This window comes from Methanococcus voltae (assembly GCF_017875395.1).
Classification (GTDB): domain Archaea; phylum AGJL01; class Methanococci; order Methanococcales; family Methanococcaceae; genus Methanococcus; species Methanococcus voltae_C.
This window is the reverse complement of record NZ_JAGGMO010000001.1, coordinates 57,672-173,014: the sequence shown is the minus strand read 5'-3', so window position 1 is coordinate 173,014 and position 115,343 is coordinate 57,672. Positions and strand designations below refer to the sequence as shown.

Below are 115,343 nucleotides of genomic sequence, written 5' to 3'. Positions count from 1 at the left end.
ATCCTGCAAGCATATTTGTGAAGTTAGAGCATATTGAAATCCCAAACATTAACAAAACAATATAAATAGGGCTCAAACCAAGTAACAATCCTGTAGGTATTGCAGAAAGTGCGAGAATTAAGAGCTTTTCTTTAGGCGATAATTTCGCAATATCGTCTATAATACCCAAAACACCTGCTATTAATACAGGCACCAATAGATTAGCTTCTATAAATGGTAAAAAAATTGATAACGTTAATAATATTGCCAAACCACCCATTTCAGCAACTTTTAATTTTTCTTTTTTATGCAAATCAGTTCCAAATTTACAATCTATCATCTTGTTAATCATAAATTTGGTTAAAATAACACTTGTAAAAAAACCTAATAGTATTATTATACTATATCCCCTTGAGAAAACCGTGTTTATTCCTAAAATCATACTATTGTAAACCATAAATTCACCGCTTTTAGCTATATTTTAATGTTATTCTATTATAATCCTTATTATATTGAGAAATATACTAACAATAGGAATTAATTCATAAATTATATATAGATAGCTATTAAATGAATAGATATGTATATTTCAATAAATAAAATACTAATGATTCATTAACTTAATTAATCAAATCCAAAAAGTAAATACTAATTTACAATTTGATGTCTATACATATATTAGTTTTATATTATTTCAATAAATTATATATTAAATGTAGATAAATATCTAAATAATAATTAAATTTATCTAACACAGTATATTTAATTATTAATTTAAATTGTTATATTTTATCTGCTTAATACATAATCTTACAGAATTATCAATTCATACATTAATTCATACATTAATTCATATTGCAAAATTACAAAATATACAATAAATTATTAAATTAAAATTATATACTTTATAGATATCAAAAATATTCCTAAATATCTTTACAGAGGGAATAAAATGACTGAAAACAACGAAAAAGTCAAAAATTCCGATTCTGCAAATAATCAAAGCTCTAAAAATTCGAAATTTAATTTTAATTTTGAAGATAAAAAAGTAAAATGTGCAAAAACAATATTAATTATTATATTTTTAGCATTTTTAAGCTTTCAAATGAGAGCACAAACTGCAGACATGGGTTTTACGACAAACGAACAATATTTAGATGTTTTTTCAGACGATAACGGTAGAATGTATTTAACAGCATTGGACCCTTATTATTACTTAAGAATGTCTGAAAATTATCTCGAAAATGGACATGCGGGAGATACTTTAAAAAATATAGATGGGCAACAAGTCCCATGGGATTCCTATAAATATGGACCCACGGGTGCCAGGGCAACTTTTAACTTACTTACTGTCGTAACAGTTTGGGTTTATCAAGTATGGCACGCTATGGATCCTACGGTTACTTTAATGAATGCAGCATTCTGGATTCCTGCAATATTGAGCATGTTCTTGATTATGCCTATCTTCTTCACTGTAAGAAGAATAACATCAAGTGACATAGGGGGAGCTGTTGCAGCAATTCTGGCTTCATTATCGCCTTCAATATTTGTAAAAACAGTGGCAGGATTTTCCGATACCCCGATATTGGAGATATTACCTTTATTATTCATTGTATGGTTTATTATTGAAGCAATACACTATTCAAAAGAGAAAAACTATAAATCTTTAATATACACTTTGTTAGCCACATTGATGCTTGCCTTATATCCATTCATGTGGGCAGCTTGGTGGTATGGATACTACATCGTAATTGCATTCTTAGCATTATATGCAATTTACAAGGGAATTAAATACAATAATACTGCAAAATATACCAAATCTAAAAATAATAATCATAAAGATAAAATTGAATCTGAAAAATTGGAAATGTTAAATATTTTAAAAATTTCTGGTTTATTTATTATCGGTGGAGCAATATTGATAACAGCGACATATGGTATAGACACTATGGTTAATGTTTTAAAAGCTCCGTTGACCTATATTGGATTAGATGAAGTTTCTTCACAAACTGGTTGGCCTAACGTTTTGACCACAGTTTCTGAGTTAGACACCTCATCATTCGATGAAATAATAAGCTCATCATTAGGAAGCATTCACTTATTTGCAATAGGTTTAATCGGTATTTTCTTATCATTGTTTAGGAAAGTATTAACGCCTGTAAAACAAATCTCAAATGGATTAGCTGATAAAATAGATATAAAATATGCTTTACTACTCATCATATGGTTTGCTGTTACATTCTTGGCAGCATCAAAAGGTGTAAGGTTCGTAGCATTAATGGTGCCTCCATTATCAATCGGTGTAGGTATATTTGTCGGATTCATTGAACAATTTATTAAAAATAATCTCGATAAAAAATATGAATATGTTGCATACCCAACAATTGCTATAATTGTATTGTATGCTTTATTTACAGTATATCGTGCAGATAGTACAGATTTAGTTAGGATGTTATTCCCTTCAAATTACGTACCTATCGCAGAAGGAATTATGCTTACATCATTAGCAATATTAATAATCTATAAGGTGGCAGAATTAATCGCAGAATCCAATAGAAAGTTAGTAATGAATAAAATATTTATGATATTATTAGCAATTGGATTGATTACACCTACAATAGCTACAATAGTTCCATTCTACAGCGTACCAACATATAACGACGGTTGGGGCGAAAGTTTAGAATGGATAAATACACAAACGCCAAATAATTCAGTTGTAACCTGTTGGTGGGATAATGGTCACATCTATACATGGAAAACTGACAGAATGGTAACTTTCGATGGAAGTAGCCAAAACACTCCAAGAGCTTACTGGGTAGGTAGAGCATTTTCAACCTCCAATGAGAGCCTTGCGAATGGTATATTTAGAATGTTGGCTTCTTCTGGCGATAAAGCATATAGTACCGATAGCGTACTAATTAAAAAGACAGGTTCTATTAAAAATACGGTAGACGTTTTAAATGAAATCTTACCGTTGACAAAATCAGATGCCGAAAAAGCTTTGAAAAATAGTTCCTATAAATTCACGGATTCAGAAGTGTCTGAAATTTTAGATGCAACTCACCCAAAAGTTACAAATCCAGATTATTTAATTACATACAATAGAATGACCTCGATAGCTTCAGTATGGAGTTATTTCGGTAACTGGGATTTCAGTTTACCTGCAAGTACCTCAAGAAGTGAGAGAGAAGCAGGTTCTTTCGAAGGATTGCAAACATATGCAACAAATATCAACGATACATTAATTATTAGGTCATTAATCCAACAAACCGCTGAATACAACATTTACACCTTGATTGAAGTTAGAAATGAAACTTTAACCGGTGCTATGATGGCAGTAACAAGTGATGGACAAGTTAAAACCCAACAATTAAATATGCACAAAGTTAAATTGATGGTTAAAGAAAATGGCGAATCTAAAATGTACAATTCCTTAGCAGACCCTAATGGTCAACTAAGTATATTAATAAAAGTTGATAAGAATTTAATCATTGGTACGGATAACGTAAATAATCCAGTTTACTCATCAAACTCATGGGTGGCTACTGCAAACTTAGAAGACAGCGTATATTCAAAATTACACTTCTTCGATGGTGAAGGTTTAGAGACAATAAAACTTGAAAAAGAGTCATTAGACCCAACTGCAAATGGAGTGCAGCCTGGATTTAAAGTATTTAGCGTAGATTACGGTAATTACTCAAAATAATATATAATATTATATTAATATAATATTATAATAGTATACTAATAAAATACAATAAAATAAAAAATTAATAAATAAATAATTCTTTTTTCCTTTTTTAGTTTTTTGAAGTTTATTCCTGATTCTTGAAATTAATTTTATGTATAATTCGTTATTTATATAAATTATAATGTCAAATTACATTAAGAGATTATTATATTTTTATTTTTGATAAAATTTGATCGAAAGGACGAAACACAAAATCGTATGTATTGGTGATTTTATGATAGAAGTAATGAGATTAGGGCATAGGGGCGAACGAGATAAGAGAATTTCCACACACGTGGCACTTACGTCAAGAGCATTAGGTGCAAGTAACATAATATTTACAAGTAGCGATAAACACGTAAATGAAAGTGTAGATAGAATAACAGATAGCTGGGGCGGAGATTTTCAATTTAAAGTAGCTGATTCTTGGAAATCTTATGTAAAAGAATTTAAAAAAAATAATGGCGTTGTAGCACATTTAACAATGTATGGCGAAAATATCAATGAAATAATGCCTGAAATTATAGAAAAAGTTTATCCTGCTGAAGATAATGAATCAAATGAAAATAAAAAAGTAAATAAAAAAGAAAAAGAACCTAAAAATCTCTTGGTAATCATCGGTGCTGAAAAGGTGCCTCGTGAGGCTTACGAATTAGCGGATTACAACGTTTCAGTGGGTAATCAGCCACATTCTGAAGTTGCAGCAATTGCTATATTTTTAGATAGATTAACAATGGGTAAAAATTTGTATTCTGAATATGAAGATGCTACAATAAGAGTAATACCTTGTAAAAATGGTAAAAATGTTATCATGAGCGATTTAGAAGGAGAATGTGACGATTTTGATAAAGAATGCAGTGATGATAATTAACTTTATTATTTGATTTATTATCTAACTTTTTATTTATCGATACAATGATATAGTTGACTAACCTATGTTATGTAAATAGTATTTTAGAAATTTTGATAATATTTAATTATACAACCAATTAAAAATAATACTTATTTTATCTCTTTTTTTGAAATTCGAGTGAATTTGGTGAAATTATGATGTTAAGTGATACTGATATATTAAATGAACTAAATGCGGGAAATTTAGAAATAACTCCATTTAATGAAAAATGTGTGGGTCCATGCTCTTATGATGTTACATTGGGAAGTGAATTCATAAGGTATTCAAGCCCAGTTTATGATATTAAGGAAGAATTAAAACCTATAAAGTTTAGTATCGACGATTCAATAATGATATGTCCTTTAAATTATCATCTTGATGAACCTACAATTGAGTATTTTAAAGAAAAATACAATGTCGATAAAATCGTTAGTGGTGGCCTTTTAGGCACTACAAATGAATACATAAAGCTCCCAAACAACATATGTGCACAATATCAGGGTAGAAGTAGCTTTGGAAGAGTATTCTTACAGTCTCATCAAACAGCAGGTTGGATCGATACAGGTTTCCACGGTAAAATAACGTTAGAAATCGTAGCTTATGATAAACCAGTAATATTGTACAAAAATCAGAGAGTTGGACAGTTAATATTTAGTAAAACTTTAACTCCTTCAAAAGTTGGTTATTCAGAAAGAGACTGTTCGAAATATGCAGGGCAAAATTCAGTAATGCACTCATTAATTAAAAAAGACTTTGAATAATTCAAATATTCAAAGTATAATTTATAATTGCATGTGCTAACATTTTATTTTGTTTATTATTTTATTTTTTATCTTTTATCATATTCTACTTTATTTTTTATTATTTTATTTTTTATTATTTTATTTTTTTAAATTCTTTAATTTATTAGGACCCTAATCTAGCCCTTATACATTAATCGATAAGTTAAATTGTTTTAATATTACCCATAAAATTATATACAAATTATTTCTAAAAAACATTAACTTTAAATTTAAAACACACATATGTATGAAATATCATTTTCAAACTAGATTATTTTATGATGCAAATAAAACAAGTTTAAAAAAAGTTTAAAAAATCACATAAATAAAATTAAAACTAAAAAACTAAAAGGTGTTTATATGTATATTGCCGATGAGATTATAGAAACCGTAAAAATGATTGAATATGAAAATTTGGACATAAGAACAACCACCTTAGGAGTTAACTTAAAGGATTGTGTGGACAAAGATTTGGACCTATTAACAGATAACATCTACCAAAAAGTAACTGGATTGGGTGGAAATCTTGTAGAAACAGCAGACGCTGTGGCTAATAAATACGGAATTCCAATCGTAAACAAAAGGATATCAGTAACCCCTATCGGTTTAATAATGGGGCCAACCTTAAAAGGATTAAACAAGGAAGAAGCTATTGACGCATGTGTGGAAGTAGGCGTTACACTCGATAAAATCGCAAAGGATGTTGGTGTAGATTTTATTGGTGGTTACTCAGCATTAGTTCAAAAGAAAGCAACTCCTGAAGAAAAACGATTAATTCAATCAATACCTAAATTGATGACAAAAACAGACAGAGTATGCTCATCAATAAACGTTGCTACCACAAAAGCTGGTATAAACATGTACGCAGTTAAAAAAATGGGGGAAATCATAAAAGAAACCTCATTAATAACAAAAGATGCAATTGGTTGTGCTAAAATTGTTGTATTTTGTAATGCACCAGAAGACAACCCATTCATGGCAGGAGCTTTCCACGGTGTTGGAGAAGGAGACTCAGTTATAAACGTGGGAGTTTCAGGTCCGGGTGTAGTTAGAGCAGTACTCGAAAAATTACCTGGAGAAAAAATAGATGTTGTAAGTGACCAAATCAAAAAGACTGCATTCAAAATCACAAGAATGGGTGAATTGATTGGTGGAGAAGTTGCTAAAAACTTAGATGTTGAATTTGGTATCGTTGACTTATCATTAGCTCCAACACCTGCAATCGGAGACAGTATCGCAAACATCTTGGAAGCTATGGGTTTAGAAAGATGTGGTACACACGGTACAACAGCAGCACTTGCTTTATTAAACGACGCTGTTAAAAAAGGTGGAGCTATGGCATCAAGAAACGTGGGTGGTTTAAGTGGTGCATTTATCCCAGTAAGTGAAGATGCAGGTATGATTGAAGCAGCAGAAGTCGGAGCTCTTAAAATTGAAAAATTAGAAGCTATGACCTGTGTATGTTCAGTAGGTTTAGACATGATTGCAGTACCTGGTAAAACACCAGCTTCCACAATTTCAGGAATCATTGCAGATGAAATGGCAATCGGTATGGTTAACAAAAAGACAACCGCAGTTAGATTAATACCAGTTCCAAATAAAGATGTTGGAGATCACGTAGAATATGGTGGATTGTTGGGTACAGCTCCAATCATGCCAGTAAGTGAATTTTCATCCGAAGAATTCATTGCAAGAGGCGGTAGAATACCAGCACCTATTCAATCAATGACAAATTAATTATTAAAATATAAAAAAATAATAAAATATAAATTTCTTTTTTACTTTTTTAAAATAAAATTAAACTAATAAACTAATAAACTAATAAAGTAATAGAATAAAAATAAAAATAAAAAAATAGTTTATTTAAAATTTAGAATTTTCTTCCAAACCTAAATCTTTTAAAAAGCTACATACTTTACAAATTTTTAAAGCAGATGGCTCACCACATTTTTCACATACGTTAACAGAGTCTGGAACTTCTAAATACTCCAAAAGTCTTTCATAACCTGCTACTATAGAGTACATGGCTCCAGCGTGCTTTTCTTCTAATGTATCGATAATATCTGAAACTTCCGAACGATATGATAGACACGAGTAAGGGCAAGGTTCTTTATGATAATCCATTTTAAGAACGTCTGCAAATAATTTAACTTCTTCCTCGGGAATCTTTGAAAGTGGCTTTATTCTTTTAACAAACTTGTCACTCTGAGAGGATTTGCCTAATATCGCAAGTTTTTTAATATCTCCTTCTATATAATTCATCATTACCGCTTGGGAAATATCGTCTAAATTATGTCCTATCGCTAAGTAATCGCAACCTTTTTCAATTGCAACCCTATTCAAGATTTTACGTCTAATCACACCGCAAAAAGAACACGGATTCATAGTCATATTTTTTTCTTTCGCAATAGTTACAATAGTATCAAGGTCTGAATCGATATACTCCAAAAAAGTAACAATATGATATTCGATACCATATTCTTCACAAAATTTTATTCCTTTTTCAATTCCATCATTTCTAAATCCTTCGATACCTTCATTAACCATAATACCAATGATTTTTGAGTTAGGGATTTGATTAAAGAATTCATTTAGTATATGTGCCATAACTAAACTGTCTTTACCACCGCTAATGCCCACGCCAATGGTCATATGGTTTTTAAGAATGTTTTTACCAAGGTTTTTTCTTACTTTTCTTTGTGTATCTTTTATAAAACATTCTTTACAAAATTTAGTGCCCGAATGCTTTTGAAAGTATAATTCATCATCATTAAATGCGTTTCCACATTTTCCACATTTTGATTTGGAAATTGCAGTCATAATTTCACCGTATTTATTTTATATTCATTATTTTAATTAATTTAACCGCCAGATACTGGCGGATATATACCTAATTCTCCATCTTTTTCAATAATATCTTCATTACTCATTATTTCAAAGTCATAGGAGATAATTACGTTTCCATTTTCAAAATCATTTTTAATGTCGATTTTATTTTTTTCTAATTCAGATACTAATTCTGCAACTGTTAATTTGGATTTTTCAATTTTTAAATCTAATTCATTACCAAATTTTTCCTTACAACTGGCAAAAAATTTTACTTTTAAATTTAGTGTCATAATATCACCAAAATAATAAAATTAATTTATTATAATTAAGATTTATAATAATATTTACAATAATATTTACAAATAATATATTAAAAAATAGAAATGTATGTAATTAAATTTAAAGATTTTGGTAGTATAAATATTGTATTATAGTATATTACATAATACTACATAATACTACATATGTACGCTATTCTTAATTACAAGTCGTAGACAACAATTGCTTTAGTAGGGCATATTTTAGCACAAGTTTTGCAACCAATACATTCATCAATGTCAAATGTAACTGAAAAGTCTTCTTCAAACTTAATAGCTCCAACTGGGCAATGCACAATACAAGCACCGCAATCGATACATTTTTCTTCCTTTTTTTGAATAGGTTGAGAAATATCTTCTACTTCCCCGTATTCTTTTAAATATTCCACTGAGTTCAATACGTTATCTTCATTTCCATTTAATTCTAAGGTTAAAAAACCTTCGCTTGGTTCCATTTTAGCCTTTAATATGGTAACGTCTACATCATAAGTTTTTATTATATCTGAAACGATTGGTTTTTTTACATTTCTTCCAGATATCCAATAAAATATTCTTTTTTTCAAATTAGTCACCTATAAACCTTTCGATGATTTAATTCACATTATTGATACAATACATTTTAATTTAATCATTTAATCATTTAATCAATGTTGAATCGGTTATTAAATTTTTTATTTTGAATAATATTAGATAATATTATGTAATATAGTATAATATTAGATAATATTATGTAATATAGTATAATATTAGATAATATTAGATATAATGCCCAATTAACTTTGAAATATCTTCTGCTGATATAACACCAAGTACTTTTTTGTTGTTATCTACAATAGGTAATCCTGAAATGTTATTTGCACTCATTTTCTTAGCAACCATCTCTATAGGTTCATCAGGTGAAGCCCATACCACATATTTAGTCATAATATCTGAAATGGTAGTTTTACTTTGAGCCATAGCTTTTGCAATATCCCATGATGTTATAATTCCCATTATACAGTTATTTTCATCAACTATTGGTAAATGGTTTATATTTTTCTCAATTAATATTTTTGAAGCTTCTGAAACTGAAATAGTCTCTTTTGCAACTATAGGCGGTCTTTTTATTATATCTCTAACGAGTTTTGCATCTGCTTTCATAGGTTTTGGAGCACAGGTGTTAAGTCCTGCAACTCTGTCAGATAAGAAGAATTCTTTATTGATAATCCAATCTTTCAATTCGCCTGCAATCTCGCGGGATGTTTTATAACTTGAAACTGACGTAGTTCTAATACATTTATCTACTTTTTCACCGCTTATATCCAATTCCATGGATATTTTACCAGTTCTTAAATCTTTGTAGTTTGTAACACCCAATGTTGGCTTATCTCTTCTTTGTATACCATAATCAAGAATAGGGACTTTAATATCTTCGTCTCTTATTGCACATGTTTGCGCAATCTCTGAATTTAGTACGGGAATAGGTATGCCAATACCCATAAACAAAGTTGAGCCATATTTAGGTATCGTAGCTCCTCTAATGTATTTGGTATCCATTTCTTTTAAGTTACCTTGAATGGCTAATGTACCAAATCCACCTGCGGGGCTGTGTTGTGTACCTTCTCCCGCTATGTAGCCTTGTGCACCACCTGCGAAGATTTTGGTACCTACGCCTAATGTATTGTATGTTTTTGTAGTTGTGTTGAAATCATTTTGCATAGGGTTAAGCTGTCCAGCACCTGAATAATTTAAGTTTCCAAATTCAGGTAATAATTTGCCCATATAAGTGTATAATTTTTCATCTCTACTGTTTGTAGCAGAATTGTATGATTGATAACAGTTTCTAGGGTTAAATAACATTGCTTGGTTTAAATCGTCAATTGTTATAATTGTAGAAACTCTTTTTCTTGGGTAACAATCCGTTGTATATCCTTCAGCTTCCAATTCTACTTCCTTACCTGCTACAAGGTCTTCTATAACATGAGCTCCCCCGTAATCAATGCCAATATCATCATCTGAGTTAGCTTGTGTAGCGCCCAAGTAAGCGTCAACAGCAGCAAGACCGGAATATGCCTCTACACCGTTTAAATAAGTCTTCATCATTTTGATTGGAGGGTCGGAATGTCCAAAGTTTAAAAATACTCCGCTAGAACACATTGCTCCAAAAGTACCTGTAGTTACTACATCTACTGTTTCAGATGCTTTTTCTGCACCTTCTTCTTCCACAATGGATATCATTTCTTCCGCAGTTACGATTACTGCGTCACCATTTTTGATTTTTTCGTTTATCTGCTTTATTGTTTTCATACGAACCCTCTCGAAGTTCTATCGTATTACAAATTATTAAGTTAATCGTAGTTTTTATTGTTTTTTAAAGTTTTGTAATCGTAAATAAGTTTAATCTTGTAATATATCTAGTCCATATTTATATTATTTTGGTTATGATTTTTTACATCCTCTAAGTTACATTCCTAGAATATAATTTTATTGAATTTTTTAATTAATAATTAATATATTTTACAATGCTTTAATATGTTTTTAATATTATACTACATTAAATAATTATTTTTAAAATGATAGAAAGTAATATATACTAGATATCCCTACTTTTTATGATACTATTATTTCACGATAAATTTGTATAATAATTTGTATAATATATAAAAAAATTTTATTATTTAGCAGATTTATTGAATAAAATTACTTCAATAAACTGAATACTGGCTGTAAAATTTAATAATCAAACGTGTTAATAATTATTATATAACATATAACATGGTATTGTACAAATAAATTAGGCAATTAATCGTATTACATTAACTTCTGATTGTTATTTTATATTTATTTTAAACTAAAGGAGGCCAAATTGTGAAGCTATTGTCTCATAACATGGTTCCAAAGCATGAACTTATCGAAAAAGAAGAGATACCACTTTTACTTAAGCAGTATAATATAAAAATTCAACAATTGCCTAAGTTGCTCGATATTGACCCTGTAGTCATTGAAATAGGTGCAAAAGAAGGTGACGTAGTTAAAATTACTCGTCCAAGTGAAACTGCTGGCGAAACTGTATACTTTAGATTAGTAGTACCTACAAACATCTAATTGGTGGATAATTTAGAATTACGTAATTAATTATTAAGTAATTTATAATTTACAGCTTACTAAGTAACCGGTAATAGGTCACTACGATAAGTAAATAATTTTTTAGCACAAGTCAATCATTATATATCTTGCAAATCTGCAAACTTTATGTTACGCTTTAAACGTTCTCGTAGCGATAATTACGAATTTAAATTCAATATACTATGAAATAAAAATAATACTAATAATTAAATTAAAAATAGAAATAAAATTACTAGGTTAATCTGCTATATTATTAAATTTTAGTTACCCGTTATCTATTTAATTTTTATTTGGGTATATCAGTATATTAAATTTATCCTATAAATTAAGATAAATTAAAATAAATTAAAATAAATTAAAATAAATTACCGATAAATTAGCATGTTAAATCTTAGCCATTATTAATTGTTATATTAAACAAAAATGAGGGAGATATATGAAGTCCCGAGTTATCGTTGATGCATTTTTTGAAGAAAATAATTTAGTTAAACACCACATCGACTCATTTAACAGCTTTGTTGAAAACAAAGTTCAAAGGATTATTTCCGAAGTTGGTGGAGTAAACACTGAAATTAAATCCGGATATAGGGTTGAGTTTGGACAAGTTACTGTATCTAAACCAGTTAATAAAGAAGCTGACGGTTCAGTAAAGCCAATAACCCCTATGGAAGCTAGAATTAGAAATTTAGCATATTCTGCACCAATGTATTTAGAAATTATACCATATGTTGGAGAAGGCGAAGAAGAGAAAAAATTATCTCCTTTAAGCGTTTATATGGGTGAACTACCTGTAATTTTAGGTTCTGACATATGTCACTTAAAAGGAAAATCGCCAGAAGAATTAATTGAGTACGGTGAAGATCCTGAAGACCCATTGGGATATTTTATTGTTAACGGCTCTGAAAAAGCGGTAGTAGCTCAAGAAGATTTAATCCCTAACAGGATTTTATGTGAAAAAGTAGAGAAAAACAACAAAATGGTCGATGTAGCAAAAGTATTTTCTACAAGACACGGATTTAGGGCATTATGTGCAGTAGAAAGAAACCCAGACGGTTTATTAAATGTTTCTTTCCCAGGTATGCCAAGTAACATCCCATTAGTTATATTAATGAGAGCTTTAGGTGCTCAATCCGATAGAGATATCATAGAATTAATTTCTGACGAGCCATCCGTAATTATGCAGTTAGTTGCAAACTTACAAGAGGTAAGGGAAGAACACAGCATAAATACAAGAGAAGATGCACTTGAACACATCGGAAAGAGAGTTGCACCAGGTCAACCAAGAGAATACAAGTTAAAAAGAGCTGAAACAATCTTATGCAGTTACTTATTACCTCACTTAGGTGTAGAACCTGCAGATATGAGAACAAAAGCTAAATACTTGGGTAGAATGGCTAAAAACTCAATTGAGTTATACTTAGGTTTAAGGGTTGAAGATGATAAGGACCACTATTCCAATAAAAGGTTAAAATTAGCTGGAGATTTGATGGAAGATTTATTCAGAAATTCATTCAACCAGTTAGTTAAAGATATCAAATACCAACTCGAAAGACAATCAATAAGGAACAAAGAACCTTCAATTCAAGCAGCAGTAAGAAGTGACGTTTTAACTGAAAGAATGAGACACGCAATGGCTACAGGAAACTGGGTCGGTGGAAGAACTGGTGTAAGCCAACTTTTAGATAGAACTAGTTATTTGGCTACAACCTCTCAATTAAGAAGAGTTGTGTCACCATTGTCACGTTCACAACCTCACTTCGAGGCAAGGGACTTGCACGCTACGCAATGGGGTAAAATCTGCCCTTCAGAAACACCGGAAGGTCCTAACTGTGGTTTGGTTAAAAACTTAGCAGTAATGTGTAAAGTTACAACAGACGAAACTGACGACTCGATAATTGATTTATTAAGTAGTATGGGTATTTCAAGAGAAATAATTCCTATCGCTGAGGAAATTGAACCTATTGATTCACTCGATTCTGAAATTGAAAAAGAATTAAGAGAAGAATTGGCAGGAGTATCGGAAACACAGGAAACTGAAGAGACTAAAGAAAGCGAAGAAGTAGAAAATGTAGAAAATGTAGAAGTGGATTTAGAATCTGAAGAAATTGTTGAAGCTGAAGAAAGCGAAGATGACGAAGAAAATTCAGAAGATGAATCTACTGAAGAAGATGAAGAAAGCGAAGATGACGAAGAAATTGAAAAAGAAATTCAAAAAGAATTAGAATAATTAAAAAGAATAACTAATGCAATTGAGAAGTAATAAAATTTGATAAAAATGTAATTAATTTAATAATAATTTTAATTTACTTTACTTTATTTACATTTTTTACATTTTACAAATTATAAGCTCAATTAGTTATTAAAATGATTTAAATTTAATATAATGTATTTAATGTATTATTAAAAGTTAATTTGAACTTTAAAGGTGAAAACCTTGGATAACAAAACGAATGTATATGTTAATGGAAAATTAATCGACACCGTCGAAAATCCAGAAGAACTCGTTAGAAATTTAAGGGAATCAAGACGAAATGCAAGAATTTCGCCGTATACATCCATTTCATTTAACGAAGAAAGCAACGACGTTCATATTTCTACAGATGGTGGTAGAGCTGTTAGACCTTTGTTAGTGGTTGAGAATGGTGAGCTTAAAATTACTCAAGAACACTTAGAGTTATTGAAAGAAGGAGAGCTTACATTTAGCGATTTAGTTGAAAAAGGTTTAGCAGAATATTTGGATGCGGAAGAAGAAGAAAACGCATATATTGCAATATATGAAAAAGATATCAATGAAAGTACAACACACATGGAAATCGACCCTATTTCAATTTTAGGTATCGGTGCAGGTGTAGCCCCATATCCAGAACATAACTCTGCTCCAAGGATTACAATGGCGGCAGCGATGAGTAAGCAGTCATTAGGTATCCCAATGGCAAACATAAAATGGAGAATGGACACAAGAGGTCACTTGTTACACTATCCTCAAGTACCTTTAGTAAGAACGAAACACCAGGAAATCTTAGGTTTTGATAAAAGACCTGCAGGACAAAACTTCGTTGTAGCAGTTATGAGTTATGAAGGTTACAATATGGAGGATGCGTTCATCATAAACAAAGCTTCCATCGATAGAGGTCTTGGTAGAAGTACATTCTTTAGAAGCTACGAAAGCTTTGAAAAAAGATACCCTGGGGGTCAATTAGACCGCTTTGAAGTACCTGAAAAGGGCGTTAGAGGTTACAGGGCAGAAGGTGCTTACAGAAACTTAGGGGGTGATGGTTTAATCGAATTAGAGTCTGAAGTATCATCTGGTGACGTTATCATCGGTAAAACCTCCCCTCCAAGATTCTTAGAGGAAAACGAGATTTCATTACAACAAAAATCACAAAGAAGAGACACATCAGTAACTATCAGACACGGTGAAGAAGGTACTGTTGACTTAGTGATTTTAAGTGAAACAAAAGAAGGTAACCGTTTATCAAAAGTTAGAGTAAGAGATTCCAGAATTCCAGAATTAGGGGATAAATTTGCTTCTAGACACGGTCAGAAAGGGGTTATCGGTTTAGTTGTACCTCAGGAAGATTTACCATTTACAGAAGATGGAGTAATTCCTGATTTAATCATCAACCCGCACGCTGTTCCATCAAGGATGACCATTGGTCAGGTTTTGGAAATGATTGGTGGTAAAGTAGGTTCTTTAGACTGTAGAAGAATTGACGGTACCATTTTCAGTGGTGAAGGTGAGTGGTCTTTGAGAGATGCTCTTGAAGCTCACGGATTCAAACACAACGGTAAAGAAACTGTTTACGAAGGTAAATCCGGTAAAAAACTTGAATGTGAAGTATTCGTCGGTGTTGCATACTACCAGAAATTACACCACTTGGTTGCAGGTAAAATCCACGCAAGAAGTAGGGGACCTATCCAAGTTCTTACAAGACAACCTACCGAAGGTAGAGCAAGAGAAGGCGGTCTTAGGTTCGGGGAAATGGAAAGAGACGTTTTGGTTGCACACGGTGCTGCTTTGCTCTTAAAAGAAAGACTTTTGGACGAGTCTGACCCTCACGAAGATTACGTATGTGCAAAATGTGGAGAAATCGCTATTTACGACTTTAAAAGAGGAATTAAATTCTGCCCAATCTGTGGGGAAGTTGAAGACGTACAAGACAATAGGAAAATTCCATCAGTTAAAATTGCATACGCTTTCAAATTATTGCTTGATGAGCTTAAAAGTATGGGTATAGACCCTAAATTAAAATTAAAAGATAGAGCATAATTATTCTCTATATTTATTTTAATTTAATAGTATTGTTATTGGAAAACACGTTATTTAATTTAAATAATCCAAAATAAATAAAATTTAAGTAAAATTTAAGTAAAATTTAAATTAAATCGTTGAAATTATCAAGATATGGATAATTAGATAATCGAAATAAATTGAAATAACTAAAAAATTTACCTCATAGGTGAAAATTTATGAATGGGTTCGACGTTCCAAAAGAAATTGGAAACATTACCTTTGGTTTATTGTCTCCTGAACAAACAAGGATAATGTCCGTAGCTAAAATAGTTACAGCAGACACATACGACGACGATGGTTACCCAATCGACGGTGGATTGATGGATACAAGATTGGGTGTCATTGACCCTGGTTTAGTGTGTAAAAGTTGCGGTGGTAGGGTAGGTACCTGTCCGGGTCACTTTGGTCACATTGAATTGTCAAAACCGGTTGTACACATCGGTTTCGCAAAAGATATCTACAAAATCTTAAAAGCAACATGTCCACACTGTGGTAAGGTAACATTATCAGAGTCCCGAAAAGCCGAGTATATGGAAAAAATGGAAAGATTACTCGAAGAAGGGGGCGACATGTGGATATTATGTGATGAAATCTTAAAAGAAGCTGCAAAAGGTAGTATTTGTCCAGAATGTGGTGAAGTTAAATATGATATCAAATATGATAAACCTTCAACATACCACCAAATCGATGGTAAATCTTCTAGACAATTAACTTCCTCAGAAGTTAGGGAAATCTTGGAAAAAATCCCCGATAATGATTGTAAGCTTTTAGGTATCAACCACATCGTTGCAAGACCTGAATACATGATATTAACCGTTTTACCGGTTCCACCGGTTACCGTTAGACCTTCAATCACACTTGAAAGTGGAGAAAGAAGTGAAGACGACTTGACACACAAATTGGTTGATATTATCAGAATTAACCAAAGATTAGAGGAAAATATCAACGGTGGTGCTCCTAACTTAATTATTGAAGATTTATGGGACTTATTACAGTACCACATAAACACGTACTTTGATAACGAAGCTCCAGGAATTCCTCCTGCAAGACACAGAAGCGGTAGGCCTTTAAGGACACTCGCACAAAGGCTTAAAGGTAAGGAAGGTAGATTCAGACACAACTTAGCAGGTAAAAGGGTTAACTTCTCTGCAAGGACTGTTATTTCACCAGACCCACGTTTAAGTATTAACGAAGTTGGTATTCCAGAGTTAATTGCAAAAGAATTAACCGTTCCTGAAAAAGTAACTGAGCACAATATCGACCAGATAAAAGAGTTACTTAAAAATGGTTCAGAAATACACCCTGGTGTAAATTATGTTATTAAAACCATTAAAAATAAGGAAGGAAAACAGGAAAACTTTTCAATAAGAGTAAGCGACAAAAATAAAGACCATTGGGCTGAAAATATTGAAGAAGGTATGTCTGTTGAGAGACACTTAATGGATGGAGACGTTGTATTGTATAACAGACAGCCTTCATTACACAGAATGTCTATCATGGCACACAAAGTTAAAGTTTTACCTTACAGAACATTCAGACACAACTTATGTGTTTGTCCACCTTACAACGCGGATTTCGATGGTGACGAGATGAACGTTCACGTTCCACAATCCGAGGAAGCAAGAGCGGAAGCTGAAACATTGATGTTAGTTGAGAAGCACATCGTTTCACCAAGATTCGGTGGTCCAATCATTGGAGCTATTCACGACTTTATTTCAGGTGCTTACGTTCTTACAAGTTCAAACTTTAACAAAGATCAAGCTTTATCACTTTTAAGAAGTGCAGGGTTTAAATCTGGATTAGGAGAACCTGACGTACTTGAGAATGGTGAAGAATTGTACAGCGGTAGAAGTTTGTTTGGTACTGCATTACCTGAAGGTTTAAGCCTTGAATACAAGAGTAAAACCTGTAAAAAATGTGATGACTGTAAAAAAGAAAACTGTGAACACGAAGGTTACGTTTTAATTAAAAACGGTAAGCTTTTAAAAGGTGTAATCGACAAAAACGGTTTCGGTTCAGAAGCTGGTATCGTATTAAACACCATTGTTAAGGAATTCGGTTCAGAAGCTGCAAGAAAATTCTTAGATTCTGCAACAAGAATGTCTATCAAAGCAATGATGATAAAAGGTTTCACAACAGGTATTGATGATGAAGATATCCCTGTAGAAGCAATTGAAGAAATTCAAAATATCTTAAACACCGCGGAAGATGCAGTTGACGCAGTTGTTGAAAAATACGAAACTGGTACCTTAGACCCATTACCTGGTAGGGGCATCGAAGAATCAAGAGAAGCTTACATCATGCAGATATTGGGTAGAGCAAGGGACGATACTGGTGCCGTAGCTGAAAGATACTTAAGTAAAGATAACCACGCAGCTTTAATGGCAAGGACTGGTGCGAGAGGTTCATTATTGAACATTACAATGATGGCAGCGAGTGTCGGTCAGCAATCCGTTAGGGGTGGTAGAGTATTCAGAGGTTACAGGGATAGAACGTTACCACACTTCGGAAAAGGAAGCCTTGACGCAAAATCACACGGTTTCGTAAGAAGCTGTTATAAAAAAGGTTTATCACCTTCAGAATACTTCTTCCACGCTATGGGTGGTAGAGAAGGTTTAGTGGATCAGGCGGTAAGGACTGCACAATCCGGTTACATGCAAAGAAGACTTGTAAACGCTTTACAGGATATCAGAGCAGAATACGACGGAACAGTTAGAGATTCAAGAGGATTGGTTGTTCAATTTGAATATGGTGAGGATTTAGTAGACCCTGCTAAGGCAGACCACGGTAAGGGAGTAGATTTAGATAAAGTATTCACCAAAGTTAAATCAAAATTTGATTAAATAATTGATAAATAATCATATACATTTAATTAAATTTTTAAAATTATCATAATATACGTATTATAATTTAGATTATAAATTCAAATTCATATTCTGGGTGAAAAAATGGAAAGTGCAGACTTAGAGTATAAGATAATGGATTTAAAACTCCCTCCGTTATTGAAACAAAATTTATTGAACAAGATACTCAAAGAAAATATCGAAAGCGAAGAAATGATTGAAGAAATCATTAAAGAAACACAAATTGCATATGAAAGAACATTAGTAGAACCTGGAGAGGCTGTTGGTGTCGTAGCAGCTCAATCAATCGGGGAACCTGGTACGCAGATGACAATGAGAACGTTCCACTACGCAGGGGTAGCAGAGTTAAACGTTACTTTGGGTTTGCCAAGGATGATTGAGATTGTAGACGCAAGAAAAGAGCCTTCCACACCTACAATGACAATTAATCTTTTAGAAGAATACAAATACGACAGAGAAAAAGCTCAACAGGTGGCTAAGAATATCGAAAGTACAACCGTTGAGTCAGTAGCTGACAACATAAGTGTTAACCTTGTAGAAGAATGTATTTCTATAATCTTAAACGCTGAAAAGTTAGAAAAAAGAATGTTAACCGTTGAAGATGTTATTAATTCAATTAAATCAAAAATGAAATTGAAAATTGAAGACGATGGTCATGTTTTAAATTTGAAGATTAAAACCCCTACATTAAAAGCTTTAAGAAAAAGACTTCCTAAGGTAAGAGCAATACACTTAAAAGGTGTATCTAACATTAACAGGGTTATTATTAGAAAAGAAGATGGTTCTGAAGAGTACATTTTGTACAGTGAAGGTTCCAACTTAAAAGAAGTATTCGAAATTGAGGGTGTTGACCCTTCAAATACAACAACCAACAATATCATCGAAATTCAAGATGTTTTAGGTGTTGAAGCTGCAAGAAATGCAATCATTTACGAGATGGCTGCTACTTTATCAAACCAAGGTTTGACAGTAGACCCAAGACACTTGATGATGGTTTCAGACTTGATGACCACAGATGGTGTCGTAAAACCAATCGGTAGACATGGTATCGGTGGGGAAAAAGCTTCCGTTCTTGCAAGAGCAGCATTCGAAGAAACTGTTAAACACTTATACTCTGCATCAATGAGAGGTTACTCCGATGAATTAGATGGTGTTGTAGAAAACATCATAGTTGGTAAACCTATTTCTATTGGTACAGGTTGTATAAACGTAGGAATTAAAAGAGAATACGAAGAAGGTAATATTTAATTAAATAATTCTATATTATTATTTAATATTTTTTTAATCCATTTTTAATATGTTTTATTTATTTGTAATTTCACAGTTTGTTATTTTAAAAATTTTGAACCATGCAAAAGTATAAAAATAACGTATTACTATTAAATATTTCGTATTAGTCAAAACGGTACAAATAACATTTGTGCAATAAAAATGATTAATCGATTAATAAATTAAAACTTTGTAATTTATTAATTGGAGGACTTTTTTTCTAAATTGCGAATAGCATCGGAAAGAAACACCCCTCTGGAGAAAACTGAGAAGGAGGTAAATTATGGATATCAACAGAGCAATCAGAGTAGCTGTAGATACTGGTAAAGTAGTATTAGGTACAAAACAAGCTGTTAAGAACGTAAAACACGGTGAAGGGCAATTATTAATTGTTGCAGGTAATTGTGCGAAAGACGTTATGGCAGATTTAGAATATTATACTAAATTATCAGGCGTTAAATTATACGTACACGATGCCACATCACTTGAACTCGGAGCTATTTGTGGTAAACCATTCCCTGTATCCGCATTAGTGGTAATGGAACCTGGTAACTCATCTATTTTAAACTTAAACAAAGAATAATTCAGGTGATGTTTTATGAGAATTAAACTTAATACAGAAGATATAATGAGAATCAGTTTATTTGAAAAAATGACTGGCGCAGACGTCATTGATTCAGTAGCTGATGAGGAAAAAATTACATTTGTCATCAAGGAAGGAGATATCGGTGCTGCTATTGGAAAAGGTGGAGAAAACGTAAGAAACGCAACCGAAAAATTTGGCAGAAAAATCGATTTAATCGAATATTCCGAAGATGTAAAACAATTTATTAGAAACATATTCGCACCTGTAGAATTAGAAGATGTTTGGACTAAAAAATTTGGTGACGATTTAGTAGTATACTTAAGAATCCACCCTAAATTAAGAAGGGCTATTATCGGAGACAAAGGAAAGAAAATTGATTCCGCAGTTGATTTAGTTAGTAGACTTTCTGGTGTTAAAAACATCAAAGTTATCGCAGGATTAAGAAAAGATAATAAAAAGGTTGCTAAAAAAGAGGATGCACCAGTAAAAGCTGAAGAGGTTAAACCTGAAGTTAAACCTGAAGCTGAAGCTGTAAAAGCTCCTGAAGCTACCGAAACACAAAATGCAGAATAATTTAAGAATTTAAAATCGACTGAATTTATTTATTAAAATTTATTAGTTATTACATAATTATACTATCAATAATTGATTTAATAATGCAATAATTTAATAATATAGTTGATTGGAAAATTATGAATATGCTAGTCATAGGTGATTAAATGGCAGGAAGTAAAGCTCCAAGAGGAGAATTTGCAGGTAGAAAATTATTCTTAAAAAGAAAAGAAAGCAAATGGCACCAGTACAAATTCGTTAACAGAGAATTAGGCTTAAAATTAAAAGCTGACCCATTAGAAGGTGCTCCAATGGGAAGAGGTATTGTTGTTGAGAAAGTAGGTCTCGAAGCAAAACAACCTAACTCTGCTATCAGAAAATGTGTAAAAGTTCAATTAATTAAAAACGGAAAAGTTATTACCGCATTTGCACCAGGTAACCACGCTATCAACTTCATCGACGAGCACGACGAAGTAGTTATCGAAGGAATCGGTGGTCCAACAGGTCAAGCTAAAGGGGATATTCCTGGAGTAAGATATAAAGTTGTAATGGTTGGTAAAAACTCAATCAGAGAATTAGTTAAAGGTAAACAAGAAAAAGTTAAAAGATAAGCTCTTTAAATTTTTAAAGTTTAATCTTAATTTTAATCTTAATTTTAATTTTAAAATTTATTTAACTTAATACTTAACTTAAGACTAATAATTTATAATTATCAATAAATTCGGAAAAACATTCGGAAAACAAAATCACAAATCACAAAAATAACAATGGACGGTGAAATTTTGGAAATTAAATTGTTCAATAAATGGGATTGTGAAGCTGTTACAGTTAAAGATCCAAGCTTAAGAACATACATTAGCTTAGAACCTGTTTTAGTACCTCACACCGCAGGAAGATACTCAAAGAAAATGTTCGATAAATCAAAAATGAACATTGTAGAAAGAGTTTTAAACAAATTAATGGCTGAACAAACAAATACTGGTAAAAAATACGAAGCTTTAGCAGTTATGGAAGAAGCCTTAGAAATCATCGAAAAAAGAACAAAGGAAAACCCTGTTCAAGTTTTAGTAGATGCTTTAGAAAACGCAGGACCTAGAGAAGAAACAACAAGAATTTCATACGGTGGTATCGCATTCTTACAATCAGTTGACGTTTCACCTGTAAGAAGATTAGACACTGCTATAAGAAACATCTCATTAGGTGCTTTAAATTCAGCAAGAAAAAGCAAAAAATCAATTGCAAACTGTTTAGCTGAAGAAATTGTTTCAGCTTCAAAAGCAGACATGCAAAAAAGCTTTGCTGTAAAGAAAAAAGAAGAAAAAGAAAGAGTTGCTCAATCAGCAAGATAAGCGCAATATTGAGCTATCTCTATTCTTTATCTTTACAATCTTTGTAAATATGCAATAATTATATTATAATCGTATTAAATGATGTATTATTTATGATTATAATAATTCTTTTCAATTTATTCGTAAATATTGAAATTGTAATCTTAAATAATTTATCAATAATCTTAAGGTATGAATTATCTATTAATTAACTTTTAATTAATAAATGGTTGATAAAATTGATAAATAATTCTAAAATGATTATATTACTAATTATTGTACTTGGATTAATTACATATTATAAAATTAAATATAATTCTTCAAACTTCAAAATCAATTATTCGATTCGGTGAAATAATGGGAAGAAGAGCAAAAATGGTAGAAAAGGTTACCAGTTTAATGGAAACCCACGATAAAATCAGAAACATCGGTATCTGTGCACACATCGACCACGGGAAAACAACATTATCAGACAACCTCTTAGCAGGTGCTGGTATGATATCAAAAGAATTAGCGGGAGACCAACTTGCTTTAGACTTTGATGAAGAAGAAGCAGCAAGAGGTATTACAATCTACGCTGCTAACGTGTCAATGGTTCACCAATCAGAAACCGGAGAACACTTAATTAACTTAATCGATACCCCAGGTCACGTTGACTTCGGTGGTGACGTTACAAGAGCAATGAGAGCTATTGATGGTGCTATCGTTGTATGCTGTGCAGTAGAAGGTGTAATGCCACAAACTGAGACAGTTTTAAGACAAGCTTTAAAAGAAAAAGTTAAACCTGTTTTATTCATCAACAAAGTAGACAGATTAATCAACGAATTAAAGTTAACTCCTGAAGAATTACAAGGAAGATTTATGAAAATCATCGCAGAAGTTAACATCTTAATCGAAAAAATGGCTCCTGAAGAGTTCAAAAAAGAATGGTTATGTGACGTTATGGGTGGTAAAGTAGCATTCGGTTCAGCTTACAACAACTGGGCTATTTCAGTACCATACATGCAAAAATCAGGTATTTCATTCAAAGATATCATTGATTTCTGTAACGATGAAAGACAAAAAGAATTAGCTGACAAAGCACCTTTACACGAAGTATGTTTAGACATGGTTATTAAACACTTACCAAACCCAGTTCAAGCTCAAAAGTACAGAATTCCAAATATTTGGAAAGGAGACATTGAGTCAGAAGTTGGTAAATCAATGATGACCTGTGACCCTAACGGTCCTTTAGCAGGTGTTATCACAAAAATTATCGTTGATAAACACGCAGGAGCTATCTCAGCATGCAGATTGTTCTCAGGAAGAATGAAACAAGGTGACGAATTGTTTTTAATTGGTGCACAACAAAAAGCAAGAGCTCAACAAGTTTCAGTTTTCATGGGTGCAGAAAGAGTTCAGGTACCAAGCATTTCAGCAGGTAACATCTGTGCTATCACAGGTTTAAAAGAAGCAACCGCAGGGGAAACAGTTTCAGCATTCTCAAACAAAATGGAACAAGCTTTCGAAGGTTTATCCCACGTAAGTGAACCTGTTATTACAGTTGCTATTGAAGCTAAAAACACAAAAGACTTGCCAAAATTAATCGAAGTATTAAGACAAATCGCAAGAGAAGATAACACAGTTAGAGTGGAAATTAACGAAGAAACCGGTGAACACTTGATCAGCGGTATGGGTGAACTCCACATCGAAGTTATCACAAACACAAAAATCGGCAGAGATACAGGTATCGAAGTTGATGTTGGTGAACCAATCGTTGTTTACAGAGAAACAATTAATGGTACAAGCCCTGAAATTGAAGGAAAATCACCAAACAAACACAACAAGTTGTACTTCATCGTAGAACCTTTAGAAGACAGTGTATACGAAGCATATGTTAAAGGCGACTTAAAAGATGAAGACTTCAAGAGAAAAATCTCATCAGAAGCAGAAGCTAGGTTTGAAGCAGCTGGTTTACCAAAAGACGAAGCTAAAAAAGTTATGTCAATCATGGGCGGTAACTTAATCACAAACTTAACAAGAGGTATCGTACAGTTAGACGAAGCTAGAGAGTTAATCATCGAAGGTTTCAAAGAAGCTGTAAGAAACGGTCCTTTAGCTGCTGAGAAAGTTCAAGGTGTAAAAGTTAAATTAATGGATGCAACATTCCACGAAGATGCAATCCACAGAGGTCCAGCACAAATTATCCCTGCGGTAAGATTCGGTGTTAGAGACGCTATTACACAAGCTAAACCAGTATTATTAGAACCTATGCAAAAAGTATATATCAACACCCCACAAGATTACATGGGTGACGGTATGAAAGAAATCAACAACAGAAGAGGCCAAATCGTTGATATGGAACAAGAAGGTGACATGTCAATTATTAAAGGTAGCGTTCCTGTTGCTGAAATGTTCGGATTCGCTGGTGCAATCAGAGGGGCTACCCAAGGTAGATGTCTCTGGTCTGTTGAATTCTCAGGATTCGAAAAAGTACCTGGAGAATTACAACCTAAGATTGTTCAACAAATCAGATCAAGAAAAGGTTTAAAAACAGAATAATTACATATGAATTATATATAGTGAAATTATAATAAATTGTAATAATTTGCAGTATATTTATAATATCAATTAATTCATATTTAATTATTCAATCTTGTAAACTTGAGAAATTACATTTATGGCATAAAAATCTTACACGATTAATCATGATTAATTTTGAAAAATCCAAAAGATTTTAACAATATACCATAAAATATATATACTCATTTTTACTATCATATTACAAATTATACTTATTTAGAAATCTCTTAATAAGATAAATTATACTTACAAAAATCAAATAAAACAAGAATAAATACAGGTGACAATATGGCAAAAGAAAAACCAATATTGAACGTTGCATTTATCGGACACGTTGATGCTGGTAAATCAACCACAGTAGGAAGATTATTATTAGACGGTGGAGCTATCGACCCTCAGTTAATCGCAAGATTAAGAAGAGAAGCTGAAGAAAAAGGTAAAGCTGGATTCGAATTTGCTTACGTTATGGACGGTTTAAAAGAAGAAAGAGAGAGAGGTGTTACAATTGACATCGCTCACAAAAAATTCCCTACCGACAAATACGAAGTAACAATCGTAGACTGCCCAGGCCACAGAGACTTCATTAAAAACATGATTACCGGTGCTTCACAAGCTGACGCAGCTGTTTTAGTTGTTAACGTAGATGACCACAACAACGGTATTCAGCCACAAACAAGAGAACACATTTTCTTAATCAGAACATTGGGTGTAAACCAATTAGCTGTTGCAATTAACAAAATGGACACAGTTAACTTCAACGAAGCTGACTACAACGCAATGAAAAAGATGTTAGGCGACGAATTATTAAAAATGTTAGGTTACAACCCAGACACAGTTCCTTTCATCCCAGTTGCTTCATTACACGGTGACAACGTATTCAAAAAATCAGAAAACACACCATGGTACAAAGGTCCTACAATTGCTCAAGTTATTGACTCATTCCAACCTCCTCAAAAACCAACAAACTTACCATTGAGATTACCTATCCAAGATGTTTACTCAATCACCGGTGTAGGTACAGTTCCAGTTGGTAGAGTTGAAACAGGTATCATCAGACCAGGAGACAAAGTTGTATTTGAACCTTCAGGATCAGTAGGAGAAGTTAAAACAGTGGAAATGCACCACGAACAGTTACCTTCAGCAGAACCAGGAGACAACATTGGTTTCAACGTAAGAGGTGTAGGTAAAAAAGACATCAAAAGAGGAGACGTTTTAGGTCCAGTTGACAACGCACCATCAGTTGCAGCTGAATTCGACGCTCAAATTGTTGTTTTACAACACCCTTCAGTTATCACAGCAGGATACACACCAGTATTCCACGCACACACATCACAAATTGCTTGTACCTTTGGGGAATTAAGCAAAAAATTAAACCCAGCTACTGGTGAAGTTTTAGAAGAAAATCCAGACTTCTTAAAAGCTGGTGACGCTGCAATCGTTAAATTAATACCAACAAAACCAATGGTTATTGAAAACGTTAAAGAAATTCCACAACTCGGTAGATTTGCTATCAGAGATATGGGTATGACCGTTGCTGCTGGTATGTGTATCAAAGTTGTAGCTAAAAACAAATAATTAGATTAATTCTAATTATTTAATTTTTTTAATTTAATTATAATTCTTATACTTATTATAATTCTTATAAATTCACTACATACCTTAAATGAGGCTAAATTATGCAAAAAGCAAGAATAAAATTATCAAGTACAAAACATACAGAATTAGACGGTGTATGTGACCAAATTAAAGCAATCGCTGAAAAAACAGGTGTTGATTTAGCAGGTCCAATTCCATTACCAACAAAAACATTAAAAGTTACAACAAGAAAGTCAACCGACGGTGAAGGTTCATCATCATTCGACAGATGGACAATGAAAATTCACAAAAGAGTTATCGACATCGAAGCTGACGAAAGAACCATGAAACACATCATGAAAGTAAGAATCCCTGAAACCGTTCAAATTGAAATCGAATTAAGAAACTAATTGATTATAGTTAGTACTTAAAGATGTTTGATATCAATAATTGAAGGCTTTTTTTAAAAATTATTAATATTTCATAAGCCATGAAAAATATTGTTTTCCCTATAATGGGATTTCAATAACCTTTTTCTTTTTAAATTATTTTAGTTTTTTTTATTTTATTATAATATTATATTATTGTTTTATAATTAATTTTAACTTATACATATCCGAGTATTTTCTTTAAATTTGATATTAATCTTTATATACTATGAAATCAATGATTAATTATACTGCAATTCACAGTAATTGCAGTGTATGTTGTGACCGTATTTCATAGTAAATACGGTGTATTATCTTTAAATGAGCTTTTTTAAAATAGTTTTTTGGAAATATTAAGAAATTTTAGAAATATTATTTAGAAATTTTATAAAAAATATAACGTAAAAAATAGAAATAAATGATATTTTATTTAATCAATATATTTTAATCATATATTACACGATTAATTATGGGTTAAATAGCAGGTTACTTTTTTAGCATCTGAATCCAATTCGTTTTTATCAATTCTAACAAATCCGTATCTTTCAAATTGTACACTTTCATCTTCTTTTACAACTGCAAAGTCTTTTTCCGCATAACCTTCTGTTTCAATACCATCACCATCGATAACTGAAACCTTAACGCTATCTTTAGCAGGTACCCAATGAATAATGTTTGCCCTATTCTCTTTTGCAACCATGTAATCCTCACTATCAAAGTGCGCATAAACAACGTCTTCGCTTACTTCATCAATAACTATGTTAAACAATTCCATAAGCCTATACATCTTACCTGCTTCAATGTTATCGGTACCTGATAGGTAGATTTCCCCGTCAAATGTTAACGTTCTCATACCCATATCTTTATCAGGATGCATCCTTAGCTCAACAGTTTTATTGGCTGCACCTGTAACAATAACTTTTTTAGGATTAGCTACAAAGAAGAATCTTTTTGTAATTGCATCAATCAAATCTTTGTTAACTGCGTAAAGGTTTTCCCACGCAAATCTAACATCTGCTTGTTTAATTCCGATATCGACCATTGTTTTGTAAATTGCTTCTGGTTTTATGCCTCTTTTTCTCATTGCTCCGAGTGTACCTAATCTAGGGTCATCCCAGTCAGAATATTCGCCTTCTAGTATACCCGCGTGCATTTTTGAGGTACTTAAAACAGGACCTTCTATTTTTAAGATACCGTAGTGTAAGTATTCTGGAATTTCCCAACCCATATAATCAAATATGTATTTCTGTTTTTCAGTGTTTACAATGTGGTCTTTTCCTCTTAAAACGTGTGTAAGACTCATTAAATGGTCATCAACGGTAACAGATAAGTTCATAAGTGGGTAAACAACATATTTTGTTCCATTTTTAGGGTGCGGGGTGTGCTCAATCCTGAAGATTGGGAAATCACGTACTGAAGGGTTTTTATGTTCAATATCTGTTTTTAATCTAACTGCAACGTTGTCCAATTCTCCAGAAAGCATTTTGTTCCATAAGTCAAGGTTCTTTTCTGAGCTATTATCTCTACATTTACAAGCTATTCCTTCAGCTTTTAATTCTCTAAATTCTTCCGCATCACAGTCGCAAACGTAAGCGTGACCCATTTCAATTAATTTAGTACCGTACTCGTAGTATGTTTCAAGTCTTTGAGATTGGATAACAACTTCATCAACTTTAACGCCTAACCATTTAAGGTCTTCCTGTATCATTTCATAAGCTTCAGGAAGTACCCTCTTAGCGTCGGTATCTTCTAACCTTAATATTAATTTTCCATCGTATTTTTTAGTAAAGAAATCATTCAAAACACTTGCACGAGCGTGACCTAAATGGAGAGGTCCTGACGGATTTGGTGCAAATCTCATTACAACGCCTTTTTTTGTATCCACGTTTTTAAGCTCAATTTCTTTCTTTTTTCTTTCTTTTTTCTCGCCCATCATTTCAGGAGCAATTTCTGAAAGTTTTTGTTTTTGAGCTTCTAAACCCATATCTTCAACTTCTTTTGCAATCGCACCAATATTTTGATTGATGTCTTTTGCAAGTTTTCTTAAATCTGGGTTTTCGCCTAACATTTTACCCATTATTGATTTAGGATTAGGTTTTCCTTCGTATTTTATAGCATTTTGAAGTAAATACTTTATAACTACGTTTTTCACATCTTCCGAAAGTGTACTGCTCATTATTACACCACAATTTTATTTTATTTTAATTTTAATTATAAGATTATATTATTCAAATCTCAAATTAGATTTAAACAATTAATTTAAATTAAACTTATAAAATTTAAGTTTATATCATCATACAATATTCGATATTCTCATTTATATGATTTAGCAATTTATGGTACAATATAGTACTTTATGTTTGATATATTTATAAAATAATCTTTTTTAAGTGTAATTACACTTTTCAATTACCTATATATATTTATTATAACATACAAACAATGATAATATATTGTGGAATATATATCTGTGTGTACTAAATTGAAATATTTAATTTAAATACTATTTAAATAGTAATCTAAGTATTACTTTAAATACTAATTAAATATTAAATTAGAATCGTAGAAACTTTTATATAATTTGATGTATAATTATAAAAATCTGCACATAACCTTTTTAACCACTTATATATCTTTTATTGTCGATAATATTGTAGATTTCAAGTGTTTTGCACAATATTATGATTGAGAATAGTTTAAATCATGCCAAAATGAAGACAAGTAGCTTTGTTAGAGATTTGTAGGTTATGCAATTTTATGCAATTTTTTTAATAATTAATGGTGTAAGAAATGGAAAACAAGAATAATTTAATTAATAACAGACCTAGTTCTAATAATAATAGAGCTAATGGTAATACGAAACATAATAGGAATTATAGAAATACAAACAATACCAAAGATTCGAATAATACCGAAAATAACTATCAAGTTAGGGGCAATAGAAGTTCTAGGGCTCATAGTACTCATAGCACCCATAACAGCAACAATGGTAACAATACTCAGAATGGTTATAAAAGTTATAAAAGTTATAAAACTCCGGAACCTAAAGAAGATAAAAACGTGGAAAGCAAAACGCCTTTTAAAGCTACAAACGGTAGAAAAACGTATAAAAAAACAACCGTAAACAAAGATAATGAGAATGCTACAAAAAGAGTAAATAGGCCATACCAAAATCGTCCAAATGGCAAAAATTACAACGAAAACAAAGAAAATAAGGAACATAACGAACATAAGGAAAGCATGAACCACAATTCTAAAAGATATTCCAAAGTGTTAAACTCTAACGGCGCAAATAATTCTAAGACCTTCAATAGTGAGGAAAGACCTAAAACCGCTAACAGGAGAGTTTTCCACAATAAGGGCAATAACGACGATAATGGACGTAATTCCTATAATACATATAGTAAGCCAAGATATAATAGAAACAATAGAGCCAATAATGATATAACTACTAATGATAGATACAATAACAGAAATAATAGAAATACTAATATTAATACCAATAGTAATGGCAATAATAATAATAATAATAATAATAATAATAATAATAATAATTATAAAATAAGGGATAATTTAAATAGTTCCGATGCAATGGATTCAAAAGACAATGGGAGACGTAACGGCGCTAACAGGCAAAATTCCTATAAAAGACCTAATAAAACCTATTCAAATAACCATGGTACTTATAAGAAGTATGATACTGAGGGAGCAGGTGTTCAAGAAAGACCTAAAAACTCCAAATTTGAAGGCGCTAGAGATAATTTAAAGGGTAATTCGCCTAATAGGGCAGATGAAATAGATAGAACAGATAGGACTAACAGAACAACTAGAACAAATAGCAGACCATATAATAAAGGGACCAGTAGTAGGGTAAATAATAGAGTAAATACTGGCTCAAATACGGTAAAACGCCATTACAATAAAGAAGAAAATACTAGAAAGAATTTAAAGAATAAATCAGAATCAAATTCTAAACCTTCCATTGTAAGTTCAAGAAAAAAGACATTGAACAGTCCAACAAGTATGCACACTGCTAGAAAAGCTAGACCTACCCATAAAACTAATTTAAGGGATGAAAATAAGTATTCAAGACCTAAATTTAAATCTTATGGGAATAACAACGATAATTCTAGAGTGGTAAGTAAACATTCTGAGCATACCCATCACCCAAAATATGTAGCAAGTGGTCCTAAAACCTATAAAAAAGCATTAAGGACAGATTTAAACCCAAAATCTACCAAATTCAAATTTGAAAGTAAACTTGTTATATATTCTAAAAAAGTAAATAACGAATAAAATATTATTTATTTTTTTATTTTATACTTATTCGTATTATATTATATTTTTTATTTTATATTTTTTATTTTTTTATATTTTTAAGCTTATTTTATCAATTATTTTATATTAATAATTCAATAGTCCTAATAATACATCAATTGCATGTTTATTAATAGTAGGAATGACATATTAGTATTATTAAAGAGATTTAAGGGAGGAATCCTATGCAAAGCGATTTGGGTTATATTTTGATATTCATTGGTTTATTAATCATATTAATGGAGGCTTTTACGCCAGGATTATATTTCCCTGCAGCAGGAATCGCCTTAATTATATATGGGCTACTTTTAGCAGTTGCTCCAGCTTATGCCTTACCTTTAGCAGTTGTAGCAGGGTTATTGACGGTGTATATAATGTACAGGTTTGTTTACAAGTCTGGAATGAATATAAAAATAGGTGCAGAACGTTTAATTGGGTTAGAAGGCGATTTGGTCGAAAATATTGATGAAAACAAGCCAGGTTATGTAATTGTAAACAATGAAAAATGGCAGGCAAAAACTCAGGATAGGTCAGAGTTAAAAGCAGGAATCAAAGTAATAGTAACGAAAATAGAAGGTGTTTCTTTGATAGTGGAACCCTCTGTAGGCCAAGAAGTTGAAAAAGTTGAAAAAGTTGAAAAAGCAGAAAAGAAAGACGAAGAAAATAATTAAATACCTATATAATTAAAAAATTAAAATGATAAATAATTAAAGTAATACACATTTAGGAATATTTTACAAGTATTCTTTAATTAAATTATATATTTCATTATGTAATTCTGAAATACTTTTATTTGCATCTATTTTTATGTAAATAGATGGCATAAACATATTTTTTTCAAATTCCGGTTTTTCAAATATCTCAATGTATTTTTCACGAATTATTTTTTGAAATTCTATTTTTTCAAATATCTCATTGTTTCCGGTTCTATCATTTACCCTTAGCATTGATAATTCGGGGTTTAAGTCCAACAATACTACGATATCAGGCACTCTTGCATACTTATTGATATCGCATATATATTTCATATCGATACCCTGTGTATTTTGATACACCATAGACGAATAAACATATCTATCGCATATGATGTGATTTTTTTCAAGTCTTTTTTCAAGTTCCTTGCAATGTTCGACCCTATCGCCTGCAAAAAGTAATGCGAGGGTTTCCTTTTCAAAACAACCTTCTGAAAGACCTTTTCTTATTAATTTTCCAACTTCGGAGTTTGTAGGTTCGTAATCTAATATCGCATTTATTCGGTCTGCAAGCATTTTGGCTTGCGTAGATTTTCCACTACCATCAATACCTTCAAAAACGATGAATTTTTTTGATTTACTATTTTTAATATTTTTATTATCCATTTAAACACCAAAATAACATAAATACTGCAATTTAATTATAAATTTATATTATACTCATAAGATAGTTTTAATACATTCAATACATTTTTAATAATAAATTTTAATAATAAACTTTAATAATAAATTTAAAAATAGATATGTGAAATAGATATATAAATAATACGCAATTATTCAATATCTAATTTCTTTTTAAATAGTTGTAATTCATTATTTTTAATTTGGTAATCTCTTCTTTGATACTCCAAGTCGAATATGATTCAATACCTTCTACACTGCTCATAATTTTAGGGAGTATTCTTGGTTCTTTATTTGCTAACTTTTTAAGGGTTATCAAAGTTTTTAATACAACGGTCTCACTTTGGTCATTCAACAAGTTAATGATTTCTGGAAGTGCAATAACAACCAATTCATAGTCTAAGTCTGAAAGTATACCTAAAGCAGTGGTTTTAACACGCCAATGTGGGTCTTGTAACCTACCGATTACGTCTTCAATATACGAATAATGACCTTCGGATATAAATTCACGCAACGAATTAAGGGCTTCTACCCTAACGTTCCAGTCACTATCCATTAAATAATATTCTAATCTTTTTATTCTTTCCTTAAATGAATCTTCTTCATCTTCCTGAGCGTAATATTCAAAGTGATCCACAATTCTTAGAATTGATTTACAACTATTTGCAATTACTGGAACAGGGTCTTCCATATCTTCAGTACACCAGGAAATTATTTCGTAGTAGTATTCTTCAATTTTAGATTCTGATACGAGTTTTTCAATGATTTTATACGCGTATACCCGTTCATACCACTTATTACTATGTCTATATTTCGATACTATCATCAAGATGTCTTCCATGTTTTTGACGGTATCACATCTTAAGTATAACGTATAAAGTCCTTCTACGGCTCTTATATTTTCAAATTTCAAACCGTTTATAATCATACTCGTAGATTTAAATAAGTATGCGATTGCATATCTTTTGTCAATTTTAGGGCTTCCATGACCAGTTTTATTTAATAATTTGGATGCTTTACTTCTAAGTTCAACAATATCGTCAAATAATGCTATATTTACTAATTCATCGTTGAATAAATTTCCATAATCATCATTTATCTTTAGTAATTGGGATATGTAAAGTAAACCTTTTTTACGGGTAGTCCAATTTATATCATTTAATAATTTTTTAATAATTTTTGATTTAGTTTCTAAGAATTTAGTTGATGATAATTCAACCATATTTCTTGCATATTCTAAAGTTTTTTCATCGTCCAAATCTAATAAATCCAAAATATGGAATATATTTATTATTTCGAAACAATCTTTTTTATTTTTAAAGATTTCCTGTAAAAATTCGATAGTATAATTGTGTAAAACATCTTCTTCATCATTTTTACTTTCATCTATAATTGATTCATTTTTATTTTTAATGTCGATTTCAGTTTCATCTTCATTTTCCGCTTTATTTTCATTACCTTGGTCGCTTACTTTATTTTTTAAGTAGTATCTAACCAATGAAGTAGCAGAGTAAGGGTATGTTTCCATACATTTTATGATATAATCGATATTTATTTCTTCTTTATCTATTTCAATACCGTATTCATATTTTAAAATATATTCTGAAGTTTTAGAAACGATTGAAGCACCATCATTCAATGCCCTATCTATCAATATTGAAGTAATAGCTTCTTTCCTATCTTCACAACCTTCGTATTTTGAAAGTATTTCATTGAATTTTTTCAATAATAATATGAAATTTAATCTAACTAGTAAATTATTATCGTTAATCACTACTTCAGGTTGAATGTAGTCGTTTACTTCTTCCAATATATCAAATGGGTCTTCAAAGCACTCTAACGCAACTCTAAGTACCCAAATAGCTTCTGTCCTAACAATACCAAAACTATCGTTTATACTATCTTTTAACAATTGTATGGATTCTTCGGAATATTGTTTAGGGTCGTTATGTAGCTTACAACCTAAATCAATCATCGTAATTACTTTTGAAACCCAATCTTCACTTTTCCAGGTGTTAAGGTTTTTATTAAGTGTTTTTTCTACATCTTTGGGGTTCATGTAACTATATTTTCTCTTAACGTTAATGTAACTCCAAGGGTCGTAAAGTTGATTTATGTATTTTTTCTGTATTTCTTCAGGTACGTCCTTTTTGGTCAATCTGTGCATTATTGACATACAGTTGATTATACTTGATTCGTCATATAAGTTTAATAAACTTAAGTTATTCACCGTAGCTGTTTGAGCTGCAATTGCTCTAACTAATTCATTCTGACTTTTAATATATTTTTCAGTCTCTATCTTTTCTCCAAGATATTTAAGACATGTAAGTGTTAAATAAGTGTATAAATCATTAGGTTCTTCGATCAATGACCTTTTAAGTATATTTATTATTTTTTCACGGACTGGATTACATTTATTTGCAATTACGGATAACGCCATAATTGCTTTATATTTTAAAAATATTTCGCATCTATTATTTCTAGATAATTCTAATAATTTATCAATTATCTCTGAATTAACCTTTTCAGGATTTGCATTTATTAGTGTAAGTCCTATTACAACATCTTTTGAATCATTACTATTCAATAAATAAATTACTTCATTTCTATTAAATTCCCTAATGAAGTTTTTGTATAAATTTATTATACCAATATAATCCGAAAATTGGTCGATAACTTCTTTATTTTGACTTTGTAATACTAGTAAAGATACTAATCCTTGCATAAATCTGTCGTCCCTTGAGTATGAAATGTTGTCATTGAACAGTGACGGAATAAGGGTACATAATAAGTTAGGATCCGTAGGGAATATTTTCCAAACTTTTGTAACTGCATTCATCCTTACTAATACGTCAGAAGAGTACAATTCTTTTGATAATATTGTATTATACCTATCTTTTGTATATCTCATACCAGGTTTTGTTAACATATCTCTTGCAATATTTTTTGTAGCAACTACTTTACTATCTGCCATTTTCAAAATATATGGAAATGCTAAATATGATAGTTCAGGGTATTGTTTTAATATATTATTGATGGCCCATAGGGCTCTTGTTTGAACAACGGCTTTTGAGGACGTTAATTCCATAATCAAGCTTAATAATGATATTTTAGCATCATAATGATTTTGGAAGATTAAGCCCCCAAGCGTGTTTATAGAGTTTAATTTAGAGTACCAACTATCTTTTTTTAAATTATTTAGCACTTTGGTTAAATTTTCATTCATAAAATCCCTCAGTTACTCGTTGGTGAAATTTGAATCTCCTAATCCTTTTTTAATTAAGTTTGGTATCCATATTTGGTATGTATTCTATTTTTGTACACTCCTAAATAACCATGGGGTTAAGTATTATTCGAGATAATAAATATAGATAATAGATAGTTAAAATTCAAATTAATTTATATGACGAAAATAATTAGCACAATATTAATTATATTCTAAATTGTGTTATATAATTCTATGTATTATGTTCGATAGTGAACAGTATATTTGACAAAATAATATTTTGTAGGCGTATCCTAAATTCTTTAATAAACTAGATATTACTTATAATTTTATTCTATATATATGTTACATACTTAAAGTAGGTAGCTACATATCTTAAATTAAATACAAAAATACATAAACTTTAGATACATATTTCAAACACTATTAAAAATATTTAAAATTGAGAACCATATAATAAGTAATAAATATATTTAATAATTATAAATTTAACAAGTCTACTAATTTGAGTACTGTTATTATATCAAATTGTATTAGATTATATTATAGTAGGTTATATTGTAACTCAAAAATTATAACTCAAAATTTCTAAATTAAAAAAATCAATAAAATCAATAAAATCAATAAATCAGCAAATACATAGGCAATAGGAATAAGACTAAATTTAACGATTAAAAATTAGTAATTTAAAATAACTGGTGTAATTTATGAATATCGACAAATTAAAAAATAGTATTTTACAAAAAATGTCCCAGGAAGAAATGGATTCTAAAATATCTCAAAAAATAGATGAAGCTTCGGGTTTAATTGATGAAAAAGGGGCTTTGATGTTAGTTGCTCAGGAGTTAAATATCGAAATTCCTTACGAAGATGACGAAGATTTCGATTATACCATCTCCGATATATTGGAAGGTCAAAGAGATGTGGAAGTTACTGGAAGAATAGTCGAAATTTCAAGTATCAAAGAATTTACTAAAAAAGACGGTTCAACAGGTAAATTAGCATCTTTAAGGATTGCAGATAACTCAGGGGCTATAAGATTAACTTTATGGAATGATAAAGCAGATTTAGTCGCAGATTTGAAAAAAGGAAATGTTATAAAAATTGAAAACGCCTTTGCAAGAAATTGGAATAATAAAATGGAATTAAACAGTGGTTCAGAATTATCTATTGAAAGATTGGACGAATACGATGAATCAAAATATCCTAAAATAAAAGAAAACTACAATATCTCAGAGCTCGTGGAGAATTTACCTGCAAGCATTGAAGCAACAGTTAAATTAGCATACCCATTAAAAGAATTTAACAAAAAAGATGGTTCAACTGGTTGTTTAAAATCTTTGATATTGGAAGATGAAACTGGAACAATAAGAGCTACATTGTGGAACGAGTTAGCAAACATGGATATTAATACTTCCGACAAAGTTAAGATTGACGGTTTTGTTAAACAAGGATACTCGGGGTTAGAAATTTCAATTAATACAATTGAAGTAACTGAAAAAACAGACCCTGCACAAGCTAAAAAAGTCGATAATTACATCTCAATTGAAGATTTAACACATTACGATAAAGAATTAGTTTCCGTAAAAGGTAAAATATTAAACAAAAGCATTGTAAGAGAAGTTGAATTCCCCGATAGAGTTGCAAAAGTCCAAGAAATCAAAGTTTCTGACGGAACTGGTAGCGTTAGAGTGGTATTCTGGGGTAACAACATAACTAAATTGGATGATTTAGATGAAGGCGATGAAATTAGCCTTACAAACTGCAAAACTAAAAAGTACATCAACAGAATGACTGATTCAGAAGTTGTTGATTTAACATTTACATTTACTTCAACTATTGAATTGTTAGAAAAATCTAAAGTGGAAATTAAATTAAATTCGGTAACTGATTTAATTGAGAAATTTAATAATAATGAATTAGATGCAGATGATATTTCATTTGGTGCTAAAGTCTACTCATCTTACCCAACAAAAGAATTTAATAGATATGATGGTTCAAAAGGAATGGTAAAATCCGTTGAATTAAGTGACGGAGACAATACTGTTAGAATGACTTTGTGGGATGACAATACAAACCTTGAAATAACCGAAGGGGACACTTTAAAAATATTGCACGCTAAAATAAAGGAAAATAACGGTTATTATGATATAAATACCAATAGATACACAAACATTGAAATAAATCCAAAAGATTTAAACTTAGTTTCAGTTAGGACACATATTGTAGACATCAACGAAGAATCAAAAGTTGAATTACAGGCAACCGTTGTGGATTACAGAAAACAAGATTTAATATTGAATTTATGTCCAAACTGTAAGAAAAGGTTATCAATGGTAGATAGCAACTCAGGAATCGGTATTTGCGAAGCTTGTGGGGAAGTTACGCCTAATGAAGTTTTAACAGCTACCGTAGTTTTAGATGACGGAACCGGAACCATAAACGGTAGAATTTATGAAGCAAACATTTCAAAATTAACTGGACTTTCAATTGATGAGTTAAAAGAAAAGAATATAGAAGCCTTAGATTTAGCAATCGGTAATGAATATATATTCTATGGTAACGTAACCATGAGAAATGAGGATTTAGAATTGAATATCAGAGGTATTCAAGAATTTGATATAAATAAAGAATTTTAAGTAAATTTTAATTCTTATTTTTACTTTTTTTACATGCAATATTTTTAAAATAAAGTTATATTATAAAATAATACTAAAATCGGTATTAAAATTATTGGTATCATATAAATAATATCATAAATGCTTAGTTTATAGTTTAAATCGCAAATATTTGAATTTTCGCAATAGCCCCTAGAAAGCATGGCGAAATAAGTTCTTTCACCCTGTTCATATGACTTTACAAATAATGTACCGATTAAATTTCCTATATTTTTTAATTGCAGTTTATAGCTTACTTTTTTATGGTTCTGACCACGAGATTTGTGGGATAAGATTAATTTTTGCATATTTTCAAAAATCAAATAAAGATATCTAATCATCAAACCAAGTAACATGGACATAAAAGCAGGTAATCCAAGCTTTTTAAGTGCTTCTACTACTTTAAATGTAGGTGTGGTTGATGAAAGTAGCACAATACATGTAATACTAACAAAAAACTTCGCAAATAGTAATATTCCAAAATTTAGCCCCTCTAAAAATACGGGAATTCCAAATAATGAATATATGACCGTTTCACCACGAATAAACGGTTGAAATAATACTATGAAAATTCCAAATGGTAATATCATTAATATTCTTAAAATCGTCATTTTCAAAGATAAATTTGATAATAAAAGACTTATGATTAAATAAACCTCAAAAAAGGCCATCATGGTTAAATTATTGAATAAGGAACTGCAAAGTATTATAAAAAGTATGGATATTAATTTTACGCGAGGGTCTATATTATGTATCGGGCTATTTTTCATAGATTCCAATTCAATTAAATATATGTCCCCGTGCATTTTTTCACCATAAATCCATTTATTATTGGTATTATATTTAATAATACTATTTTTTTAAAAGTATTATCTACTATATTTTTATCATTTATATACTTATATTATTTTAAAATAATCTTTAATTTAATAAAATTAACTTAAAAAAGCGAATAATTATCAAAATAAGTTAAAATGGTGTTAATATAATAATGTAATATTATATATTATATTATTAGGTCATCTACTTATTCATTATCAATATATTTTTTAAAGTAACCTCTAGGAGTTATCATTTTTCCATCGATTACTTTTGTGTTGGTATTTCCGATAATAAGAGTAGTTTTCATATCGATATATTCCATATACTCTTCTAAATTATCCATTAGTTCATTAATGGTGGTTATTCTAAATTCTTCGGTATCTCGACCTGCATTTTTTACAATACCAATAATATAGTTAACGTCTCTGTCTTGAGAGTATGACTTTACAAAGTCCATAGTTTGTAAAAATGGATCTTTACGTTTCGTACTAAGTGGGTTGTATAGCGAAATAACAAAGTCTCCTTCTAAAGCACAAAGAATTCTTTTCATAATGATTTCAAAAGGAGTTAATAAGTCACTTAAGCTAATGGTAACAAAATCGTGGTTTAAAGGAGCTCCTAAAATTGAAGAACACATATTTGCAGAAGATAACCCCGCAACTGTTTTAATTTCTACGCCGTAGTCATATTCTTTGTTTAACTCATAAGCTAATGATGCCATACCGTATATGGTAGCATCACCACTCGAAACAAGAGCTACATTTTCACTTTTGGATTTTTCCAATGCAAATTTGACTCTATCTATTTCTCTAGTCATACCTGTACTGTGTATGGGTTTATCGTACGATTCTACAAATTCTTTATAGCCTAAATAACATACTATCGAATCTACGCTTTTTAATACTTCATCAGCTTCTTTTGTGATATATTGATTGTTTCCCGGACCTGTTCCTATAACATATAACATATTTACACCATAATTATAAAATATAAATTATTTTAGGTTATTTTCAATTTACTAATTTATTAATTTACTAATTTACTATTTTTAAACTAGTATCTTTTCCTACTATATATTATTTTATTATTACTCTTCCCAATAATAAAGTGCATATAAAAAATTATACATAAAATTATATATCGTAATTCAATAAAATGAAAAAATGAAAAAAAGAGTATGAATGTAAGAATTTAGCATTTATTCTTAGTATTACTTTATTTTTTATTTTTTATTATTATTTTTTAGTATTACTTTATTATTATTTTATTATTATTTTATTTTTATTTTATTTTTATTTTTTATTTAATTAACGTAAACCGTCAATAAATATTCTAAAATTGGTTCTTCCCCCCAACTTCTTTTATATTCAAATTTAATTGTCGTAGAACCTCTTCCTACCCCTTCAAATATCCAGAATTTGGTTCCTCCGCTACCTATAAGTTGGATGTCATTTGGAACATATTTTTCTTCAGTTACTCTAACGACGTTTTCATCATCGATAAAGTAGTACCAAGTATAGCCCGTAGTTGGATTTTCAGGCAATTCCAAAATGAAGTCCTGACCTACTATAATCCCCTTGTATGACGTGGTATAGCTTGGCATAATCGTTAAGTTATAAACCATAGTTTTGAATACGTAACCACTTGCATTTGTATATTCGAAGACTATAGGCACATCTTCCGACCTAGTTGCTTTCAAAATCCATGTATTGTATCCTTTATCCTCTATCGGTATTATTCCATTTGCAGACGTTGTATCAGGTATGTAATCTTCATCTACTACCCTTACACCCATGTAGTAAGGATTTAACTTCCAGGTTTTATCTCTATCTCCATCGTATAATTTTATATCAAATGTTTTATCTTTTGGTACAATCATGTTAACCGTATTTGAACCCTCTGATTCAAGTTCTACGTCATAACTTTCCCCAATTATTTTTATTTCGTAGAATACATTTCTAACAGACGTATTTTCAAAAGATCTACCATTCATAAATTTAAGTGTAGAAATTCCTTCCCTTACAGCTTTAAATTTCCAGACATGGCTTCCACCCTGCCCTACAACTCCCAATATATTTTTATTTGGAATATATTCTTCACTTAGCAATTCTAATTTGTTATCTTTAACATATTGCCATTCATAACCTGTCGTAGGATTTTCATTGAGTGATATTTCTACCACATCGCCCAATTTAACCATTTTCTCAACGTATTCGGAATCTGGAATTATCAAACATCCATAATCATTACATTGAACAACATCCCCACTTGGAGCATATAATTTAAATTGTGCATCAACGTAACAAGGCATGGTACCACTTAATTCCCAAATTTCCATACCTGGACTTGGACCTACTATCATAGGGTCCCTATTATAGGTCATAAATCCCTTTCCGTCTATCATTAAGCCTTTCCGATATTGTGAATAATTTTGTAATCCTGTGCAATTTTGATAATTATAGTTATATTTCCAAAAAAATCCCGTTGATGGATTTTCGTTCAACATAACGTATTGCGTATATCCTTGTGGTATGTATCGATTTACAGTTTCATTCACTGAAATTATGTATTCCCTTGTCATTAAAGCCTTTGAATTGCTTTCATCCCAGTATGTAAATCTAACTTTTGATAAGCCTGGTTTAGCACCTTTTATATACCAGGTATTTACGGGACCTAAATTATAACCTTGATTATCGTCGTATTCAACATATTCTATATTTACCGCATCCCCTTCTATCTCTGCAACCCATTTATAACCCATACCACTTTTAGACATAAAACTTGGATTTATTACTTCTGAAACTCCTATTTCTTTTAAAATAGGTCTATCTTCATCTAAAATGGTAAAATGATATCCTATCATTTCAACTGGTTCTTCAATTCCTTCTTGACCCATTCTAGCTTTGTAAAACATTGCATAAGGCTCCGAAGGAACTTGACTTTTAATGTAATATTCATGATATCCTCCACTACCTACCAATCCTTCTTCAGATTTTTGATACATATGATAACCCTTATCAGTTATAAAGCCTGCCTCATTTGTATCGGTTGAATAATGCCATTGATAGCCCGTAGATGGATTTTCAGGTAATCTTACTATGTAAACTTCATCTTTTGCTAATTCCTGACGTATCATTTTCATATTGCCATATTGTGATATATTTCCATCATAAGGACAAAGTTCATTCATATTTGAATAATCATACTCTAGACAATTACAATATTGACCTTGATTCATCATAGGCCCCCACATATGGTATTCGCCCAATTCCTTTTTTACCGTACTCAAATCTTTATTTCCAAGATTATAATTTGAATTTTCGGCAAAAACAATTCCCGAACTTGCTAGTAATAGCAATAATCCTATTATATGATAAATTTTTAGATTCATTATTTCCCCTCCTTACAATATATAATTTTATTTTTTTCCATTTATGTATCTATCTTTTATTTAATTCAACATTTGAACTATTAAAAATTTTAATAACATCCGTTAAAAAAATGACAAGTAATAAAAATAATTAGACCCATATAAAGATATACTAATTTTACAATTCAAAAATATCCATAATATATAATTATATTTGCAAATAATCAAACAATTAATTAGTTAATCAATTAATCAATTAAATAATATTAATTCGGAATATTTAACTAAATTTAACTAAAGTTTTGATTTTGTAAAATTATGTCAAATATACTTTGTTCAATTTTCAATTTGAACCAATATTCTGGGGGGAATATGAGTAAAAGTATCAAAAAAGATAAAGTTAGCGTCGAAAGTGATTTGGACGTATCTAATTCCCAATATGCTACTGAGGATTTAGATGAGGAAACCGCTTTGAGAAATCAAATGTTATCCAAAGGAATTGTAGACGTCTCAAAATATGCAAAAAGAAGGGGCGTCATATTACCCGTATATCTTTCAAATAATAGTTATGCAAAATTATGTGCAAATTGTGAGGATACATCATATTTTAGTAAATTATACGGACTTTTAAAAGATTTTAGACATATAATACAAGAAGAAAAGAAACCTTTCATAATGTTTAGACATAGTATAGATAATGAAACCTTAGAATTCATGGCAATATTATATAATGAAGATAGCGAAAAGGCTTGGTATTTAGTATCGCCAGAATATTCATTCTATAATTATATGCAAGATTTAAAATTAAATTCTAGAAGCTAAAAGTTTTTTCGTTTAATTTTAAATTTTTAAATTATATTAACTTATTTCAAATCATGTTATTATTTATTTTTTTAGCTATTTTCAGAATATCGAAATATACCATTTTTAAAATACATTATTTTAATAACCAAAATTGTATTAAACCTCTATTTTAATATTAAGATATGTGAATTAATAATCCAATAACTGATTTCTGAGGTGGTACTTTGATTGAAATAATAGTGGATCAAGATAAATGCTTAGGATATAAAGAATGCGGATTGTGCGTAAATATTTGCGAAGAAAGTATATTGATACCAGATGAGGAAACTGGGAAAGTAAAAGTAGACCAAGATAAAAAAGTCAACTGCGACGGTTTAGGAAACTGTTTAGATGTATGTCCCGTAGATGCTTTAACCATAATATGTGGTGATGGAACAAATGCTTGTGAGCATGCAACATCAGAAGGGGGTCATGGTCATGGAAAAGGATGTTCTTGCCCAAGTTCGGCACCTATGAGCTTAGACAGAACAAAAAGAGCAGAATCTTTAAGTCATAGAAGAACTGATAAAACAGAAGCCGGAAGTTCTTGCGAATGTAACATAGAGCCAAAATTAGCAAATTGGCCAGTTCAATTACATTTATTGTCTGAAAATGCACCGTATTTGAAAGATGCACATCTTTTGATAGCAGCGGATTGTGTACCATTTGCATATGCAGATTTCCATAATAAATTGTTAGATGGAAAGATACTGGCTATAGGATGCCCTAAATTGGATGAAATAGATGATTATGAAAGAAAAATAAGGGCAATGGTCGAAAAGAATAATATTAAAAAAGTGACTGTGGCAATCATGGAAGTACCTTGTTGCAGTGCGATGTATTCGCTTGTTAAAAATGCTTTAAAAGGTCTAGACGTTGAAATAAATAAAATAGTCATTGCCATAAACGGCAGTATTAAGGAATAATTTTAATACAATCTAAATACATTAATTTATAATTATATTCATTTACTTTTTAAATTTTACTCTATTTTATTACTATTTTATTATTATTATTTTATTATTTTATTATTTTATCCGTGATTTATTAAAATTAATAAAATAATATATTTAAATTTATCTTCGTAATATTTATATTATATTACTTATAAACTTTAATATGTATTTACATTGAACAAAAAATATCTAAAGGAGGAAATAACGTATGTTAAAAAGCATTGCGAATTATTTTGAATTTGAGAAGTACGATACTAACTATAAAACTGAAATCATGGCTGGTTTAACCACATTTATGACAATGGGTTACATTATCGCAGTATGTCCAGGAATGTTGAGTTTAACAGGTATGGATTATGGTGCAGTATTGGTTGCTACATGTATCGCAGCAGCAATCTCAACACTTGCTATGGGTGTTGTGGCAAAATATCCGTTTGCTTTAGCTCCGGGTGTTGGTTTAGTACCTTATTTTACTTATTCCGTATGTTTAGGAATGGGCGTTGATTGGCAAGTTGCATTAGGCGCTGTTTTTATTTCTGGTTTTGTTTTTATTCTTCTTACGTTGGCAAAAGTTAGGTCTTGGATTTTTAACGCCATACCAAATTCTTTAAAGTATGGTACTGCAGTAGGTATCGGTCTTTTTATTACTGTTATCGGACTAACTGGCGCAGGAATCATCGTAGATGATCCAGCTACGTTAGTGGGTTTAGGAAATATTAAAAGTCCAAGTGTTATTCTAGCGCTATTGGGTTTGGTATCTATTGGTATATTAACCGCAAAAAGAATTAAAGGGGCAATTTTATTCGGTATTTTGATAACTGCCTTTTTAGGAATGTTATTGGGTGTATCGCCATACCCTTCAGGAATTGTTTCAATGCCTCCATCCATGATACCTACATTTTTACAAATGGACATATTAGGCGCTTTAAACATGGGCTTTGTTTCAATTATCTTTGCATTCTTATTTGTGGATTTATTCGATACAATTGGTACTTTAAACGCATTAAGCTCACAAGCTGGTTATTTGGATAAAGAAGGTAAATTACCAAGAGTAGACAGAGCTTTAATGGCAGATTCATTAGGTACTGTTTTAGGTGCTATGTTAGGTACTTCAACAGTTACTTCCTACGTGGAATCAGCTTCAGGTATTGGAGTAGGTGGTAGAACAGGATTTACCGCAGTTATAGTTGCTTTATTATTCTTATTGTCAACATTCTTCTTCCCATTAGTTTCATCAATCCCTGCATACGCTACAGCACCAGCTTTGATATTTGTTGGTTCTTTAATGATATTGGCAATTAAAAGCATAGATTTAGAAGATATAACCGAAGCATTACCTGCATTTATTACAATCGTAGGTATTCCATTCACTTACAGTATTGCAAACGGTCTTGCATTAGGTTTCATATCATACCCTATAATAAAAGTATTTTCTGGAAGATACAGGGAAGTACACCCATTAGTTTATATATTGGCATTATTATTCATCATTAAATTTGCAATATACGGACAATAATAGAAAATAAACTATAAACAATATTGAAAATAATATAATCTTAAAAATAATAAAATAAATAAATGGAAAATAAAATAATAACATTAATAAAATAACAATAAATAAATTAGTAATAAGAATAAAAAAATAAGTTATTATTTAATTTATTTACTCTTTTTAACTTTTTTCCAATTCTTTAATATCTTTACATATGCAAAATTCACATATTGATAAGTCATTATTTTGCGCTTCTTTTATAGGGCAGTAGTAGACTCCGTTTTTAGATACTATTGATTTTTTACCGGGAAATCTAGTTGTTAATGCGTGAAGAGGTTTTTTAGCAAAGAAAACTAAATATGGTATCACAATTCTAAATATCTTGTAAGATTTATTTTTTTTACTCGATAAAACTTCTAGTCTATCTATTAATCTTTCCAAGTCTTCTTCTTGTATTTCAAAAGTTTCTAACTTTTCTAAATTCAGAGCCTTAATCTCTTTAATTATTTTTGGGAAGTATGTAAAGAAATCATCGATATAACATTGCCTATATTCTTCAGGCAAGTATTTGAGTTCTTTTTCAAGCTCTATTTTAGCATTTATAAAGTCATAAATGCTTACCTCAAAACTTTTATCTTTCAAATCCTCTAATAGTATTTTAATATCCAAAATTTCACCTTATTGCCTTAAAAGGAACCTTCTACAATTTTTGAAATAATGGCAACGATAACACCACCTGCTACCATTTTTAAACCTGCTACCATAAGGTTTTCACGCGAAAGTCTGCCTATGTAAATTCCCAATATGAATAATATTATCAAGGTTAATATAATTGCCAAAATTATCGCTTCAGCAGGAGGGGCTATAAAGAATGGAACTACAGGAATTACGGAGCCTATTATCGTACTTATACCATCATAAATACCGCAATAAGCACTTTTTTCTAATTTAACTTTATATTCGCTAGTCTTTTTTAAGTAACCTTCTTCCATTAGTAAATTTTTTTCTTTATAACTTCTTTCTTCTTCTATCATTGCCCTTTCTGCAGTTAATGCACCCAATATATTTGAAATACCGTTTGCAATACCTCCACCAATACCTGCAGCTATTATAATTGAAGCAGAACCTGTGCTTGCACCGATTACTACACCCAACGTGGATAAGGAGCCGTCTATAAGTCCCCTTACGACATATCTTTTATCAAATTCCTCAATAAATGTTTTTAAAAATATTTTGATTGATTCAAAATTAAATTTCATATTAAATCCGCTCAATTATACTTGTTAGTTTTTTTAATTTCATATTAATAATAAGTGATAATTAATAATTAGAAGTTAGACTTATTTTAATATAATTATTCTTATCCCTATTTTTTAATTTTATCATTGTTCTCTTGAATTTCCTGAATTTTTTCTGCCATTTCAAAGTTTACAAAAAAATCGTCAATTATATTTTTTAAAGAACCCATGGAGTTAGTTTCAACAGAAAATACCAATTTACCAGTATTTTTATTATTTTTATTATTTTTATTAGTTTCAAATTCCTCAAAATTAGTTTTTATTACCAATCCTGCGTTAACATCATCAACTTTTAAGCTATCTACTATGATTTTTGAAGAATCAAAGCCCATTTTGTAAGTTACACTCTTTATCATAAAATCATCCTAGTTATATTTTACTACTCTTTTTCCATTTTTTCCATTTTTACGTTTAATCCTCTATTTTTAAGTTCCTTAAGCACTGCTATTGGGACTTCTGGACATTCTAATGAAGAAAGTGCTTCTTCTTTTGTCATTAAACCATAGCGTATCATTGCAGAAACCCTATCGTATTCAAAACTAATATGGCGTCTTTTATGGAATTCTTGTAATGCGTATCCCAATACCAAACAATTTGTAGTATATCCCGCCAAATTAGGTTTAGTCCATGGTAATTTGTTTAATATCTCGTATCTCTCTTTTTCAGATAACTTATAACCAACTAAGAGTCTTACTAAAGTTATGTCTTTTTTCATATTTCTTAATGCAGTAGTGCCAAAAGGCAATTCGTGACCTGTTACTATCGTAGTAATGTTAGTTTGTCTTGCAAAGTGCCATAACTCGTGCATATTCATATCGGAGCATATTCTACACGGAGATTCTCCCCTTTCTATCATTTTATTAAAAAATGTTGTATAATCCCTATTTAGTACAAGCCAATCAACTTTAAAGTGTTTTGCAATGTTTTTGCAATTTTCCATAGCTTCATCGGCCATATATCCATTATCAACAGTTACACATAAAGGTTTTAATTTTAAATCATTTACCAATAAATATAGTGCTACTACGCTATCTTTACCCCCAGAAAACCCTAAAATACAGTCATATTTATTATTCTTTTGTTTTTGGACTTTCAAATGATTAAATAATTCCTCACTCATTTTTTCAAAGTTTCGAGGAAATCTTAATGCGTTTATACATTCTATGCAGAATTTTTTACCTTTATACTCATACATAGGTCTTGTTTCACTGCTGTGAATACATAGCTCGCATTCTGCATATTTATTATATGGAATTGCCCCAAATTCTTCTAATTCTTTTGTTTTTTTGGCAAATTTTAATTCCGTAGATAGTTTATCTATTCGGCCTATTTCATCTAGTTTATCCTTTTTATATTGTGTTTCGTTATCCATATAAATCATTTAAGTTATTTTATTATTCCTTGTTAATCATATTCGTATTATACTTTTCAATAATTTTTTAATATCTTTAATATCTTTAATATATTTCAATATATTTTCAGTATTTTTACTATGCAATTATTATATAAATAATTAAACTAATTAATACAATTAGATGCAACAAACCGATAACGAAAATAAAATAGAATAATAAAATAGAATAATAAAATAGAATAATAAAATATAAAAAAATAAAAGAATAAAAAAATAAAAGAATAAAAAAATAAAATAAAAAATTACCTAAAAAATAATGGGTAAAATAACACTACATTGGACTTCACTTAAAAGGGATAATATGCAAAATTTTAACTATAATGTCGGAATAATATACCCCAATAAATTTAAAGGCGGTATAGCTTGCCTTGCCACACACGTTTTGAACGAAAATCTAAGTAAATACAAAAATATCCACGCTGGAGTGTATTTCATAGAAAATTACAGTAATATAAAAAATTCCGACGCAATTATCATAACACTTCAATACGAAAATGACTACTTCAATGTCATCAAAATGGTTAGTGAATTAAAAAAAACCAATCCAAATGCTAAATTTATAGCAGGAGGTCCTTGTGCAATTGCTAATCCATTACCGCTCATAAATTTCTTCGACTATTTTGTAATAGGGGAAATTGAAGGTAGCGATGTAATGTATGATATTATAACGGCACATGATGATGATTTAAGGGATAAATATTATTCAAAAGAACAAAAGTCGGGCATATTAATTTCATCAGATATCTTAGATATTTTTGAAACATCGGGACTTTCAAACATAGAACTTTCAAATTACGACGAAGAAACACGGGAAGAAATTTATTACAGTGAATTATTAAAAGTAATCGAGAAAATTAAGAAAGAAAATAGTATAAAAAGAATTTATCCTAAAAAATTGGGTTTGGAAGATTATCCGATAGAACAGATTACACATGAAGAAGGAGCGTACGGAAAAGCTTTTCTACTTGAAATAGGGAGGGGTTGCCCAAGAAGATGTAAATTTTGCATGGCTAAGTGTATATATTATCCTCCAAGGTATAGGAAACTTGAAGATTTAAAATATATTGTAGATGAAGGCTTAAAACACACTGATGCCGACAAAGTAGCACTTATAGCACCATCAGTGAGTGATTACAAACACGTTTTGGAATTATGCCAGTATATAAAAGAAAAAGATGTTAAAATTTCGCCATCTTCTCTTAGGGCAGATACTCTTACTGAGGAATTACTTGGGATATTGGAATTAAAAACCCTTACAATTGCCCCTGAAGCTGGAAGTCAGCGTATGCGGGATAATATTTACAAAGATGTTTCAAAAGAAAATATATTAAATGCAGTAGATATTTCAAAAGAGTTCGGCATAAACACTGTAAAATTATACTATATGGTTGGTTTTAAAGGTGAGACGCAGGAAGATATTAACGAAATAATTTCATTAACAAAGGAAATTAAGGAAAAAGTCCGTAAAGTAGATGTAAGTATTAACCCAATGATACCTAAGCCTCATACTCCATTTGAAAGTCATGCTTTTGACTTGAATAGTAAAAAGAAAATAAAGACAATTGAAAAAGAGCTTAAAAAGTATAAAGTCAGTGTCGACTATGAGAATTTTAATTCTATGATTGCTCAGACAATTTTATGTAGGGGCGATTTTGAGATTTCGGAAGTCTTAAAATCTGTAAAAAATCCAAATGAACTAATAAAAGCCGTAGATAAAGACATTTATCTTTGTGAATATGATACTGAAGAGATGCCTTGGAATTTTATCCAAATAAAATAATAAATTAAAATAATATAAAATAAATAATATAAATAAAATAAATTAAAAAGTTAAAAAAGTAAAATGTTAAGGAATTAAAAAGAGTAAATAAATTATAAATAATAACTTATTTTTTTTATTACTTTTTTTCAAATGCCGAATGTATGCAATTTTAATTCAATAATATCCTTTTAAATTACATTTTACCTGGAACTTCAATACCTAAGAGGTCTAATGAATTTTCAAGCACTGTTTTAGTCGCATTAGCAATTTTAATTCTTGGAATTTTAATATTGTCTGATTCTTTTAAGATTGGACAATTTCCGTAGAATTTGTTAAATGATTGCGCAACTTCAAGAACGTAATTAGCCAATATTTGAGGTTTTCTAACTTCTGCGGATTTTTCAATGATTTCAGGAAGTTTTGATATCATTCTTACGAGAACTTTCTCGCTGTCATTCATTTCATAGTCAAATTCAGCGTCTAACTCATTTAAATTACTTAAATTACTTAAATTACCCAATTCTGAAACATTTTCAAGTATTCTACAGCATCTAGCATGAGCGTACTGTATTACTGGGCAACCTACTTTTTCAAAGTCAAGAGCTTCGTCCCATCTGAATATCATAGGTTTTTCAGGTGAAATTCTAACAATGTTGTATCGCACTGCACCTACTGCTATTTTATTAGCTATTTCTTCGATTTCAGCTTCATCAGTAGCCACATTTCTTTTAATAATTTCATCTTTAGCTCTAACTTTTGCTTCTTCGAGTAATTCATCCATACTGATGAATGTACCTCTTCGGGTGCTCATAGAACCTTCCGGTAATGAAATAAACTCATAAAACACAATATCTGCTTCATTGTAGCCTAATAAGTGTAATGTTTTATTTACCATAATAGCAGTTAATTTGTGGTCTGCACCGAGTAAGTTAACCGCTTTATCGCAATTTTCCATTTTAGCGATGTGATACGCTATATCTCTTGTAGAATACAAACTTGTACCGTTTAATCTTGCAAGAACCATTTTTTTCTCGATTCCATAGTCTGATAAATCCAATCTGTAAACTTCGTCTTTAACTACTTTTCCAGTTTCTTTTAAACGAGCTATTAAGCTTTTTACGTCGCCATTTTTAACAAAACTACTTTCCCATACGAATTTATCGTGGTAAATGTTCAAATTTCCTAAAGTTTCTTTAAATCCGTCAAGGGTATAATTTACAGCTTTTTCAAATTTGCCCATTATTTCGGATTCTTTACCTTCTTTTTCGAAGATTTCGCAATCACTTTCGTAGTTTCTCATTAAATCAAGGATTTCTTGATTTAAATCTTCATTTTCGTTTAACAACTTGTTAGTTTCAACGTAAACCTCACCTATTCCGTGGTCTTGCTTCTTTTTTTCGTCTAATTGAAATTTATCAAGTCCATAAACTACAATAGCTTCTTGTCTACCCATATCATTTACATAATACTGAGTTTCAACTTCATAACCTGCGTTTATTAAGATTCTCTTTAAACTGTCTCCTATAACCATGTTTCGACCGTGACCAATGTGGAAAGGACCGTTAGGGTTTGCAGAGGTGTGTTCAAGGATAACTTTTTCATTTTTGTTATCTAATTTACCAAAAGACTCTTTTTTATCTTCAATGGTGGATAATATATCTTTTGAAAACTCGTTGTAGTCTACAAAGAAATTTATGTATCCGTTTAAAGCTTCTATTTTTTCTATTTTTAAAGCTTTTAAGTCATTTTCATTAATTAATTGGGTTACGATATCTTCTGCAATCATTTTAGGAGCTTTTCTAAGTGGTTTAGCCAATCTAAAACAAATATTTGTGGAATAATCGCCCATATTTATGGAAGGTGGCTCATCTAATCTTATTTCGATTTCTTCGCCAGTTAAATTTTTTACTTTTTCGTTTAAAATTTCTATAAGTTTGTTTTCAATCTCGTTTGACATAATTTCCCTCAATGAGTAATTATTTTTATTAGAATCAATTTTAATAAATTGTAATGAATTAAAATTAGTTTATCGTGAATTTTTGAGTACAAGTTTATATGTTTATATATTTATAATATATAATTATTATCGATATTATAGATTTTCATCCTATAAAAATCAAATTATCGAATATCGTAGGTGTTACAATGCAAAATAATTCAGATTTATTAAATCATTTAAAGACCGAAAAAAAAGAAATGACAAATATTGATATAAGTGTAGCCGTTAAAGAGCTTCAAAGCTTAATCAATGCCAAATTTGACAAAGCTTTTTTGGTAAATAACCAAGATGGTAGAGAATTAATTTTAAAAGTCCATAATACCGAGATGGGCACCCAAGAAATAATAATCGGTATCGGAAAATACAAATATATCACTAAAACCGAATATGACCGTCAAAAACCAAAGAATCCCCATTCTTTTGTCATGCTGTTGAGAAAAAATTTAAGAAATATAAAAATTACCAAAATCGAACAACATAATTTTGACAGAATTGTAAAAATAACTTTTGAATGGAATGAATTAAAGTATATGTTGATTATAGAGCTATTTAAAGACGGAAATGTAATTTTATTAGATAGCGACAATAAAATCGTAATGCCGTTACGTACAGAACGTTTTAGTGACCGTAAATTAATACCTAAGGAAGAATACAAGTTCCCAACTCAAAGGGATTTAGAACCTGCTAATTTAGAGTATGAAGTTACTAAGAAAATCTTTAAAGAAGAATTAAAGAAAGAAGAATTTGTAGATTTGGAAATTGTGAGAATTATTTCAAGGCTTTTTGGATTAGCAGGAGTTTATGCCGAAGAAATTTGTAAAATAGCAAATATGGATAAAAATTTGAAAAATCCAAACGAAGAGCAATCAGAGCAACTTTATGGAGGAATAAAAGAATTTTTTAATTTACTAATTGATTCTAAACCTTATACGATAATTGCCGAAGAAAAAATTGAAAAAGAAAACGGGAAAAAGGAAGAAGAAAATAAAGAAGAAAATAACGAAAAAGAAGAAGAAAAAGCAATTTCTAAAAAAATAATCGATGTTAGCCCAATAGAATTAATTAGGTATGAAGAAAGTAATTTACCTAATTTAGTCAAATTAAAAGTAGAAAATAACATAAAAGTCCATAAAAAATACTATACTAGTTATTTAACTGCATTAGATGAGTATTTTTCCCAATTTATACTTCAAAAAGATATTAAAAAAGAAGAAACAAAACTTGACAAGCTTATAAAAAAGCAAGAAAGAATTGTAAATAGCCAAATTGAAACAAAAGCTAAATACGAAAAGCAATCTGCTAAAAATCACGAAAAAGGTGATTTAATATATGCAAATTTCTCAGAAATTGATGAAATAATAAATACAATCCGTTCAGCCCGTGAAAAAATGGAATGGAAGCAAATTAAGAAAATCATTTCTGAAAATAAAGATAATCCAATACTCGGTAAAGTTGAAAGTATCAACGAAAAGAACGCTGAATTAAATTTAAAGTTAATAGCTGAATATGGTGGAGATTTGGGTACTTTAAAAGGAAATGTGGCAATAGACATAAGAAAATCTGCTTTTGAAAATGCAGACGACTATTATACAAAGGCTAAGAAGTTTAAAAATAAAGTAGCCGGTGTAATTACAGCTTTGGAAATATCTCAAAAGAAATTGGCTAAGATAAAACAACAAACCGAACTTGACGCTGAACTTTTAAAGCAAAAACAACAAAACATTAAGAAAAAAGAAAGAAGAGTATTAAAATGGTATGAAAAGTTAAAATGGACGATAATTGATAATTATTTAGTTATTGCAGGTAAGGATGCAACAACGAATGAAATAATTGTTAAGAAATACTTGGAAAAGAACGATATAGTATTCCACACGTTAATGGAGGGAGCTCCATTTACGGTTATTAAAAATACATCTGAAGAAACACCTAGTGAAGAAACTTTATTGGAAGTAGCTAAATTCGCAGTTTCTCATTCAAAAGCTTGGAAATTGGGATTGGGTAGTGCAGATGTGTACTGGGTAACTCCTGACCAAATTTCTAAGACTGCAGAAAGTGGAGAATTCCTTAAAAAAGGAGCTTTCGTAATAAGGGGTAAAAGAAACTTTGTTAGAAGTGCTCCTTTAGATTTGGGTGTAGGAATAATCGAATATGATAGTGAGAAAAGAGTAACAACGGCTCCCTCAAAAACAATTGAAAGTTCATTTGAAAAATACGAATTAATCAAACCCGGTAAACTTAAGAAGAGTAATTTAGTAAAACAATTACTAAATGATTTCAAAGATTATGACTTAATCGATGAAGATATATTTAGCATATTGCCACCAGGGGAAAGTGAATACGTGAATAGTAAAGATAGGCGATTACCGCGTAGAAAATAAAAAAATAAAAAATAAATATCAAAATAGAAAGAAATAAACTACTAAATAAAATACTAACTTAATAAAAATAAATTAATAAAAATAAATTAATAAAAATAAATTAATAAAAATAAATTAATAAAAAAAATAAAATTTTTATTTTATAATTCTTTTTTCATAATTATTCCGCTAAATTTCCCATCGTCGCAATTAAAAAACTCTTCAATTCTGTAAATTTCATTAAATCCATTACGGGCATATAGTTTTCTTGCACTAGCCCAATTTTCCGAAACTATTAAACTAACGGCTTCAATACCGTATTCTAAAATCATTTTATCGATCAATTCGTTAAATATTAAATTTCCATAACCTTTATGTTGGTAATCCTTAGAAATTGCTATTGAAGAGATATAAAGCTCTTTTCCTTCGTCCGTATGAACTTTACTTACGTCGTGATTCAAATCAAATTTTTTATAATAATCCTTGTTTTCTTTAACACTATCCCATAATTCAGAAGTTACAAAACCTATTATGTTTTTATTTTCTCCTTCAATTACTAAACAGCCATCTTCAAAGATTTTTAACCTATCTGCGTAGGTTTTTTTTACTTCCCTAATCCCGGTGTCGAAACTATTAATTTCTAAATTCATAATTTGTTCTATATCTTCAATACTTGCATTTCTGATAATTATATCGTCTTTTACCATAGTACCCCATTTTAATTTTTAAAATATTAAATATTAAATATCATATGTTAAATATAATTTGAAAATTTAATTTTTAAATATTGTTTTTGTATCAATTCATAATATATATTATATAATAGTATATATTACTAAATACTTAATTAAATAGTTAACCGCGAATAGGGTATTTTTTGGTGTAATTATGGATTTTAATTTAGAAAATAATATCGAAGTTAATGAAAATAACAACAAAAATTTGGGCAATAATATTGTATGTGCTACACCAAGTGACGATACGTATAATAGATATCAATCCTTGATATCAAAAGTATTTGAAGATGCTAAAAACGATAAATTAATGATTATGGGCGTAGGAAATGATTTAAAAGGCGATGATGGTTTTGGTGTAGAGTTAGTAAGATTTTTAAGAAGATACTATGTTAGAAAATTGCACTTACAAGATGAAATTATTAATAATAACAACGAATATGTAACTGAAAATGAAGCTGAAAATGAAACCGATTATATCGAAGTTTTTAAAATCAAAGACAATTTAGTACTTTTAGATTCTGGGGTGGTGCCTGAAAACTTCACAGATTTGATTAAAACTGAAAAACCTTCTAAAATAGTAATCGTGGACGCTGCATTAATGCACAAAGAGTTCGGAACAATTGACTTAATCGACGAAAATCAACTAGCGACAGTAGGTTTTTCTACCCACGCATTGCCATTATCCGTACTCATTAAGTATATAAAATCAAATATTGATACAGATATTTCAATAGTTGGATTTGAACCTTATTCATTAGAATTTGGTACTACCTTATCGAAAGAATCAGAATGTATATTGCAAGAATTTTCAAAACAATTTGCTTTAAAAATCGATGAATTCTTAAAATTATGAATTTGCTTTTAACGTTGAAATAAACAATAAATATTCATAAAAGTTAATATAGTATAATAAAGTAATATAGATTATTTCATAACATATTTGAAAATGGAATTAAAGTAATTTAAAACGTAAATACATGACAGAATATAATACAAAAATATTTATAATGTATCTAATTATGATTATTATGATATAAATATAGATTAAATGATAATTTATAATATACGTACTAAATTTATAATCCATACTAAGACTTATAACAATTATAAAATAATTTAATATAAAGGTGAATTAATGTTTTCAACCAAATTTACTACTACAGATGATTTACCTGAACCATCACCTAATTTAATAAATCAAGTTATCGGACAGGATGAAGCGGTAGAAATCGTATTGAACGCAGTTAAAAATAAAAGACATGCGTTACTTTTAGGAGACCCCGGTGTCGGTAAATCTATGATGGTTAAAGCATTTGGTGAGTTATTGGAAAATTCCGGACATTTTACTCCATACACCATAATTTCAAAACCAAATTTAAAGAACACTGAAAAACCAATGGTTGAACTTTTAGAAGGCAACGTTATCGAAAGAATCATGCCTGAAGAAAAACCAAAAGTTATGAGACAGCCACCTAGCATGTTAACACTCGTATTAATTATGCTCGGTTTTATTTTGGTGACTCAATTTTTATTAAAAGGAGTTCCTGAAACTCAAATGTTGGGTATAGTGGCAACTACAACCATTGTAGGCACCTTAATTGCATTTATTATATTATTCCTTGCAATATTCGGAGCTACAAAAGCATCAATGCCTAATTCAATAAGCCCTGCAGATTTAAAACCTATGGTTTTATACGAATGCCCAAAAAGACCATTAGTTAGAGCAAGTGCTTACAACACTACAAAATTACTCGGGGATATAAAACACTGTCCTTTAGGGGGTAAACCTCCAATTGGAACCCCGCCACATAAAAGGGTAATTTTAGGTGCTATTCACGAAGCACACAAAGGTATACTTTACGTAGATGAAATTAAAACAATGCCTTTGGATGTTCAGGATTACATATTGACAGCAATTCAGGATAAAAAACTCGCGATAAGTGGTAGAAATCCTAATTCAAGTGGTGCATCTGTAGAAACAAACCCTATCCCATGTGACTTTACCTTAATAATGTCAGGTAACATGGATGACGTTTCAAACTTAAGAGCTCCTTTAATGGATAGAATTGATTATAAAGTAGTTTTAAAGAATAAAATGGATAACACTACAGAAAATAGGGATAAATTATTACAATTTATAGTTCAGGAAATTAAAAATAATAATTTAAACCCTATGACTTATGAAGCTTGCTGTGAATTGGTTAAATTAGCGCAATTGTTGTCTGGTTCCAAAAATAAGCTTACATTAAGACTTAGAAGGTTATCAAATATCATAAAAATGGCAAATGATATTGCTACAGGTAAGGAATTAAGTGAAAGTTTAAAAGAGTTTACTAAAAATGGGGCTCTTGATTTAGATGATAATGTAGGCGAATCTGATTTAATAATTGAACAATTAAGCCAGGGCGATAAGGAAGCTGGAAAACTTAAGAATGTAGTTAATAAAATAACGGGCAAAGCATCTAAATCTACTAAAAAATCTAATAAAAGTGTAGATGAATTAAGAATTGAATTAAAAGCAAGAATATCTGATTTGAATGCAGCAGAAGGTAAATTAAAAGATAAAAAACCTATCGAGTTATCGGATGTTAAAAGAGTTCTTGACACGGGTATATACAGTATGCAAAAGCAAGTTGCAATGGATTACCTCGAAAACTTCAAAGAATATAAGAATATACACCCTAATGGTGAACCTACAGTTGGTGTAATTCACGGTTTAGCAGTTCTCGGCGGTGAAGGATTAGGGGATGTTACAAGAATTATAACAAAGGTATTAAATGCCAAAAACCCTAAAACAAGTCTTCTTAATATAACGGGAGATATTGCAAAGCACAGCATAACATTAGCATCAGCTTTGTCCAAGAAATTAGTTTCAGATGGTACCTTACCATTGAAAGGAAAAGACGGCGGAACAGATTTATCTGAAAAAGAAATCTACATCCAATTTAGCCAGTCTTACTCAAAAATAGATGGTGACTCTGCAACAGCTGCCGTATGTTTAAGCATTATTTCATCATTATTGAATATCCCTATAAAGCAAGACTTCTGTATAACAGGAAGTTTAGATTTAAACGGCGATATGTTAGCTATTGGTGGAGTAAACGAAAAAATAAATGCTGCAAAAGAATACCAGTTTAAAAGAGTAATTGTACCTTACTCAAATTACAAAGACGTCATTAACATTGAGGGTATCGAAGTAATCCCTGTTAAAACATTGGATGAATTAATACCTTTAGTTTTTGACATTCAATAATATAAAATAATAATAAAATAATAAAATAATAAAATAATAAAATAATAAAATAATAAAATAATAAAATAACTAAAAATACAATAAAATAAAAAATTAATTCTCTTCTTTTTTGAATTATTTTCTATTTTAATTTAAAACTACAATTTTATTTTTTAATTTAAAAACTCAAACTGAAAATAATAGTTATTGAATATAATGGCTATTAAAAATAATAGTTATTAAAAAATATAAATATTAAAATGGCATATTAATTTTGATAGTTATCATAAATGGAAGTGTAAACATGACTAATTCAAACCCTAATTCTAACTCAAACTATAAAACAGAAGGCATATCCTGGTCCTGCAGATTTTGTGGAGGATGTTGTGACAGCCCCTCTGTAACTAAGAAGGATATTGCAAATATTGCAGGTTTTTTAAAAATAACATTTGAAGAAGTAGTTTCAAAGTATTTAAAAAGTTGGAATGGAAAAAATGGAGTCTTAAAAACCTCAAAGACAAAATGTGTATTTTTAGGTGAAGATAGAAAATGTACAATTTATAAGGTAAGACCTATAATTTGTAGATTAAGACCTTATTCTATTCAACTCATCGGAAAAAACAAAGGCGGAAAAAAGAACAAAAATTCTGCTGAATTAAAATTGACCTACGACCCATGGTTCCTTGAAAATTGTAAAGGAATGTTTTTAGGCGATTTACCTCCTGAAGAAGAATACTTTAAACACGCAATAACTGTATACACATACATGGGTGAAGAAAAAGTAACTCCTGAAGAGTTGTTTGAAAAAGCTAAAAAGAGATTGGATAAAAAATAAAATACGAATAAAGATAAAAATACATTATTAAATGTATTAATTCTTACTATTTTTTAAAAATTTAAAATACTAAAAAAAGATAATTATTCATTGTTTAAACTAAATTAGGACAAAATCACTTATTTTTTTAGTTTGATAATTTAAAATTGAAATTATAATTTAAATTAATCATTTTTAATTGTTTCCAATTCACTTACGATTCCCCATATTTGGGTTCTTGTATGTGTTGGCATGTTAGGGTCTTCGCTAATATCGTCTAAATATTGTATTGCTGTAGCACTTCTTACGATAAACTCGTTTTCTTCATTGTTTAAAGCTTCTTTAGCATTATCTGCAGCAGCTCTTATATTTCTTGGTACGGTGGTATCTTCGATAATTTCTTTTAACATGTATGTGATATTTTTAATTTTATCTTCTGTGCTTACTTCTTTAGCTGTGAACATAAATAGTCACCTCAACCGTGTTTAAATTAGATAAATTTATGTATTTAAATCTATTTACGGATATAATCCAATTAAAATTTAGATATGGTTTATACGTCTTATAAAATTTATTTATAACTATATGTAGTTATTTTATATATGGTTTACTCATATTTATGCTTATTATATAATATTCTATAATCTATATTATAATTTAAAATATAATTTAAAATATAATTTTATACTATAATTTTATACTCTAATTTATATTATAAAATACAAATATTATATAAATTGACATTGTACTTTTCAAATTATTTTTATACTATTTCTTAGATAGATATGATATATCTAAATTTATGATAAAAATGAATATTTTATAACTACAACTATAATTTATACTTAAAACTAAAATTTACAATAAAAAACACAATAGACAATACATAAATATACAATACACATTTTGCGTGGGAAATTATGAGAGACAGTGATTTTAATCTTATTCTAAAATTGGGAAGCTTATTTAGTTTTATACTCATGGTTTATATTTTATTACCATTTATAGACGCAATCTCATTTGGAATAGCTTTCGCATATATAACAAAGCCAGCATATGATTTATTCAAAAAAAGATTTTCAAAATCGACATCTGCAATATTAAGTATCTTAGTGCTAACCATTCCAGTTATTGCAACAATACTAATCATATTAGAGCAGTTAATTTATTATTTATTAAATTTAGACGTAACACAATTAAGTGCTTCAATATCAAGTTTGATTACTAAAATATCAATATATGACATAAATTTAACTCAATATTGGGCGCCAATTTCTGCAGATTTATTTAAGTTTTTAGAGGGAATTTTAAATGGATTATTAAGTCAATTATCAATGATACCTTTAGTAATGATAAAAGTGCTAATAATCTTATTTATGACCTATTATTTCTTAAAAGACGGTCACAAATTACTCAGAGCTTCATTAGTTCACGTTCCAGAGTGTTATCAAGCACACGTTCGAATATTTGCCCAGAAATTAAATGATTTCTATAAAAATATGTTTACGGGCACAGCTTTGACCTCTTTAATTGCAATGGTAATTGCAATTATTGGTTATCAGCTAATGGGTGTTCCAAGTGCTTTGGCTTTAGGGGTTTTAACCGGAATATGTGTTTTATTACCTGTAATAGGTGGTTGGGGTGTTTATATGCCTTTAGCAATCTATTATTTAATACAAGGTAATATATTGTATGCACTCGCAATTTATTTATTTGGTACAATATTCCTGTCCTTTATCTTAGATTTTTACATACGTCCAAAAGTTGTAAAATCTGGCGGTAATGTACACCCCGTAATGACTTTAGCGGCTTTCTTAATAGCACCTTTAACATTGGGTATTGCAGGGTTCGCTTTAGGTCCTATAATCGTCGGTGCATTTGATTCATTATATGGTTTGAAAGATGGGGAGGTTTCACTCATAAATCTAAGACCAAATTGTGAATTATCCACCATATCTCAATTAGATACTGACGAAGACGAGGAATAATATATATTAAAATAATCAAAATTTAAAATAGATATTTTTTATTTTTATTATTTTTTTATTTTTTTATTTTATTTTTAAGTAAATTGTTTTTATTTTAACGCATTTTTAAGTTTATTTTTTCATATTGTGAATAATATAATTCATTTGTGCAAGTTCTTCTACAACTTCAGTTTTTAAATAGGCTTCAAGAATATTATCGCCTAATGTTACCAATCCGTGATTTTTTAAAACAATTGCACTTTCTTCGCTTTTAGAAACAGCGTTGGCTAATTCCATACTTCCACAAGGGTAATAATCAACATAATCAATTTTCCTAATAAAAAGTTGTCCTTCGGGTGTTATAAGGTCTATTTTTTTATCCATATTTGAGAATGCAGTACAGTACATACAATGAGTATGGACAATAGCGTTTACATCCTTTCGATTTTTGTAAATTCCAAGGTGCATATTTAATTCGGAGGTAGGTTTTCCTTTCAAAATGTCGCCATCCATATCAACAATACATATCTTTTCTTTTTCCATAAAACCTAAAATATGACCTGTAGGTGTTATAAATACCAAATTTCCAACTTTAATACTTACATTACCCCCAGAGCCTACTACATATTTTCTTTCGTATAGTTTTCTACAAATATCCACAAATTCTGCTAATATGTGATCCATTTTATTATCCAATTCATCTAATTCTATATTATCAATTTTTTCCATCTGTTCACCAAATTTGATACATATTAAATAGTTATTTTAACTGCAGGTTTATTCATAATTACGTAGATATAATTACATTTAAAAAATATATGATAAAGTACTATTTATATAATTTAGTATTCAAAAAAATAATATAATCTATAATAAATAATAAAAAATAGAAAAATAATGTAAAATAATAAAGTATACTAAATTAATATAATCTATAAAAATTAATATAATCTATAATAAAATAAATAATAGAAAATAGGTAATTTATTGACCATACGCTATACATATGCTGATTAATCTATCCTATAGCGATTTTCATTAATTTTTGCATTTTTATAAGTTTGGTATATGTGATTCATCATAAAAAATGCAATTCCCAAAAGTATTAGCCCAATTATCAAATTTGCAGGGTCATGATGTACCATAGTTTCTGCAACAGATGTGGCTTTTTCAGCCATTAAAAGGTTAGCGGAATCCTTGGTCGCTTCCCCGTAAGAAATTGCCGTAGTTCTTGCCATCATTGGTGAAACAATAGTTCCTTTTCCATATATGAATAAGCTGTAAAACCCACTTACAAAGGCAACGACAGATAATGGGAATAATACGATAGTTTTTTCAAACTGGCTATTCAATATGAGTTTACCTTTACTAGTCATTCCGTAGTATATCCACTTATGTCCATCGTCATGCTTTTCAACAAGTCCTCCGTCAAGCATAATCGATAAATGTTCGTGAACAGTTGATTTAGATAAATTAAGAGCTTTGGACAATTCTGTAACCGTATATCTTTTTTGATTTAATTTTTTCAATATTTTAACTCTTGAACGGGCAGAAAGGGCTTTTATAACTTTTTTATCGATTTCAATTTGCATAATATCCCTTATATTCAATTTTAATTTTTTTATATTTTAAAATATGATTTCCAATAATATCAATATACTATAATCTTGTAATTTAAAGTATTTTGTCTGTTACTATTTAAAATACTTTTAGAATTGTTCGGTTAAATTCAATCTATGATTAAGATATATAATTATACTACGTATTCTATATTATATCATATATATTATATGTCATATGCTGAAATCACAGAAAACAAATAAATGGGGATACAATGAGAAATATAATAATCGATGCGTCATCAAAAACCTACGAAACAGTAGTAGGCACATATTTACCATTAGATTGGGGTATGAAACTCCATGATGATTATGAAACTTACAAAGAAGACGTATATAGTGATAAAAATATATTTTGTGTTGGAAAAGGTGTATTGCCGATTATTGGGGGTCATAGGTTAATATTTTCCTTTAGATCACCGTTATGGAAAGGTTTCCATTTTTCAGCAATGGGGGGAGCAGGCTATACTCTCCAAAATACTGGATTGGACAACATCGCAATTAAAGGAAGATGTGAAAAACCAAGTCTAATAATTTTAAATGGAAACGGTAATTTTAGCTTAGAGTTTAAAGAACTTGAGGAATTTGAACAGGGAAGGTTTAAAAGTGTTTATGAATTAAACGATTATTTAATAGATCAATATAAACAGATTGATGAGAATTTTAGAGCTTTTATGGTGGGGCCAAGTGCAATAACCACAGATATGGCGGGGATATATTCTCAAACTATAAAAAATGGTATAATCGTAGAAGGTTCTGAAGACTGGGCAGCAAGGGGTGGTTGCGGTTCAGCATTATACCAATGCCACAATGTCATAGGGGTCGTATTTTTCGGAGATAACTATAAAAAAGATATTGAAAAAGAGTTAAAACTTAAAAAAATAGTAGAAACGTGCCACAATAAGCCTTATATCGAGGCAGTACTTTCAAATACTGAAAAATACCGGTACAGCAAAAAAACTGAAACAGGTGGGACTTTTGGAAATAATTACAAAACTGCAATGGATTTAACGCCAATATTTAATTGGAGAACTCCATTTATAGAAAAAGATGACCGTTTGTATTTCCATGACAAAATTTTGAAGTATTTTGTAGCTCAATTTGACGAAGAATCTATAATACCTAAAAATTGGACAAATTGTGGAGAACCTTGTCCTGTAGCCTGTAAAAAATATAGAAAAGGAATGCACGTAGATTATGAACCTTATGAAGCTAATGGTCCTTGTTTAGGTATTTTTGACATATACGCAGTTGATAAAGTGGTTCACGCCGTAGATAGTTTAGGAATGGATGCAATCGAGTTCGGAAACTTGTGCGCATGGGTTTTTGAACTTTTAAACGTGGAACTTTTAAAGCCTGAAGAAGTGGGTATCAAAATGCCTTATTTTGATGTCGAAGATTACGATACTGACGAAAATATCTTAAAATGTTCAAACCACAATGCAGAGCAGGCAATAATTCTTGCAAATTTAATTGTTTATGGTTTAAATGAAAATACCAAAGAATTAATTCAATCAAAGCAAATAAATTTAGAAAATCTAGACTATGAGAAAATTGAGCAATTAATCCCATTATTGAGAAAAGATACAAGATATGCCGGAAAAGAATTAAATGAAATTTATAAGGAAAGATTGCATGAATTAAATACTTCAGATTGCAACGCAAAAGTTGAAAAGTTCAGAAAATATAAATCAAACTGTATAGAAAGTCAAGAACCTTTAAATTTCAATGATTTTGCAGTATATGTGGCATTTGGACACAATGGGCAAATATCTCCAACTATGTATTGGGCAATAGGTAACTATATCCCTTATTTAATCCAGGGGAAATATCTTACGTATTATCAAAATGGGGTATTTTTAGAGCCTGAAGAGTTAGCTACTTTAAGTGTTAAAGGTGCAACTGAAGAGATAACTCTTGAAAACTTAGGCATTTGCCGATTCCATAGAAAATGGATATTGCCAGTTTTAGATGAATTACTAGCAGAAGTGTTCAAAGATGAAGAAAAAATAGATATGGAAAAATCAGACGAATTAAATGAATTAAATGAATTTAATGGAGTTAACTACTATTTGTCAAATAATTTGCACGAAGTTAGTTTAAAATTACTTGAAAAAATCTATAATTATGATTTAAAAGTGGGCTATCCTCATGTTATAGAAAGTCACAGGGTAAAAGAATTAATAGCTTGTGGCGCAAAAGACTTTGAAAATGAAAAATGGGCTAAAAAATTTGAAGAAGATGGCGATAAAGCTTTAGACGAATATATATCAAGAGTTTTAGATAAATATAGTGAATTACTTGGTATATCTTGGAAATTATAAGTAATTAACAAGATAATTAACAATATATCTACTTGTAATTATCTTATAATTACTCTTTTTATTACCTTTTTTTAATAAGTATTATTTAAGTATTACATATTTAAAATTATTAATACTATACTCATTAATATTAATTGCAAATCATTTTTTTGATACATTACTTTTAAATTTTGTAAAAAATATATTACGATATAGATACTTATTTTTAAAATACGACATATCAATTATTTATTTGACCATAATTTACCATATTTTTAATTCTTTTAATATCTATTAACTAATAAAATGATTTAAAGAGATATTAGTTTATTTTTAACAATCTTAGGTATTTAATTAATTAAATACCCCCATTTATATTTTTAAAGAGATATCAGTTTATATAATACCTAATAGAAACATAATTCGTTATATGTAGATTACCTCGGAGGTGACCATTGTGGCAGAACCTATAACAATTGCTCCTACAACAAGACATGAGGGGCACGCCAAACTCGTTTTAAATGTGGACGATGACGGAATTGTAACCAAAGCATTTTATCCAAATACCACTCCTGTGAGAGGATTTGAAACAATGCTTCAAGGAAAGCCTGCAGCATTTGGACCTATTGCAGTTATGAGAATATGTGGAATATGTCAGGCTACACACGGTATAGCATCATGTGAAGCTATCGAAAACGCTATCGGCGCGGAAATTCCGCAAGATGGTACAATATTAAGAGAACTCTTAGGTTTAGGCAACAGAATGCATTCACACCCATTACATCATTTGTTAATTGTGGATGATTTGTTAAAACCTGAAGAGGCAGATACCTTAAGAATAGACGGTATTAAATTGATTCAAAAAATGAGAAAAGAGGGTCAATTAATCGTAGATACCGTTGGGGGAGAAGGTATCCACCCACCTAACTTAGTAATTGGTGGTATGAGAAATAATATCTCCGAAAGAGCTAAGGCAAAATTATACTACGCTTGCAAAGAATACCAAAAAGATGCAAGACAAATGTACGACATTATCGAAATGTTGACAGAAAGATATTTGGATGAAATCGGAATCCCTGATTTAGGAAAGCACGATTTACCATACATTGCAACCGATACAACATTCGGTGACAGAACTAAATTAGATTTAGATGATATTTCTGAATTAACCGCTCAAAATTATTATGCTAATTATCCAGAAATCGCTCAAACCGCAACAAATCAAATTCCATTATACTTGGGAAGTCCTGCAGAGGGCGGACCAAGAGCAAGAATGGTTAAATTTGGTTCATTCAGAACAGACGGTGGCGTAATGGATCTTAACCTTGCAAGAGCATTAGAAAACTTAGGTGCTGTTGAAAGGTCATTACAATTACTCGATGACTTAAACATTGAAGGTGCTACTAAAATTACACCAGAATACAAAGATGGATTCGGTGTAGGTGTACACGAAGCTCCAAGAGCTACAAACACACACATGGCAGAAGTGGGCGCAGATGGTAGAATTAAAAACTACAGAATCATCGCAGCTTCAACATGGAACATGCCAGTAGTTGAAAAGGCTATTGAAGGGTACCACCACAAATATGCGGAAGTAATCATGAGAGCATACGATATATGAGCTTCATGTGCAACGCACATCATCGTGAAAGATGAACAGACAAGAAAAGTAGTAGATTTAAGAAGATTTTAAGTATTATAAGGAACCGAAAGGACTTATAATATAATAAAATTAATTAGATAAACTGTACTATGTGATTTATTCATAATAGGCTATTTAAATTTAATAAATAACATAATTAATTCAACATAATTAATATTACAAATATTACTAATATTAATTAATATAGGATGTATATTATGAGCAATGAACAAGAATTTGACTTAACCCCATCATATTTGTTAAAAGAAACTCTGATATTAGCTTGTGGAAATATCCTTTTTGCTGACGATGGATTTAGTGTTCACGTTATCGAAAAATTACAAGATTTGTTAACTGATGAGGAAAAGGAACACATAGCACTTGTAGATGCTGGGGCGGGGGCACCTCAACAGGTACTTACTTTAATTGACGAAAGTTCTAAAGTTAAGAATATAACTGTTGTAGATGTTATTGATTATGGGCTTGAACCTGGCACTATTGAGATACTTACAAAGGAAAACCTTCCTAATCCCGAACACACTAAAGTAGATAGTCATGATTGGCCATTATCCACCACATTAAACAGAATTTGCACAGAAAACAACATAAAATACAAAGTTATCGGTTGTCAAGCAAAATACGTTTCAGAACCTGACGTTGTATTGGAATTGTGTGAAGAAGTGGAAAATGCTGTTGATGATGCTGTAAACATCATATTATCTGACATAAGGGGGAATTAGATACATCCATACTATAATTAAAGTTAAGTAAAAAAATAATGGGAATTGAATTATTATGATTAATCAATAATTGATTACTATTGATTGAGATTAATAAAAATATTTATGGATTTTTAATCATTAACGTGACTAATTGATTTAAAATTTAAGAATAAGATGATATCGATATTAAATGATATTGACATTAATTATCATATTTATTCTAACAATATGTTGTATTACTATTAAATTTAGCAATTATGAATTTGCTAAATTCACCGTTTATTAAAAATTAAGGCCAAATTGTTATTTGTCTTAATAACTTATCAAAATGATGAGGGAGGAAATACAATGGTTAAAGTTGCCCACGTACAATTAAGCAGTTGCTGTGGATGCTTAGTATCCCTTGCCGACACATATGAGAAGTTATTGGATGTATTAGGTGCTATTGACTTAGTATATTCACAAACTTTAGCAGATGTTAAGGAAGTACCTGATGATGTAGATATTATCTTATTGGAAGGTAGCGTATGCTTAAGCGACCACCACGCATTAGAAACTGCACTCGCTTGTAGAGAAAAAGCTAAAATACTTGTGGCATTAGGCGCATGTGCTGCAAGTGGAAACATTACAAGATTTTCAAGAGGCGGACAAATGTCAAAACCAGTACATGACGCATTTGCTCCGTTAACTGAAGTTGTAAAATGTGACCTCGCAATACCAGGATGTCCACCATCACCTGAGTCAATAGTGGCTGTTATAACCGCTGCACTCGAAGGAGATATGGATTACTTAGAACCATATGCGGAACTCGCTAAATATGGTAGTGAAGCTTGCGGATGCGATTTAATCGTTAAAGTAATTAACAAATCATTATGTATGGGATGTGGAGCCTGTGCAGCAGCTTGTCCAACAAGAGCTGTATCAATGGAGTGCGGAAGACCTGCAATTGACAAAGAAATTTGTATAAAATGCGGTGCTTGTAGCGTACAGTGTCCAAGAATAAGATTCCCTGAATTAATTGAAAAAATAGAGTAATTAGCAAAATAATTACTAAATTTTTCCTAATTAATAATTATTTCAATTATGTAGATAGGATACAAAATTAAAAAATAAAATAAGTTGAAATACTATAAAACAGAGGTGATTGGATGGACCCATTCGGCTCATACAAGTTTGCTATATCCGCAAGAGCTACTGATAATCAAATCCGTAAAAAATCACAAGACGGTGGTATTGTATCAGCAGCTTACATACACGGTTTAGAAAGTGGATTACTTGATGGGGTAATTGTCGCAGATAAAGGTGAAGATTTCTGTGCAATACCTAAGGTGGCTACAACTGTTGACGAAGTTTTAAGTGCAGCAGGTACAAAATATACAACTTCACCAAACTTATCAGTCTTAAAAAGTGCTGTAAGAGAATACGGTTGCGATAAGGTAGGATTCGTAGGTACTCCTTGCCAAGTGCAATCAATCAGAAAAATGCTAAAGTACCCTATAGGTTACAGACACGTACCTGATAAAATTGCTTTAGTAATGGGTATCTTCTGTATGGAAAACTTCCCATACAATGGTTTAAAAACCATAATTGAAGAACACTGTGGAATCAAAATGGAAGATGTCGCAAAAACCGATATCGGAAAAGGTAAATTCTGGGTATATTCAAAATGGGGCGATGTAAAAACTATTAAGTTAAAAGACACACACCCATACGAGCAACACGCATGCCACGTATGTATGGACTATACTGCAGAACTTGCAGATATCTCAACAGGTTCAGTTGGTAGCCCAGACGGTTGGAGCACTATATTCATTAGAACCGCAAAAGGTGAAGCATTCTATAAAGCTATGGAAGAAGCTGGCGTTATAGAAATAAAGAATATTGACGATGTGAAACCAGGATTAGGATTAGTTGAAAAATTAGCTAATTCTAAAAAGGAAAACAACGGTAAGGAAAGAGCACATAGAAAAGAAATAGGATTACCATTGCCTTACTAATTCTATAGCTCCTTACTTTTATTTTTTTAATTTTATTATTACTTTTCATTACTATGCTTATTTTTTATCATTATTTTTTATTTCACCACTTTATCATTTTATTATTATCTTACAATATAGTTTATTTCAAAATTTTGAAAAAATATTTATATTATGAAATAGTTTATTATATTATGATTATTTATTAATTTTATTTATTGAGGTGATATATCAAATAATAAAAAAATTTAAAATTAAACTAAAATAATTAATTAAAATAATTAATTTGGCGATAAAGTATGAATCAAATGGCAAAAAAATCATTAAAAATTGTAAAATCTGTATCTGCATATTTTAAGGAATATATTTCAATCGAAGATTACGGTAGTTTTTTATTAATCCGTGCAAACGATGAAATTGTTAGCAAAGCAGATGCACTTAGTACTTCAAACAAAAAATAATACTAAGATAAAATAAAAAAATAATAATAAAACAATAATAAAACAATAATAAAAAATAATAAAAAGACAAAACAAGAATTAAAATGATGAATGACCCCGCATGTGATAATATGGCTTCTCAAGAAGAAATTTTGGCTTTTATATCCGATAATAATGGAGCAGTACCATATAAAACTATAAAAAATAAATTTTCCCCTAGTTACAATGGTTCAAGTTCCTTATCGAATAGATTACGACAATTACACAAAAAGAAAATGGTTTCAAAAGTAAATGGCGCACACGGAGAAATTTTATACTTTATATGTGATTTAAAATTTTTTGAATCCTAATTTCTAGACAATTTTATTTTTTTAATGGAACATTCATATAAATCTTTATTAATTTGTTTAGACATACTAATTACTAATTAAAAATCACAAATTAAAATTAAAATCATTAATTTTATTTTTTAAAATTATAAACAAGGTGTTGGTATGTCAAGAACCCCGATCGTAAAAGATATTTTTTATCCTGGAGATGTCAATGAATTAATTAATATAATAGAGTATTTTTATACAAATCCCCTAGGGATAGGTGAATTGCCTTTAAAAATTAATTCAGAAAAGAATTTAAAGAATTCAATCGGTTTAATATGTCCACACGCAGGTTATGAATATTCGGGAATTACTGCAAGCTATTCGTATTATGAACTTTCAAAGAGATTGAGTGGCGAAACAACTATTGTCATATTATCTCCTAACCATACGGGTATGGGTGCAAGGGTAGCAATTTCCAATGAAATATGGGAAACCCCATTGGGCAATATAACGCCAGATTTGGACTTCATAAGTGAGCTAATAACACACGGTTTATTTGAACTTGATGATATTGCACACCTACAAGAGCATTCGACAGAGGTTCAATTACCTTTCCTAAAACATTTGGAATTGTTGGGTATTTCGCAGTTTAAAATAGTCCCAATATGTTGCCAAGGTATGGAATATGAAGAGTATATTGAGATGGGCGACTATATACATAATGTTGCAAAAAAACTAAATAAAAATATTGTCGTGATTGCATCTACTGATTTTTCACACTACGAGCCACAAGAAACAACCATAAAAAAAGATGCAAAAGTAATCAAAAATATCTTAGAACTAGATGAAAAAGCGCTTTATGACACAGTAATGGATAATAACATAAGTATGTGCGGTTTTGGACAAGTAATTACTATGTTACACATTTTAAAATTGTCAGGTGCTAAAAACGCTGATTTATTAAATTACATGACTTCCGGAGACATATCCAAAGACTATACTTCCGTAGTTGGTTATGGTGCTTTATTAATTGAATAAATCTGATATAATACTCAACAGTAATGCTAAAAAAGATAAAAAAACATAAAAGAGAATAAAAAATTAAAAATTTAAGTAAAATATTATGCTATTTTAATTTATTTTAATTTATTTTAATTTTCTGTAGCCAAATATTCTTTAAGTAATTCAATCAATTGATTTTTATTTGGTTTTTCCTGTTCAAACATAATTTCGTCGTTTATTGAAAGAGCAGGTACGTTTAAAACGTCTTTAAATATTTCTTTTGGATCTTCAACTTTTAAAATTTCTGTTTCATACTCTTTTAATTCATTTTCTTTTAAATCTGCAATTGCGTCGTTTAAATCTTTAAATAATTTATTGCATGAAGCACATCCTAATCCATATACTTTGAAAACTAATTTTGAAGACAAAATCTCACCCTTTAAATTATTATTTTTTTATTATTTTTTTACTATATTATAATTTTATTTTTATTACATTATTTTTTTAATTTATTACGTTTATGTAAATAATATATTAAACATATATCCAGTTAAAATTATTGCAACACTCGTTATTCCGAAGAATACTGCAATTAATTTTGGTTTAATAACCTTTTTTAATAATATGGCTTCAGGCAACGAAAGTGCAGTTGTAGCCATCATAAATGCTAGAGCCGTCCCAATAGGTACGCCCTTACCAATCAAAGCTTCTGCAATTGGTATTGTACCAAGTGCATTAGAATAAATCGGTACTGCAATAATCGTGGCAATTATCAAAGCGAAAGGATTTTCCGGACCTATAAGTTGGATTAAATAGCTTTCAGGTGGCAAATAACCGTGAATAATTGCACCAATTCCAATACCTATTATCAAGTAAAGCCATACTCTTTTAATTATGTCAATAGTGTTCTGTTTAGAAAATTCTATTCTATCTTTAAATGTAAGTTCTTTTATTTTTGCAGGTCTTCTGCGTCTTATTTCATAAACATACTCTTCTACAAGGTGTTCCATTTTCAATTTGCCAATTAACAAACCACCTAGTACACCAATTACAACTCCGGAGACTGTATATAATAAAGCAACTTCCCAACCAAAGGTTGCCAAGAGTATCGCAAAAGCTGCCTCATTTACGATAGGAGATGTAATTAAGAATGAGAATGTAACTCCAAGGGGAATCCCTGCTTCAATAAATCCTATAAATATGGGGATTGAGGAACAGGAACAAAATGGGGTTACAATACCCAATAAAGAAGCAAATATGTTTCCTTTAACGCCCATATATTTTTCAAGTATTTTTTTAGTTCTTTCAGGGGGGAAATAACTTCTAACAAAAGATATTACAAATACCATCAATATTAATAGAAAAAGTATTTTTATAACGTCTGCTATGAAAAACTGAACAGAACTGCCTACGGGGGATAATAAATCCATATTTAATAAATTTATAACCACATAATTTGCAAATTCATCTATAAATTCTAACATATCTTTCACTTTTTTAGTTTATCATTTAATGCTTAAGGTCTAATACTCGTTATCAAATACTCATTACTTAATACACCTAATACCTATTTTTTAATCTTAAAACGAGTATTTGAGAGTTCAAAGGTATATTCTTCGCCACAAACTTCACATTTTGGTAGTTCTACCTCTGAAGCCATACAGGGGCAAACATCTACCTCATATCTTAGTCTTTTTTTGCATTTTGGACATATCAAATTCCAAACTATCATAATATCACACTAATCTAATCTACTCTAATGTAATTTTTTTACTTAGATATCTATAATACTGTAATTCATAATATTTAAATGTGTAGATATATCAATGAATTTAAATATATTTTTAAAATATTTAAATGTATGGATATAATAATATATTAAAAATAAAATAATAAAAAATAATATCATAAAATAAAAATACCCTAAGCTAATCATCAAAATTAAATAAGTAATGATAGTATAATAATCGAAGAATATTGAAATAAAAGAATTAAAATAGATAAATAATTTAAATGAAATTACAATAATTAGAAATATTAATTGTTTATTGCCATTTTGGATTCATCAACCACAACAACGTCTCTAACAGCTGAAACGGTTCTGTATGGTATAAATACGCTTGGTTCTTTTTTGTAGATAGCACTTTGTTCTGATACTTCTACGTTTAATGAAACTAATCTACCAGTTTTTTCATCTATTACCAAGTCATTAACAGTACCTACAATACTACCATGGTCGCCTACAATTGACCTACCACATAATGATTTGAAGGATAATTTCATTTAATCACCTAATGCCCTATATTTTTGACGATAATCTGTTATGCTATAAATTATATTTTTTAATTATTATTATATACGATATTTTTTGTAATTAATATTATTGTTATGTGTGGCAAATTTAAGATAATAATATTTATTCTTTAAATACTATATATACTTTAGTTATATTTTAGTAAATATCCTCAAAAAATGCCCAAATATTTTAAAAATGTTATGGATATTACACTATATATCAAGCATTTACATACCTAATTAAACGAAATTCTATAAATTATACCCCATAACTATTTCAAGATCTTCTATAGTATTGACGTTTAATATAGGTTCTTTTAGAACAAATAACTCTTCTTTTTGATAGTTTTCATTAGGGCTTACAATATTAATGCCTAATGGGACATACCCTTCAAAATTAATTGTTGGTGTTGCAGGGTAATCTTCAATACGAGTTACTACACATAAAGCTTCTATATCGTTATTTTTTTTGCATATATTAGAATAATACCTAATGATTGTATTAATAGTTTTCGATTTAACATTTACTAAGTCTCCGGACAATGTTAAAAACGAAGATTTAAAATAAGGGATACATTCACCCAAATCATGCACATAGTCCTTTCCAGAAGTTTCAATTATGCAAATTTTCACATCAGAAGTATTTTTAGAGTCTTCCAAGTATTTTGAATAATTTTCTAAAATGTGTTTTTTTGTTTTAGGTGTATTTGGGGAAACTGCAATGTATATGTTCTCGATTTCTGAATTTAATAAATTTTTTATCATATCATCAATTATTTTAATTCCCTCAATTTCCAAAAGTGGTTTTTCAATGTTTAAATTAAGTCTTGTACCTTTTCCGCCTGCCATTATTAAGGAGTCCATTTTATCGCCATATCATGAATAATAAAATCATATAAAAACTATTTTTCAATTTTATATTTAAGTTATATTTAAGTTATATTTTTAATTGTAATATAATTTGTAACAATTTTATATATAGATTACTAAATCAAAATAAAATAAAATAAAATAAAGAACAAAAAAATAAAGAATAACTAAAAAGTTAAAAAACTAAAATTAAAATTAAAATAAATAATAAAAATAAGAAACTATAATGGATTAATTTAGAAACCCATTAATCTACCGACTTGGTATACAATTATTCCAACAAGTGAAGCAATACCTAAGTTATAGAACACAGAAAATGCAGTCCATTTTATACTTCTAGTTTCGAGGTATATTGTAGCAATTGTAGCAAAACATGGAATGTAGAGTACAGATACTAAGGTAAGGACTAAACCAGTCAATGGAGTTAAGGCATTTTCTATACCTTGAGAATATAATATCTGAAGTGTTGAAACAACCAATTCTTTTGCAATTATACCAAATATCAATGAGATACCTGCTGTACCATCTAAACCCATTAATGAAGTGAGTGGGGATAGCATGTTACCTAACATATAAGCATAGCTCGCATCTACTGTAGGGTATGTGGTTAAAGCGTAGAATAACACAGAACCTGCAGCAATTAAAGTTCCTGCTTTTTTCAAGAATCCTTTTGATTTGGACCAGGTACTACTAAATACACTCTTCCAATCTGGTATCCTGTACGGTGGTAATTCAAATACAAAGTCTTCAGTATCTCCTTTAATAATGTACTTACTTAATATCCAAGAAGATGCTATAAGCACAAGGAATGAAACTGCAAGGATGAACATGGAGAATAACGTCTGATTAGCAGGGAAGAATGCCGCAGCTAAAAATGCTATAATCACAAATCTTGCAGAACATGGCACAAATGGAGAAACCAACAATGTTGTCAGCCTTTCTTTGTATCCTGAGATATAACGAGTGCCTACAACCGCAGGTAATGTACAACCAAATCCTGTTACTAAAGGTATGAATGATTTACCGCTTAATCCAAATTTGGACATTATGTTATGTAATAATGCAGCTACTCTGGATAAGTAACCGGTATTTTCTAACGTAGCTAAGGAGAATATCATTACAAATACCAATGGGAAGAACTCTAAAACTGCACCAACCCCTCCTACGATACCATCTACTATAATTCCCTGGTATGCTGCAGGTGTTATGGCTGCAATCCAACCACTAATGTATTCTATTATAATTCCTGCCCATTCTGCGGTTATTTCATTCACTGTGAACACAAATGTGTAAAGTAAATACATAACTGCTGCAAAAATTACAAGACCATAGACCGGGTGTACAAGAATTACATCGATATCATCGTGAACTTCACTGTCATTATATACATCAGATAATATTTCGTCACATTTGCTGTATCTTTGTTCTGTTACATAGCTTTCTACGTCGTGCTTAATTTCAAACTCGATTTTATTTTTAATTTTTTCAAATTCGTGGATAAATTCAGGATTTAATTTTGAAATTATTTCTGCATCTCCCTCTAATATGGATAATGATACCCATCTTCTAGGATACTGGTTTAATTCAGCAATATTAAATCTATCTAATAATTTATTTACTTCTAAGACTGCATTTTCCAAAATTTCGGAATATTCTATTATGATAGGCGGTTTAGTTTTGTAATCCGCAATAGCTTTTTTTAAATCATTATGGCCTATATTTAACCTACCGGATGTTCTAATAATTGGGGCTCCACCTAATTTTTTGGATAACTTATTATCATCGATGGTAATACCATATTTTTCCGCTTCATCTATTAAATTTAAACAAATTATGGGTACAACACCTAATTCAATTAATTGTAAAGTAAGGTATAAATTCCTGTTTAAATTTGGAGTATCTATAATGTTTACAAATGTTGCATCTTTGTTTTCAACAATAAACTCCCTTGCAATTTTTTGGTCTATGGAATTAGACATTAAGGAGTAAATACCTGGAAGGTCCACCAATGAAAATTCTTTGTTGTTGTAAGTATAATGACCTTCAACTTTTTCAACGGTAACCCCGGTCCAGTTACCTACTTTTTGTCTCATACCGGTTAAACTATTAAATAGGGTTGTTTTACCAACATTAGGTTGTCCTATAAATGCTATTTTTGCCATATAATCACCATATATATAAAACACTAAAAACTATTTATTATATCTTTCTAATTTTTTTTAATTAATTTTTCATATTATAATCCAAAATAAGTACTTGGATATTTTAACGTGTAAATTGTAATTATTTTTAATAACCCCTATTTCATAAAATGAAATAATGGTGTAGTTTATAAATTGAATTTGTTGTTGACTATTTATTAAGTAATAATTAATGCTTAATAATTAATAAGTAATAATAATTAATAAAGTAGTGAATTAAGTTAAATCGTTTTATTTATTTTATTTTCTATTGTTGTATTTTTATTATTTTATTATTTTATCCGTTTGTTTAAATGTGAATGTAGATTACTGTTTACCAATATTACCAATAAAGTATTGTATTATTTAGAATGTTAAATACCAATATCAAAATTTATATTACCAATATTACTCAGAATCCTCTTTTGAATTTTTTGAAGGGCAATGTTCTTTCAACTTACAGTTTCCGCAACTCCCACAGCTTGCGCTTATAACTGATTTGGAAAGTTTTACCATTAGCTTTTCAAATAAGGATTCTTTATCGTTCCGTTTTTCATTCATATTTTTTTCCTTTTTCGTATTTTTTTGCACATTATCCCTAAGGTTTATTATTTGCATTAAATGTCCCTGTTGTGACTATGTTTACCATACTTACGATATTTACATACATATTATTAATATTACTATTGAAATGTTTAACTAATTTTAATTGTGACATCTATTTCAATTTTATTTCAATTTTATTTCTATAGTTCTTCCTATTTTTTAATTAACAACTAACCTTGAATTATTTCGACTATTATTCAGAATATTTTTTCGACTATATTTTATATGATATACTAATATAACTAACCTATTGTATTTATTTCATTATTTATTTCAAATGTCTATCATATTTATTATTTATTCACTTATTTTTTTAGAATATAGGATATAATTTACTAAAACACTATTGTAATTGAATTTAATTTTAATTTGTGACTGAAATATAAGTTGTTTATTTAGTAAACCTTATTATACGATATCTTTTTCCAATATACATTGTATACACCATTATACTAATGAATTCTTTTTTTTAGTTTAGTTTAGTTTAGTTTTATTGTTTGATTAATTTACATAAATGTTATTTGCTAACTTCCTGCTAATGGCAACTTTTGTATTGCCAACTACTATTGTTAACGGACCTTTTTTATCGTTAATTACAACTTTTACCCTTTTCCCGGTAATGATCCCCATTTCCCTTAACTTCCTGCATGATGAACTTATTTCAGCGTTATTATCTACTTTTAAGATTGTGTATTTCCCCACGCTTTTATCTGCAAGTTTTTCAAGTTCGTTAGTTTCATTACTTTTTATGGGACTTCCAAAATATATCATATTTTACCCCTTTAAAATACCTCTTTGTTTTTATTTCTTATTTCTATTCTATATGGACGTTAACTCATAATGGCACAAAATTAAGTTTTTAGATTAAGTTTTAAATTAAAGTATAATTTTACTATTATTAAATTTAATAACTTCACTTAATTAATAATGCTTAATATATTTAAGTTAACTTAAATATTTTAACAATGATTAATATACACAACCTAATATATAAAGGTTACTACTCAAAAAATAAAATAAAAAAATAAGAACTAGTATAATAATTAAAATAAAAAGAAAAATAAAAAGAAAAAAATTAGCATTTATTTGTTAATAATATTGCTAATTATAAATATTTTTTAACATATAATTCCGCATTAAGAACGCTAGCACCTGCAGCACCCCTAATTGTGTTATGTTCCAAAGCAGTGTATTTAGTTGTGAAGATAGGGTCTTCTCTAACTCTTCCTACTACTATAGACATTCCATTACCGGTATTTCTATCCAATCTTGGTTGGGGTCTGTCGTTTTCGCTTCTAAGTACAATAGGTTTTGCGTAGCTTGGCAAGTTAAAGTCTTTTAACGGGTCAAATTCATCCATAGCTTTTTTGATTTCTTCAATTTCTACTTCTTCGGTAGTTTTAACAAAAATACTTTCAGTGTGTCCATCAATAACTGGTACTCTATTGCAAGATACGCCTATTTTGAAATTACCGTCTTTAAATTGACCATTTTCAACACTACCTAATATTTTTAAGTTTTCGGTCTGCATCTTTTCTTCTTCCCCACCTATGTAAGGAATCATATTGTCTAATATTGCCATGGAAGGTACTCCGTCGTAACCTGCACCACTTATGGCTTGCATTGTTGTAATATTCACTAAATCCAATCCAAATTTGTCCATGATTGGTTTTAAAGTTATTGATGAGCAAATGGTTGAACAATTAGGGTTTGTTACAATACCGCCATCATATCCTCTGTTATCTCTTTGAGTTTCTAATATTTTGAAGTGTTCATGGTTAACTTCAGTTATGATTAAAGGTACATCTGCTTCCATTCTCATTGCTGAAGCGTTTGAAAATACCAATTTACCAGCTTTTGCAAATTCTGGTTCAATGGTTTGTGCAAGATTTGCAGGTAATGCGGAGAATACAATATCTACATTTTCAAATTCAGGATGGCTAGCTTCTGTAGGTACAACTGTTTTTTTAGCAATATCTTCAGGTATTGCTTCTGTTTGATACCAATAGCAAGCATCTTCATAAGTTTTTCCCGCACTTCTGTGGGATGCACCCAAAGCAGTTAATTCAAACATAGGGTGGTTTTCTAACATTTGAATAAATCTCTGCCCTACGTTTCCAGTTGCACCTAATATTCCTACGTTTATTTTCATTTAGTTCACCAGTTGATAGTTTTTTATTATTTATTTTATTTTAATTTACTTTAATTTAATTTTTATTTTTTTATTTTTTTATTTTTTTTATTTTTTAGAACAATAATCTTAACAATGTAATTAATCTTTTAAATGTAATTATGAATTCTAATATTTAAATTTCATCATATTTTCTAGGATATTTCGTAGTATTCTATGATTTCATACTTTAGATTACTTTTTTATACAATGGAATTAAATAAAATGATAATATTTTTATTTAGATTAGTAGTTATAAATATTGAATGAATAAGTCATATATCAATTTTACGAATTTACTAGTTAAACATAAATCCTAAAATTAAACCTTAAAACTTACACGGTGTTATCATGAAAGAATGTTTCAGTAAAAAGGAAAAATTAATAAACCATATAAATGAATTGAAAAACCAAAAAAATGCAATAATTTTGGCTCATAATTACCAACCTCGTGAAATTCAAGAAATAGCTGACTTTATCGGTGATTCTTTAGAGCTTTGTGTAATCGCAGAGAAAACAGAAGCCGATATAATAGTATTTTGCGGTGTAGATTTTATGGCAGAAACTGCAAAAATCTTAAATCCTACTAAAAAAGTACTTTTACCGGAAATTGTTGACGCTGAATGCCCTATGGCTCACCAATTGCCTCCTGAAGTAATTGAACAAGCTAAAAAAGAACACCCTGATGCTAAAGTTGTAATTTACGTTAATACATTAGCTTCAGCAAAGGCAATGGCAGACGCTACCTGTACCTCTGCAAATGCCGATAAAGTGGTAAATTTATTCGAAGAAGATAAAATATTATTCGGACCGGACAATAATTTAGCTTATTTCGTGGAAAAAAGAACCAATAAAAAAATAATTCCCGTTCCAAAAGGTGGACATTGCTATGTACATAAAATGTATACTTTAGAGGATGCCAATAGGGTAAAAGCTGAATATCCAGACGCAGAATTATTAATTCACCCTGAAAGCAACCCTGAATTGCAAGATATTGCAGATTACGTTATGAGTACTGGTGGAATGGTAAAACACGTATTAAATTCTCCCGTAGAAACCTTCATAATTGGAACAGAATGCGATATGATTTCTAGATTAAACATTGAACTTGAAAAAGTCGGAAAATCTAAAAATCTTGTACCATTAAGAGCTGACGCAATTTGTAAATCTATGAAAAACATAACTCTTGAAAAAATAGAAACTTGCTTAATTGAAGAGAAATACGAAGTAAATTTGGATGAAGAAATTATCAAAAAAGCAAAAATTGCAATTGATAAAATGTTATCCTTAAATAAATAATCAAATTATTTTTTACTTTCTTTTATTTTATTTTTACTTTCTTTTATTTTTTATTTTGCATATTATTTTTACTTTTTTACTAATTAATTTCACATATATTGCTATTTATAGTTTAAAATTTATAATTTAATTTAGTAAGTAATGCAAATAATATATACAAAATTAAATAGAAAGAGGGGAAATATGCAATATATTAGCTTAAAAACCGTGGATTATGAAGACCCGCTGGTAATTGTAGGATTTCCGAGTGTAGGGCTCGTAGGAAGCATTTCATCATACCACATTATAAAAAATTTGGATTTGGAATACATAGGATATTTTGAAGACCCACTTTTTCCATTAGCAATGATTGTAGAAGATAGCGTAGCTTACCCGCCTGTTAGGGTTTATGGGCGAAAAGATTTGATAGTATTCTTTTCCGACGTTTTAATTCCTAGTGAATTGATATATCCATTTGTAGATGTAACTGTGGAACGATTAAAAGATATAAAACCTAAAATGGTTGTAACCTTGGAAGGGTTTGCATCTATGCGCCCGGAAAATGTTTACTGGGTATCTACCTCTGAAAACATCGTAAATAAATTAATGAAATTCCAAAATCACACTTTAAAAAATAAGGAAGACTCAAATAAAGCTAAAGATCCTAAAGAAGAAACTAAATCAGATGTAGAAAACAATATAAATACCATAACCAACATTAATTTTGATAATTTACCTGAAGAAACGAGTTTGGAAGAATTAGAACTTATGACTTTGGATACAAATCAAAATACTAATTATGGTAGCTTACAAGAAGAGGTAAATGCCAAAATAGAGACTGGTATGAATAAGTTGAAGTTAGGAATGGTGGGAGGCATTTCTGCACACATGATGCTAAAATGCAACTATCAAAATATCTCTGCAGCCTGTTTATTGGTGGAAACCGTAGGTTTAAGACCCGACCCTAAAGCTGCTTCGATAATAATTGGCGTATTAAATAAAGAATATGATATAAACGCTAATATAGATGAATTAATCGAAGAAGCTGAGAAAATACAAAGTAAACTGAATAATCTTGCTAAGGAACACGCAAAATTGATGACTAAATCTGAAAATCCAATGTATATGTAATTAATGAATAGTACAATAAAATAAAAAATAATAAAATAAAAATTAAATTAAAATAATAAAATAAACATTTAAAAAATTACTAAATTTTAAGCCATAATTTATAATATTTGCATATTGGGGGTTATTTATGAAAACACTTGCTGTAACAGGTATTTCAAGGAATTCGATTTCGGAATTGCTGAAGAACCAAGTTAGAACGTTTGTATTAAAAAATATAGCTAATTATTCAGTTTTAACAAATTCTGAAGTTGGGGATGTATTATTTTTAACCAGTATTCGTAAAAGTGATTTAACGGTGGGGACGGAGGGCGTAATTGCCAAATTAGTTAGCATGGATTTATGTACTAATATCGTAACCGATGAAAAAGCTGACGAAAATGAAACTGTGGTCGTAAACGCACAGTTTGAGTTTTTAGGTTATGCAGTTTGTTTGGATGTAGCGGAAAATGAGGATTATCCACTCGTAAACCCTAAAAATTTATTTATACGTATTAAATCAATTTATGGATAATATCTAATTACTTAATTACTTAATTAAGTAATTAATACTTTTTTACTATTTTATTCATTTTTTAAAACTATATCGTGCAATTCTTTTGCATAGGATTTATCAAAGTCCTCTGAATGCAAAATTAAATGTTCAAAAGCTCGGGTAATCCCAACATAGATTAATTTCCTATTTAATATGTCCTGAACGTTATTGGCGGGTTTACTAATTTCTGATAAGTTTGTAATCAGGCATACTGGAGATTCTAAACCTTTTGAAGAGTGCAATGTTAAAATACGAACGTATCCAAATTCTAAATTTTTTGAAAAGCTACATTTCTTTTTTAAATCAGAATCAAGGCTATTATACAATTTTTCACAACTTTTATTGTCATTACAAAGTATCATTATTTCTTCAGGTTTGAATTTTGTCAACAATTCTTTTATTTTATCGTTCAAAACTTCGTTTTTACCCTTCAAAAATTCAATATTACCGTCTAATACACTAAATGTATTCGTACCATTGTAAAATTTATAAACCTGGTTTTTGAGTTCGTTATTATTCATTAAAAAGTTTATTCCTAAGTTTAAATGCTCTTTACCTGTACGATATGTGGATTTTAACAGTTTACTCCTTCCCCTCATATCTATACCTAAACTTTTCCAATTCTGACCGTTTAAACGATATATGCTCTGCAATCTATCTCCTGCCAAAAATAAGTTAATTCCTTCTGTATTTTTTCCCGCATAGTCGACATAAGGATACTTTTTACAAGATTTTACGCATATTTTAATCCATTCATTCATAAAATCTTGGTATTCGTCAATTAAAACAGCATCGTACTGTTTTAATGACATATTGATATTAATTCTATCTTCCAAAAGATTTAAAACTTTATTTGGTAATTCGTAATTCCAAAACTGTTTTGATTCGGTTTTAAACTTTATTTTAAAGTTATTAAATTCATCAGATTCACAACATTGATTGTATTCATAGTAAAGTTCTTTTGCAAATTTATGGAATGTAGAAACTTCTATATTATTTAATATGTCGTTATTTCCAATTTTTTCGCACATATTTTTTAAATTAGTCTTACATTCTTCTGAAAGTGTTTTATTGTATGTTAAAATCCTAATTTTCCAAGTAGGATTGTTCAATGCTAAAAAAACCGCCCTAGATAGTAATATTACAGTTTTACCACTGCCCGGTACGCCAGTAACCATAAAATGACCAGATGGTATTTTTTTGCTTAGTTTTTCCTGTTCTAAATCTAAAACTTTTATTAATTCCTTAGAATCTTTTTCATAGTCTATAATATCTTCGATACTATCTTTACTACTTATTTTATTTATTATTTTAAATAATTTTATCAAACTACCTAATTTTTTTAATTTTGAATCTTCTTTTTTACTTTGGGTTTTTTTGGCAGATTTATCTTTATTATGATTTTTATCTTTAATTTTCTGTTTTGAATTACAAATACATATTTCAGGACATAATAAAGACCTAATTCTATTAAATTCAATATTTGACATCTTTACATCTTTATTTTTATCAAATAAGTCGTCAATAGTTAATTCTGAAATTTTATCTGAAGTTATGTACTTAGATGGAGGCTGATTTAAAACTTTATTAATTTGGAGTTTTTTAATATCTTCTGATTTAATTTTGCTAAAAACGGCATACGAGTATATCTTAGGGGGCATTTCAAATTTATTTAAATTTTCACTGTTTTTAGCATTTTTTTTAGTTATATTATTCATTTTATTTTTTTTACTTTTCTCGTTTTTCCCCTTAAATGCTTCGTCACTGTAAATTAAGTCTTTTAATGTATTAAAATAGATGTTTGAAGTAACTATTGGATTTTTAAAAGTCTTATTATCTATAGTTTCCACTTGGTGTGAATTTATGTTTTTTAAATATCCTATTTTCCAATCTTTGACTTCTAAAATACAAACGCCTTTAAAACTATCGATTAATATAAAATCAGGTTTTAAGCCACACACAGACTGTTGTAAGTACAATACACAATTCCTATTGCCTTCATAATTGTCAATTTTGGAATATATTTCTTTTATCCTGTTTAATAGTTTTAGTTCGCCCTTTTTAAGCCCGTATAAATCATCCGGTATTATATCAATTCCCATTTTAAAACCCAATTCTCAATTTTCTATAATTTAAATTTTAAATTTAAATAATATATTGCTCTATTTTATTAAATTATTTAAAAATATTGTTTAATTAGTATATAAACTGTTGTTATACTAATAACGTATCTAACAGAATGCAATACCACGTATAAATTTTAAAAAAAAGAAAATATTTAAAAAAGAAAAAATAAGAATAAAAATAAGAATAAAAATAAGAATAAAAATAAGAATAAAAATAAGAATAAATAAATATTTAAGAACATATCTAAGATTAAGTGGGCATAAATCAACGTAGATTACCCTATATTACTTTAGAGTAACTTAGATTAACTTATATTTTAAATCTTTGAATTTATCAATCTTAAAATTTCTTCTTCTGTAAATTTATGTAATTCTTTTAATTTTTCTAAATCTTCGCCAGTTTCATGCTTTAACAGCGTTTCAATCATTTTTAAATGTTCTTTTAGCGAATTAAGATCATCATCTTCTGAACTTCGTGTAATCAATTCTTTAATTTCGTCAATACATGGTTGGATATTTGTCATAGTCTCCCCTCCCCATTTATCCACGTATATAATTATATAAATTTTTGTTTTTATGGGTTACGGTGTTGAGAAAATAGCTGAAAAAATAATGGTAATAATGTAATGATAAAATAATGCAATATGGTTAATTCACTGTAAAATAAGATAGTATATCGTAAAATAAGTTAGAATTTAGATTTAAAATTAAATTTTAAAATCTTTTCTTAAATTATCAATATCTCTTTTAACATAGACGTGCATTGAAACACTGTGATGTGTGTACTTTTTTAATGGAATATTTAATTTATCTGCAACGGTTTGACCAAGTGCAATTAAACCAAGTGCATTAGCGTGGAATGCCAAATATGCGTCGTTGCTTCTAAATAAAACAGTCATGTATAATTCATCGTTTCTTATCAAAAATTCGATAAACTGTAAGCAAGGAACGTCTTTAACGTGCGTATCGATGTAAGGATTCCACGTAATAGCTATGGCTCTTCTTGAACTGTGATTTTCTGAAAGCTTACTTACAATATAGTCAATTTGGTCAAATTTCTCGGTTTTATCCTGATTTGGATATTCAAAAATACGTTCATGGTAATCATAAACAAATTCCGTACTACAGCCATTTATAAGCTGATTAGTGTATGATTTAATCGCATTTTCCCCTAAAGGATATTTTGAAGACACTTCCATATTTTCAGGGTCGGTGATTTCAATAATTGTATTCATAATTTCTTTACACTTCTGACCATCTTCTGTAGTCATATCAATACCTTCACTCAATATTTTAGGTATTAATTCTTCAAAAGCGTTTTTAACAGATTTCTTTTTTAAAATTAACAATGTAACACCTTTTAAACTTAAATTTAAACTTAAATTTAAACTGAAGTTAAACAGAAATTAAGCTTAATTTTTTAATTATTTAATATTTAAATTCAATTCTATATAAATCATTTTATTTTAAATATTATTAAATTTATTTTTCAGTGTTTATTCAATTAAATAATATAATATGACATATAAATCACAATCCAAATATAACAGGGTTACTATATATTATAAATAGCATATAATTGTATTTTTGGTGAAATTATGGCGTTATTTTTAAAATCTAAGTTTTTATATGGTGAAGAATTTGAATTAAAAGAGGGTACTCTTGTAATTGAAAATGGGGTTATAACTGATTTTTTAGAAAATCAAGAAAATTCGTCCAATATCTCAACGAAAGAAGATGACAAAATTATAACTTACGAGGGCTTGGTAATCCCTTCTTTTAATAATTTGCATACCCATATCGGAGATTCTGCAATTAGAGATGTCGGCATAAATAGGACATTAGATGAATTAGTAAAGCCCCCTCACGGTCTCAAACATAGGTTTTTAAATAATTGTAATGATAAAGATATAGTCAATGGTATGATAGCGGGTATGTGTGAATTGTATGAAAACGGAACACATATATTTTGCGACTATCGGGAAAATGGTTTAAAAGGTATTCAACTTTTAAATAATGCTTTAAATTTGTTTAACGTCTCCAAAGGCATTACTAAAAATAACGATAGTACAAATAATTCAAAAAATTTATTGGAACCTTACGTTTTAGGTCGACCCACAATAAGATTGGAAGATACTAGTACAAATAATAATAATAATAATAATAATAATAATAATGACTTAAGGAAAGAAATTTTCCAAATCTTGGATTTATCCCAAGGAATAGGTCTAAGCGGTTTAAATGAATATGACGACTGTGAACTCAAATTCATAAGGCGTGTTATTGATGAATACAATAATAATAAGGACAATGGCGATGCCGATGTCAACCCAGCAAAAGTATTTTCAGTACACGCAAGCGAACATGAGGGTTCGGTTCAATATTCACATAAAAATTACGGTTTATCTGAAATAGAAAGGTTAATAAATTTGGAATTACACCCAAACTTCATAATTCACGCAGTTCACGTATCAGACCAGGAAATACGACAAATAAAAGAAAATAACATACCATTAGTGGTTTGTCCAAGAGCAAACGCTTCATTCAATGTAGGATTGCCAAAAATAAATGAATTACACGAAGAAGGTATTTTAATGGCAATAGGGACAGATAATTTTATGGCCAATTCTCCATCTATATTTAGAGAAATGGACTTCATATATAAATTATACCATTTAGAACCTTTAGAAATTTTAAAAATGGCTACTGTAAACGGTAATAAAATATTAGGAAATTCAGACTATAATTATAAGAATACTGGATTAATAAAAGAAGGATTTAAACCTAATTTTAGTTTTATAAATTATAACTTTGAAAATTCTAAAAATTTGATTGCTACATTGATAACAAGATGCGAAAGTAAAAATATTGATACAGAATTTAAATATAAATTTGAAAGTTTATTATCTAAAAGTTTATAATTTAATATGTTAGTTTAAAACAATTTATTTAACTTTTAAAATTAATTAGCTATATAACAATATTTACTTTTTAATTGCATTATAAATGAATTAATTCATCTCTTGGACAATCGCAATGAGGTGAAAACATGATAGTCGGTAAATTTCACGGCGGTTGTCATCAAATAGGAAAATCTTGTGTAGAAATAGAGACAAAAAAGTCCAGAATATTAGTAGATTGTGGTATGGACCCATCAAATAACGCCATACCTGATATAAACGACAGCAGTATGGATGCAGTAGTAATATCGCATGCACACCTTGACCACTGCGGTGCAGTACCTCATTTTGACTTTAAAAATATTTACTGTAATGCACCTACGGCTGATTTAATGTACAATGTATGGAAGGATACCGTAGCATTGTCAAAATCATACAAAGAAGAAGACATTCAAAGATCTATGAAAAATATTAACATTGTAGATTATAACGAACCTAGAAAGATAACTTCAGACATATCTATGAAATTATACGATGCAGGACACATATTAGGTAGTTCCTCCGTATATTTGGATATAGATGGTAAAAAGTTATTATATACTGGCGATATTAACGAAATTGAGACCAGAACTTTAAATCCTGCAGATACAGATATTGATGAGATAGATACTATAATTATCGAATCAACATACGGTTCACCATTGGATGTTAAACCATCAAGAAAAGTATTGGAAAAACAATTAATTGACGAGATTTCAGAAACCATCGAAGAAAATGGGAAAGTTATAATCCCTGTTTTTGCAGTGGGTAGGGCTCAAGAGATAATTGTTATTATAAACAACTACATAAGAAGTGGTTTGATTAAAAAGGTTCCAATATACATTTGCGGTTCCTTAACACATACAACAGGTATGTACATGAGCTATTCGCAATGGTTAAACCCTAAAATAAATAATTTAATGAATAACGGTACAAATCCATTTGGTAACCTTTTAAAAGCTGATGATAACATATTTAACAATAATGAACCGTGCATAATCATTTCAACGTCCGGAATGGTTCAAGGTGGTCCTGTGTTACAATATTTATCATTATTGAAAAACCCAAGGAATAAATTAATATTAACCGGTTACCAAGGAGAAGGTACTATCGGACGTAGCTTAGAAGAAGGAGCAACTGAAATCACTCCATTCAAAAAGCCTATTCAAATTAAGGGTAAAATAAGTAAAATAGAATTTTCAGCTCACGGGGATTACAATTCACTTGTAAGGTACCTTAAAAAGATACCGGAGCCTAAAAAAGCCATAGTTATGCACGGTGAAAGATACCAAGCTCTTTCTCTCGCAATGACAATATGGAAAATGTTTAAAATCCCTTCAATAGCTCCTACAATTGGTAGTACAATACCATTGTTCTAAGGAATGACGTAAAATAAAAAGAAATTTTATTTTTATTTTTTATTTTTACTAATAGTTTTATCTATTTTTTTATCTTTATTAATTAATCAATTAATTAATTTGTTAAAACAGGCTCTTTTATTTAATTTATGTATCTTTAAATTGTTTTTAGTATAATTTATGACGTTTTTAATAAATATATCTTCGTAACCTTTTATAATATCTATATTATACGTAATATCGTTGGAATATTCCTCAGAATAAATTTTTACGATAGTTAAATTACTCAATCCCAATGAGTCGTCTTTTTTATCAAAGTTATTATTCGTATCTTCAATAGCTTTTTTAACATTATTTATTTCTGCGTAATCGAACTCTAATTTGAACTTTGAGGTATCGTATATCCCAATAATTCCAGCGCTTTCGATTGCATCGTTCGCAGTTTCACTGTAAGCCTTGACAAGTCCGCCGTAACCTAACTTAATACCTCCAAAGTATCTCGTAACAACTACGACCAAATTTTGCACATTTTTAAGTTCCAAAACTTTAAAAATAGGTTTCCCTGAACTTCCGGAAGGTTCGCCGTCATCATCGTATTTCATAGCTAAATAATTGTTATTTTCATGTTCTTTTACATAATATGCAGATACATTATGTGTGGCGTCCTTATGTAGTTCTTTAATATAATTTACAAATTCTTTGGCTTCAATTTCCGTATCAACTGGTTTAACATATCCAATAAATAAGGAATTTTTATAAACCTTTTCAATTTTTGCAAATTTTTCAACTGTTTTATATATTAACCCTAAATTATCTTTATTCATATAATCACAAAAAGTCCCAAATTAAAAAAATATTCAATATATTTAAAATATTCAAAAAATAATCTTAATAATTAATCGAGCTTACATTGAGCGAGAATGTTCTTCGCTTTTACGAACTGTAAAGTAAAAATACTCTTTTCCGCATTCTTCAATGGTACCTAAGTCTAATAATGTTTTTTCATCTTCCATGAATGCCATTACTTTTTCGAGATTTGTAATCGTAGTTCTTAGCCAAACAAAAGTTCCAGAAGGTTCCCTTAAAGCTAACCTACAAATATCAACATCTACTTCAACCTCTGAAAAATACTCTAAATTTAGATATCTTACAATATTTCCTTTAGTCGTGTCTTCAAATCTTATTATTTTCATAGTTTCACTTGCCAACAAGATATATCATATTCATAATTACATTGTATATCAATATGTTATTTTTAATATATACAATTATTGATTTATCGACAAAAAATATAACAAATAACATAAATAAAAAACAAATAAAAAATAGTGTAATGAAATAATCTCAATCAGTAGCTTTGTTTATTTTTATTAGTATTTTTATTAGTATTTTTGATTAATTATTTAATTAGATTTTTACCCATGTGATATGCCTTTTCGAGAGCGTACATGTGGTTTTCCGCAGGGTTTTGTTCGGATAGACCCCCCACTATCAAAGTGTCAATCACATTTAGCCCTAAAAAATCTAATAAATCATTGTTATGTTTTATATAATTTATAAATGCGTTTTTATCAGGATTTGCTTGTGTATATACTGTTATTGTAGCTATATTGGCTAATCTAGTTTCAAAATCATTAGATATTACAGGGTACAATCTATCTATAAAACATTTGGCTTGCCCAGTTATTTGCCACATAAATATTGGAGTGCCAAAGATTAAGTAATCAGCTTCTATTAATTCATCCAATATTTCTGACATATCATCATCCAAACTGCAGGCAAAAGTGTCTCTACAATCCATACACTCGTTACAGCCCTCAAAATTAATTTCTTCTAAATTATGTTCGTGAAAACATGCTTTAGAGCTTTCAGATATCCCTTTCATCATATTAGCTAGTATTTTGGCAGTATTGCCCTGCTTTAAAGGACTTCCATTTATTACAAGTATTTTTTTCATAGAATCACCCACCATTTGTTTTAAAGATATGACCAATTAATTTTTAGGTATTTCATGTATGTACTTACAATAATAATTATCTAATTAAAAATTTATATAATTATACATCTAAATTTTATAATATTAATGTCAATATAAAGACATATTTAAAAAGAAATAATAATAATAATAATAATAAAATAATACAAATTAAACTAATAAAATAATAATAATAATAATAATAATAATAATAAAAATAATATAAAAAAATTTAAAAATCAAAAGAAATGGATTAATTAGGTGTACTATTGAGGTACTCGTCTATTTTTTCACTTAAAGTTTTAAATGTCCATTTCATTAAATTTTCATCTTTTTCAAGTAGTGTAAATCTCAATCCTTCATGTTTTGAACAGAATGATGTTAATGGTACCATACAAATGCCTGAAGCACCCAACAAGTTGTAAACAAATCTCTTGTCTTTTTCAACTAAAGAATGTTGTCCACACTGGTCTAAAACTCCGTTTATATAAGTTTCTAGTTCTTTATCCATTTTCAAATGTTGTTTATCGTTTAAAACACCGTCATCAAAGGTTAAAGATCCATAAAATGCCCCATTTGTAAGGTTTACTGAAACCCCTTCAATCTTATTAATAGTTTTATATGCGTAATTCGAAGCTTTTTCATAGTATTTTTTACGTTCATCCAATGATTTTTCAAACCTTTTATCGCCCATTACCTTAGGTATAATCGTTTGAGGTAATGTCGTTGAACATACTTCTATCATTTTGAATTTACCGATATTTTCAACGTATTTTTTGAATACGGGGTCTTTTTCTTTATTATAAAATTCTGTCCAGCCGCAACGGGAACCTGGCCATGGTAAATCTTTAGAAATACCTTTCATTGAAATTCCGCAAACGTCATCTATTACTTCTGAAAGACTAATGTGCTTTTTACCATTGTAAACTAAATTTTGGTAAATTTCGTCGCATAAGATAAATACGTCATATTCGTTAGCTATATCTACAATATCACTTAATATTTTCTTAGAATATACTGCACCCGTAGGATTGCCTGGATTTATTAATAGTATACCACTAACTGAAGGATTATATTTTACCTTATTTTCTAAGTCATCTAAATCAGGGTACCATAAATTATCCTTATCTAAATTATACATCACAGGCGAACTGTTTGAGTATAAACCTTCTGCAGATGAATGCGTGGAGTATGCAGGGGTAGGGCCGATTACCCTACATTCCTTCCTCATTAATCCATAAATATTAGTTATAGCATCCCCTAAGCCATTAAAAAATATCATATCATTGGATGTAATCTGAGCTCCATTTTTACTATTGTTCAAATCTGCCAAAAATTCACGTGTTTCTAATAGACCTTGTGTAGGGCAGTAACCATAAGTTTTATTTTCTAAAGTACTTTCTGAAACTATTTCTTTAATCCATTCAGGCATTTGCTCCCCTTTTGCAATAGGGTCACCAATGTTTTCCCAGATTATTTTTTTACCTAATTTCTGGGCTTTTTCCGCTACTGCAACAATTCCCCTAATTTCATAAGATAGTTCTTCAGTTCCCTTGTTTACAATATTGTTTCTCATAATTTCACCTGAGTATACAACCCGATTTTTTAATTCGAATTGCAGTAGCTTTAATTTTTTATACTTGTTATTTTTAAATTTTTATAATCATGTTTAAAAAATAAATATTTAATATTATTTTAGTTAATTTATTCAATATTTAGATTTATTTTAATATTTAGAGGTTATTTATTGTCCTAAATCATTTTTCTGTCAAATTCATATTCTGTGCTATTTTGTGGTGATTACTTGGAGGTAATTGAACCACAGAAATTTATCATTAATTATGTCTACTACCAATATATTTAAAAGTATTTAACTCAAAAGCTATCAATCCCATAATAGAGTTCTATTACAAAATAATAACTTTTCAAAAATATATTAATTGTATTTTTAATATATATAGTTTTGTATATTTTTTAAGAAAATTATGAATTATTATAAGAATATCAAGCACTATTATTTATAATAGAGCTCTATTATACTAAATTTAACGAATTTTAACAATTATTTTTTAAATTAAAAGGTTTTAACTAAGTTATTTTAATATTGAAGATTAATTAGGTTTCAAATATTTTAAAAAATGTATCGATAAATTCGATATTACATCAATCCCTCCTAAAAATTCATAAATCACCATACTTAAAATAATAATTTATTAAATCTCAAGAAACAAATAACGAAACAAATGATAAAAGATTTAATACTAAAATGCCATAAAATAAATAATATGATTAAAATAGTTTATTTAACTAATGTTTATAGTGATAATAGAGATAATACAATATTAAAAAGATATTTAAGAATAATAAAAATAAAAGACTAAAAAATCTAAATTTATTTAATTATTAAGTAACGGTGTCCTTATGATTTCAATATCCGAAATTCATTTAAAAAATTTCAAATCATTCAAAAATACGAAATTAAAAATCCCTGACGGCTTTACTGCGATACTGGGTCCAAATGGCTCAGGAAAATCAAATACTATCGATGGTATATGCTTTGTTCTTGGAAAAACCTCAGCCAAGTCATTAAGAGCGGGAAAATTTAATCAACTTATAACTTACCACAATGGAAAAAGGGCAGATTATGCAGAGGTAACTTTATTTTTCGACAATATAAATCGTGAAATACCAATAGATTCTGATAAAGTTGGTATTTGCAGGAAAGTAAAGTTAAATGGCGATAATAATTATTATGTCGTCTGGTACGAAGATGAGAAGCAAAATAAACAAAATAACCAAGCAAAACAAAACAATGAAAAAAAGAGCCAAAAAGCTTCAAAAATAGAAAAAAGACGTAGAATGAAGAAAAATGAGGTCTTAGATCTTTTAAGTAAGATATCTTTAATTGCAGATGGTCCAAACATTATTTTACAGGGGGATTTGCTTAGAATAATTGACACATCACCAAATGAACGAAGGAAAATTCTAGATGAGGTCAGTGGGGTTGCAGAATTCGATGAAAAGGCAGAAAAAGCAAAAAAAGAATTATCTCAAGCAAGGGAATATATTGAAAAAATAGATATCAGGATAAACGAAGTTCGTGCTAACCTTGAGAAGTTAAAGAAAGAAAAAGAAGATGCTGAAAAATATACCGTATATAACAAAAAATTAAAGGTTACAAAGTATATTTTAACCTCTAAAAAAGTAGAATTCTTAAAAATGGTTCTTGATGAGACAAAAGATGAAATAGAAGCTTTAAAAGAGACTAAAAATTGTTATATTAAGGATATAAGTAATATAGATAGCGAAATAATCGAATTAAAGATAAAAATCAACGAATTAGTTAACGAGTTAAATGAAAAGGGTAGTGAAGAAGTAATGGAACTTCATAAATCTATCAAAGAATTAGAAGTAAATCTTAATAATGATAAAAACGCACTCGAAAATGCAATAGATGATTTAAAACACACGTTAAAAATGGAAGAATCCAAAAATAACGATTTAAATGAAACTAAAGGTAAAATAAATGATATAAGAATTGATACCTTAAAAAAAGAAGCTGACGCAAAACTTTTGATTAAAGAAATTGAGAAATTAAATGAAGAAAGACAAAATTTGGAGAAAAAAGTAGAGCAAAGTGAATCCCAAGTTAAAGCTTTAAAAAATCAGGAAAGTAAGCTTTCAGAACGTATAAATGATACCCAAAAAGAATTATATGGCTTAAAAAATGAGTTAAATCAATTAGAAAATACATTAAATAATAGAAATTTCGAGTATCAGAAAAATAATGAAACAATTGAAACTTTAACAAACCAGATAGCCGAATTTAGTGATTTAGAAGATACTAAAAAACTATACAAAGAATTAGAAGATATTGCAGTTGAATTAGAATTTTCAAAGAAAAAATTACAAGAAAAAGTCAATGAGCGAAATGACGGCCAATCAAAATTAGACAATCTTCACTCGGAATACGTTAAGGAAAATGCAAGAATTAAAACTTTAAAAGATATGGAAAACTTTAGTTTAGATAGGGCAGTTAAAGGTGTACTTGACGCAAAACTACCTGGTGTGGTAGATATTGCAGGTAATTTGGCTAAAACTAAAGGGGAATATAAAACAGCCATCGAAGTAGCGGGCGGTGCTAGGTTAAATCACATAGTGGTTAAGAAAATGGATGACGGTTCGCGAGCTATCAACTATTTAAAACAGAAGAAACTTGGTAGAGCTACATTCTTACCAATGGGTAGAATAAAAGGTATGGATGCAAAGGATATTTCAGACGCAGGCATTATAGGAAAAGCCATTGATTTGGTGGAATTTGACATAAAATATACAAATGTATTCAAATTTATCTTTGGAAATACTCAAATAGTTGATAATCTTGAAAATGCCAAAAAATTGTCGTTAAAATACAAGGCAAGATTTGTTACATTAGAAGGTGAAGTTATAGAGCCATCTGGTGCAATGGTTGGGGGTAATATACGCAGAAACTCCGCTATTAAAGTAGATATTGATATGACAAAATTAACTAACATTTCAGAGGATATAACAGAGTTGGAAGAAACTTTATCAAACGTTAAAGATGAAATAGAGCGTTTAAACAATAAAATTAATACATACAGTACAAGGAAATTAGAATTGGATAATCGATTAAAAATTGCTCGGGATCAGGAGTATAAAAAAGAAGAGATTACAAAATTAAATAATTTAAAAATAAAAGAATTAAAAATGTTAAATTCCAAAATGGAAGATGAAATTTCAGAATTAACTGATGAAAAAGAAATATTGTCTCAAAAAGTTCAAAATCTAGATAATAAACTTGCTGAAGTAATGGGGCAACGTGAAAGAATTGTAAATGAGATAAAATCTTATGAAAATTCCGAATTATCGAAAAGAATTAAAGAAATTGACCATAAAATTAGAGAAAATGAAAGTAACAAGAATAATCTAGAAAATGAGATTAAAAAAGGAGCCGTTTTGGTAAAAGAAGTTTTAATTCCAAAGATTTCAGAATTAAATTCCAATATTAAATCTCTTGCAGATAAGAAAAATATGTTTAAAAATAGCGTAGAAATTTATAAATCAAACATAGAATCAAATTCAAGCATATTAACTGAAAAAAGAGGAAAATATGAAGAATTAACAAAAGGTTTAAAGGATTTAACTGATAAAAAAGAATGTTACGAATTAGAAATTGAAAACCTTCAAAATAATAAAGAAGAATTACGAGAAAAAGCCACTGACACTGATAACCAAGTAAATGTTATAAATGTTGATAGAGCAAAATATGAGACAAGACTAGAGGAAGAGGAAAGAAAGCTTTATTTATGTGACACTCTTGAAAATATCGAAGACATATCCGATGAAATGATAGAAGAAACCTATTCATTAGAGATAGATGATTTAGAGAGAAATCAAGCACTTTTGGAAAGTAGTATAAAAAAACTTGAACCTGTAAATATGCGTGCTATTGAAGATTATGACTTCATTAACGAACGTTACGAAGAGTTATATGGAAAAAGAAAAGAATATGAGCAGGAAGAAGATAAATATATGCAATTAATTTCCGAAGTTCAAAAAAGAAAGAAAGAAACGTTTATGAAAACTTACGACCAAGTTGCTGAAAATTATGAGCAAATATATGGCGAAATAGGGGGTAATGGTAAATTATCCCTTGAAAATGAGGAAGACCCATTTGCAGGTGGTCTTTTGATAGATGCTTCACCTATGAATAAGCAATTACAGAATTTGGATGTTATGAGCGGTGGGGAAAAATCATTAACTGCTCTAGCGTTCTTATTTGCTATTCAAAGATTAAATCCATCTCCATTCTACGTTTTAGATGAGGTAGATGCTGCATTAGACACCAAAAATGCAAGTTTAATCGGAGATATGATAAATAATGCGTCCAAAGAATCGCAATTTATTGTTATATCCCACAGAGAACAAATGATAAGTAAATCGAACGTTATGTATGGGGTATGTATGGAAAATGGGCTTAGTAAGATAGTTTCAGTTAAATTATAACATTTAAACCATATTATTATCATTATTGCCATTATTACTATTATTAATTCCACATGCCTATTTTATTTTTCTTCGAATTCTCTTCAATTTTTAAAAATTTATCCTTTAATTCAAAATCTGAAACATATACTCGAGCATAACCTTCAGATAATAGTTTTTCATTAAAATTAATGTATTCTTCATTAAAATTATTAGTTTTATTATCTTTTAAGAATATATAAACTAAATAACGTCCGTATTTTCCTTTTCTATCACTTTTTTTGTCAAATAATAAATATATTGTTTTATTATCTAATTTATCAATTGTATAATTCTTTGCATGGTTACCCCAGAGTTTTAAATATGTTAAATTTGAAATAAAACTATTATCATAATTTTTATATTCATTGGCATTGTTTAATCCGTAAGTTTCTGGTGTATCTACGCCTAAAAGTCTTAATTTTATGACTGATTTGTTATATTTTTCCTTACTTTTTGAATCAAAATCCCATTGATCTATTAAATAACTATTAGACTCATTTAAAATTACATCCACATAAATGGTATCTCCATCAACTATTTTATCAACTTTTGCAAGTATTTTTTCGTGTGAATTAAAAAATTCAGTATTATTCATTTCATTAGGGTTTTTTTCAAAAGAAAATGAAAAAGATGTACATCCTGAAAATGATAAAATAAATGATAAAATAACCGTTATAATTATATAAAAAATACAATTTCTAAAGTTTAATTTGTTTGAATTATCTTTCATAAAATCACAAAAAAAGAAAATTAAATGTTTTTTATTTTATTATTTTATTATTTTATTATTTGGCAGTGTATTTATCCTTTTACAACCCCTAAAGGCTTTAATCTACTTACTTTGAGCGCAATACCTGAATTATCACATACATCTGCAACCGCTTCGATATCCTTGTATGCTTCAGGGCATTCTTCAGCAATAACTCCTTTTGAATCAGCCATTACTAAAATACCTTCTTTTTCTAATTTTTGCTGTATATCTTCGCTGTTATACATTTTAAGAGCTTTAACTCTACTCAAAGTCCTACCTGCACCGTGAGCAGTTGAACCGAATGTTTTTTCCATTGCTAAATCAGTACCACTTAATAAGTATGATGCAGTACCCATATCTCCCGGAATAATAACTGGTTGACCCACAGCTCTATATATATCAGGTATTTCAGCATGATTAGGTCCGAAAGCTCTAGTAGCTCCTTTTCTGTGCACAATAACTGATTTTTCTTTTCCATCTACAATGTGCTTTTCCTTTTTAGCAATGTTGTGGGCAACATCGTAAACTATTTCCATACTCATATCTTCGTAGGAAGTTTTGAATACTTTTTCAAAGGCTTCTCTTACCCAGTGGGTAATTAATTGTCTGTTTGCCCAAGCATAGTTAGCACCACAGGACATAGCTTTAAAGTAGGATTGTCCTTCGTCTGAATTAATCGGAGCACAAGCCAACTGTCTATCTGGAATGTTTATGTTGTATTTTTTTGTAGCATTCTCCATTTTTCTTAGGTAATCTGCACATATTTGGTGACCAAGACCTCTTGAACCAGTGTGAATCATAACCATAAGTTGGTCCTTTTCAACGCCGTAAACTTTTGCAGTTTCGTCGTTAAATATTTCATCCACGTATTGAATTTCCAAGAAGTGGTTTCCACTACCTAATGAACCAAGTTGTGGTTTTCCTCTTTTTTTAGCACTTTCTGAAACAAAACTAGCGTCTGCTTCTTTCATCCTACCGTTTTCTTCTATTCTTTCAAGGTCTCCTTTTAAGCCGTAACCTTCATTAATTGCCCATTCGACACCTTCTTCCAAAACAGTGTCAATTTGGTTATTATCGAGCCTAATTTTACCTTTACTACCTAATCCAGATGGTACATTCACGAATATCTCGTTTAAAAGTTCCTTTAACTTTGTTTTATCTTCTACATCTTTTTTGAATAAGTTGGTTTTTATTAATCTTACACCACAGTTAATGTCAAAACCAACGCCACCAGGGCTAATAATTCCATATCGTTCATCAAATGCAGCAACGCCACCAATACAAAAGCCATAACCATAATGGCAATCGGGCATTGCCAAAGAGTATTTCTGAATACCTGGAAGGCAAGCAACATTAGCTATTTGCTCAAATACGTCTTTTTGAAGTCCTTCGTATAATTCATCATTTAAATAAATGTTTCCTTTTACTTTCATTCCTTTTTTGTAAGTTTCCGGTAATTCCCATACATTTTCGTTAATTTTTTGTAGTTCCATTTTATCAACCTTATAATATGATTGTCTTATTTTTAAGTATATACGAATAAATATGTTATAAAGATATCTATTAATTTTTTTACCTATATATTATTTTTTGATTTTTAGAATATTTGTATAACTAAATTAAAAAATAATTAATGAATAAGTTAAAAAAAATAATTCAAAAAAAAATCAAAAAATCAAAAATAAATAAAAATTTGTAAGATTATAATTCATGTGTTAAAGTACCGTAAAAGCCGTATATCGTATAGAATATAAGGCATAATACTAACGGAATTGGCTGACCAAGCACTCCAATCAATAGTGCTAATGAAAACATTGCCAGGTACACTTTACGAGGGTACTTTGGATATCTTATATCACAAATCATCAGCAAACCTGCTATTAAATAAACAAATAAAACAATATAACCTAAAGTTCCACTTAACACGTTGTTATAAAGTAATGACGCATGCAATATTGAGCAAGTAAATAAAGCTCCTGCAGGTATTGGTAATCCAATAAACCCTTTTACGTCTAAAACTCCAAATCTTGCCAATCTCAAAGCACCACAACATACGAATATTGATGCTAAAATTGCGCCCCATATATTTAACTCTGGCGACAATGCGTTGATATTTGCATATAATAGGTAAGCCGGAGCTACTCCAAAACTTACTACGTCACAAATACTATCTAATTCCGCTCCAAAGTCTGAAACCGTGTTTGTTTTTCTTGCAACCATTCCATCTAACGCATCAAAAACAACTGCAACGTATACGAATGCAAAGTCGTTTAATAATATTGCCATAAGTCCTAAAACAATATTTATCAAAGTTACGTAATCAGAAATCGTTAAAATTTCCCTAATTTTAAACATTTTATCACAATTAAAATTTTTATGTTAAGTTATTTATTATTTCTTATTTCTTATTTCGTATTTCGTATTCTTATTTCTCATTTCTTATTTATTTAAGTGTTAATTATTAAATTGTCCTTTATACGTTATTAATTTATCGATATTTGAGAATAATTATATTTCATAAGTCACTAAACTTTGAATATCGTATTTATTTAGTTTTTTCCTACCTTCAAGTTCCGTTAATTCTATAATGAAGTTCAAACAAGCAATTTCTCCACCGACTTTTTCCATTAATCTACTTGTGGCAAGTGCAGTGCCCCCTGTGGCTAAGAGATCGTCAACTACAGCAACCTTTTGACCTTTTTGAATTCCATCAACATGGACCTCTAGTTTATCAGTACCATATTCTAAATCATAATCTATGTTATGAGTCTCAAAAGGCAATTTTCCCGATTTTCTGACTGGAACAAATCCTAAATTTAGTTTACTAGCAATGGGAACCCCAAATAAAAACCCTCTAGCTTCGGGTCCTACAATTACATCAACTTTTTTATCTTCAATATAGTCGGACATTTCATCTATCGTATATTTCAAAGCTTTTGGGCTTTTCAATATCGTGGTAACGTCCTTGAAGCTAACTCCTTTTTTTGGAAAATCTTCAATAACTCTTATTTCTTTCTTTAAATCCATTTTACTCATGGTACCACTCGATTTACATACGGTAATTATTTAAATACTCCTACCTATGAAGGTTTATTGTTATAAATATGATGATGTTACATAGTATAATATTGCATAATTTACTTAACATACATAATTTACATAATATTTCATAATATTTCATAAATTAAAATATATATTTGCAATATCTATAATATTTCGTAATATTGCTAAAATACAAATAGAAATAATTGAATATATCATAATATGATTAATAAATCTTTTTAAATGAATCGAACATAATTTAATTTATATTTATAAATTATCATATGATTATAAAAATTAACTATAAAAACTACATAATATATTTTATACTCAATAACTATAATTTGATAGTCTTTAATTTGATAATCTTTATAATGTTTTAGTAAAATTTAAAAAATAGTTTCTAAATTTACAACAATATTTAAAATTTAATACGTATTCGCACAAGTATAATTTTAACTTAGAATTAACTTATAACTAATTTAGAATTAACTTAGATGTTTGAATATAAAATTACCACGTTGTATGGTACATTCAAAGGGGTAATATGAGTTTTGAACCTTTAAATTCTAAAAAAATTAGTAATGATATTACAAATATCAATAGTATTAGTGTTAATTATAGCAATGATAGTGTTACTCAAAATAACAATAATAACAATAATAACGGAAATAATACTGGTAAGAACAGCATTAATGGTAAGAGTATCGATTTAAGCTACAATACCGAAGATAAAAAATATTTAATACTCGTAGTGGATATGGATGACGATGTAGGGCGTAAAGCTAATATTTCAAGTCCTATATTGGGTAGAAATGAAAATATCTCAGCAGCTGTAAAATTGGGTTTAGCAGACCCTGGCGATAGTGACGTTAACTCCATACTCGGCGGTGTAAAGCATTACGACTCATTAAAAAGGGAAAATAGGGACGTGGAATTAGCAACAATTACTGGTGCAAAGGATGTAAACTCTGAGGAGTGTGCAATAAGAATTAAAGAACAATTGGATTTTTTAATTTACCTTTATGAGCCAGATTTCATATATATTGTATCTGATGGAAAAGAAGACGAAACAATATTAAAGTATTTGGAATTAAAAGATATTTTTGTTTGGAAAAAGAGAGTGGTCATAAAACAAAATGAATCCTTAGAATCTACCTATTATTTGATACAGGAATTTATCAATAAAACAATGTCAAGGTATATACCTTTAATATTTGTTTCAATAGGGTTTGTATTGATACTTTATGCAGTATTCCAAGATTTAGGTTGGAGGATTATATCTGGGCTTTTGGGTATCTATGTTTTATCGGAAGGGGCTGGTTTGACTGAAAATATCAAGTCTAAAATTATGGAGAGTAAGGAAGGTCTGCAAGTTGGTAAAATATCACCTGCAGGGGGTATAATATCCCTTTTAATCATCATAGTGGGTGGTATTTACGCATATAGAGTTTCCGAAGACCCCGAATGGGTTTTATTTGTGGGTAAATTTTTATTGAATATCGCAAACCCATTGACGTTATCCGTTGCAATATTGGTATGTGTACACTTCATAGATGATTTAGTCCATACAAAAAAGAATATATTAAACCTCTTAAAGGCTTTATTCTTCCAAATAATAACGGTATTGATGGTCAGACAACTGTTAATTGTATTCTCAACGTACTTATTAGGTTCTGGCTCGTTCAACGAGATAATAGTTTATATCGTAGTATATATAGCGATATTAATTATATTGTCTGCAGTATTATTCTATAATTCGAAAAATAGTAGGAAAAACGAAAACTAAATAAAAAATAAACTTAATAAAAATAAAATAATATATTGGAATAATAGTATATTAAAATAATAAAATAAAATTAATTTTTTAATATTTTTATAACTTTATTTTTTAGAATTTCGCAATGATTGTAATGATTTTCTAATATCTTTTAAATCTTTTGAAGAACCTTTTGAACTATCCTGTCCTCTTTTCGTAGATGAAGATGAAGATGATAGTGAAGATGAAGATGGTCTAACGGTTTTAGGCTTATTTATGGATTTACTATTTGATTTATCCTCGGTTTTATCCTTGGAATATCTAAGTCTGCTAGATTCTCTTTTTTCTTTATCTTTATCCGTACTTTCTCTTGTAGTTAAGCGTGTCTTTTCACGTAATGTTCTAGATGAGGTGGACTCAGATGTTCTAGATGAAAGACCTGTTCTTTTTACTTCCGTTCTTGATGTTAATCTATCTTTGTTATTCTTGATATCCCTGCTATCTCGGGTATCCTTTTTAACTAACCTGGAACTTGAAGTCGTTGAAGATGTTAACGTTCTTCTAGTTCTTTCTTCCCTATCTGATTTTACTTCGTTTTTAGATAATCTAGACGCTGGTTTCTCAGTTGATTTACTTATAGATTTACTTATAGATTTACTTGCTAATCTATTTGTGGATTTAACCGACGAATTTAACTTACTTGTACGTTCACCATTGTTTTTACTAATACTGGTACCAATACTACTACTCTTATTACTGCCACTATTACTACTTCTCAAACTTGACATGGTGTTTCTAGTATTTGCTGTAGATTTTAAGCTGGACTTTAATTCAGAACTTCGAAGTCTTGACGGGGTATTTGTACTTATACTTTTAACAGTATCTCGAGTGTTTCGCACTGATGCTGAGGAATTTTGTGCATTATCTTGACTCATTCGTTTGTTTTTACCCAATATCTTTTGATATATTCTTTCCCTATGATTATGGGGTATAAACATTTCTCTAGGTTCGCCGTGTAACATCTCAGTTCTGCCCAATATTAAGTAACCCCCATCTGAAAGACCTTCATAATATTTATGGAATAAAATTTCTTGAATTTCTTTTCCAAAGTAGATTATAACATTCCTACATAGGATAAAATCCATTTCATAAATTGGAGGTTCTTTAATTAAGTCGTGATTTTTAAATGTAACCATTCTTTTAATATCACTAGATATTTGGTAGTGATTTCGGTCTATCTTAGTAAAATATTTATTAATGGTGTCTTCATCCATATTTTTAAATTGTTTATCAATATAGATACCTTGTTGAGCTCTTTTGATAATTTCTTTGTCTAAATCGGTAGCATTAATTGTTATTCTTAAAAATTTCCTAGAATACTGTTCACAAAGTTCTTTTAATATTATAGCTAACCCGTAAGGTTCTTCTCCAGAAGAACAGCCTGCACTCCATATTTTTATGGACTTTACTCGAGAATCTTTTACTTTTTCCTCAAATATCTTTTTTATTTCTCGGTATACTGTGATATCTCTCCAAAATTCCGTAACATTCACTGTTAATGTATTTTCCAGTTTTTCATATTCTTCAGGTGTCTTTTTTAAAAGTTCTAAGTACTCCCTGTAATCTTTACACTTCGTAAGCCTCATACGAACCGAAACCCTTCGAGCAATGTAGGAATCTTTATATTGATCGATATGAATTTTTAATTCGGATTTTATTAGGTCTTTAATTTTATCGAAATACATATCACTCATAAAATCACCAGCAGATAAAACTGCCTAAACTTATTATTTTAGGATAAATTAATTTTAAGATAATTTACAACTTAAGATTAAATTTAAAAGTAGAAAAATTTTTAATATCTGATAACGTAGTTTTATTTTTATATTCCCTATCTTTAAAATCAATATTGTATCAATAATATATGTGTGTAATAATATATATTACCTTATATTGAGAATAATTAAATAAATTAAATAAGTTACATAAAGTAAATAATTGCATAAAATAATTTTATTCAAAAGTAGATTGTAATATTATACTATAATATTTTATTACAGTATAATAGATAATAGATAATAGATAATAGATAATAGATAATAGATAATAATTATTAAAATTGAAGTATTGGGGGTATTTTATAAATTAATATAAGTAAATTAGTTGGAATATAATTTATCTAAGTTATCTATTGTTTCAGGATTTATCATAATTAAAATGTTGCAGTTTAACGGGAATCTACCTACAACTTCTATTTTCGTATCAAAAACTAAAGCGTATTCCACATTTTTCTCCATTAATTCAATAACTAATGACTCTACAATGTTGAAACCAGCGTCTTTAATGAACTTTGGAGTAGTTATATTTATTTCGCCATTTAATTCATTTGCAAAAACATTTAAAAATGCCGCTAAAACAATGTTAGCAACTTCATTTATAACAGAACTTTCCATTTCTTTATATTCTGGCATTTCTGTTTTATTTGTTAGGCTATCCCATATCATATCCAATAACAACAATTTTTCAAGTTTTACAGCATCTACTTCGGGAAGTATCAACATGGAGTTACCTGATAATATTCCATCAAAGTCTATTTTAGTTATTTTGCAGTAATCTTCACTAAATTGTTCAGGCAATCGTTCCAAAGGCACAAAACGAGTACCTAAAAAACTTACGTCTGTATTTTGTCCGGTTAATCCCGTAAAGGAGTCACCAACATTTTCTGCGGCTTCTTGACCTATGTCCGTGATTTTTTTAATGGCTTCAATAACACCCATATTATCACCACGTTAAGTTTGTATAATATAAATCCATATGAATAATAATTACTAATTTATTTAATTAATAATTTATTTTTTTAATTTGGGCTATTAGTTATTTAAAAAATTTGTAAGACTCGTAATATTGATAATATTATTAATTTACCAATATTACTAATATTCTTTAATACTCTATTTTATTCTAGTTTTTCAGACAATTTGGCTGTTGATTCGGGATTCATGGCCATAAATACTTCAAAACTTGAGTCGATACCTTTGGAAACTAATTCACTTTCAAATGTAAAGATTAAATCATCATTATTAATATTATAATCTTTTAAAGCTTCATTTAAAAAATTAGCTGTATCATTTATGCAGTATTCTGGGGGAGTCATGGATAGTGAAGTTTCCATGTAATTTGCAAATGTATCCACAAACGCAGAAACTAATAAATTACAAGTTTCATTTATCGCAGATATTTTTAATTCACTCAATACGTCTACTTCAGGGTCTTCCATGAACATGCCTTTTAACATGGAATCGCCCATTTTAATAGCGTCTTTCTCGGTGAATATTAAAACACCCATTCCTGATAGCATACCGTTAAAATCAATTTTTGTAAATACTTTTTTATCTTCAGAGGCTTCTGATAGCAGTTTGTTCAATGATGTTAATTTTATTTTGAAAACATTGACATCTACATCTTCACCGCTCATGTCCATTACAAAACTTGCAGCTCTTGTAGCAGCTGCTTTTCCGATAGTTTCTAGTGATGAAAAATCTTTGATAGGACCACCTTTTTTGGGATTTTCTAAATCAATAATTATTTCTCCACCAAGTTCCTCTTCAATTATGGCCTTTAAAATTTCTAACCATTGTTCTTTTGAGAACATAATATAAACACCCAAGTATGTAAAATCAACCAAGTGGCTAATTTATCCATATTTTAGTATTTTAATAGAAAATATGTAATATGATATCTTTACTCAATACTCTCTATTCTATATATTTTAATACACATTTATTCAAAAATTTAAAATTATTATATTCAAAATTATTAATTTGAAACATACCATAGTATAAATTTAAATAATGATTATTTAACCTAAATATTATTACATATAAATTTTTTAATGATAACTATGCGATTGTCATAAAACATAATTAAATAATTAAATTAAAAATTAGTCTATAATAGAGGTTAAAAAGCTATATTTGAGTTATAAGTATAATTAACCGAAATGGGTTTAATTAAATAAATTATTAGGGGAATAATTTATTAAATTGTTCTAGAATTTTTGGAGCTTGGAATGGTTTAACAATGTAACCATCAGCGCCTGCATTAACCGCTTCAATCATTTTTTGTTCCTGGTCTACGGAGGTACACATTACCACTTTTATTCCAGGGAACTTTTCTTTTATTTCTTTTGTAGCTTGGATACCATCTTTTTCAGGCATAACAATATCCATGCTTATTAAATCTGGAGATAATTCTTCAGCTTTTTTAACTGCGTCATTGCCGTTTTCAGCTTCTCCTACAACAACATATTTGTTTGTGGTAGATAATATTCTTTTTAATATATTTCTCATAAATGCTGAATCATCAACAACTAATGTTTTTACAATAGTTGACATGTTTTCACCTCAATCCGACAAAACATAATCATATATTAGATATGTTTACTTCATAGTATTTTAATTTTTTATGTAGGTAATTTATGAATTTATGATTGTGTTGTTAATACTTATAACTTTCGTAAAATGGTAATTTTCGATATTTATCTTTTATTTTATTACTTTATTTTCTTTTATACCATTTATTCAAATATTTCTATTATTTAATTTTTTAGTGGTACATATGACCATTAATAAATATATTACCATACTATGTGTTTATTTTATATTAATATATTGATTGTAATTTTCGTCATAATGGCGTTCCTATAATTTAATAGGGGCAATCGGGGATAAACTAAAATAAAAAAGAAATAAAATAAAAAAGAAATAAAATAAAAAAGAAATAAAATAAAAAAGAAATAAAATAAAAAAGAAATAAAATAAAAAAGAAATAATGAACTAGAAGTTAGTAATAATATAGTTTGTAACTGCCCTACCGGTTTCAGTCAAGTCAGTTTCTTTTCTAATTCTTGTCAAATCTAAAAATCCTTTATCAATCAAGCTTTCAAGAACTTTTTCTACTTCATCAACTTCTAAACCCATCATGGATGGTAATTCCAAGGAATCAATACCTGTATATATCGCAGTTAATATTTCTTGCTCTTCTGGTGATAATTTCTCAACTTCACCTTTTAACTTTTCACCACTCCAGTTTTCAGCAGAAGACTGTGATACAAGTTCTTCAGATGATTTAGGGAGTAATTTCTCAACTGTTTTGTGGTATTTTGTTAATAATGATATGTATCTTAATATATACAATATTTTAGTATCTTCTAAATAAAGGTAGGAATTAACCGTTTCTTTTCCTTTTAATTGCTTAATTTCAATAACGTCTTTTTCTTCTTCATTTACCATCTTCTTCTCGGTTGAAACGGATTCTATATTGGCGAACAAATCATAAACTTTTGGTTTACCCATTGTTTGCACAGCTATTGCCAAAACCAAATCTTCAATAACTGTTACCCCTTTTCTGATTGGTTTTTTAGCAAAAACTAAATTTCCATCATCCCACTGTACTTCAGGATTTACTGAACCGCCAACAATACGCGCATATTGTATTTTTATATTCTTCTTGTACAATAATTCTTGGAAGAGGCTTTTTAAAAATTTATTAATTGTGGTTTTACCATATATTGACGTTTCTGGTGCAAATCCGATACTCTGTGCTTCTTCATCAGGCAATTTAAATGTAATTGAACCGTAGTCTGCAATATCATCTAATGAATTTTTAGCTATCTCTATAATTTTTCTAGGCAACTTTATTCCTATATCTTCGATTTGTTCGTATTCTACTTCTACAATATTTCCTTCAATGTCAAATCTAAGACCATCGTCGTAAAGGTATATTTTTATTTTTTTCCATTTTGTGAAAGGGTCTCTTACCGTGTATGTATTTATTAAAATACCCTTACCTTCAAAAGTTGCTATAACTTTGGATTTGCTCATAATCACACACCTATAATTTAATACATAATTTAATCATATACATATATTATCTAAAAACTTAAAAAATCTAAATATAAAATATATAATATAATTATGTTAAGTCGAATATATATAGTCATAATATATTTGGAATTCTTTATATATAATTCTTTATATTCTTGTTTGAAAGCAGTAACAATTATGAATTAAATGTAGTGACTAATTAAGTAAAATAAATACAAAATAAATACAAAATAAATACAAAATAAATACAAAATAAATACAAAATAAAATTATAAAATAAAATTATAAAATAAAAATATTGCAGTGTGTGATTTAAGTGTCCAATAATGAAGAATCATCTGAAAAATTGATTACAATAGCGACAGCTGAATGTTTTACATTGGGTAGAATAGGGGTAAATATCCATAAGATAGCAAGTAACTACCCTGAAATGGACTGTTTTTTACAAGAAAATCCAGAATACAATACATTACACAATTCAAAAGTTTTAACGGCAATGTTTATTCCTTCAAAGGAATGTGCTGAAACTTTTTTAAATATATCTCTTCCAAAATCTGATTACGAATATAATTATTCTAAGGCGTATACTCAATCTAATGATGAATTAGTAGCTGAATTAATGGCAAAAGGCTTAAAAAAGATTACAAAATGTAATATTGCAATAGGTACGACTGCAGGTATTGGAAAAGGAGCAATCTGTATTGTTACAGACCATAAAATTCATAAATTCACATCTGACATTGAGGCAAATTTATTAAATAAGCAAAATGTATCAGAACGTCAAAAAAATGCTATTAAAAAAACTATTAAAAAAATTTTGAAAATATTAAAAGAAGAATATAATTGTTAATTAATATTATTTATTAAAATAAAGAATTAATATTGGAATTTTTTAATCCCCTACTAATTCTTAAATTTAAGCTTTAAATTAAGCTTTAAATTTAAACTTTGAAAACAGTTATATCTTCATGAACTCCTTCGATAAATTCGGTTATTTCTTCGCTTGATTCATCTAAATTCTGAACAAATGCGTCCAACTGTTCTGCAGAGGCAGTAACCTCTTCAGCAGTAGCTGCAAATTCTTCAGATATTGATGCGATGTCTTGAACGTTTTTAAGTGCTTCAGCGGTATTATCAACAGCAATTTTAGCACCGCCTTTTATATCGTTTATTTGAGTAACCGTTTTATCGATACTTTCTTTAATTTTCATAAAAGCACCGTTAACATCGTCAATAGCAATAACTCCATTATCAACTTGTGCTTTACCTGCAGAGCTTAATTCAATGGTTGATTGAACTTTTTTGTTGATGCCTACAATTGTATTGTTAATATCTTCAACAGATTTTTTGATTTCCTCAGCTAAGCCTTTAATTTCACTTGCTACAACTGCGAAACCTTTTCCTGCTTCTCCCGCACGAGCTGCTTCAATACTTGCGTTTAATGCTAAAAGACCGGTTTGTTCTGCAATATCTTTGATTAAAACGGTAACTTCGTTGATTTTTTTGCTTTCTTCACCAAGTTCTTCAATAGATTTACCTAGCTCATCAATCACATTTGTGATTTGTTGCATTGTTTCAACGGCGTTTTCTATTTTATCTACACCAACTTCTGAATTTTCTTCAACTTCCATAGCTGATTGGTGACCGTCTTCTGCAGTATGGTATACACCTTTTGCCACATCATTAGCTCTTTCAACTAATTCTGTAACTTCTTGTAATTTGGTTGATTGATCTGCAGCAGCCATTGCAACTTGTGAAGCAGCATCTGTAATCTGTTCTGAGGATAATTTTGCCTTTCCGATGTCTTCTGCGATTGAACGAGCATTATCTTCTAAAGTTTCAATATTTTCTTTTAATTTGCTAATTAATTCTGAAACTTTACAAATTGCCATATTTAAATTCTTTTGGAATTTGTTATTTTTTCCACTTTCGTCAGCCCTAATAGAAAAATCCCCTCTTCCTAAAGCTTCAGTAACTTGACCAATATTATCAAATAAGCTTTTAATACCCTTTCTAAAGTCATCATATATCTTTAAATCTTTACTTGTTTTTTGTAATAATTTAGTCAATTTTTCTTTTTCTTCAGGCGTTTTAAAACTCAATTCTTTTCCAAAGCTTTCAGATATCACGGCTAATAGTTCTTCTTCATCAGCTGAGCTTTTTAAGGATACTTTACCCATAATAAACCCGATAGCTAATGCTAAAACTAATCCTGTGCCTAAATATAATATGTTACTTCCAAAGGTTGCAGGATTTGTAATATAGCTAACTATGAAGAACAAAATTGCTACCACAACAGAATTTATTAACATATTTAACATTATTTTATTCATAAAAACACACCTTTCACATTTAAAATACGCCAAATTTAAATTATATTTATTGGATAACTTTTTTTTAATATTTTAAATATCTCAAATTTAAATTATTTAATATAATTTTGATAATTATTGATTTTTTTAAGTTATTTAGAATATTAGGTATTTGTGATATTACAGTGTTCGTACATCACTTTTATTTCTTATTTTAACTTCCCCATCTCTTAAGTTAAAATAAACAGTTCTGCCATTGGTCCCACCCACATCTTCGGCAAATGTTCGTATTCCCACTTTTTTCAGTGCTAATTTACAAGAATCTATATTTCTCTTCCCAATGTCCATGGTTTGAGAATTACAGTCGAACATAGCCGCACCACCCGCCAATTTAGCAACTATTTTATCCTTTCTAGCCCCAAGTCTTGTCATATCATTTAATAGTGCAGGAACCGCAGTATCTGCATATTTACCAGGGTTCCTATGCGCCATTGAGTTTGATTTAGGCAACATTACATGTGCCATGCCCCCTATTTTTTTACCCCTATCGTATAGTATTATTGCAACACAAGAACCCAAAAGGGTTTCCATGGTCTCTAACCCTTTAGAAACTTCATAACCGCCCATTTTAACTTTTAAAACCATGATATCGCACCTATTAGTGGTTACATTGTGTATTGTATGTTTTCCGTAATTATCCGTTAATTATTCTATTATTTAATATTTTATTTTATAGATAAATTCAGGATTTTCAATACCTTTAATAATTTTAGTATTATTTAGTTTTTAACGATATATATCAAAAATATATTATAGCGTTGAATCATTCATTGCTTTTAATTTTTAGTGTAATACTATTGATAATAACAATTATGTTGATAATACTAGTAATAATACTAATAATAATAATAATAATAATAATAATTAATTGGATTATAATTTATAAGTTATAAATTATAAGTTATTTAAATCCAATATTAATGCAACTTTACCGTCTCCAAGTATTGTAGCACCTGCGAGACCGTTGATATTCTTTAATATACCAGTAAGTGGTTTTACAACAATTTCATCTCTTCCTATTACTTCATCGAGAATTAAACCTATTTTACCTTTGTTTTTCTCAACTACTACTACATATATCTCTTTTGAAGAACAATCATTGTATTGATGCAAAGCATCGCATAACCAAGTAACTGGTAAGATATGGTCTCGATAAATAATTGCTTCCTGACCTTCTAAATTATTTATTTCTTCTTTATTTACTGAAACAACATCTAAAACGCTTGTTAGTGGTAAAGCATAGATTTGGTCTTTTAATTTTACCAATAACGTTTGTATAATTGCCATTGTTAATGGTAAGTGTAATACAATTTCTGAACCTTTCCCAACTTCCGAGTGCACTGAAACAGAACCACCTAATGACTCTATTTTAGTTCTAACAACATCCATACCTACCCCCCTTCCAGATACGTCAGAAACTTTTTCCGCAGTACTGAAACCAGGTAAGAATATTAAGTTAATAGCTTCATTATCTGTTAATTTGTCAACTTCGTCTCTTGACATCAAGCCTTTTTTAACAACGTTGTTTCTTATGGCGTCAGGATTTATACCTTTACCATCGTCTTTAATAACGATATTTACCCTATCTCTTTCTCTTGTAGCAATAAGCTTTAAAAGACCTTTTTCGGGCTTTCCCTGCTGTTTTCTAACGTCAGAATGTTCAATCCCGTGGTCAAGAGAGTTTCTTATTAAGTGGGTAAGTGGTTCCGCAAGTTCATCTAAAACTGTCCTATCAAGTTCGATTTCAGAACCTTCAATTATAAAGTCTATTTCTTTATTAAGAGCTCTAGCAGTATCTCTAACAGTTCTAGGGAATCTATTAAATACAAATGCTACGGGAATCATACGCATACTCATAACTTCCTCTTGCAATTCTGTTGAGAGCATGTTTAGTCTACCAACCGCGTTATGTAATTCCTTGAGGTCGTATTTTGTAGCAATTTGCGTGAAGTTTGCCCTATTTATAACAACTTCACCTACTAAATTCATTAATTTGTCCAATTTTTCAATATTTACCCTAACAGTTTGGGATTTTTTAGATTCTGATTTTTTAGATTGACCTTCTTTACGTTCTGATTTTTCAGCACTTTTAGGGTCGTCTGAATCTGAATCTTCAGAGGAATTTGCACTGGTTGATTGTGTATCTTTTTTGTTTGTTGCTACATCTATATTTTTGATTTCAGGTGTTTTTACAATGATATCTTCCACAGTATCAATATCTGCACGACTGTTGAAGTATACTTCAACCTGATTAATCACAGAATCTCCTGCTTTTATCCTCTCAAAGGATGGGCATGAATCCACAATAGCTCCGATTTCTGATAAATCCTTTAAAACCATGTATGCACGAACTGACTTTAAGGCACATTCTTGGTCTATTGAAAATCTTATCTTATAATCACAAGAAATTTCTTTATCTTCTGAATTACAATCTAAAGAATCTGTTAATTCAGTAATATTGCCTACTTCATCAGTATTGATTTCAATATCTACTTTAACAGCTTTGGAATAGTTCATTTCACAAGCAGAATTTAATATAGATTCTAATTCCTCTTCACTTCCTGAATAAGCATACAATACATCTAAATTATCGTAACTGACGTTTTTCAAATCATCGATTGTAGGTATAGATTGAATAATTTTACCTTTTGAATCATTGTTCAATGAATTTAATAACATTGTAAATCGAACTGATTTTAACATACAATCTTCTTCGATTTCAGATTTGATATGCCAAATATTTGAATTATTGTTTATTTCTTCGGCCAATTTGTTTAAATTTTTAAGATAGTCGAATATTGTATGGTCAAATTCAACTTCAATTTCTTCAAAATTATTAATTTTATCTTCGCCGTTTATTTCATCATCAATATTATTATCTGTATTATTATCGGTTTCCGAATTTGAATTTTTTAATTCAACTTTTTGAGCTACAAAGTTATCTAAATTATTTATAGCATCATCATTTCCATATTTTTGAACTTCTTCTTTATTTTCAATTGATTTGGCAATAGAATTCATAATTGACAATGATTTGTTAATCATTTGTAATACATCCTTATCCATATCAATTTTTTTATCTAAAACAGACTTGGTAAATCTACTAATCTTTTTTGTTGAAGTTTGAAGCTCCGGAAGTTCTAAAGCGCCAGAAATAGCACATAAAGTGTTTGAAGATTGGTGCATTTGTGCTAAAATTTCATCAATATTTTCTGGAACGTTTAATTTGTTATTATTACTATTATTTTCATCAATTTTTGAATTAACATCGTTATCAATATCAATTTCTCCATTGATTTCACTATCAATTTCATTATTGATATCTACTTCAGAAACTTCGTTTTCTTCACAATTACAATCGATATCTTTTTTTATTTCAATTTTTACAACAGTTTTTTCATTTTTCAAAGAATAAGATTGTTTATTAGATGTAGATCCGGAATTTCCATTCGTTGCACAAGAGACTGTATTTGCAACAGCATCCGCACTGTTAACGTTTGCAGATACTTCAGCTGAAGGTACCGATTCAGGCGCAGGAGGTGCAGAATTTCCAATATTTCCGCCTAAGTGCTTATTTTTTAAATTTTTAATGATATCAATGATACTTTCGTAATCCACAGTGGTCTCATTTTCACCATCTGCAATTTCGCCAACCATTGTTTCTAGCGCATCTAAACATTTAAACAATAAATCCATGATTTCATGGTTAACAGGAATTTTTCCATCCCTTATATTATCCAATATATCTTCCATATGGTGTGTTAATTGGGATATATGCTCAAAACCAAGGGTTCTTGCTGAACCTTTTAAAGTGTGGGCAGAACGGAATATTAAATTTATAATATCCGTATTTTCGGGGCAATTCTCTAAATCGACAAGGTTTTGATTAAGGGACTGTAAATGTTCTTCAGCTTCGGTCATAAACAATTCCCTATACTGTTCCATCTCATCCATAGTTATCTACTCCCTAATTTTTGAACGTATCTTTCAACGCATTTTTCTATTTTTTGAGGTATTTGGCTTGGTGGTAAAACGTCATTTAACGCATTTAATTCGTAAGCAGTTTTTGGCATTCCGTAAACAATGCAACTCTCTTTATTTTGACCTATCGTGTACCCACCTTTTTCTTTAATGTTCCTCATTCCTACTGCACCGTCTTTTCCAATACCTGTTAAAATAATTCCTAAAGAATTATTTCCATAAATATTTGCAACGTATTCAGCAGTAATATCCACAGTTGGTTTTGTACCGTGAAGTTTGGGCATGTTCGGGTCTAT

Annotated in this window: 93 protein-coding genes (2 of these 93 cut by a window edge); 44 read left to right on the top strand and 49 right to left on the bottom strand. The window is 29.5% G+C overall.

Annotated features, from left to right (window positions below):
• Positions 1-436: the 5' portion of an MraY family glycosyltransferase gene (locus J2127_RS00695; protein WP_209731546.1), read on the bottom strand. It extends 497 nt beyond the left edge of the window; only the first 436 of its 933 coding nucleotides appear in the window; the start codon lies at positions 434-436; its stop codon lies beyond the left edge, outside the window.
• A 495-nt stretch (positions 437-931) separates the two neighbouring features.
• Between J2127_RS00695 and J2127_RS00690 the strand changes: the two genes are divergently transcribed.
• The 4 genes from J2127_RS00690 to J2127_RS00675 all read left to right on the top strand — a co-directional run bounded on the left by J2127_RS00690 (position 932) and on the right by J2127_RS00675 (position 7,120).
• Positions 932-3,685: an STT3 domain-containing protein gene (locus J2127_RS00690; RefSeq protein ID WP_209731545.1), complete on the top strand. Its 2,754-nt coding sequence runs from the start codon at positions 932-934 to the stop codon at positions 3,683-3,685.
• A 259-nt stretch (positions 3,686-3,944) separates the two neighbouring features.
• Positions 3,945-4,580: a tRNA (cytidine(56)-2'-O)-methyltransferase gene (locus tag J2127_RS00685; RefSeq protein ID WP_209731544.1), complete on the top strand. Its 636-nt coding sequence runs from the start codon at positions 3,945-3,947 to the stop codon at positions 4,578-4,580.
• 176 nt (positions 4,581-4,756) lie between these two features.
• Positions 4,757-5,362: a dCTP deaminase gene (dcd, locus tag J2127_RS00680; protein WP_209731543.1), complete on the top strand. Its 606-nt coding sequence runs from the start codon at positions 4,757-4,759 to the stop codon at positions 5,360-5,362.
• Between the two features lie 381 nt (positions 5,363-5,743).
• Positions 5,744-7,120, top strand: a complete 1,377-nt coding sequence (locus J2127_RS00675; RefSeq protein ID WP_209731542.1) for a PFL family protein — start codon at positions 5,744-5,746, stop codon at positions 7,118-7,120.
• A 126-nt stretch (positions 7,121-7,246) separates the two neighbouring features.
• Here the strand turns inward: J2127_RS00675 and J2127_RS00670 are convergent, their stop codons facing one another.
• The 4 genes from J2127_RS00670 to J2127_RS00655 form a co-directional block, all read right to left on the bottom strand.
• Entirely contained in the window at positions 7,247-8,203 is a 957-nt protein-coding gene (locus J2127_RS00670; protein WP_209731541.1) for a TIGR00269 family protein, read from the bottom strand.
• A gap of 41 nt (positions 8,204-8,244) precedes the next feature.
• Complete coding sequence (locus J2127_RS00665) at positions 8,245-8,502, bottom strand: MoaD/ThiS family protein (protein ID WP_209731540.1); 258 nt, start codon at positions 8,500-8,502, stop codon at positions 8,245-8,247.
• A 191-nt stretch (positions 8,503-8,693) separates the two neighbouring features.
• Entirely contained in the window at positions 8,694-9,092 is a 399-nt protein-coding gene (locus tag J2127_RS00660; protein WP_209731539.1) for a 4Fe-4S binding protein, read from the bottom strand.
• A gap of 193 nt (positions 9,093-9,285) precedes the next feature.
• Positions 9,286-10,815, bottom strand: coding sequence for a homocysteine biosynthesis protein (locus J2127_RS00655; protein WP_209731538.1), 1,530 nt, complete (start codon positions 10,813-10,815; stop codon positions 9,286-9,288).
• A gap of 561 nt (positions 10,816-11,376) precedes the next feature.
• On the opposite strand from J2127_RS00655, the gene J2127_RS00650 reads away from it, so the two are divergent.
• The 12 genes from J2127_RS00650 to rpsJ all read left to right on the top strand — a co-directional run bounded on the left by J2127_RS00650 (position 11,377) and on the right by rpsJ (position 27,074).
• A complete protein-coding gene (locus J2127_RS00650) occupies positions 11,377-11,613 on the top strand; it encodes a DNA-directed RNA polymerase subunit H (RefSeq protein ID WP_209590380.1) in 237 nt (78 codons plus the stop codon).
• 457 nt (positions 11,614-12,070) lie between these two features.
• Complete coding sequence (locus tag J2127_RS00645) at positions 12,071-13,861, top strand: DNA-directed RNA polymerase subunit B'' (protein WP_209731537.1); 1,791 nt, start codon at positions 12,071-12,073, stop codon at positions 13,859-13,861.
• 207 nt (positions 13,862-14,068) lie between these two features.
• The gene (gene rpoB / locus J2127_RS00640) at positions 14,069-15,904 is read left to right on the top strand and encodes a DNA-directed RNA polymerase subunit B (RefSeq protein ID WP_209731536.1); all 1,836 of its coding nucleotides are present in this window, start codon (positions 14,069-14,071) and stop codon (positions 15,902-15,904) included.
• 200 nt (positions 15,905-16,104) lie between these two features.
• Positions 16,105-18,771 (top strand): DNA-directed RNA polymerase subunit A', encoded by a 2,667-nt coding sequence (gene rpoA1, locus J2127_RS00635; RefSeq protein WP_209731535.1) that lies wholly within the window; start codon positions 16,105-16,107, stop codon positions 18,769-18,771.
• 105 nt (positions 18,772-18,876) lie between these two features.
• On the top strand, positions 18,877-20,040 hold the full coding sequence (rpoA2, locus tag J2127_RS00630) for a DNA-directed RNA polymerase subunit A'' (protein WP_209731534.1): 1,164 nt from the start codon (positions 18,877-18,879) through the stop codon (positions 20,038-20,040).
• A gap of 304 nt (positions 20,041-20,344) precedes the next feature.
• The gene (locus J2127_RS00625) at positions 20,345-20,644 is read left to right on the top strand and encodes a 50S ribosomal protein L30e (RefSeq protein WP_209731533.1); all 300 of its coding nucleotides are present in this window, start codon (positions 20,345-20,347) and stop codon (positions 20,642-20,644) included.
• 15 nt (positions 20,645-20,659) lie between these two features.
• A complete protein-coding gene (locus J2127_RS00620) occupies positions 20,660-21,220 on the top strand; it encodes a NusA-like transcription termination signal-binding factor (protein ID WP_209731532.1) in 561 nt (186 codons plus the stop codon).
• 146 nt (positions 21,221-21,366) lie between these two features.
• Positions 21,367-21,810 (top strand): 30S ribosomal protein S12, encoded by a 444-nt coding sequence (locus J2127_RS00615; RefSeq protein WP_209590397.1) that lies wholly within the window; start codon positions 21,367-21,369, stop codon positions 21,808-21,810.
• Positions 21,811-21,981: 171 nt separating this feature from the next.
• Positions 21,982-22,548 (top strand): 30S ribosomal protein S7, encoded by a 567-nt coding sequence (locus J2127_RS00610; RefSeq protein ID WP_209731531.1) that lies wholly within the window; start codon positions 21,982-21,984, stop codon positions 22,546-22,548.
• 336 nt (positions 22,549-22,884) lie between these two features.
• Positions 22,885-25,068, top strand: coding sequence for an elongation factor EF-2 (locus J2127_RS00605; RefSeq protein WP_209731530.1), 2,184 nt, complete (start codon positions 22,885-22,887; stop codon positions 25,066-25,068).
• Between the two features lie 309 nt (positions 25,069-25,377).
• Positions 25,378-26,664, top strand: a complete 1,287-nt coding sequence (gene tuf / locus J2127_RS00600; RefSeq protein WP_209731529.1) for a translation elongation factor EF-1 subunit alpha — start codon at positions 25,378-25,380, stop codon at positions 26,662-26,664.
• Positions 26,665-26,765: 101 nt separating this feature from the next.
• The gene (rpsJ, locus tag J2127_RS00595; protein WP_209590404.1) at positions 26,766-27,074 is read left to right on the top strand and encodes a 30S ribosomal protein S10; all 309 of its coding nucleotides are present in this window, start codon (positions 26,766-26,768) and stop codon (positions 27,072-27,074) included.
• A 481-nt stretch (positions 27,075-27,555) separates the two neighbouring features.
• Here the strand turns inward: rpsJ and J2127_RS00590 are convergent, their stop codons facing one another.
• Positions 27,556-29,244, bottom strand: coding sequence for a glutamate--tRNA ligase (locus J2127_RS00590; RefSeq protein WP_432442922.1), 1,689 nt, complete (start codon positions 29,242-29,244; stop codon positions 27,556-27,558).
• Between the two features lie 638 nt (positions 29,245-29,882).
• Here J2127_RS00590 and J2127_RS00585 point away from each other — a divergent pair.
• Both J2127_RS00585 and J2127_RS00580 read left to right on the top strand, forming a co-directional pair.
• A complete protein-coding gene (locus tag J2127_RS00585; protein ID WP_209731527.1) occupies positions 29,883-31,388 on the top strand; it encodes a hypothetical protein in 1,506 nt (501 codons plus the stop codon).
• A 206-nt stretch (positions 31,389-31,594) separates the two neighbouring features.
• Positions 31,595-32,080 (top strand): NfeD family protein, encoded by a 486-nt coding sequence (locus tag J2127_RS00580; protein WP_209731526.1) that lies wholly within the window; start codon positions 31,595-31,597, stop codon positions 32,078-32,080.
• Positions 32,081-32,143: 63 nt separating this feature from the next.
• On the opposite strand, the gene tmk is transcribed toward J2127_RS00580, so the two are convergent.
• Positions 32,144-32,767, bottom strand: coding sequence for a dTMP kinase (gene tmk, locus J2127_RS00575; RefSeq protein ID WP_209731525.1), 624 nt, complete (start codon positions 32,765-32,767; stop codon positions 32,144-32,146).
• Between the two features lie 178 nt (positions 32,768-32,945).
• Positions 32,946-36,008, bottom strand: coding sequence for a HEAT repeat domain-containing protein (locus J2127_RS00570; protein ID WP_209731524.1), 3,063 nt, complete (start codon positions 36,006-36,008; stop codon positions 32,946-32,948).
• A gap of 707 nt (positions 36,009-36,715) precedes the next feature.
• Here J2127_RS00570 and J2127_RS00565 point away from each other — a divergent pair.
• A complete protein-coding gene (locus tag J2127_RS00565) occupies positions 36,716-38,647 on the top strand; it encodes a replication factor A (RefSeq protein WP_209731523.1) in 1,932 nt (643 codons plus the stop codon).
• A gap of 44 nt (positions 38,648-38,691) precedes the next feature.
• Here the strand turns inward: J2127_RS00565 and cbiQ are convergent, their stop codons facing one another.
• The 3 genes from cbiQ to J2127_RS00550 all read right to left on the bottom strand — a co-directional run bounded on the left by cbiQ (position 38,692) and on the right by J2127_RS00550 (position 42,878).
• The gene (gene cbiQ / locus J2127_RS00560) at positions 38,692-39,471 is read right to left on the bottom strand and encodes a cobalt ECF transporter T component CbiQ (RefSeq protein WP_209731522.1); all 780 of its coding nucleotides are present in this window, start codon (positions 39,469-39,471) and stop codon (positions 38,692-38,694) included.
• Positions 39,472-39,692: 221 nt separating this feature from the next.
• Positions 39,693-40,454: a precorrin-3B C(17)-methyltransferase gene (gene cobJ, locus J2127_RS00555; RefSeq protein ID WP_209731521.1), complete on the bottom strand. Its 762-nt coding sequence runs from the start codon at positions 40,452-40,454 to the stop codon at positions 39,693-39,695.
• A gap of 336 nt (positions 40,455-40,790) precedes the next feature.
• On the bottom strand, positions 40,791-42,878 hold the full coding sequence (locus J2127_RS00550) for a protease inhibitor I42 family protein (protein ID WP_209731520.1): 2,088 nt from the start codon (positions 42,876-42,878) through the stop codon (positions 40,791-40,793).
• Positions 42,879-43,229: 351 nt separating this feature from the next.
• On the opposite strand from J2127_RS00550, the gene J2127_RS00545 reads away from it, so the two are divergent.
• From J2127_RS00545 to J2127_RS00535, 3 genes are all read left to right on the top strand, one after another.
• The gene (locus J2127_RS00545) at positions 43,230-43,679 is read left to right on the top strand and encodes a hypothetical protein (protein ID WP_209731519.1); all 450 of its coding nucleotides are present in this window, start codon (positions 43,230-43,232) and stop codon (positions 43,677-43,679) included.
• A 206-nt stretch (positions 43,680-43,885) separates the two neighbouring features.
• Positions 43,886-44,626 carry a 4Fe-4S dicluster domain-containing protein gene (locus tag J2127_RS00540; RefSeq protein WP_209731518.1) on the top strand — a complete coding sequence of 247 codons (741 nt, stop codon included), beginning with the start codon at positions 43,886-43,888 and terminating at the stop codon, positions 44,624-44,626.
• 238 nt (positions 44,627-44,864) lie between these two features.
• Positions 44,865-46,172 carry an NCS2 family permease gene (locus tag J2127_RS00535; RefSeq protein ID WP_209731517.1) on the top strand — a complete coding sequence of 436 codons (1,308 nt, stop codon included), beginning with the start codon at positions 44,865-44,867 and terminating at the stop codon, positions 46,170-46,172.
• Positions 46,173-46,328: 156 nt separating this feature from the next.
• On the opposite strand, the gene J2127_RS00530 is transcribed toward J2127_RS00535, so the two are convergent.
• The 4 genes from J2127_RS00530 to J2127_RS00515 all read right to left on the bottom strand — a co-directional run bounded on the left by J2127_RS00530 (position 46,329) and on the right by J2127_RS00515 (position 48,641).
• Positions 46,329-46,817, bottom strand: coding sequence for a DUF2115 domain-containing protein (locus J2127_RS00530; protein WP_209731516.1), 489 nt, complete (start codon positions 46,815-46,817; stop codon positions 46,329-46,331).
• A 17-nt stretch (positions 46,818-46,834) separates the two neighbouring features.
• Complete coding sequence (locus J2127_RS00525; RefSeq protein WP_209731515.1) at positions 46,835-47,407, bottom strand: TIGR00267 family protein; 573 nt, start codon at positions 47,405-47,407, stop codon at positions 46,835-46,837.
• Positions 47,408-47,514: 107 nt separating this feature from the next.
• Positions 47,515-47,802 (bottom strand): KEOPS complex subunit Pcc1, encoded by a 288-nt coding sequence (locus J2127_RS00520; RefSeq protein ID WP_209731514.1) that lies wholly within the window; start codon positions 47,800-47,802, stop codon positions 47,515-47,517.
• 23 nt (positions 47,803-47,825) lie between these two features.
• The gene (locus J2127_RS00515; protein WP_245326418.1) at positions 47,826-48,641 is read right to left on the bottom strand and encodes a phosphoadenosine phosphosulfate reductase family protein; all 816 of its coding nucleotides are present in this window, start codon (positions 48,639-48,641) and stop codon (positions 47,826-47,828) included.
• Between the two features lie 520 nt (positions 48,642-49,161).
• Between J2127_RS00515 and J2127_RS00505 the strand changes: the two genes are divergently transcribed.
• A complete protein-coding gene (locus J2127_RS00505) occupies positions 49,162-50,640 on the top strand; it encodes a B12-binding domain-containing radical SAM protein (RefSeq protein WP_245326393.1) in 1,479 nt (492 codons plus the stop codon).
• 175 nt (positions 50,641-50,815) lie between these two features.
• Here J2127_RS00505 and argS read toward each other — a convergent pair whose 3' ends face one another.
• Positions 50,816-52,579, bottom strand: coding sequence for an arginine--tRNA ligase (gene argS, locus J2127_RS00500; protein WP_209731512.1), 1,764 nt, complete (start codon positions 52,577-52,579; stop codon positions 50,816-50,818).
• Positions 52,580-52,767: 188 nt separating this feature from the next.
• Here argS and rqcH point away from each other — a divergent pair, with 188 nt between their 5' ends.
• Entirely contained in the window at positions 52,768-54,999 is a 2,232-nt protein-coding gene (gene rqcH / locus J2127_RS00495; protein ID WP_209731511.1) for a ribosome rescue protein RqcH, read from the top strand.
• Positions 55,000-55,139: 140 nt separating this feature from the next.
• Here the strand turns inward: rqcH and J2127_RS00490 are convergent, their stop codons facing one another.
• Positions 55,140-55,685 carry a GNAT family N-acetyltransferase gene (locus J2127_RS00490; protein WP_209731510.1) on the bottom strand — a complete coding sequence of 182 codons (546 nt, stop codon included), beginning with the start codon at positions 55,683-55,685 and terminating at the stop codon, positions 55,140-55,142.
• 181 nt (positions 55,686-55,866) lie between these two features.
• Between J2127_RS00490 and hycI the strand changes: the two genes are divergently transcribed.
• From hycI to J2127_RS00475, 3 genes are all read left to right on the top strand, one after another.
• A complete protein-coding gene (gene hycI / locus J2127_RS00485; protein ID WP_209731509.1) occupies positions 55,867-56,568 on the top strand; it encodes a hydrogenase maturation peptidase HycI in 702 nt (233 codons plus the stop codon).
• A 282-nt stretch (positions 56,569-56,850) separates the two neighbouring features.
• Positions 56,851-58,968, top strand: a complete 2,118-nt coding sequence (lonB, locus tag J2127_RS00480) for an ATP-dependent protease LonB (RefSeq protein WP_209731508.1) — start codon at positions 56,851-56,853, stop codon at positions 58,966-58,968.
• A 283-nt stretch (positions 58,969-59,251) separates the two neighbouring features.
• Positions 59,252-59,782, top strand: a complete 531-nt coding sequence (locus J2127_RS00475; RefSeq protein ID WP_209731507.1) for a YkgJ family cysteine cluster protein — start codon at positions 59,252-59,254, stop codon at positions 59,780-59,782.
• Positions 59,783-59,946: 164 nt separating this feature from the next.
• Here the strand turns inward: J2127_RS00475 and J2127_RS00470 are convergent, their stop codons facing one another.
• Complete coding sequence (locus J2127_RS00470; protein WP_209590443.1) at positions 59,947-60,225, bottom strand: UPF0147 family protein; 279 nt, start codon at positions 60,223-60,225, stop codon at positions 59,947-59,949.
• Positions 60,226-60,681: 456 nt separating this feature from the next.
• Between J2127_RS00470 and J2127_RS00465 the strand changes: the two genes are divergently transcribed.
• Complete coding sequence (locus J2127_RS00465; RefSeq protein WP_209731506.1) at positions 60,682-61,749, top strand: AI-2E family transporter; 1,068 nt, start codon at positions 60,682-60,684, stop codon at positions 61,747-61,749.
• Between the two features lie 111 nt (positions 61,750-61,860).
• Here J2127_RS00465 and fucA read toward each other — a convergent pair whose 3' ends face one another.
• Positions 61,861-62,412 (bottom strand): L-fuculose phosphate aldolase, encoded by a 552-nt coding sequence (fucA, locus tag J2127_RS00460; RefSeq protein ID WP_209731829.1) that lies wholly within the window; start codon positions 62,410-62,412, stop codon positions 61,861-61,863.
• Between the two features lie 329 nt (positions 62,413-62,741).
• Positions 62,742-63,320 (bottom strand): winged helix-turn-helix domain-containing protein, encoded by a 579-nt coding sequence (locus J2127_RS00455; protein WP_245326392.1) that lies wholly within the window; start codon positions 63,318-63,320, stop codon positions 62,742-62,744.
• 242 nt (positions 63,321-63,562) lie between these two features.
• Here J2127_RS00455 and J2127_RS00450 point away from each other — a divergent pair, with 242 nt between their 5' ends.
• From J2127_RS00450 to amrB, 8 genes are all read left to right on the top strand, one after another.
• On the top strand, positions 63,563-65,671 hold the full coding sequence (locus J2127_RS00450; protein ID WP_209731505.1) for an aldehyde ferredoxin oxidoreductase N-terminal domain-containing protein: 2,109 nt from the start codon (positions 63,563-63,565) through the stop codon (positions 65,669-65,671).
• A 436-nt stretch (positions 65,672-66,107) separates the two neighbouring features.
• Positions 66,108-67,343: a coenzyme F420 hydrogenase subunit alpha gene (gene frhA, locus J2127_RS00445; protein WP_209731504.1), complete on the top strand. Its 1,236-nt coding sequence runs from the start codon at positions 66,108-66,110 to the stop codon at positions 67,341-67,343.
• A 167-nt stretch (positions 67,344-67,510) separates the two neighbouring features.
• The gene (gene frhD / locus J2127_RS00440; protein ID WP_209731503.1) at positions 67,511-68,032 is read left to right on the top strand and encodes a coenzyme F420-reducing hydrogenase, FrhD protein; all 522 of its coding nucleotides are present in this window, start codon (positions 67,511-67,513) and stop codon (positions 68,030-68,032) included.
• Between the two features lie 330 nt (positions 68,033-68,362).
• Entirely contained in the window at positions 68,363-69,049 is a 687-nt protein-coding gene (gene frhG, locus J2127_RS00435; protein WP_209731502.1) for a coenzyme F420 hydrogenase subunit gamma, read from the top strand.
• A gap of 113 nt (positions 69,050-69,162) precedes the next feature.
• Positions 69,163-70,011 carry a coenzyme F420 hydrogenase subunit beta gene (gene frhB, locus J2127_RS00430; RefSeq protein ID WP_209731501.1) on the top strand — a complete coding sequence of 283 codons (849 nt, stop codon included), beginning with the start codon at positions 69,163-69,165 and terminating at the stop codon, positions 70,009-70,011.
• 278 nt (positions 70,012-70,289) lie between these two features.
• Positions 70,290-70,451 carry a hypothetical protein gene (locus J2127_RS00425; protein ID WP_209731500.1) on the top strand — a complete coding sequence of 54 codons (162 nt, stop codon included), beginning with the start codon at positions 70,290-70,292 and terminating at the stop codon, positions 70,449-70,451.
• A gap of 110 nt (positions 70,452-70,561) precedes the next feature.
• The gene (locus tag J2127_RS00420) at positions 70,562-70,780 is read left to right on the top strand and encodes a hypothetical protein (RefSeq protein WP_209731499.1); all 219 of its coding nucleotides are present in this window, start codon (positions 70,562-70,564) and stop codon (positions 70,778-70,780) included.
• Between the two features lie 144 nt (positions 70,781-70,924).
• Positions 70,925-71,785, top strand: a complete 861-nt coding sequence (gene amrB, locus J2127_RS00415; RefSeq protein ID WP_209731498.1) for an AmmeMemoRadiSam system protein B — start codon at positions 70,925-70,927, stop codon at positions 71,783-71,785.
• Positions 71,786-71,898: 113 nt separating this feature from the next.
• Here the strand turns inward: amrB and J2127_RS00410 are convergent, their stop codons facing one another.
• From J2127_RS00410 to asd, 9 genes are all read right to left on the bottom strand, one after another.
• The gene (locus J2127_RS00410) at positions 71,899-72,177 is read right to left on the bottom strand and encodes a thioredoxin family protein (protein WP_209731497.1); all 279 of its coding nucleotides are present in this window, start codon (positions 72,175-72,177) and stop codon (positions 71,899-71,901) included.
• Between the two features lie 90 nt (positions 72,178-72,267).
• The gene (locus J2127_RS00405) at positions 72,268-73,233 is read right to left on the bottom strand and encodes a permease (protein WP_209731496.1); all 966 of its coding nucleotides are present in this window, start codon (positions 73,231-73,233) and stop codon (positions 72,268-72,270) included.
• 83 nt (positions 73,234-73,316) lie between these two features.
• Positions 73,317-73,481, bottom strand: a complete 165-nt coding sequence (locus J2127_RS00400; RefSeq protein ID WP_209731495.1) for a hypothetical protein — start codon at positions 73,479-73,481, stop codon at positions 73,317-73,319.
• A gap of 305 nt (positions 73,482-73,786) precedes the next feature.
• On the bottom strand, positions 73,787-74,032 hold the full coding sequence (locus tag J2127_RS00395) for a PRC-barrel domain-containing protein (RefSeq protein ID WP_209731494.1): 246 nt from the start codon (positions 74,030-74,032) through the stop codon (positions 73,787-73,789).
• Positions 74,033-74,296: 264 nt separating this feature from the next.
• Positions 74,297-74,908 (bottom strand): adenosylcobinamide-phosphate guanylyltransferase, encoded by a 612-nt coding sequence (gene cobY / locus J2127_RS00390; protein ID WP_209731493.1) that lies wholly within the window; start codon positions 74,906-74,908, stop codon positions 74,297-74,299.
• A 242-nt stretch (positions 74,909-75,150) separates the two neighbouring features.
• Entirely contained in the window at positions 75,151-77,076 is a 1,926-nt protein-coding gene (gene feoB / locus J2127_RS00385; protein WP_209731492.1) for a ferrous iron transport protein B, read from the bottom strand.
• Between the two features lie 426 nt (positions 77,077-77,502).
• A complete protein-coding gene (locus J2127_RS00380) occupies positions 77,503-77,712 on the bottom strand; it encodes a hypothetical protein (RefSeq protein ID WP_209731491.1) in 210 nt (69 codons plus the stop codon).
• A gap of 489 nt (positions 77,713-78,201) precedes the next feature.
• On the bottom strand, positions 78,202-78,471 hold the full coding sequence (locus tag J2127_RS00375; protein WP_209731490.1) for a FeoA family protein: 270 nt from the start codon (positions 78,469-78,471) through the stop codon (positions 78,202-78,204).
• Between the two features lie 334 nt (positions 78,472-78,805).
• The gene (gene asd, locus J2127_RS00370) at positions 78,806-79,852 is read right to left on the bottom strand and encodes an aspartate-semialdehyde dehydrogenase (RefSeq protein ID WP_209731489.1); all 1,047 of its coding nucleotides are present in this window, start codon (positions 79,850-79,852) and stop codon (positions 78,806-78,808) included.
• A gap of 369 nt (positions 79,853-80,221) precedes the next feature.
• Here asd and nadA point away from each other — a divergent pair, with 369 nt between their 5' ends.
• The 3 genes from nadA to J2127_RS00355 all read left to right on the top strand — a co-directional run bounded on the left by nadA (position 80,222) and on the right by J2127_RS00355 (position 82,790).
• Positions 80,222-81,169 (top strand): quinolinate synthase NadA, encoded by a 948-nt coding sequence (gene nadA / locus J2127_RS00365; protein ID WP_209731488.1) that lies wholly within the window; start codon positions 80,222-80,224, stop codon positions 81,167-81,169.
• A 183-nt stretch (positions 81,170-81,352) separates the two neighbouring features.
• Positions 81,353-82,279: a proteasome assembly chaperone family protein gene (locus J2127_RS00360; protein ID WP_209731487.1), complete on the top strand. Its 927-nt coding sequence runs from the start codon at positions 81,353-81,355 to the stop codon at positions 82,277-82,279.
• A gap of 127 nt (positions 82,280-82,406) precedes the next feature.
• On the top strand, positions 82,407-82,790 hold the full coding sequence (locus J2127_RS00355; RefSeq protein WP_209731486.1) for a DUF473 domain-containing protein: 384 nt from the start codon (positions 82,407-82,409) through the stop codon (positions 82,788-82,790).
• Between the two features lie 50 nt (positions 82,791-82,840).
• Here J2127_RS00355 and J2127_RS00350 read toward each other — a convergent pair whose 3' ends face one another.
• The 3 genes from J2127_RS00350 to J2127_RS00340 all read right to left on the bottom strand — a co-directional run bounded on the left by J2127_RS00350 (position 82,841) and on the right by J2127_RS00340 (position 86,286).
• Positions 82,841-84,913, bottom strand: a complete 2,073-nt coding sequence (locus J2127_RS00350; RefSeq protein WP_209731485.1) for a UvrD-helicase domain-containing protein — start codon at positions 84,911-84,913, stop codon at positions 82,841-82,843.
• 341 nt (positions 84,914-85,254) lie between these two features.
• Positions 85,255-85,461: a hypothetical protein gene (locus J2127_RS00345; protein WP_209590482.1), complete on the bottom strand. Its 207-nt coding sequence runs from the start codon at positions 85,459-85,461 to the stop codon at positions 85,255-85,257.
• A gap of 183 nt (positions 85,462-85,644) precedes the next feature.
• Complete coding sequence (locus J2127_RS00340; protein WP_245326391.1) at positions 85,645-86,286, bottom strand: thymidylate synthase; 642 nt, start codon at positions 86,284-86,286, stop codon at positions 85,645-85,647.
• A 249-nt stretch (positions 86,287-86,535) separates the two neighbouring features.
• On the opposite strand from J2127_RS00340, the gene J2127_RS00335 reads away from it, so the two are divergent.
• On the top strand, positions 86,536-87,858 hold the full coding sequence (locus J2127_RS00335) for an amidohydrolase family protein (RefSeq protein WP_209731484.1): 1,323 nt from the start codon (positions 86,536-86,538) through the stop codon (positions 87,856-87,858).
• A gap of 128 nt (positions 87,859-87,986) precedes the next feature.
• Positions 87,987-89,255: an MBL fold metallo-hydrolase gene (locus tag J2127_RS00330; RefSeq protein ID WP_209731483.1), complete on the top strand. Its 1,269-nt coding sequence runs from the start codon at positions 87,987-87,989 to the stop codon at positions 89,253-89,255.
• An 86-nt stretch (positions 89,256-89,341) separates the two neighbouring features.
• On the opposite strand, the gene J2127_RS00325 is transcribed toward J2127_RS00330, so the two are convergent.
• The 4 genes from J2127_RS00325 to J2127_RS00310 all read right to left on the bottom strand — a co-directional run bounded on the left by J2127_RS00325 (position 89,342) and on the right by J2127_RS00310 (position 92,785).
• A complete protein-coding gene (locus J2127_RS00325; RefSeq protein WP_209731482.1) occupies positions 89,342-90,058 on the bottom strand; it encodes an IMPACT family protein in 717 nt (238 codons plus the stop codon).
• 81 nt (positions 90,059-90,139) lie between these two features.
• Complete coding sequence (locus tag J2127_RS00320; RefSeq protein ID WP_209731481.1) at positions 90,140-90,427, bottom strand: hypothetical protein; 288 nt, start codon at positions 90,425-90,427, stop codon at positions 90,140-90,142.
• A 206-nt stretch (positions 90,428-90,633) separates the two neighbouring features.
• The gene (locus tag J2127_RS00315) at positions 90,634-91,191 is read right to left on the bottom strand and encodes a flavodoxin family protein (protein WP_209731480.1); all 558 of its coding nucleotides are present in this window, start codon (positions 91,189-91,191) and stop codon (positions 90,634-90,636) included.
• A gap of 271 nt (positions 91,192-91,462) precedes the next feature.
• Complete coding sequence (locus J2127_RS00310) at positions 91,463-92,785, bottom strand: pyridoxal phosphate-dependent aminotransferase (protein ID WP_209731479.1); 1,323 nt, start codon at positions 92,783-92,785, stop codon at positions 91,463-91,465.
• 845 nt (positions 92,786-93,630) lie between these two features.
• On the opposite strand from J2127_RS00310, the gene J2127_RS00305 reads away from it, so the two are divergent.
• Complete coding sequence (locus J2127_RS00305) at positions 93,631-97,236, top strand: chromosome segregation SMC family protein (RefSeq protein ID WP_209731478.1); 3,606 nt, start codon at positions 93,631-93,633, stop codon at positions 97,234-97,236.
• 43 nt (positions 97,237-97,279) lie between these two features.
• Here J2127_RS00305 and J2127_RS00300 read toward each other — a convergent pair whose 3' ends face one another.
• From J2127_RS00300 to J2127_RS00285, 4 genes are all read right to left on the bottom strand, one after another.
• Positions 97,280-97,987, bottom strand: a complete 708-nt coding sequence (locus J2127_RS00300) for a thermonuclease family protein (protein ID WP_209731477.1) — start codon at positions 97,985-97,987, stop codon at positions 97,280-97,282.
• A gap of 71 nt (positions 97,988-98,058) precedes the next feature.
• Positions 98,059-99,501, bottom strand: a complete 1,443-nt coding sequence (locus J2127_RS00295; protein ID WP_209731476.1) for an RtcB family protein — start codon at positions 99,499-99,501, stop codon at positions 98,059-98,061.
• Positions 99,502-99,709: 208 nt separating this feature from the next.
• Complete coding sequence (gene pssA / locus J2127_RS00290; RefSeq protein WP_209731475.1) at positions 99,710-100,363, bottom strand: CDP-diacylglycerol--serine O-phosphatidyltransferase; 654 nt, start codon at positions 100,361-100,363, stop codon at positions 99,710-99,712.
• A gap of 153 nt (positions 100,364-100,516) precedes the next feature.
• On the bottom strand, positions 100,517-101,035 hold the full coding sequence (locus J2127_RS00285) for an adenine phosphoribosyltransferase (protein ID WP_209731826.1): 519 nt from the start codon (positions 101,033-101,035) through the stop codon (positions 100,517-100,519).
• 562 nt (positions 101,036-101,597) lie between these two features.
• Between J2127_RS00285 and J2127_RS00280 the strand changes: the two genes are divergently transcribed.
• Complete coding sequence (locus J2127_RS00280; protein WP_209731474.1) at positions 101,598-102,839, top strand: DUF373 family protein; 1,242 nt, start codon at positions 101,598-101,600, stop codon at positions 102,837-102,839.
• A gap of 95 nt (positions 102,840-102,934) precedes the next feature.
• On the opposite strand, the gene J2127_RS08535 is transcribed toward J2127_RS00280, so the two are convergent.
• From J2127_RS08535 to J2127_RS00255, 5 genes are all read right to left on the bottom strand, one after another.
• Positions 102,935-104,563: a CheR family methyltransferase gene (locus tag J2127_RS08535; protein WP_209731473.1), complete on the bottom strand. Its 1,629-nt coding sequence runs from the start codon at positions 104,561-104,563 to the stop codon at positions 102,935-102,937.
• Between the two features lie 405 nt (positions 104,564-104,968).
• The gene (locus tag J2127_RS00270) at positions 104,969-105,586 is read right to left on the bottom strand and encodes a chemotaxis protein CheC (protein ID WP_209731472.1); all 618 of its coding nucleotides are present in this window, start codon (positions 105,584-105,586) and stop codon (positions 104,969-104,971) included.
• A gap of 179 nt (positions 105,587-105,765) precedes the next feature.
• The gene (locus tag J2127_RS00265; protein ID WP_245326389.1) at positions 105,766-106,461 is read right to left on the bottom strand and encodes a chemotaxis protein CheC; all 696 of its coding nucleotides are present in this window, start codon (positions 106,459-106,461) and stop codon (positions 105,766-105,768) included.
• Positions 106,462-106,831: 370 nt separating this feature from the next.
• Entirely contained in the window at positions 106,832-107,203 is a 372-nt protein-coding gene (locus J2127_RS00260; RefSeq protein ID WP_209590496.1) for a response regulator, read from the bottom strand.
• Positions 107,204-107,644: 441 nt separating this feature from the next.
• Positions 107,645-108,691: a CheF family chemotaxis protein gene (locus J2127_RS00255; RefSeq protein WP_209731471.1), complete on the bottom strand. Its 1,047-nt coding sequence runs from the start codon at positions 108,689-108,691 to the stop codon at positions 107,645-107,647.
• Positions 108,692-109,010: 319 nt separating this feature from the next.
• On the opposite strand from J2127_RS00255, the gene J2127_RS00250 reads away from it, so the two are divergent.
• Positions 109,011-109,544 carry a FeGP cofactor biosynthesis protein HcgF family protein gene (locus J2127_RS00250; protein WP_348635398.1) on the top strand — a complete coding sequence of 178 codons (534 nt, stop codon included), beginning with the start codon at positions 109,011-109,013 and terminating at the stop codon, positions 109,542-109,544.
• A 91-nt stretch (positions 109,545-109,635) separates the two neighbouring features.
• Here the strand turns inward: J2127_RS00250 and J2127_RS00245 are convergent, their stop codons facing one another.
• The 4 genes from J2127_RS00245 to J2127_RS00230 all read right to left on the bottom strand — a co-directional run.
• Positions 109,636-111,027: a methyl-accepting chemotaxis protein gene (locus J2127_RS00245; RefSeq protein ID WP_209731470.1), complete on the bottom strand. Its 1,392-nt coding sequence runs from the start codon at positions 111,025-111,027 to the stop codon at positions 109,636-109,638.
• Positions 111,028-111,186: 159 nt separating this feature from the next.
• Positions 111,187-111,651, bottom strand: a complete 465-nt coding sequence (locus J2127_RS00240; RefSeq protein ID WP_209731469.1) for a chemotaxis protein CheD — start codon at positions 111,649-111,651, stop codon at positions 111,187-111,189.
• 309 nt (positions 111,652-111,960) lie between these two features.
• Entirely contained in the window at positions 111,961-115,020 is a 3,060-nt protein-coding gene (locus J2127_RS00235) for a chemotaxis protein CheA (RefSeq protein ID WP_209731468.1), read from the bottom strand.
• A gap of 2 nt (positions 115,021-115,022) precedes the next feature.
• On the bottom strand, positions 115,023-115,343 hold the end of the coding sequence (locus J2127_RS00230; protein WP_209731467.1) for a protein-glutamate methylesterase/protein-glutamine glutaminase. It continues 846 nt past the right edge of the window; 321 of the gene's 1,167 nt are visible here — the last part of the coding sequence; its start codon lies off the right edge, out of view; the stop codon is at positions 115,023-115,025.

Coding starts and splice junctions, on each gene's coding strand:
- J2127_RS00690 (WP_209731545.1), top strand. CDS start 932: ATGACTGAAAACAACGAAAAAGTCAAAAATTCCGATTCTGCAAATAAT.
- J2127_RS00685 (WP_209731544.1), top strand. CDS start 3,945: ATGATAGAAGTAATGAGATTAGGGCATAGGGGCGAACGAGATAAGAGA.
- dcd (WP_209731543.1), top strand. CDS start 4,757: ATGATGTTAAGTGATACTGATATATTAAATGAACTAAATGCGGGAAAT.
- J2127_RS00675 (WP_209731542.1), top strand. CDS start 5,744: ATGTATATTGCCGATGAGATTATAGAAACCGTAAAAATGATTGAATAT.
- J2127_RS00670 (WP_209731541.1), bottom strand. CDS start 8,203: ATGACTGCAATTTCCAAATCAAAATGTGGAAAATGTGGAAACGCATTT.
- J2127_RS00665 (WP_209731540.1), bottom strand. CDS start 8,502: ATGACACTAAATTTAAAAGTAAAATTTTTTGCCAGTTGTAAGGAAAAA.
- J2127_RS00655 (WP_209731538.1), bottom strand. CDS start 10,815: ATGAAAACAATAAAGCAGATAAACGAAAAAATCAAAAATGGTGACGCA.
- J2127_RS00645 (WP_209731537.1), top strand. CDS start 12,071: ATGAAGTCCCGAGTTATCGTTGATGCATTTTTTGAAGAAAATAATTTA.
- rpoA1 (WP_209731535.1), top strand. CDS start 16,105: ATGAATGGGTTCGACGTTCCAAAAGAAATTGGAAACATTACCTTTGGT.
- rpoA2 (WP_209731534.1), top strand. CDS start 18,877: ATGGAAAGTGCAGACTTAGAGTATAAGATAATGGATTTAAAACTCCCT.
- J2127_RS00625 (WP_209731533.1), top strand. CDS start 20,345: ATGGATATCAACAGAGCAATCAGAGTAGCTGTAGATACTGGTAAAGTA.
- J2127_RS00620 (WP_209731532.1), top strand. CDS start 20,660: ATGAGAATTAAACTTAATACAGAAGATATAATGAGAATCAGTTTATTT.
- J2127_RS00615 (WP_209590397.1), top strand. CDS start 21,367: ATGGCAGGAAGTAAAGCTCCAAGAGGAGAATTTGCAGGTAGAAAATTA.
- J2127_RS00605 (WP_209731530.1), top strand. CDS start 22,885: ATGGGAAGAAGAGCAAAAATGGTAGAAAAGGTTACCAGTTTAATGGAA.
- tuf (WP_209731529.1), top strand. CDS start 25,378: ATGGCAAAAGAAAAACCAATATTGAACGTTGCATTTATCGGACACGTT.
- rpsJ (WP_209590404.1), top strand. CDS start 26,766: ATGCAAAAAGCAAGAATAAAATTATCAAGTACAAAACATACAGAATTA.
- J2127_RS00585 (WP_209731527.1), top strand. CDS start 29,883: ATGGAAAACAAGAATAATTTAATTAATAACAGACCTAGTTCTAATAAT.
- J2127_RS00580 (WP_209731526.1), top strand. CDS start 31,595: ATGCAAAGCGATTTGGGTTATATTTTGATATTCATTGGTTTATTAATC.
- tmk (WP_209731525.1), bottom strand. CDS start 32,767: ATGGATAATAAAAATATTAAAAATAGTAAATCAAAAAAATTCATCGTT.
- J2127_RS00570 (WP_209731524.1), bottom strand. CDS start 36,008: ATGAATGAAAATTTAACCAAAGTGCTAAATAATTTAAAAAAAGATAGT.
- J2127_RS00565 (WP_209731523.1), top strand. CDS start 36,716: ATGAATATCGACAAATTAAAAAATAGTATTTTACAAAAAATGTCCCAG.
- cbiQ (WP_209731522.1), bottom strand. CDS start 39,471: ATGCACGGGGACATATATTTAATTGAATTGGAATCTATGAAAAATAGC.
- cobJ (WP_209731521.1), bottom strand. CDS start 40,454: ATGTTATATGTTATAGGAACAGGTCCGGGAAACAATCAATATATCACA.
- J2127_RS00550 (WP_209731520.1), bottom strand. CDS start 42,878: ATGAATCTAAAAATTTATCATATAATAGGATTATTGCTATTACTAGCA.
- J2127_RS00545 (WP_209731519.1), top strand. CDS start 43,230: ATGAGTAAAAGTATCAAAAAAGATAAAGTTAGCGTCGAAAGTGATTTG.
- J2127_RS00535 (WP_209731517.1), top strand. CDS start 44,865: ATGTTAAAAAGCATTGCGAATTATTTTGAATTTGAGAAGTACGATACT.
- J2127_RS00525 (WP_209731515.1), bottom strand. CDS start 47,407: ATGAAATTTAATTTTGAATCAATCAAAATATTTTTAAAAACATTTATT.
- J2127_RS00520 (WP_209731514.1), bottom strand. CDS start 47,802: ATGATAAAGAGTGTAACTTACAAAATGGGCTTTGATTCTTCAAAAATC.
- J2127_RS00515 (WP_245326418.1), bottom strand. CDS start 48,641: ATGTATGAGTATAAAGGTAAAAAATTCTGCATAGAATGTATAAACGCA.
- J2127_RS00505 (WP_245326393.1), top strand. CDS start 49,162: ATGCAAAATTTTAACTATAATGTCGGAATAATATACCCCAATAAATTT.
- argS (WP_209731512.1), bottom strand. CDS start 52,579: ATGTCAAACGAGATTGAAAACAAACTTATAGAAATTTTAAACGAAAAA.
- rqcH (WP_209731511.1), top strand. CDS start 52,768: ATGCAAAATAATTCAGATTTATTAAATCATTTAAAGACCGAAAAAAAA.
- J2127_RS00490 (WP_209731510.1), bottom strand. CDS start 55,685: ATGGTAAAAGACGATATAATTATCAGAAATGCAAGTATTGAAGATATA.
- hycI (WP_209731509.1), top strand. CDS start 55,867: ATGGATTTTAATTTAGAAAATAATATCGAAGTTAATGAAAATAACAAC.
- lonB (WP_209731508.1), top strand. CDS start 56,851: ATGTTTTCAACCAAATTTACTACTACAGATGATTTACCTGAACCATCA.
- J2127_RS00475 (WP_209731507.1), top strand. CDS start 59,252: ATGACTAATTCAAACCCTAATTCTAACTCAAACTATAAAACAGAAGGC.
- J2127_RS00470 (WP_209590443.1), bottom strand. CDS start 60,225: ATGTTCACAGCTAAAGAAGTAAGCACAGAAGATAAAATTAAAAATATC.
- J2127_RS00465 (WP_209731506.1), top strand. CDS start 60,682: ATGAGAGACAGTGATTTTAATCTTATTCTAAAATTGGGAAGCTTATTT.
- fucA (WP_209731829.1), bottom strand. CDS start 62,412: ATGGATCACATATTAGCAGAATTTGTGGATATTTGTAGAAAACTATAC.
- J2127_RS00455 (WP_245326392.1), bottom strand. CDS start 63,320: ATGCAAATTGAAATCGATAAAAAAGTTATAAAAGCCCTTTCTGCCCGT.
- J2127_RS00450 (WP_209731505.1), top strand. CDS start 63,563: ATGAGAAATATAATAATCGATGCGTCATCAAAAACCTACGAAACAGTA.
- frhD (WP_209731503.1), top strand. CDS start 67,511: ATGAGCAATGAACAAGAATTTGACTTAACCCCATCATATTTGTTAAAA.
- frhG (WP_209731502.1), top strand. CDS start 68,363: ATGGTTAAAGTTGCCCACGTACAATTAAGCAGTTGCTGTGGATGCTTA.
- frhB (WP_209731501.1), top strand. CDS start 69,163: ATGGACCCATTCGGCTCATACAAGTTTGCTATATCCGCAAGAGCTACT.
- J2127_RS00425 (WP_209731500.1), top strand. CDS start 70,290: ATGAATCAAATGGCAAAAAAATCATTAAAAATTGTAAAATCTGTATCT.
- J2127_RS00420 (WP_209731499.1), top strand. CDS start 70,562: ATGGCTTCTCAAGAAGAAATTTTGGCTTTTATATCCGATAATAATGGA.
- amrB (WP_209731498.1), top strand. CDS start 70,925: ATGTCAAGAACCCCGATCGTAAAAGATATTTTTTATCCTGGAGATGTC.
- J2127_RS00405 (WP_209731496.1), bottom strand. CDS start 73,233: ATGTTAGAATTTATAGATGAATTTGCAAATTATGTGGTTATAAATTTA.
- J2127_RS00400 (WP_209731495.1), bottom strand. CDS start 73,481: ATGATAGTTTGGAATTTGATATGTCCAAAATGCAAAAAAAGACTAAGA.
- J2127_RS00395 (WP_209731494.1), bottom strand. CDS start 74,032: ATGAAATTATCCTTCAAATCATTATGTGGTAGGTCAATTGTAGGCGAC.
- cobY (WP_209731493.1), bottom strand. CDS start 74,908: ATGGACTCCTTAATAATGGCAGGCGGAAAAGGTACAAGACTTAATTTA.
- feoB (WP_209731492.1), bottom strand. CDS start 77,076: ATGGCAAAAATAGCATTTATAGGACAACCTAATGTTGGTAAAACAACC.
- J2127_RS00380 (WP_209731491.1), bottom strand. CDS start 77,712: ATGCAAATAATAAACCTTAGGGATAATGTGCAAAAAAATACGAAAAAG.
- J2127_RS00375 (WP_209731490.1), bottom strand. CDS start 78,471: ATGATATATTTTGGAAGTCCCATAAAAAGTAATGAAACTAACGAACTT.
- asd (WP_209731489.1), bottom strand. CDS start 79,852: ATGAAAATAAACGTAGGAATATTAGGTGCAACTGGAAACGTAGGGCAG.
- nadA (WP_209731488.1), top strand. CDS start 80,222: ATGAAAGAATGTTTCAGTAAAAAGGAAAAATTAATAAACCATATAAAT.
- J2127_RS00360 (WP_209731487.1), top strand. CDS start 81,353: ATGCAATATATTAGCTTAAAAACCGTGGATTATGAAGACCCGCTGGTA.
- J2127_RS00355 (WP_209731486.1), top strand. CDS start 82,407: ATGAAAACACTTGCTGTAACAGGTATTTCAAGGAATTCGATTTCGGAA.
- J2127_RS00350 (WP_209731485.1), bottom strand. CDS start 84,913: ATGGGAATTGATATAATACCGGATGATTTATACGGGCTTAAAAAGGGC.
- J2127_RS00345 (WP_209590482.1), bottom strand. CDS start 85,461: ATGACAAATATCCAACCATGTATTGACGAAATTAAAGAATTGATTACA.
- J2127_RS00335 (WP_209731484.1), top strand. CDS start 86,536: ATGGCGTTATTTTTAAAATCTAAGTTTTTATATGGTGAAGAATTTGAA.
- J2127_RS00330 (WP_209731483.1), top strand. CDS start 87,987: ATGATAGTCGGTAAATTTCACGGCGGTTGTCATCAAATAGGAAAATCT.
- J2127_RS00325 (WP_209731482.1), bottom strand. CDS start 90,058: ATGAATAAAGATAATTTAGGGTTAATATATAAAACAGTTGAAAAATTT.
- J2127_RS00320 (WP_209731481.1), bottom strand. CDS start 90,427: ATGAAAATAATAAGATTTGAAGACACGACTAAAGGAAATATTGTAAGA.
- J2127_RS00315 (WP_209731480.1), bottom strand. CDS start 91,191: ATGAAAAAAATACTTGTAATAAATGGAAGTCCTTTAAAGCAGGGCAAT.
- J2127_RS00310 (WP_209731479.1), bottom strand. CDS start 92,785: ATGAGAAACAATATTGTAAACAAGGGAACTGAAGAACTATCTTATGAA.
- J2127_RS00305 (WP_209731478.1), top strand. CDS start 93,631: ATGATTTCAATATCCGAAATTCATTTAAAAAATTTCAAATCATTCAAA.
- J2127_RS00300 (WP_209731477.1), bottom strand. CDS start 97,987: ATGAAAGATAATTCAAACAAATTAAACTTTAGAAATTGTATTTTTTAT.
- J2127_RS00295 (WP_209731476.1), bottom strand. CDS start 99,501: ATGGAACTACAAAAAATTAACGAAAATGTATGGGAATTACCGGAAACT.
- pssA (WP_209731475.1), bottom strand. CDS start 100,363: ATGTTTAAAATTAGGGAAATTTTAACGATTTCTGATTACGTAACTTTG.
- J2127_RS00285 (WP_209731826.1), bottom strand. CDS start 101,035: ATGGATTTAAAGAAAGAAATAAGAGTTATTGAAGATTTTCCAAAAAAA.
- J2127_RS00280 (WP_209731474.1), top strand. CDS start 101,598: ATGAGTTTTGAACCTTTAAATTCTAAAAAAATTAGTAATGATATTACA.
- J2127_RS08535 (WP_209731473.1), bottom strand. CDS start 104,563: ATGAGTGATATGTATTTCGATAAAATTAAAGACCTAATAAAATCCGAA.
- J2127_RS00270 (WP_209731472.1), bottom strand. CDS start 105,586: ATGGGTGTTATTGAAGCCATTAAAAAAATCACGGACATAGGTCAAGAA.
- J2127_RS00265 (WP_245326389.1), bottom strand. CDS start 106,461: ATGTTCTCAAAAGAACAATGGTTAGAAATTTTAAAGGCCATAATTGAA.
- J2127_RS00260 (WP_209590496.1), bottom strand. CDS start 107,203: ATGTCAACTATTGTAAAAACATTAGTTGTTGATGATTCAGCATTTATG.
- J2127_RS00255 (WP_209731471.1), bottom strand. CDS start 108,691: ATGAGCAAATCCAAAGTTATAGCAACTTTTGAAGGTAAGGGTATTTTA.
- J2127_RS00245 (WP_209731470.1), bottom strand. CDS start 111,027: ATGAATAAAATAATGTTAAATATGTTAATAAATTCTGTTGTGGTAGCA.
- J2127_RS00240 (WP_209731469.1), bottom strand. CDS start 111,651: ATGGTTTTAAAAGTTAAAATGGGCGGTTATGAAGTTTCTAAAGGGTTA.
- J2127_RS00235 (WP_209731468.1), bottom strand. CDS start 115,020: ATGGATGAGATGGAACAGTATAGGGAATTGTTTATGACCGAAGCTGAA.